General features: G+C 71.9%; 92 protein-coding genes and 1 pseudogene (2 of these 93 only partly in view). 42 read left to right on the top strand and 51 right to left on the bottom strand.

What is annotated here, in order from left to right; genetic code table 11:
- Together AB0O82_RS07785 and AB0O82_RS07780 are read right to left on the bottom strand one after the other, a co-directional pair.
- A protein-coding gene (locus tag AB0O82_RS07785) for an aminotransferase class III-fold pyridoxal phosphate-dependent enzyme (protein ID WP_363581250.1) crosses the window boundary here: on the bottom strand, positions 1–1150 show its 5' portion. The gene continues 236 nt to the left of window position 1, outside the view; only the first 1150 of its 1386 coding nucleotides appear in the window; its start codon is at positions 1148–1150; its stop codon lies off the left edge, out of view.
- Complete coding sequence (locus AB0O82_RS07780; protein ID WP_363581248.1) at positions 1147–1554, bottom strand: acyl carrier protein; 408 nt, start codon at positions 1552–1554, stop codon at positions 1147–1149. Before AB0O82_RS07780 ends, AB0O82_RS07785 begins: the two co-directional genes overlap by 4 nt.
- A gap of 499 nt (positions 1555–2053) precedes the next feature.
- Here AB0O82_RS07780 and AB0O82_RS07775 point away from each other — a divergent pair, with 499 nt between their 5' ends.
- The 5 genes from AB0O82_RS07775 to AB0O82_RS07755 are packed head-to-tail and all read left to right on the top strand — an operon-like array spanning position 2054 to position 7106.
- Positions 2054–2569: a hypothetical protein gene (locus tag AB0O82_RS07775; protein WP_363581246.1), complete on the top strand. Its 516-nt coding sequence runs from the start codon at positions 2054–2056 to the stop codon at positions 2567–2569.
- A 1-nt stretch (position 2570) separates the two neighbouring features.
- A complete protein-coding gene (locus AB0O82_RS07770) occupies positions 2571–3485 on the top strand; it encodes a dihydroorotate dehydrogenase (protein ID WP_363581245.1) in 915 nt (304 codons plus the stop codon).
- Positions 3482–4273: a creatininase family protein gene (locus tag AB0O82_RS07765; RefSeq protein ID WP_363581243.1), complete on the top strand. Its 792-nt coding sequence runs from the start codon at positions 3482–3484 to the stop codon at positions 4271–4273. Before AB0O82_RS07770 ends, AB0O82_RS07765 begins: the two co-directional genes overlap by 4 nt.
- Complete coding sequence (locus AB0O82_RS07760) at positions 4270–5565, top strand: hypothetical protein (protein ID WP_363581241.1); 1296 nt, start codon at positions 4270–4272, stop codon at positions 5563–5565. The genes AB0O82_RS07765 and AB0O82_RS07760 overlap by 4 nt, the downstream gene beginning before the upstream one ends.
- The gene (locus tag AB0O82_RS07755; RefSeq protein ID WP_363581239.1) at positions 5562–7106 is read left to right on the top strand and encodes an MFS transporter; all 1545 of its coding nucleotides are present in this window, start codon (positions 5562–5564) and stop codon (positions 7104–7106) included. The genes AB0O82_RS07760 and AB0O82_RS07755 overlap by 4 nt, the downstream gene beginning before the upstream one ends.
- A gap of 233 nt (positions 7107–7339) precedes the next feature.
- On the opposite strand, the gene AB0O82_RS07750 is transcribed toward AB0O82_RS07755, so the two are convergent.
- Entirely contained in the window at positions 7340–8371 is a 1032-nt protein-coding gene (locus tag AB0O82_RS07750) for a zinc-dependent alcohol dehydrogenase family protein (RefSeq protein ID WP_363581237.1), read from the bottom strand.
- 187 nt (positions 8372–8558) lie between these two features.
- Positions 8559–9035: a DUF5994 family protein gene (locus tag AB0O82_RS07745; RefSeq protein WP_363581235.1), complete on the bottom strand. Its 477-nt coding sequence runs from the start codon at positions 9033–9035 to the stop codon at positions 8559–8561.
- Positions 9036–9995: 960 nt separating this feature from the next.
- Here AB0O82_RS07745 and AB0O82_RS07740 point away from each other — a divergent pair.
- Positions 9996–10622 (top strand): hypothetical protein, encoded by a 627-nt coding sequence (locus AB0O82_RS07740; RefSeq protein ID WP_363581233.1) that lies wholly within the window; start codon positions 9996–9998, stop codon positions 10620–10622.
- A gap of 58 nt (positions 10623–10680) precedes the next feature.
- On the opposite strand, the gene AB0O82_RS07735 is transcribed toward AB0O82_RS07740, so the two are convergent.
- From AB0O82_RS07735 to AB0O82_RS07690, 10 genes are all read right to left on the bottom strand, one after another.
- Positions 10681–11376 carry a FadR/GntR family transcriptional regulator gene (locus AB0O82_RS07735; RefSeq protein WP_363581231.1) on the bottom strand — a complete coding sequence of 232 codons (696 nt, stop codon included), beginning with the start codon at positions 11374–11376 and terminating at the stop codon, positions 10681–10683.
- A gap of 78 nt (positions 11377–11454) precedes the next feature.
- Entirely contained in the window at positions 11455–12348 is an 894-nt protein-coding gene (locus AB0O82_RS07730) for an amidohydrolase family protein (RefSeq protein WP_363581229.1), read from the bottom strand.
- Positions 12345–12656: an L-rhamnose mutarotase gene (locus AB0O82_RS07725; protein WP_363581227.1), complete on the bottom strand. Its 312-nt coding sequence runs from the start codon at positions 12654–12656 to the stop codon at positions 12345–12347. The genes AB0O82_RS07730 and AB0O82_RS07725 overlap by 4 nt, the downstream gene beginning before the upstream one ends.
- A complete protein-coding gene (locus AB0O82_RS07720) occupies positions 12653–13306 on the bottom strand; it encodes an LUD domain-containing protein (RefSeq protein ID WP_363581225.1) in 654 nt (217 codons plus the stop codon). The genes AB0O82_RS07725 and AB0O82_RS07720 overlap by 4 nt, the downstream gene beginning before the upstream one ends.
- Positions 13303–14754, bottom strand: a complete 1452-nt coding sequence (locus AB0O82_RS07715; RefSeq protein WP_363581223.1) for a LutB/LldF family L-lactate oxidation iron-sulfur protein — start codon at positions 14752–14754, stop codon at positions 13303–13305. The genes AB0O82_RS07720 and AB0O82_RS07715 overlap by 4 nt, the downstream gene beginning before the upstream one ends.
- The gene (locus AB0O82_RS07710) at positions 14751–15491 is read right to left on the bottom strand and encodes a (Fe-S)-binding protein (protein WP_363581221.1); all 741 of its coding nucleotides are present in this window, start codon (positions 15489–15491) and stop codon (positions 14751–14753) included. The genes AB0O82_RS07715 and AB0O82_RS07710 overlap by 4 nt, the downstream gene beginning before the upstream one ends.
- Positions 15491–16489 carry an aldo/keto reductase gene (locus AB0O82_RS07705; protein ID WP_363581219.1) on the bottom strand — a complete coding sequence of 333 codons (999 nt, stop codon included), beginning with the start codon at positions 16487–16489 and terminating at the stop codon, positions 15491–15493. The genes AB0O82_RS07710 and AB0O82_RS07705 overlap by 1 nt, the downstream gene beginning before the upstream one ends.
- The gene (locus AB0O82_RS07700; RefSeq protein WP_363581217.1) at positions 16486–17247 is read right to left on the bottom strand and encodes an SDR family oxidoreductase; all 762 of its coding nucleotides are present in this window, start codon (positions 17245–17247) and stop codon (positions 16486–16488) included. Before AB0O82_RS07700 ends, AB0O82_RS07705 begins: the two co-directional genes overlap by 4 nt.
- Complete coding sequence (locus tag AB0O82_RS07695) at positions 17244–18584, bottom strand: L-fuconate dehydratase (protein ID WP_363581215.1); 1341 nt, start codon at positions 18582–18584, stop codon at positions 17244–17246. Before AB0O82_RS07695 ends, AB0O82_RS07700 begins: the two co-directional genes overlap by 4 nt.
- Before the next feature lie 11 nt (positions 18585–18595).
- A complete protein-coding gene (locus AB0O82_RS07690; protein WP_363581213.1) occupies positions 18596–19447 on the bottom strand; it encodes a fumarylacetoacetate hydrolase family protein in 852 nt (283 codons plus the stop codon).
- 516 nt (positions 19448–19963) lie between these two features.
- Here AB0O82_RS07690 and AB0O82_RS07685 point away from each other — a divergent pair.
- The 5 genes from AB0O82_RS07685 (at position 19964) to AB0O82_RS07665 (ending at position 25632) form a co-directional block, all read left to right on the top strand.
- On the top strand, positions 19964–21010 hold the full coding sequence (locus tag AB0O82_RS07685; protein WP_363581211.1) for a sugar ABC transporter substrate-binding protein: 1047 nt from the start codon (positions 19964–19966) through the stop codon (positions 21008–21010).
- 83 nt (positions 21011–21093) lie between these two features.
- A complete protein-coding gene (locus AB0O82_RS07680; RefSeq protein WP_363581209.1) occupies positions 21094–22650 on the top strand; it encodes a sugar ABC transporter ATP-binding protein in 1557 nt (518 codons plus the stop codon).
- On the top strand, positions 22634–23665 hold the full coding sequence (locus tag AB0O82_RS07675) for an ABC transporter permease (RefSeq protein WP_363581207.1): 1032 nt from the start codon (positions 22634–22636) through the stop codon (positions 23663–23665). Before AB0O82_RS07680 ends, AB0O82_RS07675 begins: the two co-directional genes overlap by 17 nt.
- 135 nt (positions 23666–23800) lie before the next feature.
- Positions 23801–24514, top strand: a complete 714-nt coding sequence (locus AB0O82_RS07670) for a FadR/GntR family transcriptional regulator (RefSeq protein WP_363581205.1) — start codon at positions 23801–23803, stop codon at positions 24512–24514.
- A gap of 80 nt (positions 24515–24594) precedes the next feature.
- Positions 24595–25632, top strand: coding sequence for a sugar ABC transporter substrate-binding protein (locus tag AB0O82_RS07665; RefSeq protein WP_363581203.1), 1038 nt, complete (start codon positions 24595–24597; stop codon positions 25630–25632).
- 442 nt (positions 25633–26074) lie between these two features.
- Here AB0O82_RS07665 and AB0O82_RS07660 read toward each other — a convergent pair whose 3' ends face one another.
- Both AB0O82_RS07660 and AB0O82_RS07655 read right to left on the bottom strand, forming a co-directional pair.
- Positions 26075–27238, bottom strand: a complete 1164-nt coding sequence (locus tag AB0O82_RS07660) for a nitric oxide synthase oxygenase (RefSeq protein ID WP_363581201.1) — start codon at positions 27236–27238, stop codon at positions 26075–26077.
- A 237-nt stretch (positions 27239–27475) separates the two neighbouring features.
- On the bottom strand, positions 27476–28003 hold the full coding sequence (locus tag AB0O82_RS07655; RefSeq protein ID WP_363581199.1) for an HXXEE domain-containing protein: 528 nt from the start codon (positions 28001–28003) through the stop codon (positions 27476–27478).
- A gap of 109 nt (positions 28004–28112) precedes the next feature.
- Here AB0O82_RS07655 and AB0O82_RS07650 point away from each other — a divergent pair, with 109 nt between their 5' ends.
- Together AB0O82_RS07650 and AB0O82_RS07645 are read left to right on the top strand one after the other, a co-directional pair.
- Complete coding sequence (locus tag AB0O82_RS07650) at positions 28113–28760, top strand: TetR family transcriptional regulator (protein WP_363581197.1); 648 nt, start codon at positions 28113–28115, stop codon at positions 28758–28760.
- 390 nt (positions 28761–29150) lie between these two features.
- Positions 29151–29885 (top strand): Type 1 glutamine amidotransferase-like domain-containing protein, encoded by a 735-nt coding sequence (locus AB0O82_RS07645; protein ID WP_363581195.1) that lies wholly within the window; start codon positions 29151–29153, stop codon positions 29883–29885.
- Positions 29886–30177: 292 nt separating this feature from the next.
- Here the strand turns inward: AB0O82_RS07645 and AB0O82_RS07640 are convergent, their stop codons facing one another.
- The 3 genes from AB0O82_RS07640 to AB0O82_RS07630 all read right to left on the bottom strand — a co-directional run bounded on the left by AB0O82_RS07640 (position 30178) and on the right by AB0O82_RS07630 (position 32757).
- Positions 30178–31209 carry a YihY/virulence factor BrkB family protein gene (locus tag AB0O82_RS07640; protein WP_363581193.1) on the bottom strand — a complete coding sequence of 344 codons (1032 nt, stop codon included), beginning with the start codon at positions 31207–31209 and terminating at the stop codon, positions 30178–30180.
- A gap of 39 nt (positions 31210–31248) precedes the next feature.
- A complete protein-coding gene (locus AB0O82_RS07635; RefSeq protein WP_363581191.1) occupies positions 31249–31410 on the bottom strand; it encodes a YqaE/Pmp3 family membrane protein in 162 nt (53 codons plus the stop codon).
- A gap of 420 nt (positions 31411–31830) precedes the next feature.
- Positions 31831–32757: a slipin family protein gene (locus tag AB0O82_RS07630; RefSeq protein WP_363581189.1), complete on the bottom strand. Its 927-nt coding sequence runs from the start codon at positions 32755–32757 to the stop codon at positions 31831–31833.
- Positions 32758–33361: 604 nt separating this feature from the next.
- Between AB0O82_RS07630 and AB0O82_RS07625 the strand changes: the two genes are divergently transcribed.
- Positions 33362–34159, top strand: a complete 798-nt coding sequence (locus AB0O82_RS07625) for a GAF and ANTAR domain-containing protein (protein WP_363581187.1) — start codon at positions 33362–33364, stop codon at positions 34157–34159.
- 46 nt (positions 34160–34205) lie between these two features.
- On the opposite strand, the gene AB0O82_RS07620 is transcribed toward AB0O82_RS07625, so the two are convergent.
- The 3 genes from AB0O82_RS07620 to AB0O82_RS07610 form a co-directional block, all read right to left on the bottom strand.
- Complete coding sequence (locus tag AB0O82_RS07620) at positions 34206–36605, bottom strand: phosphoketolase family protein (RefSeq protein WP_363581185.1); 2400 nt, start codon at positions 36603–36605, stop codon at positions 34206–34208.
- Positions 36602–37663: a carbamate kinase gene (locus AB0O82_RS07615; protein ID WP_363581183.1), complete on the bottom strand. Its 1062-nt coding sequence runs from the start codon at positions 37661–37663 to the stop codon at positions 36602–36604. Before AB0O82_RS07615 ends, AB0O82_RS07620 begins: the two co-directional genes overlap by 4 nt.
- A 556-nt stretch (positions 37664–38219) precedes the next feature.
- Positions 38220–38936 carry a VIT family protein gene (locus AB0O82_RS07610; protein WP_363581181.1) on the bottom strand — a complete coding sequence of 239 codons (717 nt, stop codon included), beginning with the start codon at positions 38934–38936 and terminating at the stop codon, positions 38220–38222.
- Positions 38937–39361: 425 nt separating this feature from the next.
- Here AB0O82_RS07610 and mgtA point away from each other — a divergent pair, with 425 nt between their 5' ends.
- From mgtA to AB0O82_RS07595, 3 genes are all read left to right on the top strand, one after another.
- On the top strand, positions 39362–42106 hold the full coding sequence (gene mgtA, locus AB0O82_RS07605; protein WP_363581179.1) for a magnesium-translocating P-type ATPase: 2745 nt from the start codon (positions 39362–39364) through the stop codon (positions 42104–42106).
- Between the two features lie 442 nt (positions 42107–42548).
- The gene (locus AB0O82_RS07600; RefSeq protein WP_363581308.1) at positions 42549–43967 is read left to right on the top strand and encodes an APC family permease; all 1419 of its coding nucleotides are present in this window, start codon (positions 42549–42551) and stop codon (positions 43965–43967) included.
- A 36-nt stretch (positions 43968–44003) separates the two neighbouring features.
- Positions 44004–45641, top strand: a complete 1638-nt coding sequence (locus AB0O82_RS07595; RefSeq protein WP_363581177.1) for an amidohydrolase — start codon at positions 44004–44006, stop codon at positions 45639–45641.
- A 199-nt stretch (positions 45642–45840) separates the two neighbouring features.
- Here the strand turns inward: AB0O82_RS07595 and AB0O82_RS07590 are convergent, their stop codons facing one another.
- On the bottom strand, positions 45841–46545 hold the full coding sequence (locus AB0O82_RS07590; RefSeq protein ID WP_363581175.1) for a TetR/AcrR family transcriptional regulator: 705 nt from the start codon (positions 46543–46545) through the stop codon (positions 45841–45843).
- Between the two features lie 154 nt (positions 46546–46699).
- On the opposite strand from AB0O82_RS07590, the gene AB0O82_RS07585 reads away from it, so the two are divergent.
- Positions 46700–46981: a transposase gene (locus AB0O82_RS07585; RefSeq protein WP_363581173.1), complete on the top strand. Its 282-nt coding sequence runs from the start codon at positions 46700–46702 to the stop codon at positions 46979–46981.
- Positions 46982–47129: 148 nt separating this feature from the next.
- On the opposite strand, the gene AB0O82_RS07580 is transcribed toward AB0O82_RS07585, so the two are convergent.
- Positions 47130–48233 (bottom strand): SDR family oxidoreductase, encoded by a 1104-nt coding sequence (locus AB0O82_RS07580; RefSeq protein ID WP_363581171.1) that lies wholly within the window; start codon positions 48231–48233, stop codon positions 47130–47132.
- A 390-nt stretch (positions 48234–48623) separates the two neighbouring features.
- Between AB0O82_RS07580 and AB0O82_RS07575 the strand changes: the two genes are divergently transcribed.
- Positions 48624–51842: a type I polyketide synthase gene (locus AB0O82_RS07575; protein ID WP_363581169.1), complete on the top strand. Its 3219-nt coding sequence runs from the start codon at positions 48624–48626 to the stop codon at positions 51840–51842.
- Positions 51779–56365 (top strand): SDR family NAD(P)-dependent oxidoreductase, encoded by a 4587-nt coding sequence (locus AB0O82_RS07570; protein WP_363581167.1) that lies wholly within the window; start codon positions 51779–51781, stop codon positions 56363–56365. Before AB0O82_RS07575 ends, AB0O82_RS07570 begins: the two co-directional genes overlap by 64 nt.
- 11 nt (positions 56366–56376) lie before the next feature.
- Here the strand turns inward: AB0O82_RS07570 and AB0O82_RS07565 are convergent, their stop codons facing one another.
- Together AB0O82_RS07565 and AB0O82_RS07560 are read right to left on the bottom strand one after the other, a co-directional pair.
- Positions 56377–57510 carry a cytochrome P450 gene (locus AB0O82_RS07565; protein WP_363581165.1) on the bottom strand — a complete coding sequence of 378 codons (1134 nt, stop codon included), beginning with the start codon at positions 57508–57510 and terminating at the stop codon, positions 56377–56379.
- Positions 57511–57765: 255 nt separating this feature from the next.
- The gene (locus AB0O82_RS07560) at positions 57766–59868 is read right to left on the bottom strand and encodes a polyprenyl synthetase family protein (RefSeq protein ID WP_363581163.1); all 2103 of its coding nucleotides are present in this window, start codon (positions 59866–59868) and stop codon (positions 57766–57768) included.
- A 362-nt stretch (positions 59869–60230) separates the two neighbouring features.
- Between AB0O82_RS07560 and AB0O82_RS07555 the strand changes: the two genes are divergently transcribed.
- Both AB0O82_RS07555 and AB0O82_RS07550 read left to right on the top strand, forming a co-directional pair.
- Positions 60231–60875 (top strand): hypothetical protein, encoded by a 645-nt coding sequence (locus AB0O82_RS07555; protein WP_363581161.1) that lies wholly within the window; start codon positions 60231–60233, stop codon positions 60873–60875.
- Between the two features lie 119 nt (positions 60876–60994).
- Positions 60995–63247, top strand: a complete 2253-nt coding sequence (locus AB0O82_RS07550) for an MMPL family transporter (protein ID WP_363581159.1) — start codon at positions 60995–60997, stop codon at positions 63245–63247.
- 557 nt (positions 63248–63804) lie between these two features.
- On the opposite strand, the gene AB0O82_RS07545 is transcribed toward AB0O82_RS07550, so the two are convergent.
- Together AB0O82_RS07545 and AB0O82_RS07540 are read right to left on the bottom strand one after the other, a co-directional pair.
- Entirely contained in the window at positions 63805–63969 is a 165-nt protein-coding gene (locus AB0O82_RS07545) for a hypothetical protein (RefSeq protein WP_363581157.1), read from the bottom strand.
- Between the two features lie 34 nt (positions 63970–64003).
- Entirely contained in the window at positions 64004–65155 is a 1152-nt protein-coding gene (locus AB0O82_RS07540; protein ID WP_363581155.1) for a DNA gyrase subunit B, read from the bottom strand.
- A 595-nt stretch (positions 65156–65750) separates the two neighbouring features.
- On the opposite strand from AB0O82_RS07540, the gene AB0O82_RS07535 reads away from it, so the two are divergent.
- From AB0O82_RS07535 to AB0O82_RS07515, 5 genes are all read left to right on the top strand, one after another.
- The gene (locus AB0O82_RS07535) at positions 65751–66419 is read left to right on the top strand and encodes a DUF1963 domain-containing protein (protein WP_363581153.1); all 669 of its coding nucleotides are present in this window, start codon (positions 65751–65753) and stop codon (positions 66417–66419) included.
- Positions 66413–66985 (top strand): SMI1/KNR4 family protein, encoded by a 573-nt coding sequence (locus AB0O82_RS07530; protein WP_363581151.1) that lies wholly within the window; start codon positions 66413–66415, stop codon positions 66983–66985. Before AB0O82_RS07535 ends, AB0O82_RS07530 begins: the two co-directional genes overlap by 7 nt.
- Positions 66986–68220: 1235 nt before the next feature.
- Complete coding sequence (locus AB0O82_RS07525) at positions 68221–69390, top strand: pyridoxal-phosphate dependent enzyme (RefSeq protein ID WP_363581149.1); 1170 nt, start codon at positions 68221–68223, stop codon at positions 69388–69390.
- Positions 69391–69802: 412 nt separating this feature from the next.
- Complete coding sequence (locus tag AB0O82_RS07520; RefSeq protein WP_363581147.1) at positions 69803–70174, top strand: CU044_2847 family protein; 372 nt, start codon at positions 69803–69805, stop codon at positions 70172–70174.
- Entirely contained in the window at positions 70174–74478 is a 4305-nt protein-coding gene (locus AB0O82_RS07515; protein ID WP_363581145.1) for a serine protease, read from the top strand. Before AB0O82_RS07520 ends, AB0O82_RS07515 begins: the two co-directional genes overlap by 1 nt.
- A 117-nt stretch (positions 74479–74595) precedes the next feature.
- On the opposite strand, the gene AB0O82_RS07510 is transcribed toward AB0O82_RS07515, so the two are convergent.
- From AB0O82_RS07510 to AB0O82_RS07465, 10 genes are all read right to left on the bottom strand, one after another.
- Positions 74596–76059, bottom strand: a complete 1464-nt coding sequence (locus AB0O82_RS07510; RefSeq protein WP_363581143.1) for a DUF4157 domain-containing protein — start codon at positions 76057–76059, stop codon at positions 74596–74598.
- 338 nt (positions 76060–76397) lie between these two features.
- Positions 76398–77216: a maleylpyruvate isomerase family mycothiol-dependent enzyme gene (locus AB0O82_RS07505; RefSeq protein WP_363581141.1), complete on the bottom strand. Its 819-nt coding sequence runs from the start codon at positions 77214–77216 to the stop codon at positions 76398–76400.
- Between the two features lie 127 nt (positions 77217–77343).
- On the bottom strand, positions 77344–77697 hold the full coding sequence (locus AB0O82_RS07500; protein WP_363581139.1) for an antibiotic biosynthesis monooxygenase: 354 nt from the start codon (positions 77695–77697) through the stop codon (positions 77344–77346).
- A gap of 80 nt (positions 77698–77777) precedes the next feature.
- Positions 77778–79022, bottom strand: coding sequence for a beta-ketoacyl-[acyl-carrier-protein] synthase family protein (locus AB0O82_RS07495; protein ID WP_363581137.1), 1245 nt, complete (start codon positions 79020–79022; stop codon positions 77778–77780).
- Positions 79019–79348: a phosphopantetheine-binding protein gene (locus AB0O82_RS07490; protein WP_363581135.1), complete on the bottom strand. Its 330-nt coding sequence runs from the start codon at positions 79346–79348 to the stop codon at positions 79019–79021. The genes AB0O82_RS07495 and AB0O82_RS07490 overlap by 4 nt, the downstream gene beginning before the upstream one ends.
- On the bottom strand, positions 79345–80481 hold the full coding sequence (locus AB0O82_RS07485) for a beta-ketoacyl-ACP synthase 3 (protein WP_363581133.1): 1137 nt from the start codon (positions 80479–80481) through the stop codon (positions 79345–79347). The genes AB0O82_RS07490 and AB0O82_RS07485 overlap by 4 nt, the downstream gene beginning before the upstream one ends.
- Positions 80478–81317 (bottom strand): SDR family NAD(P)-dependent oxidoreductase, encoded by an 840-nt coding sequence (locus tag AB0O82_RS07480; RefSeq protein ID WP_363581131.1) that lies wholly within the window; start codon positions 81315–81317, stop codon positions 80478–80480. Before AB0O82_RS07480 ends, AB0O82_RS07485 begins: the two co-directional genes overlap by 4 nt.
- Before the next feature lie 29 nt (positions 81318–81346).
- Positions 81347–82429: a ketoacyl-ACP synthase III gene (locus AB0O82_RS07475; protein ID WP_363581129.1), complete on the bottom strand. Its 1083-nt coding sequence runs from the start codon at positions 82427–82429 to the stop codon at positions 81347–81349.
- A gap of 17 nt (positions 82430–82446) precedes the next feature.
- A complete protein-coding gene (locus tag AB0O82_RS07470; RefSeq protein WP_363581127.1) occupies positions 82447–84384 on the bottom strand; it encodes a hypothetical protein in 1938 nt (645 codons plus the stop codon).
- Positions 84381–85460, bottom strand: a complete 1080-nt coding sequence (locus AB0O82_RS07465; RefSeq protein WP_363581125.1) for an acyltransferase domain-containing protein — start codon at positions 85458–85460, stop codon at positions 84381–84383. The genes AB0O82_RS07470 and AB0O82_RS07465 overlap by 4 nt, the downstream gene beginning before the upstream one ends.
- A gap of 336 nt (positions 85461–85796) precedes the next feature.
- On the opposite strand from AB0O82_RS07465, the gene AB0O82_RS07460 reads away from it, so the two are divergent.
- Positions 85797–87149, top strand: coding sequence for a hypothetical protein (locus tag AB0O82_RS07460; RefSeq protein ID WP_363581123.1), 1353 nt, complete (start codon positions 85797–85799; stop codon positions 87147–87149).
- Between the two features lie 38 nt (positions 87150–87187).
- Here the strand turns inward: AB0O82_RS07460 and AB0O82_RS07455 are convergent, their stop codons facing one another.
- The gene (locus AB0O82_RS07455) at positions 87188–88177 is read right to left on the bottom strand and encodes a hypothetical protein (RefSeq protein ID WP_363581121.1); all 990 of its coding nucleotides are present in this window, start codon (positions 88175–88177) and stop codon (positions 87188–87190) included.
- Positions 88178–88875: 698 nt separating this feature from the next.
- On the opposite strand from AB0O82_RS07455, the gene AB0O82_RS07450 reads away from it, so the two are divergent.
- Together AB0O82_RS07450 and AB0O82_RS07445 are read left to right on the top strand one after the other, a co-directional pair.
- Positions 88876–90186, top strand: a complete 1311-nt coding sequence (locus tag AB0O82_RS07450; protein WP_363581119.1) for an MFS transporter — start codon at positions 88876–88878, stop codon at positions 90184–90186.
- Positions 90187–90237: 51 nt separating this feature from the next.
- Positions 90238–90975 (top strand): hypothetical protein, encoded by a 738-nt coding sequence (locus AB0O82_RS07445; protein WP_363581117.1) that lies wholly within the window; start codon positions 90238–90240, stop codon positions 90973–90975.
- 206 nt (positions 90976–91181) lie between these two features.
- Here the strand turns inward: AB0O82_RS07445 and AB0O82_RS07440 are convergent, their stop codons facing one another.
- Complete coding sequence (locus tag AB0O82_RS07440) at positions 91182–92099, bottom strand: hypothetical protein (protein WP_363581115.1); 918 nt, start codon at positions 92097–92099, stop codon at positions 91182–91184.
- Between the two features lie 294 nt (positions 92100–92393).
- Here AB0O82_RS07440 and AB0O82_RS07435 point away from each other — a divergent pair, with 294 nt between their 5' ends.
- The 3 genes from AB0O82_RS07435 to AB0O82_RS07425 all read left to right on the top strand — a co-directional run bounded on the left by AB0O82_RS07435 (position 92394) and on the right by AB0O82_RS07425 (position 93896).
- Positions 92394–92954, top strand: coding sequence for a hypothetical protein (locus AB0O82_RS07435; RefSeq protein ID WP_363581113.1), 561 nt, complete (start codon positions 92394–92396; stop codon positions 92952–92954).
- A 382-nt stretch (positions 92955–93336) separates the two neighbouring features.
- A complete protein-coding gene (locus AB0O82_RS07430; RefSeq protein ID WP_363581111.1) occupies positions 93337–93762 on the top strand; it encodes a hypothetical protein in 426 nt (141 codons plus the stop codon).
- On the top strand, positions 93762–93896 hold the full coding sequence (locus AB0O82_RS07425) for a hypothetical protein (RefSeq protein ID WP_363581109.1): 135 nt from the start codon (positions 93762–93764) through the stop codon (positions 93894–93896). The genes AB0O82_RS07430 and AB0O82_RS07425 overlap by 1 nt, the downstream gene beginning before the upstream one ends.
- A gap of 124 nt (positions 93897–94020) precedes the next feature.
- Here the strand turns inward: AB0O82_RS07425 and AB0O82_RS07420 are convergent, their stop codons facing one another.
- Genes AB0O82_RS07420 through AB0O82_RS07390 form a run of 7 tightly spaced genes read right to left on the bottom strand, consistent with a single transcriptional unit; the run spans position 94021 to position 102304 of the window.
- Positions 94021–96273, bottom strand: coding sequence for an MMPL family transporter (locus AB0O82_RS07420; RefSeq protein ID WP_363581107.1), 2253 nt, complete (start codon positions 96271–96273; stop codon positions 94021–94023).
- A complete protein-coding gene (locus AB0O82_RS07415) occupies positions 96245–97468 on the bottom strand; it encodes a beta-ketoacyl-[acyl-carrier-protein] synthase family protein (RefSeq protein WP_363581105.1) in 1224 nt (407 codons plus the stop codon). Before AB0O82_RS07415 ends, AB0O82_RS07420 begins: the two co-directional genes overlap by 29 nt.
- Positions 97465–97737 (bottom strand): phosphopantetheine-binding protein, encoded by a 273-nt coding sequence (locus AB0O82_RS07410; RefSeq protein WP_350876141.1) that lies wholly within the window; start codon positions 97735–97737, stop codon positions 97465–97467. The genes AB0O82_RS07415 and AB0O82_RS07410 overlap by 4 nt, the downstream gene beginning before the upstream one ends.
- 34 nt (positions 97738–97771) lie before the next feature.
- A complete protein-coding gene (locus tag AB0O82_RS07405; protein WP_363581103.1) occupies positions 97772–98767 on the bottom strand; it encodes an NAD-dependent epimerase/dehydratase family protein in 996 nt (331 codons plus the stop codon).
- The gene (locus AB0O82_RS07400) at positions 98764–100464 is read right to left on the bottom strand and encodes an AMP-binding protein (RefSeq protein ID WP_363581101.1); all 1701 of its coding nucleotides are present in this window, start codon (positions 100462–100464) and stop codon (positions 98764–98766) included. Before AB0O82_RS07400 ends, AB0O82_RS07405 begins: the two co-directional genes overlap by 4 nt.
- Entirely contained in the window at positions 100461–101426 is a 966-nt protein-coding gene (locus AB0O82_RS07395) for a 3-oxoacyl-[acyl-carrier-protein] synthase III C-terminal domain-containing protein (protein ID WP_363581099.1), read from the bottom strand. The genes AB0O82_RS07400 and AB0O82_RS07395 overlap by 4 nt, the downstream gene beginning before the upstream one ends.
- Before the next feature lie 53 nt (positions 101427–101479).
- Complete coding sequence (locus AB0O82_RS07390) at positions 101480–102304, bottom strand: alpha/beta fold hydrolase (RefSeq protein ID WP_363581097.1); 825 nt, start codon at positions 102302–102304, stop codon at positions 101480–101482.
- 418 nt (positions 102305–102722) lie between these two features.
- Here AB0O82_RS07390 and AB0O82_RS07385 point away from each other — a divergent pair, with 418 nt between their 5' ends.
- Positions 102723–103397, top strand: a complete 675-nt coding sequence (locus tag AB0O82_RS07385; protein ID WP_363581095.1) for a hypothetical protein — start codon at positions 102723–102725, stop codon at positions 103395–103397.
- 35 nt (positions 103398–103432) lie between these two features.
- Entirely contained in the window at positions 103433–104125 is a 693-nt protein-coding gene (locus AB0O82_RS07380) for a hypothetical protein (RefSeq protein WP_363581093.1), read from the top strand.
- 225 nt (positions 104126–104350) lie between these two features.
- Here the strand turns inward: AB0O82_RS07380 and AB0O82_RS07375 are convergent, their stop codons facing one another.
- Together AB0O82_RS07375 and AB0O82_RS07370 are read right to left on the bottom strand one after the other, a co-directional pair.
- On the bottom strand, positions 104351–105187 hold the full coding sequence (locus AB0O82_RS07375; protein WP_363581091.1) for a hypothetical protein: 837 nt from the start codon (positions 105185–105187) through the stop codon (positions 104351–104353).
- Between the two features lie 902 nt (positions 105188–106089).
- Positions 106090–107217: an NAD(P)/FAD-dependent oxidoreductase gene (locus AB0O82_RS07370; protein ID WP_363581089.1), complete on the bottom strand. Its 1128-nt coding sequence runs from the start codon at positions 107215–107217 to the stop codon at positions 106090–106092.
- Between the two features lie 125 nt (positions 107218–107342).
- On the opposite strand from AB0O82_RS07370, the gene AB0O82_RS07365 reads away from it, so the two are divergent.
- Complete coding sequence (locus AB0O82_RS07365; RefSeq protein ID WP_363581087.1) at positions 107343–107936, top strand: helix-turn-helix domain-containing protein; 594 nt, start codon at positions 107343–107345, stop codon at positions 107934–107936.
- A 22-nt stretch (positions 107937–107958) separates the two neighbouring features.
- On the opposite strand, the gene AB0O82_RS07360 is transcribed toward AB0O82_RS07365, so the two are convergent.
- Positions 107959–109350 carry a sporulation protein gene (locus tag AB0O82_RS07360; RefSeq protein ID WP_363581085.1) on the bottom strand — a complete coding sequence of 464 codons (1392 nt, stop codon included), beginning with the start codon at positions 109348–109350 and terminating at the stop codon, positions 107959–107961.
- 334 nt (positions 109351–109684) lie between these two features.
- Between AB0O82_RS07360 and AB0O82_RS07355 the strand changes: the two genes are divergently transcribed.
- The 6 genes and pseudogenes from AB0O82_RS07355 (at position 109685) to AB0O82_RS07330 (ending at position 114792) form a co-directional block, all read left to right on the top strand.
- Positions 109685–110998 (top strand): UDP-glucose/GDP-mannose dehydrogenase family protein, encoded by a 1314-nt coding sequence (locus tag AB0O82_RS07355; protein ID WP_363581083.1) that lies wholly within the window; start codon positions 109685–109687, stop codon positions 110996–110998.
- A gap of 456 nt (positions 110999–111454) precedes the next feature.
- A complete protein-coding gene (locus AB0O82_RS07350; protein ID WP_363581081.1) occupies positions 111455–111844 on the top strand; it encodes a hypothetical protein in 390 nt (129 codons plus the stop codon).
- Positions 111845–112244: 400 nt separating this feature from the next.
- A complete protein-coding gene (locus tag AB0O82_RS07345; RefSeq protein WP_363581079.1) occupies positions 112245–113543 on the top strand; it encodes a glycosyltransferase 87 family protein in 1299 nt (432 codons plus the stop codon).
- A 157-nt stretch (positions 113544–113700) separates the two neighbouring features.
- Positions 113701–113883 (top strand): hypothetical protein, encoded by a 183-nt coding sequence (locus AB0O82_RS07340; protein ID WP_363581077.1) that lies wholly within the window; start codon positions 113701–113703, stop codon positions 113881–113883.
- 69 nt (positions 113884–113952) lie between these two features.
- Positions 113953–114066 (top strand): annotated as a pseudogene (locus tag AB0O82_RS07335) (IS5/IS1182 family transposase); the annotation flags it as partial.
- 24 nt (positions 114067–114090) lie between these two features.
- Positions 114091–114792, top strand: coding sequence for a PIG-L family deacetylase (locus AB0O82_RS07330; RefSeq protein ID WP_363581306.1), 702 nt, complete (start codon positions 114091–114093; stop codon positions 114790–114792).
- A gap of 46 nt (positions 114793–114838) precedes the next feature.
- Here AB0O82_RS07330 and AB0O82_RS07325 read toward each other — a convergent pair whose 3' ends face one another.
- Positions 114839–115343 carry the 3' portion of a peptidase inhibitor family I36 protein gene (locus tag AB0O82_RS07325; RefSeq protein ID WP_363581075.1) on the bottom strand. The gene runs 128 nt beyond the window's last position, so 505 of the gene's 633 nt are visible here — the last part of the coding sequence; its start codon lies beyond the right edge, outside the window; its stop codon occupies positions 114839–114841.

Below are 115343 nucleotides of genomic sequence, written 5' to 3'. Positions count from 1 at the left end.
CGCTCCCGCGGACCTCGGTGAACACGTCCGGGTGGCGGCCCACCAGGGCGTCGTCGAGATGCTTGGCCAGGTTCACGCCGACGTCGGCCGAGCCTCTCAGCAGCCCTTCGGTCTCGATGTGCTCGATGCCGTCGCGGATCACCGCACAGTTCGGTGGTCGCAGGTCGGAGGTGGTCACGGCGCCGGAGGAGCGGACGGCGAGCTCCTCGCGGGCGATCACCATCGAGGTGGACACCGTGCCCATGCCCAGGAACTTGCCGATGACGGTGATGTCGGTGGGCACCGGTCCGTCCGCGTCGCGCATGGCGAACCAACTGCCGGTCTTGGCGAACGTCAGCACCTCGTCGGCCACCAGCAGCACGTCGTCGGCCGCGCACCGCCGCGCGAGTTCGCGCAGGTATCCGGGCGGAGGCGGGAGGATGCCCGCGTCGCCCTGGATCGGTTCGACCACGACGGCCAGCAGCCGGTCGGCGGACTCGGCGAAGTACTCCGTCAGGGCGTCGAGGTCGCCGAACGGGATGTGGTGGACCCGGACTCCGTACGGGCCGGCGGTGTCCGTGCCGGGCAGCCCGGCCCGGTAGTACCTGCGGTTGAGCAGTTGCACCAGCCCGCCGGTCCAGCCGTGCCAGGCGCCGTGGAAGGCGAGGATGGTGTCGCGCCGTTCCTTGCCCGGGCGGTGGCACAGCCGCCGGCCGTCGAAGCGGGATTCCAGTACGAGCCGCAGCGCCAACTCGTTGCCCTCCGAGCCGGAGTTGCGTCCGCTGACGTGGTACCGCCCCGCGGGGAAGTGGTCGGTCCACAACCCGCCGGGGCCGAAGAGCCGGTCGAGGAGCTCCGCCCGTTCCAGCGAGCCCAGTTCGTCGGTGACGTTGCCGACTCCGGTGCCGCGCGCCAGCGCCGCTCGTACGACGGGGTGGTCGCCGCCCAGGGTGGCGCTGGCGTAGCCGCCGCTGGCATCCAGCAACCGCAGCCGCCTGCCCCGGCGTTCCGGGCTCAGATCGACCACGTCGAGGTGCAGACCGCTGCCGCCCACGCAGGCGAACGGGAGCCGGGCCGCCCCGTAGTGGTTGAGGTGCAGGTCCGTGCCGCGCGACAGCACACCGGTCCGGTCCCCGGCGTGGTCGTCGGCGCCGACCGGGGCCGTGCTCACGCGGTGGCCGAGGGGCGGTCGGCCCCCGACAGCCGCTCGACCAGCGTCAGCACATCACCGAGGGTGGACAACTCCCCCGCCGCGATGGCCTCGTCGGGGATGCTGATGTCGAACGCCTCTTCACACTGCACGCGCAGTTCCACGAAACCGAGCGAGTCCATGCCGTAATTCTCGCGCAGCCTGTCGTCGAGTCGCATCCGGTCGATCGGCACCTCCACCAAAACCTCGGAGTGCAGAATTCGCTTGATGGTCTGCAAAGGATTCACCAGAACTTCCCCTCTGGGTGGGTTCATTCGAACAGGCTGCGACCGGACGTCCGGCGCGCGGAAAGGCGAGCGAGATCGCGGAAACGGTCGGGCCGAAAGTGGGCCGACGCTGATCGAAATTAAGGCGGTGTCAGCCATTCGCGCTTTATCGAAGCTAGCCGAGGCTTTATCACCTGTCAATGGTCCCAGATTTACCCGCCATGCGGCTTCGAGCGCCGGAATCGACGATTCTTTTGCACGTTAGTTCGACGGCGATTCGGCCATTCACGAGCACACGGTCCCTTTACCTGCGAAAACCAGCCCGCAGCGCGTCCCGGGCGGGCCGGGATCGATGGCCAGGTGACAGTTATGCACCTTTTACACTATTTGAGACACATCTCCGCCTGGCGCATATGCTTCTTGTCCTGGTGAATCGTCCCGAACTAGCCTGAGGTCGTCCATTTGTCTGGATGGACGCACAGCGCGGGAACGGGTACGCCATCGGGCCCCCGGCGGCGTCAGGCCTCGCACCCGGCTCCCTCCCAGTTCACTGCAAGCGCACCATCTGATGACGCTGACTACTTCTGCTTCCTGCCGACCGAAGTCCACGCCCCTTGCACGGCCGTCGGCAGACTCCTTCGAAGGAGCTTCGAAAGTCATGAGTGTCACCCCGGACGCCCTGCGCGGCGTCACCGTGTTCGTTGGCGGCCCGATCCAGCACGCCTTGGTGCCCGGCGGGATGGCGGCGCCGATCCACGATTTCCTGAGACTGACCATCGACCAGTCGCAGCAGGCCGGCGCCACCGTGCTGTCCGCGCACGTGGCCGAACGATTCGGTGCCGACACCGCTTCGTTCACCCCCGAGGAGGTGTCCGTGCGCGACTACGCGTGGATGCGCGAATGCGATGTGTTCGTGCCGGTACTGCCGGTGCTCGACGGCACCTTGCTGCGCACGGACGGCACACACATCGAACTGGGGTGGGCCAGCGCGCTGGGCCGCCCCATCGTGGGCATCACCGACCAGCCCTTCGCCGAGTCGGCCAGCCACCTGCTCAAGGGGCTCGCCCAGGTCGCGTCCGCAACGTTCCTGTCCGCCAAGGAGATCGCCAAGGACCCGGCGCTGCTGGTCGACGGCGTGCTCGCGGCGCTGGGCCGGACCAGGGCGGCGGCCTGACATGGCGGCCCCGACCCACCTGCTGGGAATGCACCTGGCCAACCCTGTCGTGGTCGGCTCCGGCCTGCTCACCGACCAGGAACGCAACATCCGCAGGCTGCTGGACGCCGGCGCGGGCGCGGTGGTCACCAAGACCATCCACCCCAACCCGCCGATCGGCCTGGACGAGCGCCTCGTCAGACTGCCCACCGGAATGATCAACAGCACCACCTACTCCAAACGGTCCGTCGATCACTGGGTGCACATCCTGCGCGACCTGACCCGGGACGGGCTGCCGGTCATCGCGTCGCTGCACGCCGACAGCCCGGCGGAACTCGCCGAGTTGGCGGCCCGGGTGGAGGCGACGGGCTGCCCGGCGCTGGAACTGGGCATCTCCTGCCTCAACGAGGAGGACGGCCTCGACGACACTCCCGAGCGGGTGCACGCCTACACCGCGGCCACCCGCGCTGCGACACGGGTGCCGTTCTCGGTCAAGCTGGCCAGCGGGGAGGGCCTGCACGCCCGGGCGTTCGCCGCCGCCCGCGCCGGCGCCGACGCGGTGACCATCAGCGACACCCTGCCCGCCGCCGCCGTGCACCCGGAGACCGGCGACCTCCAACTCGGCGGCGTGTTCGGCTACTCCGGACCGGGCATCAAGCCGCTCGTGCTGGCCTCCCTGTGGAAGCTGCGCCGAGCCGGGTTCGCCCTTCCCGTGCTGGCCTCCGGCGGCGTGCAGTCGGGCCGGGACGTGCACGACTACCTGGCGGTCGGCGCGGTGGCGGCCCAGGTGTACACCGCGCTGCACACCGACATGTACCACACGCTCGCCCGGATCGTGACCGAGACCACCGGGACGGGGAACACCGAAACGGGGAACACCGGCCACGGCCTCGCACCCGTCACCGGAGCGGACCGATCCGAGCAGGTGCAACCGTGACCCCCCGCAGCTCCGGGCCGCAGCTGTGCGACCTGAGCAGCGCCGACGTCCTGGCGGCCACCGCCGGGCGGACCGTGGTGTGGCCGGTGGGGGCCACCGAACAGCACGGTCCGCACCTGCCGCTGTCCGTGGACACCGTGCTCGCCGACGCGTTCGCCCGGCAGATCGCCTACGAGCTGAACGCCCTGACCCTGCCGGCGCAGTCCATCGCGGCGCGGTCGCTGCCGCAGAGCGGCGGCGGCCTGGCCTTCCCCGGCACCGTCTACGTGCGCGGTCGGTCCCTGCTGGCCTTCCTGGAGGACGTGCTGGAGTCGTTGTGCGCCCTGCCCTGGCGCCGACTGCTGGTCGTCAACGGCCACTTCGAGAACGAGCCGTTCCTCTTCGAGGCCCTCGACGAGGTGGGCCGACGGCCGGCGGCCGCGGGCAAGGAGTTCATCGCGCTGAGCTGGTGGAGCCTGGTCGACCAGGACTGGCTGGCCGGGCGGGTGCCGCTCTTTCCGGGGTGGCACGCCGAGCACGCGGGGATCACCGAGACCAGCCTGATGCTCTACCTCCGCCCGGACCTGGTCTCGGCCGCCCGGCCCGACCACGCCGACCCACCCCGCCCGGGGATCTACCTGCACCCCGCCGACGTGAACCGCACGACCAACCAAGGCGTCCTGTCCAGCACTTCGGGCGCCACCGTCGCCCTGGGCAAGGAACTCTTCTGGCACGTGGTCGCGGCCGCGGTCGACCTGGTGTCCCGGGGCGACGGACTTCTGCACGATCTGCACGAGGAGAAGCCTTGACCGTACCCACCCTCTGCGTGAGCAACGCCGTCGACACCCTGCGCGACTTCGCCGTCCGCGCCGACGACGTCGACGAGCTGCTCTCGGAGTGCTACGCCCAGCAGGACCAGGCGCTGTTCTGGGGGCCGCTGGACAAGATGCTCATCACCTACGAGCCGATCGGAGACCTGGACTGGCAGCGGAAGTTCCTGGAGATCGACGGTGTGGTGAACCTCAGCCCGGCGGGCCGCACCGGCTCGCTGTTCGCCGACATGCTCGCCGATCCCGAGCTGATGGCCGCCGTGGCCGCCCACGCCGGACCGGGCCGCAGACTCCGGCTGATCCCGCACACCACCACCGCCGACCTGTGGCGGTTCACCGAGGCCCTGCGCACCCGGTACGACGTGGTGACCGAACTGCCGGAGAGCCCGCCGCAGCAGGCCCTGCGCGACCTGCTGGACACCAAGACCGGCCTGCGCGACCTGGCCGCCGACCTCGGCATGACCGACGGACCCTGCCGCATCCCGCCCGGTACGCACTGCGCCGGGAAACAGGACGTGCCGGCCGCGGTCCGGGACATGCTCGCGACCGGCACACCGTGCATCGTCAAGGCGGACCGCGGCGAGGCGAGCCTCGGCCTGCTGATCTTCCGGCCCGGCGACGACGACATCGCCGAACGCCTGGCCGGGAGCACCTTCTACGACGAGGACCCGGTGGTCGTCGAGGAGTTCCTCGACGGCGACATCACCTTCCCGTCCGTGGAGTACATGGTGCCCGCGGACGCCCCGCCCCACCTCTGCTACACGACCGACATGCTGTTCGAGGGCGCCACGCACCTGCGCGGCAACGTCACCGCGCGCGAGCTGCGCCGCGCATGGTGGTACCGCCCGCTGACCGAGGGCGGACTCCGGCTGGCCGAGGAGATGCAACGGCGCGGCTACCGCGGGCGCTTCGGCATCGACGCGATCGCCCGCGACGGCGTCGTCTACCTGCACGACCTCAACGCCCGCCGCACCGGGTCGAGCCACGTGCACGAATTCGGCGAGCACCTCATCGGCCCCGGCTACCTCGACACCCACGCGGTCGGCAACTACGACTTCTACGGCCTTCCGACCGGGCTGTACCTGCCGGAAGTGCTGCGCCTGCTCGGACCGCTCGTGGCCTCGCCCCGACACGCCGACCGGGGTGTGGTCCCGACCGAGCTGACGGACCTTCAAACTGGCAGACTGAGCTGCATGTTCTACGCCCCCAGCCTCGCCGAGCTGCACGACCTGATCGACAGAGCCAGGACGGCTCTGGACCTCGGCCGGTGAGCAGCCCGCTGCCCGTGGTCGGGACGGCCCGGCGCTGGCTGGTGCTGACCGTGGTGCTGCTGTGCTTCCTGCCCGCCGCCGTGGACGTCACCATCCTCACCATCACCGTCCCGACCCTCGCCCACGAACTGCGGGCGTCCCCGACCGAACTGCTGTGGGCGGTCGACGTGTACTCGCTCCTGATGGTCGGACTGGTGCTGGTCAGCGGGCCGTTGGGCGACCGGATCGGGCACAAGCGGCTGCTGCTGGCCGGACTGGCCGTCTTCAGCGCGGCCTCGGCACTGTGCGCGGCGGCACCGAACCCGCCGGCCCTGATCGGCGCCCGGGCACTGCTGGCGATCGGCGCGTCGATGATCATCCCGGCCACGCTGGCGCTGATCCGGCAGACCTTCGGCGACGGCCGCGACCACGCGGTGGCCATCGGGGCGTGGAGCGCGGTCGCCGCCGGCGCCTCGGCGCTGGGACCGGTGGCCGGCGGCTTCCTGCTCCAGCACTTCTGGTGGGGCTCGATCTTCCTGGTCAACCTGCCGATCGTGGCACTGGCCGTACCCGCCGTGGCACTGCTGCTGCGCAACGAGGTCGAGTCCGAGCGGCAACCGTGGGAGGCCACCTCGCCCCTGCTCTCGATGGTGGGGTTCCTGGGCTGCGCCTACGCCATCATCGCCTTCACCCACGACGGCGTCGGCATCCCGGAGGTGGTGCTGCCGGCGGCGGCGGGCCTGACCGCGCTGGTGCTGTTCGTGCGACGGCAGCAGCGGATGCCGCACCCGATGCTGGACCTGTCCCTGTTCCGGCTGCCCGGGCTGCGCGCCGGAGTGGTGGCCTCGGTACTGCCGGTGCTGGTGATGGTCGGCTTCGAACTCCAACTGGTGCAGTACCTGCAGATCGCCAAGGGACTGTCGGCGGAGGCCGCCGCGCTGTACCTGATCCCGATGCCGTTGGCCGCGACGGTCGCGGGGCCGGTGGGCGGACTGCTCCTCTCCCGCCTGGGACAACCGCGCGCGGGCGTGCCCGCCGGCCTGCTGCTCGCGGCGACCGGATACGTCCTGGTCGCCTCCGGCACGGTGGCCCCGCTCGGGCTGGCCCTGATCGGGTTCGGCCACGGCCTGGTCCAGATGGTCGCCTCGAACCTGATCATGACCACCGCGCCGTCCTCCCTGGCAGGCGCGGCGGCGGGCATCGAGTCCGTCGCCTACGAGGCCGGCGCCGGCCTGGGGATCGCCGTCTTCGGCACGGTCACCACGGTGGCCTACCGACTGCTCCTCCCCCCGGGCACGTCATCGTCCCCGCTGGACGCGGGCGCCTCCCCGGAAACCGCCCGGGCCTTCACCGAGGCCTTCCACTCCACCACCTGGCTGGCTGCCGCCCTCACCCTGGCCACGATCCTCCCGGCCACCGCGAGGAGGGCGTCGGCGCGGTCCGGAACACCCGGCGCAGCCACGAACGCCTCGACTTCCCCGATCCCGTCGAGTCCGGGGACGAGCAGCACTTCGGGGACGAGCAGCACGCCGAGCAGGAAACAGCCGAACGAACGGACCTGAAAGCCCGTCAAGCAGACCCCGACGGCGCCCTCACTACTGCTGCCCGGATGCCGGTAGCGTTGAGGCCGTCCGCGATCCCGAGCACGTCACCCAGGACCCGCCCTACGTCGTGGTCGGTGTGGACGGCAGCCCTCGCGGCGCCCGAGCCATGGCTCTTCGTGTCCGTCATGTCGACCGCGCTTGAATACGCGGCACCTCGACCTGCGGGCCTACCAGTCCCGGGGCCGGAGCCTTCACTGCGTGATGAGGACGGCGGCTCCGGTGATCCGGTCCGCCGCGAGGTCGGCCAGCGCGGCGTCGGCACGGTTCATGGGGTAGCGCTGCACGTGCACCGCCGGGTGGTGCCGGGCGACTTCCGCGAGGTAGGCGAGACCGTCCTCACGGGTGTTGGCGGTGACGCTGCGCAGACTGCGCTCCTGGAAGAGGTGCCGCTGGTAGTCGAGGGCGGGAACGTCGGTGAGGTGGATCCCGGCCACCGCCAGCGTGCCGCCGCGGTCCAGCGCGGCGAGCGCGACCGGCACCAGGTCGCCGACCGGGGCGAACAGGATCGCCGAGTCGAGGGGTTCGGGCGGTGTGCCGTAGGCGTCGCCGACGGAGGACGCGCCCAGCTCCAGGGCCAGGCGCCGGGCGCTCGCGGCCCGGGTGAGGACGTGCACGGTGGCGCCCCGGGCGAGCGCGAGCTGCGCGGTGAGGTGCCCGGAGGCGCCGAGGCCGTAGATGCCCAGCCGTCCGCCGGGCGGCAGCTGCGCGCGTTCCAGGGCGCGGTAGCCGATGATGCCGGCGCACAGCAGCGGGGCGAGGTCCTCGTCGGGCGGCCCCTCGGGGAGCGGGTAGGCGTACCCGGCGTCCACGAGGGTGTGTCCGGCGTAGCCGCCCTGGACGTCCCAACCGGTGTACCGGGAGTTCGGGCAGAGGTTCTCGCGGCCGGCCCGGCAGTACCGGCAGTCGCCGCAGGTGCTCGCGAGCCAGGCCGCGCCGACCCGGTCGCCGGGAGAGAAGTCCCGCACCTCCCGGCCCGTGCTCAGCACCCGGCCGACGATCTCGTGCCCCGGTGTGCAGGCGGGCCGGTGCGGCGGAAGGTCGCCCTCGGCCAGGTGCAGGTCGGTGCGGCACACTCCACAGGCCCCGACCTCGATCAACAACTCCTGGGGTCCGGGCGGTTCCAGCATCCGCTCCACCCGGCGCAGCGGGGACGAGCACATCGGGCCGGGGCGCTCCACCACCCAGGCCGTGGTGCGCTGCCCTGCACTTTCGGCTGCTGTCATGGCCGTTCCTCCGACAGGGGTCTTCCGCGGTCGGCGCCGCCTGCTCACACCCTCGGTCGAGGCCTACCGCGTTGAGTGCGGTGCGAACGCGTGCCGCCCCGAGCGGTCCGGAGCGGGAGCCGATCGCGGGACGTCACAGGAGGGGTCGGCCGGTCGGGAGCGGAGCGCCGTCCGCCACTGACCGTGGTCACCCGCCTGTCCGTGCGCCTTCCGTCGGGGCGCCCGCGGCGGCCAGGAGCTCGGTGGCGGTGCGGGTGTTGGCCGGTTCGCATGCCGCCGTCATCAGCCACTCGGCGGTCGGGGCCTCGGTCTCGGGGGGAATCACCAGGAGGTCCAGTCGCCGGGGCACGAAGGAGCACACCACCACCTCCTCCGCGTCCTGTTCCTGTTCGAACCAGCCGACGTGGATGACATGGCCGGTGACCGGGACGCGCCGGGGGATGACCGGCCAGTGCGCCGGGTTCACGGTGACGCGGAGGATCTCTCCCCACGACGGGGCCAGCGTCGCCGCCAGCGGGGGGAGTTCACGAAGGAGGTCGTGGGAACGGGGCCACCAGGCCCCGCCCAGCCGCCCCGGGGCGACGCCCTCGGGGACCAGCGAGAGCCGCGCGGGCGGCTCCGGGTGGGACGCCCGGGCGCCGCCGGGCTCGGAGGTTGCGGTCATGTCGGAACACCTGCCCTTGGCTCGCCTGGCTCGGCCTGACGCTGTCGCCGGGGCACCACGGACCGAACCCGCGGGCCGCGGACAGTGGCTCTTCCACCGTACTCCGGACGCCGGCGGCGCCCCGGGGGAAGAGGAGCGGCGGGCGGATGGGCCGACCGGGCGCGGGGAGGCACCCCGCCCGATCAGGTGCGCTCGGTTTCGGTGACGGCGGGCGGCTGCTGCTCGCGAGCCGCAGGCCTCGACCGTCCGCGGTTCGGTGTCATGACGCCCCCGCCCGGTGCCCTCCACCGCCCGGCGGACCTCGGCGACGACGCGCGGCACCGCGTCGACGACAGCCGGGCTCAGGCCCTCGCCGATCGAGAAGTCCACGCCCTCCACCGCGACGATTCACCTGGCCCGGCCGCGGGTGGGAGGTTCCCGCACCCTCTCCCCCGTTCCCGCCCACAGGCCCCGCCCTACCCGGACGGATGGTTCTGCCTGGACGCGGGCGACGAATGGAAGCCCGGCACGGTACGCACCCACAGGCTCAAGGACGAGGACGTGGCGCGCAGCTCAGCCCTCCCACGGCCCAGGGGCCCGTCGCCACCGTCCACCTCCAGTTCCGCGACAGTCCGCTGCCGCTCCTGGGGAACCTGGTCACGGAGTTGGAGGCGACCCCCTACGGACTCGGCGCGGACCGGGAGTAGGCCGTAGTGGAGAACGCCATCTCACTGGTCGGTACCGTCGCCTCGCCAATGGACTGCCCACCAGACCCGGCAGGCGCAGACGTTGCGCACCGCCGCCCGGCCGCCACCGGTTCGCACGGCGGGTGGGCCATCGCCGGAAGGTGTCCGGGCGGTCTGCCGCGGCGCTCTTCGGGTGATCCGGATCTGCCGGGCGTGCCGACGCCGTCGCCTGTGCGTTGGACGGGCGTATCCGCGTGTCGGCCGCCGTGGCCGGCCCCTGACTCTGGAGTGCGCTGTGAAGAAGTCCCCCGTGCGCCTTGCCGCCGTCGCCGTCCTGGCGTTCGCGGCGCTGGCCCCCTCCTCGGCCTCGGCCCAGGCGCCCGGTGCGCTGCTCCCGCCGCTCCAACTGCGCGGCGGGACGCCCTTCGACTACTGCCTGACCGATACCGCCGCCAAGGCCCTCTCCGACGCCGGCGTCACCTTCGACGCGGTCGCACCCGCGACACTGGTCACCCTGAACGGCCACCAGTGCATGCACTCGATGCTCGACAGCGGCGAGATCAACACCGACCTGTCCGGCCTCACCGGCCGGGCCCGAGGCGGCTTCGCCTTCCAACGCGACGGGCAGCGCTCCGAGTTCGCAAACCTGGAGCTGGCGATGAAGCTCGACCGCACCAGCGTCATCACCACCGAGCACCTCGGCCGGCGCATCGACACGCTCACCGTCACCGACGAGGGCATCAGGCTCTCCCTGACCAAGGTCAGCGCCGAGAACACCCCCGTCAACCTGGCCGCGCCGGCCGCGAACGCCCTCTCCCAGGAGTTCGGCACCAGTCCGCTCGCCACCGGGGAACAGCTCTTCTCCGCCACCCTCAGCTTCGACGTCCTCCAGGGACTCACCGGACTCAGCACCGGCCTGTAGGGCGGACGCGGTCTGGGCGGCCCGCGGAGGCCGCGCCCCTTGAAGCACCCGCCCCGGGTCAGCCGAGCGAGGATCCGGCTGCGCCGAGGGTGTCCCGCAGCCACTGCTCGACGCCTGCCACGTGCACCGTCGCCCAGGCGTGCGCGACGTCGGGGCGGCGGTGGGCGATGGCGTCGAGGATGGCGCGGTGCTGCTGGCGGGTCCGCTCGACCGCGCCTTCCTCGGTCAGCCCGCGCCAGATCCTCGCCCGGGCGGTCGGGCCGGACAGACCGTCGACGAGCGAGCACAGGACGGTGTTGCCCGAACCGGCCGCGATCCTGTGGTGGAACTCCAGGTCGTTGTCGATCAGCTCTTGCAGGGGGGCGTCGTCACGCAGGCTCTCCAGGACCTCTCCGAGCGCGGCGATGTCCTCGTCCGGCATCACTCGGGCGGCCATGGCCGCGGCGGCGGGCTCCAGGATGCGGCGGACCTCCAGGAACTCCAGCACCGAGTCGTCCTGGTGGAAGTCGACGACGAAGCCCAGCGCGTCCAGCAGCAGGTTGGGCTCCAGACTCGTCACGTACGTGCCGTCTCCCTGGCGTACGTCGAGCACCCGGATGAGCGAGAGAGCTTTCACCGCCTCACGCAGGGAGTTGCGCGACAGACCGAGCCGCTCGGCCAGGTCGGCCTCCTTGGGGAGTCGCGAACCGGGGCGCAGCTCACCACTGACGATCATGGCTTTGATCTTCTCGATCGCCGAGTCGGTGACTGGCACTCCGATGCCTCCCTGGTCCTGATCCCTGCAGCATAGTCTCCCCGACACCCACCCGGAGCTGGCCTTGATCGCGACAGGTCAAGACCATCCGGCACGTCCCTCCGCGGGCCGGCGCGGGGCGCCGAGCCCGTACACGCGGACCGCGTTGTGCCGGAACACCGCGTCCTCCTCCCCCGCGCTGAGCCCGTCCGCGAGGTGCCGGGTGATCCGGGCGACCTCGGCGTAGCCGGCCTCCAGGGTGCACACCGGCCAGTCGGAACCGAAGAGGAGCCGTTCCGGGCCGAAGGCCTCCAGGGCGGTGTCGGCGTAGGGCCTGAGGTCCGCCGTCCGCCACCGGCCGGGGGCGGCCTCGGTCACCAGGCCGGAAAGCTTTCCCACGGTGTTGGGCAGCGCGGCCAGGCGGCGCAGGTCCGCTGCCCAGGGGTCGAGCGCGCCGTCGGCGATCGGGGGCTTGCCGAGGTGGTCGAGGACGAACGTCAGGCCGGTGTGCCGGGCGGCCGCGAGGGCGGCGGCGGGCAGCTGGTGCGGCTTGACGACGAGGTCGTAGGCGAGACCGGCCTCGGCGACGGCGAGCAGGCCGCGCTGGACGTCGGGGCGCAGCAGCCACTCGGGGTCGGGCTCCTCCTGGACCTGGTGCCTGATGCCCACCAGTCTTTCCCCGCCGGGGAGTTCACGCAGGGTGGCGATCGCGTCGGCAACGCCGGGGGCGGTGAGGTCGGTCCAGCCGACGACGCCGGCGATCAGGTCGCTGCCGTCGGCCAGCGCCAGCAGTTCGGGGGTCTCCTCGGGGACGCAGACGGTCTGCACGACGACCGTGGCGACCACTCCGGCCGCCGCGGCTTCGGGGGCGAGGTCGGCGGCGGTGAAGGAGCGGGCCAGGGGAGCGAGGGCCTCGCCGCTGATCCAGGGCTGCGGCCGCGCGCCGAGGTCCCAGACGTGGTGGTGCGCGTCGACGATCTGACGTCCGGTCACAGTTCCCACACGGCCGGGAGCCCGGCCCCGGCGCCGGCGTTCGAGTAGTCGTGGCTGATGTCGAGCAGTTCGCCCATCCTCTCCTGCCAGGCGGTGTTGGCCGGGAGGTGCTCCAGTTCGGCGAGGAGCCGGGCGTAGTCCTCGCACTCCAGCAGGTGGAACAGCTCGCAACCGCTGCGCCAGATCGTCCACGAGGTGGCGCCGGCAGCCCGGATGGCTGCGACGAGTTCGGCGGGCACGTCCCGGTGGGCGGCCTCGTACTCGGCGATCCGGTCCGGGCGGAGGCGGGTGTGCAGGGCGACTCTCATGGCTGCTCCGGGTGGGTGGGGTGGTCGACGATGACGACGTGCAGGGTGCGGGGGCCGTGCACGCCCTCGACGCGGTCGAGTTCGATGTCGCTGGTGGCAGAAGGGCCCGAGATGAAGGTCAGCGGCAGCGCGGGGTCGAGGCGGGCGAGGGCGTCGGGGACGTCGGCGGCGATCTGTCCGGCGCGGATGACGCACAGATGGTAGTCGGGGACGAGGGTGAGGGCGCGGCGGCCCTGGCCCGGGCCGGTGTCGAGGACGATGGTCCCGGTGACGGCGATGCCGGCGGCGGCGAGGGTGCAGGCGCCGTCCAGGGCGTTCAGGGCCTGGGCGTCCAGCGGTTCCGGGTGCCACTGCCAGTCGCCGGGCGGCAGCAGCTCGACGGGAAAGCCGCTGGGCAGTGCCAGGTTGCTCGCCCCGGCTGCGGTGAGCGCGGCGGCGATGGCGGCCGGCAGGCCCGCCTGGTCGGTGCGGGTGACGTCCGCGCGGTAGTCGGCGACCCGCTCGGCGAACAGGGCGACGGTGTCCTCGCCCGGCTCGGTGTGGCTGCGGCGGTAGGTCCGGGGTACGGGGACGTCGTCGGACCGTTCGTCGGCGGGGACGTCGGCGAGCGCCGCCCGGATGCGGCCGAGAACCGCCTCACGGCTGCTCATCGTTCACCTTCCCTGTTCTTGCGCCACCAGGTGCGGAAGGACTCTGCCGGAGGTGCGGGGGTGTCGCGGGTGTCGGACCAGCCGTGCAAAGGGCCCGGCAGCCGGCCGATCCGCCCCTCCCTGGCGAGGGCCCTGCCGCCGAGCGCGGCGGCCTTCTGGGCCGCGGAGAGCAGGCGCGGGGAGTCGAGGACGGTGGCAGCGGCCTTCATGGCCAGCGCCTCGGCTCCCCGAGGCTTGCTCTCGACGGTCTTGGCCCGCAGGTGGGCCAGCACCTCCGGGATGTTGATCTTCACCGGGCAGGCGTCGTAGCAGGCGCCGCACAGGGTGGAGGCGAACGGCAGGGACGCCGCGTTCTCCACGCCGACCAGTTGCGGGGTGAGGACGGCGCCGATCGGTCCTGGGTAGACCGAGCCGTAGGCGTGGCCGCCGGTGCGCTCGAAGACGGGGCAGACGTTGAGGCAGGCCGAGCAGCGGATGCAGCCGAGTACCTGCCGTCCGACCTCGTCGGCGAGGGTGTCGGTGCGGCCGTTGTCGAGCAGCACCAGGTGGAACTCCCTGGGGCCGTCGCCGTCGGTGGTGCCGGTCCAGGTGGAGGTGTAGGGGTTCATCCGCTCACCGGTGGAGGAGCGGGGCAGCAGTTGGAGGAAGACCTCCAGGTCCTGCCAGGTCGGGACGGTCTTCTCGATGCCCATGACGGTGATGAGGGTTTCGGGCAGGGTGAGGCACATCCGGCCGTTGCCCTCGGACTCCACGACGACGACCGTGCCGGTGTCGGCGACGGCGAAGTTGGCGCCCGAGACGGCCACCTTGGCGGTGAGGAACTTCTCCCTCAGGTGCAGGCGGGCGGCTTCGGCGAGTTCGCGCGGGTCGTCGCCGAGGTTCTCCGGTGCGGGCTTCCCCCAGTGGGCCATTTCGGCGAGGAAGAGGTCGCGGATCTCGGTCCGGTTGCGGTGGATCGCGGGGACGAGGATGTGGGAGGGGCGGTCGTCGCCGAGTTGGACGATGAGTTCGGCGAGGTCCGTCTCGTAGGCGGTGATGCCGGCTTCGGCGAGGGCCTCGTTGAGGCCGATCTCCTGGGTCGCCATGGACTTGATCTTCACGACCTCGCGTTCGCCGGTGGCCCGCACGAGTTCGGTGACGATGCGGTTGGCCTCGGCGGCGTCCGAGGCCCAGTGCACGGTGCCGCCCGCGGCGGTGACGGCGGCCTCCAACTGGACGAGGTAGCGGTCGAGGTGGCGTGAGGTGCGGTTCTTGATCGCGGCGGCAGCGTCCCGCAGGTGCTCCCAGTCGTCCAACTCGGAGGCGACGGCCAGCCGCTTGTCGCGGATGGTGGTGGTGGCGCGTTTCAGATTGGCGCGCAGCCGGGTGTTGCCGAGCGCCTCGCGGGCGGCGTCGGGAAAGGACGGGGAACCGAGCCAGACGACGCCACGGCCGCCGGGCTTGCTCATCGTGCGGTTCCTTCGGTGGCGGCGAGGATCTCGGCCAGGTGCAGGGTCCGCACGGTCGCGCCCCGGCGGGACAGTCCGCCGCCGATGTGCATCAGGCAGGAGTTGTCGGCGGCGCACAGGACCTCGGCTCCGCTGTCCAGGACGGCGGCGTTCTTGTCGGCGAGCATCGCGGCGGAGGTGTCGGCGTTCTTCACGGCGAAGGTGCCGCCGAAGCCGCAGCAGGAGTCGGCCGCGGGCAGGTCGACCAGGTCGATGTCCTCGACGGCGCGCAGCAGCCGGTCCGGGCGGTCGCCGAGACGCAGGCCGCGCAGGGAGTGGCAGGTGGGGTGGTAGGCGACCCGGTGCGGGAAGCGGGCACCGACGTCCGTGACGCCGAGCACGTCGGTCAGGAACTCGGTGAACTCGTGCACCCGGGGCACCAGTTCGGTGACCTGTCGGAGGAGCGAGGCGGTGCCGTGCCGTTCGGCGAGCAGGGGGTGGTTGTCACGGACCATCCCGGCGCAGGAGGCGGACGGCGTGACCACGGCGTCGTAGTCGGCGAAGGCCCGGACGAAGCGGGTCACCAGCGGGACGGCGTCGGGGCGGTAGCCGGTATTGAAGTGCATCTGGCCGCAGCAGGTCTGTTCCTGGGGGAACTCGACACGGTGGCCGAGCCGCTCCAGCACCGTCACCACCGCGCGGCCGGTGTCGGGGAAGAGGGTGTCGTTGAAGCAGGTGATGAACAGGGCGATGCGCATCAGCTCACCTCCCCGGGGGTCGGGACGTCCGCGGGAAGCAGTCCGCGGTGCTTGAGCTCGGCCCAGAGCGCCGCCGGAACGGGGTGGTCGAGCATGGCGGCGGCGTCCCGGGCCTCGCCGGCGCTGCGGGTGCCGACCAGCACGCTCGCCACCGCCGGATGCCCGAACGGGAACTTCAGGGCGGCGGCGCGCAGCGGGACGCCGTGCCGCTCGCAGACGGCCCTGAGGTCGGTGGCCCTGGTGAGCAGGTCTGTGGGGGCCGCGGTGTAGTCGAAGGTGGCGCCGGGCCGCGGGTCGGCGAGCAGGCCGGAGTTGAAGACGCCGCCGATCACGACGCCGACGCCGCGCCGGTGGGCCAGGGGCAGCAGTTCCGCAAGGCCCTGCTGGTCGAGGAGGCTGTAGCGGCCGGCGAGCAGGACGGCGTCGAGGTCGGTCTCGCGGATGAACCGGGCGGGCAGCCCGGCCTGGTTCATGCCGACGCCGATCGCTCCCAGGACGCCTTCGGCGCGCAGGCGTTCGAGTTCCGGGTAGGCCTCGGTGAGTGCCTGTTCGGCGTGGTCGTCGGGGTCGTGCAGGTACGCGATGTCGATCCGGTCGAGGCCGAGCCGGTCCAGGCTGTCCTCGATGGAGCGGCGCACGCCCCGGGCGCTGAAGTCCCAGACGCGGTGGTGGGTGGCGGGCACGGCGAAGCCGTTGGCCAGGTCGTCGCCGTCGCCGGAGGGGGCCGGCTCCAGCAGGCGTCCGACCTTTGTGGAGATCGTGTACTGGTCCCGGGGGAACGCGCGCAGGGCGGCGCCGAGTCGCCGCTCGGACAGGCCCAGGCCGTAGTGCGGGGCGGTGTCGAAGTACCGTACGCCGCACTCCCAGGCGGCGGTGACGGCCTGTTCGGCCTGCTCGTCGGTGACCGGGGTGAACAGGTTGCCGATGCCGGCGGCGCCGAAGGCGAGTTCGGTCACCTGGGCCCTGCTGCGGCCGAGGGGGTGGTGGCGCGGCTTCACGGGCGTGGCTCCGGTCGCAGGCGCAGGCCGGCCATGCCGCCGTCGACGGCGAGCGCGGTGCCCGTGACGCTGGCGGCGGCCGGGGAGGCGAGGTAGGCGATGGCGGCGGCGACCTCCTCGGCGGTGACCAGCCGGCCGGTGGGCTGGCGGGCGTTCAGTGCGGAGCGCTCGGCGGCCGGGTCGTCGGCCGCGTCGAGCAGCCGTCCGACCCACGGGGTGTCGACGGTGCCCGGGTTGACGCAGTTGACCCGGATGCCTTCGCGGACGTGGTCGGCTGCCATGGCCAGGGTGAGCGAGTGGACGGCGCCCTTGCTCGCCGAGTACAGCGCGCGCTGGGGCAGTCCGGCCGTGGCGGCGATGGAGCAGGTGTTGACCACCGAGGCGGAGTCGGAGCGGCGCAGGTGGGGCAGGGCGGCGCGGGTGGTGCGGACGATGCCGAGCACGTTGACGTCCAGGACGTGGTGCCACTGCTCGTCCGAGTTGTCCTCCACGGTTCCGGCGGCGCCGATGCCGGCGTTGTTGACCAGGATGTCGATCCCGCCGAGCGCCTCGGCCGCCGCCTGGACGGCCTCGCGTACGGAGCGGTCATCGGCGACGTCGGCGGTGAAGCCGCGCAGCGGGGCGCGGACGCCGCTCGGGTCGAGGTCGAGGACGGCGACGTCCGCTCCGCGTGCGCCGAGCAACCGGGCGGTGGCCAGTCCGATGCCGGAGGCACCGCCGGTGACCAGGGCGGTGAGCCCGTCGAGGTCGGTCGTCATGAGCGCTCCTCCTTGTCGCCGCCGGCCAGGTCGGCTGCCCAGAACGTGCCGTCGGGGTAGGTGTAGGTGTCGATGGCGGCCTGGTGCATGGTGGCGGAGAACCCGGGCACGGTGGGTGCCCGGTAGCGGCCGCCGTCGATGACCACGGGGTCGAGGAAGTGCTGGTGGAGGTGGTCGACGTACTCGATGACGCGGTCCTCGGTGGTGCCGGAGAGCGCGACGTAGTCGAACATCGACAGGTGCTGGACGAGTTCGCACAGGCCCACGCCGCCGGCGTGCGGGCACACGGGGACGCCGAACCTGGCGGCGAGCAGCAGGATGGCGAGGTTCTCGTTCACGCCGGCCACCCGGGCCGAGTCCAGTTGGAGGACGTCGATGGCGCCGGCCTGGAGCAGCTGTTTGAAGACGATGCGGTTCTGCACGTGCTCGCCGGTGGCGACCTTGACGGGGTGGACACCGCGCCGGACGGTGGCGTGGCCGAGCACGTCGTCCGGGCTGGTCGGCTCCTCGATCCAGTAGGGGTCGAACTCGGCGAGCTGGTTCGTCCACTCGATCGCCTCGGCGACGTTCCAGCGCTGGTTGGCGTCGATCGCCATCCGGATGTCCGGACCGACGGCCTCGCGGGCGGCGCGGCAGCGGCGGATGTCGTCCTCCAGGTCCGCGCCGACCTTCAGCTTGATCTGGGTGAAGCCGTCGGCCACCGCCTCCTTGGCGAGGCGGGTGAGCTTCTCGTCGCTGTAGCCGAGCCAGCCGGGCGAGGTGGTGTAGGCGGGGTAGCCGCGGCGCAGGAGTTCGGCGGCCCGCCCGGGTGCGCCCTGTCTGCCCTTGCGCAGCAGTTCGAGGGCCTCATCAGGCGTCAGCGCGTCGGCGATGTAGCGGAAGTCGACCTGGGACACCAGCCATGCGGGGTCGGCGTCGGCCAGCAGCTGCCACAGCGGCTTGCCCTCACGCTTGGCGGCGAGGTCCCAGACGGCGTTGACGACGGCTCCGATCGCCATGTGCATCACGCCCTTCTCGGGTCCGAGCCAGCGCAGCTGGCTGTCACCGATCAGGTCGCGGTACAGGGAGCCGGGGTCGGCGCACAGCTGGGCGACGGACCGTCCGACGACGTGCGGGCGCAGCGCGTCGATGGCGGCGACCTGGACGTCGTTGCCGCGACCGATGGTGAAGGTGAACCCGTGGCCCTCGTGGCCGCCCGCGGAGGCGCGCAGGACGACGTAGGCGGCGGAGTAGTCGGGGTCGGGATTCATGGCGTCGGACCCGTCCAGCTCCCGCGAGGTGGGGAAGCGGATGTCGTAGGTGTCGACGGCGGTGATCCGCGCTGTGGTTGCGGACAACGTGGTGCCTTTCAGGCGTTGGAGAAGGTCTGGCGCTGGGTGCCGAGGCCGTCGATGGCCAGTTCGACGGTGTCGCCCGCGCGCAGGTAGGGGGTGCCGGGCAGCCCCAGGGCCACGCCGGCCGGGGTGCCGGTGTTGATGACGTCTCCGGGCCGCAGCACCATGTACTGGCTGAGGTACCAGACCAGGTACGGGACGTCAAAGATCATGTTCTTGGTGCTGCCGCTCTGCCGCTGCTCGCCGTTGACGGCCAGACGAAGGCCGAGGGCCTGCACGTCGCCGGCCTCGTCCGGGGTGACCAGCCAGGGGCCGAGCGGGTTGAAGGTCTCACAGGACTTGCCGAGGTCCCACTGCCCGGAGTACTCGAGCTGGAACTCCCGCTCGGACACGTCGTTGCTGATCGCGTAGCCCGCGACATGGGCGAGGGCCTGTCGGGGCGAGTCCAGGTAGCGGGCCTCGCGGCCGATCACGACCGCGAGTTCGACCTCCCAGTCGGTCTTGGCCGAGCCTCGCGGGATCAGCACCTGGTCACAGGGACCGACCACGGCGGACGGGTCCTTCATGAAGACCACCGGCCGGGCGGGGACGGCAGCGCCGGTCTCCTCGGCGTGGTCGCGGTAGTTGAGGCCGATGCAGACGACCTTGCCCGGCCGGGCGACGGGGGCGCCGATCCGCAGGCCGACCGGGTCGATCGCAGGGAGCTCTCCGGCAGCCAGGGCGGCGCGAACGCGGTCGATCCCGTCCGAGGCGAGGAACGCCCCGTCGATGTCACCGGTCAGGCCCGAGAGCGCGAAGACCCGGCCGTCGTCGCCGAGGGCTGCCGGAGCCTCTTCTCCCGCCGGTCCGATCCGCATGAGCTTCATGCCATGGCTCCTGTCATAGGTCTGCGGGCCGGGGTTCTTCACCGGGCCGACACATCGGATGAATCCTCGACGCCCTGACCATACGAGTGTCGGCCACGCACCGCAAGAAGTCCTCCGATGTCTGTCGGCGCCCGTCGGGGTCAGGAGCCGAACATCTCCTAACTGTTCATCAAATCTCCAGCTCAGAGAGGAGATGACAGCTCGTTATCATCCAACATGGAGGCCCGGACGTTACGGTTGAGATTCGCCCGAGGTTTCCCTATTGTCAGTCACGTGCCAAGCTCGTATGGTCCTCGTGATCGCAAGCCATCCGATGACTGCGGGGAGCACGATCCAGCGCGCCTGCCACGACCCGCCGCATCCATGGCCTCCCTCCTGGATGACGGCCGGGAGGGGAGGTCCGGCTCAACCACCCCCGCTTCACCTCCCGGGGGGACAGGCCTCTCCGCCTCCCGCCACACCGGCTCCCCACCCTCGCAGGGGAGCCCGGACATCCCAGCCAAGGAGATCAGCACCATGAAGCCTCGCTCCTCCAGAATCGCGGCCACGGCCGCCGCCGTAGTCGTCCTGGCGGGGGCCGCCACGGCCTGCAACCGCGGCAGCACGACGGACTCCGCCGCCGGCGGCAAGCCGGCGCTCGGGATCGACCTGCCGCGTGCGGACTCCGACTTCTGGAACTCCTACGCGCAGTACATCAAGCAGGACGCCTCCGCCCAGGGCCTCAACACCCTGCCGGTGAGCAACTCGCAGAACGACGTCACCAAGCTGGTCGCCAACGTCCAGGTCTTCCAGAACACCGGCGCCAAGGCCGTCGTCATGGCCCCGCAGGACACCGGCGCGATCGCCTCCACCCTCGACCAGCTGACCGCCAAGAAGATCCCCGTGGTCAGCATCGACACCCGCCCCGACAAGGGGAACGTCTACATGGTGGTGCGCGCCGACAACAAGGCGTACGGCACCAAGGCCTGTGAGTTCCTCGGCCAGCAGCTCGGCGGCAAGGGCAAGGTCGCCGAACTCCAGGGCGCGCTGAGCTCCGTCAACGGCCGCGACCGCTCCGAGGCCTTCGCCGCCTGCATGAAGGAGAAGTTCCCCGACATCCTGGTGATCGAGCTGGCCACCGACTGGAAGGGCGACGTCGCCTCCGCCAAGCTCCAGTCCACCCTCGCCGCCAACCCGGACCTGGGCGGCGTCTACCTGCAGGCCGGCGGTGTCTTCCTGCAGCCCACCATCGCCCTGCTCCAGCAGAAGGGCCTGCTCAAGCCCGCCGGCCAGCCCGGTCACATCGCCATCGTCTCCAACGACGGCATCCCGCAGGAGTTCGACGCGATCCGCAAGGGCGACATCGACGCGACCGTCTCCCAGCCCGCCGACCTCTACGCCAAGTACGCGCTGTTCTACGCGCAGGCCGCGGCCGAGGGCAAGACCTTCCAACCCGGTGCCACCGACCACCAGTCGACCATCATCTCCCTGCCCAACGGCCTGGAGGACCAGCTCCCCGCTCCCCTGGTCACCAAGGAGAACGTCGACGACAAGTCCCTCTGGGGCAACGGCGTAGGCAAGTAGCCCACCGACCCCTCGTGCGTGGCGGCCCGGACCCCCCTTCCCGGGCCGCCACGCACGGATCCTGCGGAAAGGACGTCCCCGCCATGGCGGACCCCAGCCCCGTCCGGGGCCCCGTCGTCGAGGCTGACGGGATCAGCAAGCGCTTCGGCGCCACCGTCGCCCTCAGCGACGCCCGCATCTCGGTCGCGCCCGGCGAGTCGCACGCCCTGGTAGGGCGCAACGGCGCGGGCAAGTCCACGCTCGTGTCGATCCTCACCGGCCTGCAGAACCCCGACACCGGCACCCTGCGCTTCGACGGCGAGCAGGCCCCGGCCCCCGGTGACACCGACGCCTGGCGGTCCAGGGTCGCCTGCGTCTACCAGCGCTCCACCATCATCCCCGCGCTGACCGTCGCCGAGAACCTCTTCCTGGACAGGCAGAGCAAAGGCGCCCTGCGCCCGATCAGCTGGAAACAGCTGCGCGGCCGCGCTACCGAGTTGCTCGCCGAGTACGGCGTGGACGTCGCCCCGACCGCGCGCGCCGAGGACCTGAGTGTCGAGCAGCGCCAGTTCGTCGAGATCGCCCGGGCGCTGTCCTTCGGGGCCCGCTTCATCATCCTGGACGAGCCCACCGCCAAGCTCGACGCGCGCGGCATCGAGCGGCTCTTCGACAAGCTGCGCTCACTGCAGGAACAGGGCGTCGCCTTCCTGTTCATCTCCCATCACCTGCAGGAGGTCTACGACCTCTGCACCACCGTCACGGTCTACCGCGACGCCCGGCACATCATCACCGCGCCAGTCGCCGAACTCGACCAGCAGGCCCTGGTGGAGGCGATGACCGGCGAGAGCTCCCGGGACAGCGGGCCCGCCTGGTCGGTGACCGGCCGGACGCGCCCCGACGGTGCCCCGCTGCTGGACGTCTCGGGCCTGAGCCTGGCCGGCGCCTACCAGGACTTCTCCCTGACCGCGCACGCCGGCGAGGTCGTGGGCCTGGCCGGCGCGGCCGCCAGCGGCAACGTCCGGCTCGGCGAGACCATCGCCGGTCTGCACCGCCCGCAGGCCGGCACGATCACCGTCGCGGGCCGCCCGGTGCGCACCGGGCGCGTTCCCGCCGCTCTCGCGGCCGGCATCGGGTTCGTGCCCGAGGACCGGCACATCCAGGGCCTCATCCCGCAGCGCAGTGTCGCCGAGAACGCCACCCTGACCGTCACCGACCAGCTCGGGCCCTTCGGCACGGTGCTGCCCTCCCGTACCCGGGCCTTCGCCGAACGGATGATCGGCGACCTCGACATCAAGACACCCGGCCCCTCGGCCCCGGTGTCCGCGCTGTCCGGCGGCAACCAGCAGAAGGTGGTCATCGCGCGGGCCCTGGCCACCGAGCCGCACGTCCTGGTGGCCATCCGGCCCACCAACGGCGTCGACGTCAAATCCAAGGAGTCCCTGCTCGGCACCGTCCGCGAGGTCGCCGACGCCGGGAGGAGCGCTCTGATCGTGTCCGACGAACTCGACGACCTGCGGGTCTGCGACCGCGTCCTGGCCATGTTCCACGGCCGCGTCGTCGCCGAGTTCGAGCACGGCTGGAGCGACGAACAGCTGGTCGCAGCCATGGAGGGCATGTCCGGCCCGACCGACACGAAGGAACGCAATGTCTCCCACCACTGAGGTCAGCCCGCGCGCGGCCACCGCCGGCACCGCACCGGCCGGCCGGCGCTTCGACCTCGCCCGCTACCGCGACCTGTCGCTCGTACCGGTCCTGCTCGTCCTCGGCGTCATCGGCTTCGTCGTCTCACCCGCCTTCCTCACCTCCGACAACCTCCTCGGCGTCGGCCAGCAGGCCACCGAACTGAGCCTGCTGGTGCTGGCCGAGGCGCTGATCCTGATCGTCGGCCGGATGGACCTGTCCCTGGAATCCACGATCGGCGTGGCCCCCGTCATCGCCGTCTGGCTGGTCCTCCCCGACCACGGCGCGCGCTTCAACGGCCTCGGGCTCCTGCCCTCCTGGACGGCCATCCCGCTGTGCCTGGCCGTCGGCGCGCTGATCGGGGCGATCAACGGGTTCCTGATCCTCAAGCTGCGCCTCAACGGCTTCATCGTCACCCTCGGCGCGCTCACCCTGCTCCGCGGCCTCCAGGTCGCGATCTCCCAGGGCCAGTCGATCGTCAACCTGCCCGGCTCCTTCACCTACCTCGGCAGCACCAGCTGGCTCGGCGTCCCCGCGGCGATCTGGATCTGCGCCCTGCTCTTCCTGGCCGGCGGCTGTGCCCTCGCCTGGCTCCGCCACGGCCGCGCCCTGTACGCGATCGGCGGCAACTCCGAGGCCGCCCGCGCCGCCGGCATCCGGGTCGACCGGATCACCTGGACCGTGCTGATCCTCGGCGGCCTGCTGGCCGCCTTCGCCGGCGTCCTCTACACCGGCCACTACGGCTCCATCTCCGCCGACCAGGGCAACGGGTGGATCTTCCAGGTCTTCGCCGCCACCGTCATCGGCGGCGTCAGCCTCAACGGCGGCCGCGGCACCCTCTTCGGCGCCCTGACCGGTGTGCTGACCCTCCAGCTCGTGGTCAACGTCATGACCCTCGCGGGCGTGCCGCCGCTGTGGAACCAGTTCCTCAACGGCGCGATCATCATCGTCGCGCTGATCATCTCCCGCTTCGCCTCGGGCGAGAAACAGGAGTGACGGGGTCCCCCGGCCCGAGAGCCACCGAAGCGACGCGACCAGCTCCGCGGGAACCGGTCGCGCCGCTTCGGCCTCCCCTGCCCCGCCCCCTCGACCGACCAGCACTCCCATGCCCGCACGCAGGAGGCGAACACCATGGCGGTGACCGACCAGGCCATCGAGAAGATCAAGGAAATGATCGTCTCCGGCGCCCTGCTGCCCGGCGCGCGACTCCCCAACGAGGCCGACCTCGCCGACCAGCTCGGGCTGTCCCGCAACTCGCTGCGCGAGGCCGTCCGGGCGCTCACCGCGATGCGGATCCTCGTCCCCCGGCAGGGCGACGGCACCTACGTCTCCGGCCTGGAGCCACACCTCCTGCTGGAAGCCATGGCCTTCGCCTCCGACGTCTCCCACGGGCACACGGCCCGGCAACTCCTCCAGGTGCGGCGCCTGCTGGAGCCGCAGGTCACCGCCCTCGCCGCCGGCCTGCTCACCGACGACCACCTGCGAACGCTGCGGGCCGTCCTCGACCAGAGCGCCGCGGCTGCCGGCATCGAGGAGTTCATCGAGCTCGACATCGAGTTCCACCGCACCATCGCCGATGCCGTCGGCAACCCCGTGCTGTCCACCCTGCTCGGCATCCTCTCCACCCACACCCAGCGGCTGCGCATCGTGCGCGGTACGCACAACGCCTCTGCCCGCGAGCAGGCCCACCGCGAACACGAGGCCATCTGGCGGGCCCTGGTCGACCACGACGCCGTCCTGGCCGCCAGTGCCAGCACCGTGCACGTCGCCGCCGTCGAGGACTGGCTGGCCGCCGGCACCGGCCCCCCGGACCTCGACCCCCCGGACCTCGACGCCATCGCCTGACGGCGACGTGCCGAATCCCGCACATCCGTTCCCCTCCCCCTCAGCGCGCAAGACCCCCACGACCCAGGACGGTCTGACACATGAAGAGCCGAACCATCCGGACCACCTGCACGGGCTGCATCGCCGTGTTGCTCGCCGGCTGCCTCACCGCCTGCGGTGGCACTGATGACCCCGGCAACTCCCGCCCCCAGATCGGCATCGACATCCCCCGCGCCGACTCCGACTTCTGGAAGGCGTACGCGAAGTACCTCCAGCAGGAGATCAACGACCAGCAGCTGAGTGTCCTGCCCCCGACCCGTTCGAACGGCGACGACGCGACGTTCACCGCCAACGTCCAGTCGCTGGCCGCCCGACACCCCAAGTCCATCGTCATGGCGCCGCAGAACACCATGACCACCGATTCGACACTCTCCGAGTTGTTCCGTGCCAACATCCACACGATCAGCGTGGACACCGAACCGGAGCACGGCAGCGTCTACATGGTGGTCCGCACCGACAACAAGACGTACGGCACCAAAGCCTGCGAGTTCCTCGGCAAGCAGCTCGGTGGCAAGGGCAAGGTGGCCGAGCTCCAGGGCGCACTGACCTCCATCAACGGATACGAACGCTCCGAGGGATTCGCCGCCTGCATGAAACGCAACTACCCCGGTATCCAGGTGATCGCGCTGCCCACCGACTGGAAGGGCGACATCGCCTCCGCCAAGCTCCAGTCCACCCTCGCCGCCAACCGGGACCTGAACGGCATCTACCTGCAGGCCGGCGGCGTCTTCCTCCAGCCCACCCTCGACCTCCTACGCCAGAAAGGCCTGCTCAAGCCCGCCGGCCAGCCCGGCCACATCACCATCGTCTCCAACGACGGCATCCCGCAGGAGTTCGACGCGATCCGCAAGGGCGACATCGACGCGACCGTCTCCCAGCCCGCCGACCTCTACGCCAAGTACGCCCTGTACTACGCCAAGGCCGCTGCCGAAGGCAGGAAATTCCAACCCGGGCCCACCGACCACCAGTCGACCATCATCACCCTGCCCAACGGCCTGGAGGACCAGCTCCCCGCTCCCCTGGTCACCAAGGAGAACGTCGACGACCCGTCGCTCTGGGCCAACCACGCCGCGGGCTGACCGAGGCGGGCCCCGGAACCAGGCCGGCATCCACCGCAACAACGGGACGACGGGACTCCGGTCTGTGCACCACCACTGATCGCTCCCCCACCCACCCCCGCTGAAGGGCCGCACCGTACGAAGTGCACCGGTGGTCAGGGCGATAGTCGCCCTGACCCCGGTCCGGGCACACCCCGGCCGCGGCGACCTCCGACAGCGTCGCGGCACTCGCCGAGACCTCGGTCGGCAGCAACGCCACCACCGGTGACAAGGCCTTCCTGACGGCGAACCAGCCGCTCGTACAACAGTCCGCCGCCCAGTCAACCAGCCGACTCCCCCCGTCCAGGTTCCCGCCGACCACCTCCTACAGCGGGACGGCCCCGTGGGAGAGACCGCCACGAAGCCGGCCGGCGGCCGACGGCAGCGTCCGGCTTCCGTCACCGTGCCAGCAGTGGCGCACCAGTCAGCTCGGGAGTCCCTCGGCGCCCTGGGCCGGGCAGGACGGCGGGTGCGGCGAGAAGTTGGGCAGCACCCGAGTGGCGTCGTAGCGGCGCTGCCAGACCGGAGTGGTCGACCCGCTGGTGGCCGGCACGATCGCGGACCAGTCGGCCGGGCAGTCGCGCCCGCTCTTCTGCTCGCGCTCCTCGTGTCGCACGAACTGTTTGGTGGCGAAGTGGTGGTCGATGATGGAGATCCCGGCCCGGTCGTACGAGTGCAGCACCCCCGCCGTGAGCTCAAGCAACGCGCGGTCCCGCCACAGGGTGCGATCCCGGGCCGTGTCCAGGCCCATCCGCCGGGCGACCTCAGGCAGCTTGTCGTATCGGTTGGTGTCGGACAGGTTGCGGGCACCGATCTCGGTGCACGTGTACCAGGCGCTGAAGGGTGCCAACGGGTACCGCAGCCCGCCGAGTTCGAGGACCTGGTTGGAGATCGTGGGAAAGGCGTGCCAGCGCAGGCCGAGTTCTTCGAACCACCGGTACTCGGGATGGCTGATCCGCACCTCCGGGACCGCGTCCGCGGGCAGCTCGAACCACCGAGGTTCACGCCCGGGCCACTGGATGACCAGCGGCAGCACGTCGAACTCGCCGCCCTGACCACGCCACCCCAGGCGCTGGACCGCCTCGGTGAGCGCCGCCGTCTCGGGGTCGCCGATCACGGACCCGTCGTACTGCCGGTAGCCGGCGTAGCGAATCAACTGGCCGTTCCACAGCCGGGGTCCGGGCCGCTCGGGTGTGCTCGGCGCGAAGACGCTCAGCAGCAGGCGCACCTTGCCCCCGTTCCACGCCTGCCGCAAATGCTCGACGAGTGCCTCGAACACCGCTCCCTCGTCACCGCCATCGGTGCCGGTGCCGATCGCACGGCAGTCCCGGATCTCCAGTGCTTTCCAGTAGAACTTGCCTATGCACTGCGGATTGTTCCGCCACGCGATCCGGGAGCCGACCAACAACTCCTGCTGGGTCTGGGAGTAACTTCCCGTCGTCGCCAGCTCCTCCGTGATCTCCGCTACCCGCCGCTGCGCGCCGCCGGCCGGAAGATGTCCCTCCACGGTGAGTTGACGTATCAACGCTACTGCCTCCGCGAGCGGAGCGGCAGGCGTGGACGGGGTTACGCACACCCGAGAGCTCATCATGCTGATCCCCTGTCAACAGCGAGGGAAAGGAGCCGATTCAACTTGCACGAAACACACGGACGCAGCCGGAGACTACGCCGGGGAAGCGAACGCGCGGACCCAGCCGAGGTCGTTTTGACGAAACCCTTGCGTGCACTCGGTGATGAAAAGCCCTGCGGGACCCGGGTCGCGCGGGGCGGGCCGGGGTGGGGGTCGGAGTGGCCCTCGCGGGGCTCCCGCGAGGGCTGCCCGCGCTCAGGAGGTGAGGCGGCCGAAGGTGAGGGCGGCGGCGATGAGCAGGACGGCGGCGGGCGCCCCGGCGATCAGACTGAGCACCGTCCGCCGCCTGTCGAGCAGCCCGGCGCGCAGCAGTGCCGCGTAGGTCAGTGCGCCGTAGAGCACCACTGCGGGCAGGGCGGTGATCACCCCGAGCGGGTAGCCGCTGCCGCTGAGCCCGAGGTAGACGTGGTGGAGCCCGTGCAGGGTCCAGCCGCCCAGCAGGGCGGCGTAGGCGTCGAGCGCCCAACCGCCGGGACCGGTACGCCCGGTGTGTCCGGCCCGCAGGGCGCGGTCGGCGAACAGGGTGAGGGCCCAGACCACGGCGAACTCCGCCAGGATCGCGGTGAGGGACTGCGCGACGGTGAAACGTGTGCCGCCTTGGTCCAGGCCGCCGTCGAGCACGATCGCGACGGCCTCCTCCCCGTCGTGCACCGCGAAGGAGAGCGGCAGCCCCCAGATCCACCACCGGGCGTCGACTCGTGCCCGTACCAGGTCCATCGTCATGTTCCCCTGCTCACAGATCGGTTGAAGATTGGGTCATCGGCGTTGACTCAAGCTAGCCCTCAACCCCACTTCGGTCAACAGCGTTGATCAAATCGGGTAGGATCCAGCCATGTCGACATCAGCCGAACCGGCCGGCACACCACTCGCCGCCTCCAGAGCAGAGCGCCGCAGGCGCGGAGAGCAGGCGGTGCTGTCCGCCGCCCGGGAACTCTTCCGCCGGGACGGCTACGACGCGACCACCGTGCGCGCCATCGCCACACGGGCGGGCGTCGACGCGTCACTGGTGATGCGCTGGTTCACGTCCAAGGAGTCGCTGTTCACCCGCGCGGTCATCGAGCAGTTCCAACTGCGCGGCGCCCAGTGGCAGGACGAGGGCGGCACGGGCGGCGACACGGGCGAGGGACTCGGGGAGCGGATGCTGCTCGACTTCCTTCACGCCCTGGAGGACACCGGCGGCAGCGCGCTCCACGTCGTCCGCGCGATGCTCACCCACGAACAGGCGTGGTCCACGCTGCGGGCCGCCTTCCTCGCCGACCCGGACCGCGACCCCATGGTGGTCGCGATCCCGGGCGAGGAAGCCCAGTTGAAGGCGGCCCTGCTCGGCTCGATCGTCCTCGGCATCGGCATCGGCCGCCACGTCCTTCGCTTCCCGCCCCTGGAGGAAGCCTCCCCCGAACACATCGCGACCGTCATCGCCCCCGCCCTCCACGAACTCCTCGCCCCGCCACGGCGGCCGGAGGGCGACACGGAAGGCTGAGCATCACCTGCCACGGACCAGCCGATTCGAGTGACGCCCGCGTCGGCGCCGCGGCGGTGGAGGCCGGCGACTCACGCGCCGCTGATCCAGCGCTCCCCGATGGCTGGGAGACAACTGGCCGGCGTGGCCGTCGAGTAGCGGTCTGAGAGGGCACCGTTCGGGCCACCGACGCACGTCACGTCGTCACCGAGTGCTCTGACCGGTTACGGCGGCCGGGTTGTGTCGTACCCGCGTTCTATGGTGTCGGAGTGTCTCGTTGTCGTGATCGGACCGGCGTTCGGGTGGTGCATCGCACCGCCCGGATCGGTCCGTGTCCGACCCGAGCGCAGGTCCAGCGAGGTCCGGGGCGCAGCGAGCGCTCCGCAGCAGGCAACTCAGGGAGGTAGGCACATGAGAGCACTCCTCACGTCGTCCGGGATCAAGAACAGCAGCATCCACGACGCGCTGGTCGACCTGCTGGGCAAATCGATCGCCGAGTCCAACGCCCTGTTCGTCCCCACCGCCATCTACCCCTTCCCTGGCGGGCCCGGCATGGCGTGGCGGGCGATCTCTGGTGAGGGTCCATCGCCGTTGTGTGGATTGGGTTGGAAATCGTTGGGGATCCTGGAGCTGACGGCGCTGTCGAGCATCGAAGAGGCTGCTTGGGTGCCAACGGTCCAGGCCGCCGACGCACTGCTGGTATGGGGCGGCGACCCCCTGTTCCTCGCCAACTGGATGCGGCGCTCCGGTTTGACCGGCCTACTGCCGACGCTGCGCTCCGAGGCGGTCTACGTGGGGGTGAGCGCCGGGAGCATGGCTGTTGCCTCCACCTTTGTCGAGACCTACCGCGAACCGCCCCGCGGGAACGATGGACCGTTGAGGTCGGAAGACATCGTCTTCGCCACGCCTCAGGGCGACGTCGACAGAATCCTGGTCACGGGACAGGGAGCAGGACTCGTCGACTTCGCGGTGATCCCGCACCTGGAGCACCCGGACCACCCCGACGCCTCCTTGGCCAACGCGGAGAGGTGGGCGGCACGGATTCCCGCGCCGACGTATGCGATCGACGACGAGACCGCCATCAAGGTGGTCGACGGCACCGCCCAGGTCGTCTCCGAGGGGCAGTGGAAACTGTTCCAGCCCTGACGGCACCGGGTAGTTCCTGAAGGGAACGTCGGTCGGGTCGTTTCCCGGCCGGGGACGGGCCCAGCCGGCCTGGTCACTGGCCGCCGCGCTGGTGAACGGGCTGCGGCGGACCGAGTGCGGGAACCCCATCGGGGTGAGGTCCAGGTCTGCCGCCCTGGCTGTCCTGACCCGCGTGCTTCTTGCTGCATGCCGACGCCAGCTGACTCTTGGACACGGGGCCGAGGTGGTGCGCGGTCGGCTGGTGTGCCACTGGGCGGGTTGAGAGGCGAAGTGGTGAGAGCACAACCGGGAGTCAGCGACCGGGTCCGTCGTGGTCCTGCGGGGTGTCGGGTGGTGGTGTGCGGGTGTCGCGGGGTTCGGGGTGGGGCTTGTCCTCGGGCGGGTGGCCGGCTTCGATGGCTCGTCCGCGTTCCAGTTCGACGTTGAACTCCAGGCCCAGCAGGATCGCGACGTTGGAGACCCAGAGCCAGAGGAGGAAGAGGATCACGGCGCCGATGCTGCCGTAGGTGCTGTTGAGGCTGTTGAAGTTGGCGACGTAGAGGGCGAACGCGCCGGACGCGGTGACCCAGAGCGCGACGGCGACCAGGCTTCCGGGGAGGATCCAGCGCAGCTTGGGCGCTTCGGCGCTGGGAGCGGCCCAGTAGAGCAGGGTGACCATCGCGATGACGATGATGACGAGGACGGGCCATTTGGCGATGTCCCACACCTGTACGGCGTTCTCGCTGACTCCGAGGATCTTCCCCGTCCGGGTGGCCAGTGCGCCGGTGAAGACGACACCGGTGGCGGTCAGGGCGAGGAGCGCGATGATGACGACGGTCAGGGCGAGGCGCGTGGGCAGGGTCTTCCAGAGTGGCCGGCCCTCAGCGGTGTCGTGGACCCGGTTGGCGGCGCGCATGAACGCCGCGACGTAGCCGGAGGCGGACCACAGGGCCAGGACGATCCCGATGGCCAGTGCGAAACCCGCCCTGCCCTGGTCGGTCTGGAGTTGCTGCACCACGGTGGTGAGGAGCTGGCGGACGGATCCGGGGCCGAGGTCGCGGAGGCGGTCGAGCAGCGGCTTGGTGGCGGAGCTGCCGGCCAGTCCCAGGATCGACACCAGCGCGAGCAGGGCGGGGAAGATCGCCAGCAGCCCGTAGTAGGTGAGCGCGGCCGCCGCGTCGCTGAGGCTGTCGGCCTTGAACTGCTTGGTGGTGCGTTTCAGGACGCCCCACCACGACTTCTTGGACAGGTCGGTCGGGCTCTCGGTGGGCCCGGCTCCGTTGGTGGCGGGCCCGGCCCCGTCGGCCGTGCTGGTGTGCCGGTGTTCGTTCTCGTGTCGTGACATGGGTGCCAACCCGGCGTGTCGGGTGTCTGTTTCGGGGTCTCAGTCCTTGACCACCTGGTAGATGCCGTAGATGACTCCGGGCACATGGCCGCAGAGCTGGAGGAGGAAGGCCCAGAGCACCTTCATGCTCGGCCCGTCCTTGATCAGTACCGCCAGGAACGGCAGGACCAGGCACAACAGCACCAGAAGGACCTTGCCCATGATCACCCCTCGTTCCGAAGGTGCGGTGGCCGACGGCACGGTGACCCGCCTCCTCATCGTCTCACCGTCGGCCGCCCGGCGGGCAGTCGGCCGGACCGCATCGGAGGCATCGTCTCCGTCCGCGCTGCATGTCCGCCCGCGTGTCACCGTCGAGAGCGCCGGTTCCGTGCCGGGCATACGGCCAGGTACACGGCGGCGGCGATGAGCAGGAGGACGGCGATGGCGGTCAGGTGGAGCAGTCCATGGACGACGATGCCGATGATGCGAGCACGATCGCCACGATGACGACCAGCAGGAAGAGAACCATCACGAACCTCCGTCTCGCCCCGTTCCACACAGCGTGCCCGGCATGCTCTCGATCATGACTTCGCCTCGGTTTCTCGGGCGGGCACGGACCGTTCCGTGCCCGCCCGTGCCGCGTTACTTCCGCAGGACGACAGGTCCTCCGTTGGCCTGCACCTCGCCGTCCGGCAGCTGTTCGACCAGCAGCCCGCGGGCCGGCTGCTGGACGAGCAGTGGCGTGGTGGCCGCCGGAGGCTTTTCCAGCGACACCGGGACGGGCGGTCCGGCGGCAGCCGCGGCTTTCTCGCGGGCCAGGAAGGAGCCGAGTTCGCCGATGGTGCTCATCAGCGGGGCGGGGAAGACGACGGTGGTGTTCTTGTCCACACCGATCTCCACCAGGCTCTGCAGATTCCTCAGTTGCAGGGCCAGCGGGTGGGCCATCATGGTGTCCGAGGCCTCGCCCAGTGCCGCCGCGGCCAGCGACTCGCCCTGCGCATTGATGATCTTGGCTCTCTTCTCCCGCTCCGCCTCGGCCTGGCGGGCCATCGCCCGCTTCATGCTCTCGGGCAGCTGGATGTCCTTCAGCTCCACCAGCGTCACCTGGACGCCCCACTCGACTGTGGTCACGTCCAGGATCTCGCGGATGTCGAGGTTGATGGTGTCGGTCTCGGACAGCGTCTCGTCCAGCGTGTGCTGCCCGACCACCTTGCGCAGCGTGGTCTGGGCGATCTGGTCGATGGCGGAGTAGACGTTCTCGATCGCGACGACCGACTTGACCGCGTCGACCACCCGGAAGTAGGCGACCGCCGAGACGTCGACGCTGACGTTGTCGCGGGTGATGATGCCCTGGGACTGGATGGGCATTGTCACGATCCGCAGCGACACCCGGTGCAGGACGTCGACGATCGGGACGATCAGGGTGAAGCCGGGTTTCTTCGGGCCGCGCACCCGGCCCAGCCGGAACAGCACGCCCTGCTCGTACTGCTTGACGATCCTCACGGAGAGCAGGAGGCCCACCAGGACCAGCAGGACGACGATGACGACGGCGACGATCAGGATCTTCATGGCGTGCCTCTGTTCAGTTGTCGGGAGAGTGCGTCCGGCCCCGGCGACAGGGACCACTCGGCCCGGGACGCGGGGCCGCCTGTTCGGCCGGGATCGGCCCGCCGGCCGCTGCGAGGCGGCACGCAGCACGTGGGAGGCTCCGTCTCGGCAGGGTATCTGCGTGGCCCCCGGCGAGGAGGGCGACCGGCCGACGCAGCGGACCGCCCCGCCGGAGCGGGCCGGGCCTCGGTCGCCGACGCCGCTGCGGGGGGCTCTTCGCCGGCCCTGCCGAGGGGGGAGGGCGGGCGCGCCACAGGGGCCGGGCCGTCGGCGCGGGTGGGCGACTGCATGGGCATGGTGAGCCTCACATGATGAGGTCACCGGATGGGCCCGGTTGTGAGCTGGTCGCTCCCGAGGCCGACGCGAGGTGGGCCTTCGTCTCCGGACTGGCTGCTGACTCAACCACCTCCGACGGTACTCTCCGATCTCCGGCCACGCGGCGCGCACGGAGCACGCCGCTCGTTCGAGTACGGCCGGGCGGACAATGGGCGGCAGGGGGCGCGGTTCGGTCTGTCCGACCCTCATTGCGGTCGGTCGGTTGTCGGTGAGGCTGAGGAGATCCACCATGGCGGAGTCGGCCCCGGGAGCGTCGGAGTCCAGCGACACCCCGGTGTCGGGTGCCGCTCCTGGCCGGAGCCCGGCCGACGACGCGGACCTGCGGGAGAGCCTGGCCGGCCTGTCGAGGTTGGCCAGCGGGCGCTTGGACCTGCCGGCCCTGCTGGTCCACGTCGCCGACTTCGCGGCGCACGCGATCCCCGGCGCGGACGGAGTGGGCCTGACCCTCGTGGAGGACGGCCGGGCCGACACGATCGTGTCCAGCGCGGCCTTCGTTCGAACCGTCGATGCGATCCAGTACCGGATCGGTGAGGGGCCGTGCATCACCGCTGCGGCCGAACGACGCACCGTCCGCTCGGCCTCGCTGGGCAAGGACCCGTCGTGGCCGCGCTTCGGACCGCGGGTCGGCCGGCTGGGCGTGCACAGCGTGCTCTCGCTGCCGCTGCTGACCGACGACCGGGTCCTGGGCGCGATGAACGTCTACGCCCACGCCGAGGACGTCTTCGACGCCTGGGCCGTGGAACTCGGCGAGCTGTTCGCCGTGCCGGCCGCGATCTCCGTACAGAACGCCCAGGCCCTCGCCCGGACAACACGATTGGCCGCACAGCTGCAGTCCGCGCTGACCCACCGCTCGGCGATCGACCAGGCCCTGGGCGTCCTGATGAGCCGCAGCGGCTGCACCCCCGCCGAGGCCTTCGACAAGCTCCGTGCGATGAGCCAGGCACAGAACCGGAAGGCGTCCGCAGTGGCCCAGCAACTGCTCGACGAGGCGGTGGCCCGCGCCCGGGCACGCCGCAGTCCCGGCTGAGGACATCGAGAGGCACCGTGGAGGCGTCGAAGGGTGGTGACCCGAGTCAGCCGTCCTCTGCCGGGCGGGGAACGCTGCTGGTGGTGCCGACCCAGGTCCAGTCCCGGATTTCCGGCAGGTCCGTTCCGTGCCGGTCGATGTACAGCTTGTGCTCGACCAGCCTGTCGCGCATCCGCTGCTTCACGTAGTCGCCCCGTGCACCGAGTCGGGGCAGCCGGTCGATGACGTCCTGGACGAGGTGGAAGCGGTCCAGGCGGTTCTGCACCCGCATGTCGAAGGCGGTGGTGATGGTGCCCTCCTCGTTGTATCCGCGCACGTGCAGGTTTCGGTTGGTGCGGCGGTAGGTGAGCCGGTGGATCAGCGAGGGGTAGCCGTGGAAGGCGAAGACGATGTGCCTGTCCCTGGTGAAGAGCGAGTCGTAGTCCCGGTCACTGAGCCCGTGCGGGTGCACCGTGTCGGGCTCCAGCTTCATCAGGTCGACGACGTTGACCACCCGCACCCTCACCTCGGGCAGGTGCTCGCGCAGGATGGACACCGCGGCCAGGACCTCCAGGGTGGGGGTGTCGCCGCAGCAGGCCAGCACGACGTCCGGCTCCCCGCCCTCGTCGTTGCTCGCCCACGGCCAGATGCCCACACCCTGGGTGCAGTGCACGACGGCGTCCTCCATGGACAGCCACTGCGGCATCGCGCGCTTGCCCGCCACCACAACGTTCACGTAGTGCCGGCTGCGCAGGCAGTGGTCCATCACGGACAGCAGGCAGTTGGCGTCCGGCGGGAGGTAGATCCGCACCACGTCGGCCTTCTTGTTGGCGACGTGGTCCAGGAAGCCGGGGTCCTGGTGGGTGAAGCCGTTGTGGTCCTGCTGCCATACGTGGGACGCGAGGAGGTAGTTGAGGGAGGCGATGTCGCGGCGCCAGGGCAGCTGCTTGGTGACCTTCAACCACTTGGCGTGCTGGTTGAACATCGAGTCGACGATGTGGATGAACGCCTCGTAGCAGTTGAACAGCCCGTGCCGTCCGGTGAGCAGGTAGCCCTCCAGCCAGCCCTCGCACTGGTGCTCGCTGAGCATCGAGTCCAGCACCCGGCCCGAAGGGGCGAGGAACTCGTCGCCCTCCATGGTGCGGGCGTCCCACTGGCGGTCGGTCTCCTCGAAGACCGCGCCCAGCATGTTGGAGAGCGTCTCGTCGGGGCCGAAGATCCGGAAGTTGCGGCGCTCCCCGTTGGCGGCGACCACGTCTCTCAGGAACCGTCCCAGAACGAGGGTGTCCTTGCCGCTGACCTCTCCGGGCGCGCGGACGTCCACGGCGTGGACTCGGAAGTCCGGCATCCGCAGGTCCCGCAGCAGCATCCCGCCGTTGGCATGCGGGTTCGCGCCCATCCGCCGCTCGCCCACCGGAGCGAGGCCGGCCAGCTCCGGCAGGAAGCGGCCGTTGTCGTCGAACAGCTCCTGCGCCCGGTAGCTCCGCATCCAGTGCTCCAACTGCCCGACGTGCTCGGGGTGGTCGGCGTCCACCAGCAGCGGTACCTGGTGCGAGCGGAACGTGCCCTCGACCTGCAGGCCGTCGACGGTCTTCGGCCCGGTCCAGCCCTTGGGCGAGCGCAGGACGATCACCGGCCAGCGCGGGCGGCCGGCGTCCGTGCGGGCGCGCGCGGTGTCCTGGATCTCCCGGATCTCCTCGACGGCCGTATCCATGGTCCGGGCCATGAGCTGGTGCATCGCCTCGGGTTCGTCGCCCGCCACGATGTGGGGCTCCCAGCCGCAGCCGCGCAGGAACTGCGTCAGCTCCTCCTCCTCGATGCGCGCCAGCACGGTGGGGTTGCTGATCTTGTAGCCGTTGAGGTGCAGGATCGGCAGCACCGCCCCGTCACCGACCGGGTCGAGGAACCTGGTGGACTGCCACGCTGTCGCCAGCGGCCCGGTCTCGGCCTCGCCGTCACCGATGACGCAGGCCGCGATCAGGCCGGGGTTGTCGAACACGGCGCCGAAGGAGTGGCTGAGCGAGTAGCCGAGTTCGCCGCCCTCGTGGATGGACCCGGGCGTGGTCGGCGCGACGTGGCTGGAGATCCCGCCGGGGAAGGAGAACTGGGTGAACAGCTTCCTCATCCCCGGCTCGTCCTGGCTGACGTCCGGATAGACCTCGCTGTACGTGCCCTCCAGGTAGGTGTGGCTCACCAGTGCCGGCCCGCCGTGGCCGGGCCCCGCGACGTAGACCATGTCCAGGTCGTACTTCTTGATGACCCGGTTCAGGTGCGTGTAGATGAAGTTCTGCCCCGGCGTGGTGCCCCAGTGGCCGACGACCAGCGGCTTCACATGCGACAGTTCCAGCGGTGTCTTCAGCAGCGGGTTGTCGTAGAGGTAGATCTGACCCACCGACAGGTAGTTGGCGGCCCGCCAGTAGGCGTCCATCCGGTGGAGCAGCTCCGGTGACAGCGCTGGTCCGGTCATGGCTCGGGGCTCCCGTCGGTCGGACGCGGCCGTGTCCCGCCGGTGCTGAGGTCGTGCGTACGGCTGGGGCCGGTGTTCGGCCGACCATCCGGCGACGAGCCACCCTCGCCCGGCTGCTGCCGGCGCGGACGGCTGCCCGGCTCGTGTGCGTGGGCGGTGGTGATGGTAGTGCCGGCGGCACCGGCGAGGATCGCGCTCGCATCGGGCAGCTGCCCGATGGCCGCCGGGTGGCCCGTGGCCGCCACGAAGTGCCGACAGGCCGCGATCTTGGGGCCCATCGACCCGGCGGGAAACTCCATGCCCGCCAGGTCGTCCAGGTCGAGGTGGCGCAGCGCGGTGGCCTGCGGGGTGCCGAAGTGTGCCATCACGGCGGGTACGTCGGTGAGGACGAGGAGCCGGTCGGCGTGGAGGGTGGTGGCGAGCAGGGCCGCGGTGGAGTCCTTGTCGACGACGGCTTCCACGCCGTGGAGCCGGCCGGAGCCGTCATCGGCGACCGGGGCTCCGCCGCCTCCGCCGCAGATGACGACCGAACCGGTATCCAGCAGGTGGGTGATCGAGTCCTGCTCGATGATCCGCTGCGGCTCGGGCGAGGGCACGACCCTGCGCCACCGGTCACCGTCCGCGGCGATGGTCCAGCCGTGCAGGTCGGCCAACTGTCGGGCGCGCCGGTGGTCGTAGACGGGGCCGACGAACTTCGTCGGCTCGGCGAACGCCGGGTCGCCCGGGTCGACGAGCGTCTGGGTGACGAGGCTGAGGACAGGCTTGGCCAGGCCGTCGTTGCCCAGGCACTGCGTGAGCCAGTAACCGATCATGCCCTGGGTCTGGGCGACGAGCGCATCCAACGGGTAGGGACGGGACAGCGCCGGGTCGCTCTCGCTTTCGAGGGAGAGCATGCCGATCTGCGGGCCGTTGCCGTGGCAGATCACCAGCTCGTGCCGGGCGGCCAGCGGACCGAGAGCCCGCGCGGCGGTGCGCACGTGCCCCAACTGGACGCGGGCATCAGGCCTCTCACCACGGCGAAGCAGCGCATTGCCACCGAGCGCGGCCACGATACGCATGTCAGGGCACCGTCACATACGCGCCCACGGCCTCGGGCGCACACCGGGCGTCCGTCACGGCGCCGCACCGCCGGCCCAGCGCGGGAGCGGTGTCGGTGACCAACTGTCGGGCTTGGCTACTCACGAGGCTCCTCCGCACGGCGTCCAGATTCCCGATGCCGTTGATGTCCGGTGCCGATCCCGGATGAGTGGGGCTGCCCGGTGGATCTGATCACGGCGCAGCCCGGGCGGCGAGCCGGCCGAGTCAACGCGAACGCGCCGACGGCCGCCTCCTGAGAAGTGACCGGCCAGCCGACTGGTCCGATGTACCCGGCTGTCCGACGTGACCACGGTGTCCGCCACTCACCGGGCCCTGCCCGGCTGCGAGCGGGGCCACTGCGAGTCGGCGTGATGGCGGAGGGCCCGGGGGGCGACGACCGACCCGCTGCTTCGACGCTACCCGCGGCTTGTGGGTGCTGTCCACGCCAGCGGTTGCGCCCACGCCCCCGGTGCGAAGGACGCCGCCGACAGGAACAGGGCCTTCGCCCGGGCCGGGAGCGCCGGATGCGGGAACGTTTCAGACACCGGTAACGCCGAGGGCCACCCCCACCCCGTAGGTGACGGCCATCGCCAGCCCTCCGCCGAGAACGTTGCGCAGGATGGCCCGCCCGGGGGGCGCCCCTCCGAGGCGGGCGCTGACAGCCCCGGTGGCCCAGAGGGCCGCGAGGACGGCAGCAGCCGTGACCGGGACCCGGGACGACACCGGCAGCAGCAGGATGACCAGCAGAGGCAGCAGCGAGCCGGCGGTGAAGGACACGAAGCTCGCTCCTGCCGCCTGCCAGGCGCTCGTCAAGGCGTCCGGATCGAGCTTCAGCTCCGCGTCCGCGTGCGCGGCCAGCGGGTCTCTCTCGGTCAGCTGCTCGGCCACATCCCGCGCCAGTGCCGGAGGCAGCCCCTTGGCTTCGTAGAGACCGGTCAACTCGTCCAGTTCCGCCTCCGGCGCCTCCGCCAGTTCACCCTGCTCCACCAGCAGCGCGGCCCGTTCGGAGTCCCGCTGGCTGCTGACCGAAACGTACTCGCCCACCGCCATCGACATCGATCCCGCCAGCAGCCCGGCCAGCCCGGCCGTCAGCAGCGCGATGTGGGAGGTGGTCGCACCGGCCACACCGATCACGAGGCCCGCCGTGGAGACGACCCCGTCGTTGGCTCCGAGCACCCCGGCCCGCAGCCAGTTCAGACGGCGTCCCAGGGCACGACCGTGCGGCTCGTCCTGCTTGCCGGCCTGTCCTGCCACCGTCGGTACCTCCTCCCGCGCCGGCGGCACCGGCCGACCCGGGCGCGGCCTCGACGCGAGCCGGCACCGCGCCGTCGGCGGAACGGTCCCACCGGGCTCCGGGATCGCCCGCCCCGTGTGCGGAGAACCCTCGCGAACCCCGTCTGCTCCACTCTGGTCCCGCAGCGACGCGTCGGCCACCAGAGGCCGCGCCGAGGAGGCGTCCCGGTGAGCGCCGAGCCAGGCACCGGAGGGAAGAAGCGATCGACCCATGCGACCCTGGAGAAACGTAGCGCGCCCGGGTCTGTTCGGACTCCGTGCCCTCGCCGGGCGTGGCACGTGCCCAGAGGCGGCGATCCGTATGACACAGCACCACTCCCCCGCATCCTGTCGGCGTGCCGTCGCATGCCGAGAACGGTGACGGGCGGGACCGGGGACCACCCGCGATGAGCGCCGCGGCTCCCGTGCGGTCGGCCGGGCCCGCGGACGGGGTGGCAGCCTCGGCGGCACTGCTTGGGGAACAGGTTCTGCGCGGGCTCGACGTCAATGCCGAGGCGGGGTTGAGCTCCGGTGAAGCGGCCAGGCGCCGGGCCCGGTTCGGGCCCAATGCGGTCTCCTCGCACCGGGCCCGGTTCTTCCCCGTGCTGTGGCACCAGTTGCGCTCGCCACTGCTCGGGTTGCTGTTGGGCGCCGCCGTGGCATCGTTCCTGGTCGGCGAGCGCAGTGACGCCGTGATCATCGGGGTGATCGTGGCGGTGTCCGTGGGGCTGGGCTTCGTCAACGAGTACCGGGCCGAGAAGGCCGCCGAGGCGCTGCACTCGCAGATCCGCCACACGACGGTGGCGGTGCGCGACGGACGGGCGGTGTCGGTGGATGTCACCGCGCTGGTTCCCGGCGATCTGGTCGAGCTGCACCTGGGCGACATCGTCCCGGCCGACCTGCGGCTGCTGGAGGTCACGGGACTGGAGTGCGACGAGTCGCTCCTGACCGGCGAGTCGCTGCCCGTGGACAAGGGCACCGCCGCCGTCCCGGCCGGGACACCGCTGGCCGAGCTGTCCGGCTGCGCCCTGATGGGCACGGTGGTGCGCACCGGCGGCGCCCGGGGGGTCGTGGTGTCCACCGGGGCCCGCACCGAGTTCGGCAAGATCGCCGCCGGGCTCGGCACCCACCAGCTCGACACCGAGTTCCAGGTCGGCCTGCGCCGCTTCTCCCTGCTGCTGGTCTACGTCGCGGGCGCGCTGACCACCTCGATCTTCGTGATCAACGTGGCGCTGCACAAACCGATCATCGATGCCCTGCTGTTCTCGCTGGCCATCGCGGTCGGCATCACCCCGCAGCTGCTGCCCGCCGTCGTCTCCACCAGCCTGGCCGCGGGCTCGCGGCGGATGAGCCGCCGCAAGGTCCTGGTCAAACGGCTTGTCTGCATCGAGGACCTCGGCGACGTCGACGTCCTGTTCACCGACAAGACCGGCACCCTCACCCTCGGCCGGATCGACTACATGCGCGCCGTGCCCGTCGGCGCCGACGGTCCCGACACGGTGCTGCGATGGGGGCTGCTGTGCACCGAGAACGCGGCGCGGGACGAGCGGGACGTGGGCGGGAACCCGCTCGACCAGGCCCTGTGGCGCTCGCCCGCCGCCGCGGGCGAGCGGGCCGCGCTGGCGGGCTACACCTCGCTCGCGGTGCTCCCCTTCGACCACGAGCGCCGCATGGTCTCCGTCCTCGTGCGGGACACGGCCGGCGTATCGACCCTGGTCACCAAGGGTGCTCCGGAAAGCATCCTGGAACGCTGCGCCGACGTGCCCGCCGCAGCCCGTGACGCGCTGGCGGCGGAGTTCGCCGCCGGCAACCGGGTGATCGCGGTCGCCACCCGGCCCGGCGTCGCCGGATCGGGGCAGATCCGGCCGGCGGACGAGAACGGTCTTCAGCTGGCCGGGCTGCTCGTCTTCCTCGACCCGCCCAAACCGGACGCGGCCGCCGCACTCAGCAGGCTGGCCGCGCTAGGCATCTCCGTGAAGGTCGTCACCGGCGACAACGCCGCAGTCGCCGCCAAGGTCTGCCACGACCTCGGACTGGGTGGGGGCGAGGCCATGACCGGCGCCGAGGTGGACGCCCTGGACGACACCCGGCTGGCCGAGGCGATCACGAGCACCACCGTCTTCGCCCGGGTCAGCCCCGAAGCCAAGGCCCGCATCGTGCACGCCCAGCGGCGCAGCGGCGGTGGGGTCTCGTTCCTCGGCGACGGCGTCAACGACGCCCTGGCCCTGCACGCGGCCGACGTGGGCATCTCCGTCGAATCGGCCACCGACGTCGCCAAGGACGCCGCGGACGTGATCCTGCTGGAGAAGGACCTGGACGTGTTGGCCGACGGCGTGGCCGAAGGCCGGCGGATCTTCGCCAACACCATCAAGTACGTGCTGATGGGCACCTCCAGCAACTTCGGCAACATGTTCAGCGCGGCCAGCGCCTCGCTGTTCCTGTCGTTTCTGCCGATGCTGCCCTCGCAGATCCTGCTGAACAACCTGCTCTACGACACCAGCCAACTGGCCATCCCCACCGACAACGTGGACGAGGAACAGCTGCACAAGCCCTCGCACTGGGACATCGCCTTCATCCGGCGCTTCATGATCTGCTTCGGCCCGCTCAGCTCGGTCTTCGACTTCATCACCTTCGGCGTCATGCTCTGGGTCTTCCATTCCGGCCCGGCGCAGTTCCGCTCGGGCTGGTTCGTGGAGTCGCTGGCCACCCAGACCCTGGTGATCTTCGCGATCCGCACCCGGCGCATCCCGTTCTTCCGCAGTCACCCCAGCCTGCCACTGACGCTGTCGGCCCTCGGCGTCGTCACCGTCGGCACCCTGCTGCCCGCCACGCCACTGGCCCACACCCTCGGCTTCCAGCCGCTACCAGGGGCGTTCTTCGCCACCCTGGTCGGCATGATCATCGCCTACCTCGTCCTGATCGAGGTCGGCAAACGCCTCTTCTACGGCGCAGCCGCCACCACCGTCCCGGCCCCGCCGCGCTACGGCGCCCTGCGCCACCTGCGGCGGCGCGCCGCGTACTTCAGCACCGCGGCCCGCCGGCGCGCGGCCGCGTCCGGCACGCCACGACCCGCTTCCCCGCGCAACGTCGCGCAGCGCTTCGCGCCGTCCTCGCCGCCGGCGGGCAGTCGGCCGCCGGGACGGCCGCAGTAGGACTGCCGGCCCTCGGAGTCGAGGATCGACGAGCACGCGTGGAGCCGCTCGATGACGACCTTCTTCGTCGCAGGCGAGTTGCCACCCGGCCGGGTCCGCGGAACGCTCCAGCACCCTGCCCGACCAGCAGGGTCGCTCACCTGGCGAGCCGCGACTCGATGCCCTCGGGCGCGCATGGGGGCAGCCGCCGCTCCCCGGTGAGGGGAGGGCCCGTCTCCGCCCCTCACCCGCCGCACCCGCCGCACCCGCCCCTGCGGCCGCCTCGCCCCACTCCCACTCCCACGCCCCAGCTCTTATGACAACAGCATTGACGTGTAAGGGCGCCACCGGTTTCATGTCTCGCACCCCTCCCCCACACGAGCAAGGCGGTGATCCGTTGACACCGACGGTGAAGGCCACGGGCAACGCTCCGAGACCGGACGCGAGCAGCCCCCACGTCACCATGCACAAGTCCATCGGCCTGCTGGACGGGGCGACGATCGCCGCCTCCAGTACGGCGGCCACCAGCAGCATCGGCATCGGCCTGGGCCTGATGGCCGGAGTCGTCGGCCTGCACCTGCCCGCGATCATGCTGCTGGCCTTCCTGCCCGTGCTCGCCATCGCGGGCGGGTACGGGCGACTGAACGCCGTCGAGCCGGACGCCGGCAGCAGCTATCGCTGGGTGGGCCGAATACTCAACCCCTGGCTGGGCTTCCTCACCGGCTGGGTGAACACCGTCGGCACCGTGGTCTTCATGGCCTACACCACCACGGTCACCGGGTCCTCCATCATCCAGCTCCTCGACCTGGCCCACGTGCGCAGCGTCGCGGGCCTCCGCCTCGACGCCGACTCGACCGTCCAGTGCACCCTGCTCGGCCTGGTGGTCCTGGTCGGCGCGGCGCTGGTGGCGGTGCGCGGCCTGGACCTGGCCGCCCGGCTGCAGAAGGCGCTGCTGGTGTTCGAGTACGCGGTGCTGCTCGGCTTCTGCGGCTACGGGCTGTTCGCCGGCGACCAGCCGTTCTCGCTGCAGTGGTTCAACCCGTTCGACATCCCGTCCTTCGACGCGCTCGCCCAGGGCATGGTGCTGGCGGTGTTCTGCTACTGGGGCTTCGAGTCGGTGTTCAGCGTCGGCGAGGAGGTGCGCAGCCCCCGGGACGCCTCGCGGGGCGGCATGCTCGCCCTGGTGGTGATGCTGCTGCTCTTCCTGCTCGCCGGCACGGCCTTCCAACGGGTGCTGCCGATCGACGAGTTGGCCGACAACGGCGCGCACGGGCTCGCCTACTTCGGCACGACGCTCGCCCACCAGCCGCTGGCCGCCCTGCCGTTGATCGCGCTCATGTTCTCCGCGGTGGCCTCCCTGCAGTCGTCCGTGATCCCGACGGCGCGCGGAATGTACGCGATGGGGCGCGACGGCGTGCTCGGCCCGGTCTGGACCCGGCTGCACCCGAAGCACACGACGCCCGCCGTCGGCACGCTCCTGATCACCGGCATCGCGATGGCCCTCGCGCTGGCCTCGATCGCCATCCCCACCGTCAACGACCTGATCTCCGCCTCCGTCAACGCGATCGGCATCATCGTCGCGCTGTACTACGCGCTGACGGCCGTCGCGGCGGCCGTCCGGTTCCGGCACCTGCTGCGCAGCGACCCGTTGGAGGGACTGCGCGCGGTGGTCGGCCCGCTGCTGGGCGCGGCCGCGCTGCTCGCCGTCGGCGGCTATCTCGCCTGGTCGTTCTACGACTCCGCCGACCACTTCGAACTGGCCGCCGACAACGGGTGGTTCGAGCTGACCGTGACGGTGATGATGATCGTCACCGGACTGCCTGCGGCCGCCTGGGCCCGCTGGCGGCGGCGTTCGCCCTACTTCCTGCCCGACACCGACTGACAGCCCGTGGAAGCCACGAGAGAACGGAGCACCCCCATGCCCGAGGCCGATCTGGTCTTCACCCGCGGCCCGGTCCACACCGGTGACGCCGCCCGCACCCGGGCGACCAGCCTGGCCGTGACCGGCGAGCGGATCACCGCCGTCGGCCACGACGAGGTCCGGGAGCTGATCGGGCCGGGGACGGAGGTCGTGGACCTCACCGGCAAGCTGCTGCTGCCCGGATTCCAGGACGCTCACGTCCACGCGGTCTTCGGCGGCACCGAGTTGGCGGTCTGCGACCTCACCGGCACGGTCGGCGTCGCCGACTACTTGGAACGGATCCGCGCGTACGCCGACGCCAACCCCGGCCAGGCGTGGATCACCGGCAGCGGCTGGTCGATGGAGAGCTTCGAGGGCGGGCTGCCGACCCGGCAGCTGCTGGACTCCGTCGTCCCGGACCGCCCGGTGTACCTGACCAACCGCGACCACCACGGCGCCTGGGCCAACACCCGGGCCCTGGAGCTCGCCGGCCTCACCCGGGACACCCCCGATCCGGCGGACGGCCGGATCGAGCGCGAGCCGGACGGCACCCCGGGCGGCACGCTCCAGGAGGGCGCCACCGGCCTGGTCGCCCGGCTGATCCCGCCCTCCACCGCCGCCGACCGGCTGGACGGGCTGCTGCGCGCCCAGCGGCTGCTGCACTCGCTCGGCATCACCGGCTGGCAGGACGCGCTGCTCGGCGAGTTCAACGGCCAGCCGGATCCGTCCGACGCCTACCTGGCCGCCGCGCGCTCCGGCGCGCTGACCGCCCGGGTGACCGGCGCGCTCTGGTGGGACCGCGACCGAGGGGCCGAGCAGATCCCCGAACTGGTCAGGCGGCGTGCAGGGTTGAGCCACGGGCGGTTCCGGGCCGGCTCGGTGAAGATCATGCAGGACGGCATCGCCGAGAACTTCACCGCCGCTATGACCAGCCCGTACCTGGACGGCTGCGGCTGCGCCACCGCCAACTCCGGCCTCAGCTTCGTCGACCCGGCCGCGCTGCGCGGGTACGTCACCGAGCTGGACGCGCTCGGCTTCCAGGTGCACTTCCACGCCCTCGGCGACCGGGCCGTCCGCGAGGCGCTGGACGCGGTCGAGGCGGCCCGCGCCGCCAACGGGCGACGCGACACCCGCCACCACCTCGCCCACCTCCAGGTGGTTCACCCGGATGACCTCGACCGCTTCGCCCGGCTCGGCGCGATCGCCAACATCCAGCCGCTCTGGGCCGCACACGAGCCTCAGATGGACGAGCTGACGATCCCGTTCCTCGGCCCGGAGCGCGCCGCCTGGCAGTACCCCTTCGGCGCCCTCCAGCGCGCGGGCGCCACCCTGGCGGCCGGCAGCGACTGGCCGGTGAGCAGCCCGGACCCGCTCGCCGGCATCCACGTGGCCGTCAACCGGAGCGAGCCGGGGGCCACCGACGGCCGGGTCTTCCTCCCCGAGCAGCGCCTCGACCTGGCCTCCGCCCTCGCCGCGTACACGGCCGGAACCGCCCACGTCAACGGCCATGACGACGCCGGCACCCTCACGACGGGCCACCTCGCCGACCTCGTCGTCCTGGACCGCGACCTCTTCACCGCCCCCGCCGAGGAGATCGCCGACGCCCGCGTCCTGCGCACCTACGTCGGCGGCCGGCTCGTCCACGCGGCGGACTGAGCCGCCCGGGGGTGAGTCGGTGCCCCGGCGGTCTCAGGGCACTGCCAGGATCCCCCGCACGAAGTGATGAAACGTACCCAGGAACGCGTAGGCCCGAGGGCTGCGTCGGCACCGTGACGGTCGCCGACGCAGCCGGGAGCGATCGGCCCGGCTGCGTCGGCCGCTTCGGATCCGGCAGCGCTCAGTCCGTCGCCCGCGCTCAGCCCGTGGCCGGGAGGCGGGCCTCGGCGGCGTCGAGGAGGAGGTCGAGGGCGTAGGGATAGCCGCTGCGGCGCATGTCGCTGGTGAGGAGCCGGGCGGTGGCGGCGATGTGCGGGTACGTGGTGGCGTCGAGCCGGGCGTAGGAGGCCTGCCAGACCTCCAGGTCGGCGGCCTGGGCAGCGGCGGGCAGGGCGAGGGCGGCGGCGTCGAGCGCGGCGAAGCCGAGGCTCTGGTCGACGAAGGCATGGTAGATCCGGACGGCCTCGCGGTCGGGGAAGCCCGCCCCGCGCAGGACGCCGAGGATGGCCTCGACGGCGGCGATCTCGTAGGTTCGGCCGGTGGTGCGGTGGGCGGCGAGCAGCGCGGCCTGGGGGTGGGCCTGGTAGGCGGCGTGGATTCGCAGGCCGATGGCACGCAGGTCGGCGCGCCAGTCACCAGTGGCCTGCCAACCGTGCTGGGCGCGGCCGATGAGCTCGTCGGCGACGGCGAGCAGCAGGTCGTCGGTGCTGCGGAAGTAGCGGTAGACAGCGCTCGGATCGGCGCCGAGCGCGGTACCGAGCCGCCGTACGGTGAGCGCGTCGGCGCCGTGCTGCTCGATGAGCCGCAACGCGGTGTCGACGATCAGTTCCCTCGACAGGATGACGCCTTGCTTGGTGGGCCGCCGACGCTGCCGCCGGGGCTCGGGGACTACCCGTTCGCTCATGCCTGGCAGCTTAGGTCAACAGACTTGACTTAGGCCAGGGAAGGCCCGCATTTCCGCCCGGTCCGGCGCGAGCACGCCGACTGCGTCCTGGCCGCCGCCCTCCGGTTGCCCCGGCACCCCCGACTGAGCTGCTCCGGCCTTCTTGGAGTCCCTGATGTCTGGGTTTGTTACGATCCAGGCGCAAGGAGAACCACGAGCAGTGCCGGCACCACGCAAGTACCCCGATGAACTCCGTGAACGCGCCGTGCGCGAGGTCCGCTCGACCGGCCGCCCCGTCGCCCATGTGGCTCGCGATCTCGGCATCCACAAGGAGGCCTTGCGGTCCTGGGTCCCGCCGGTGATGGCGGAGCGACGGGGGTCGCGGGCGGCCACGGGTACGTCATCGTCACCTGGTAGTCCCCGACGAGCTGAGTGTCCGAGTCCTCCCAGACTCTGATGCTCGGCTCTGTCACAACCGGACCACTGGCGGTCCGCTGTACCCGGAGCAAATGCGCGCTCCTGAGATCGGAGCCTCGGATGCCGAGTACTTCCTTGGACCAAGCCGTTGCTGATGTCCAGTGAGGCTGCGCGCTGGACTCGGTGAATCAGACCCCGACCACGGACCCGGCCCTTCGCATGCCACGGGCGAGGTAGGCGCTGTCGACGGGGGCGGGATCGGGCAGATCGCCCACTGTCGCCAGCAGGTTGGCTCGGCCGTAGGTCCGGCTCTGCGTCATGAAGGAGGAAACCTGGGCGATTTGGGTGGCTGCCAGGACCTCCACCGGGATTGGCGCGTGCAGGGCTGGAACTGTCTCCACGGCCAGGCCCGGATAGGCGAGTTCGAACGCACGCAGGAAGACACTCATGGAAGTGTTCTGCGGGTGGGTGACGTGCACGGTGCGCAGGCCCGTCGGCCGGTGGGCCGCGACGCGCACCATGGCGTGTGCGGCGTAGTCGACTTGGAGCATGTTGAGGGAGTCCTCGGGGTTGCTCCGGATTCGGACACGCAGTGCGCCGTCGCCGCCCGGCCGTGCCTGGGCGTCGGCGCCCAGGCTCACGTCGATCAGGCGAGCGAGGATCCCCAGGGTCTGGTTCGGCAGCCCATCGGGGATCACCTGGTCCAGTACGAGAAGGCTCGGACGCATGATGGTGACCGAGCGGCCGGTGTGTGCGGCCCACCTGCGGACCAGGCGCTCACCGTTGAATTTGCTTTCCTCGTAGTAGGTCTGGAAGCCTGCCTCCTCGCTCAGGTCGTCCTCCAGGATGTGGCCACTGCTCCGCCGCCCGGCCACGTAGGCAGTGCTGGTGTGGAACAAGTGCGCCTGGGGGGCCTGGTCTGCCAGCTCCAGCAGGCCACGGGTCCCGAGGATGTTGGTCCTGAACAGCGGAGCCGGATCACCCACGAGGGCGAGCAGGCCCGCGCAGTGCCAGATCGAGGTGAGCCCGTCGGCTGCCGCAGCGATCTCGCGGCGGCCGAGCCCCAAACTGGGCTTGGTGAGGTCGCCCTCGACGTAGCGCAGGCGGCCCAGGGAGCCGGCGGGCGGTGGATCGGGTTCCGCCGCAAGAACCGCCGCCTCGACGCGTTGACGCAGTGTCAGGGTATCCGCGCGTCCCAGGATCGTGATCACTGCCCCGTTCCCCTCGTCGAGCAACCGCCGCAGGACGCGGCATCCCAGGAATCCGGTGGCACCGGTGAACAGGATGGACAAGGATGGCTCCCAGGGTTCAGAACCGCCGCTGTCGGGACGGGCTGAGCGTGTTGCGGCGACGCCACCCTACGGCCCAGTGGTCTCCGCGAGTACGATCCGCTGCCTCCGCTACCTCCGTTTCGGCCGAGACCAGACGGGGCCGCTGCCCGAACCCGCAGTCAGGTCATGGTCGTTCGCCCACATCCTGACCTTGCGAGATCGACATGGTCTTCACTCGAACGAGCTTGCTCCGGCAACGCGGGCGCGGTGCGCACTCCGATGTGGTCGCGCGTCACACCCACGCCCCATCCGTGACTTTGTGCTGTCGATCAAATACCGTGAGTGCTTCGCCCGCATGAGGGCGACCGACTGGAGAACTCGCCACCCCAGGCATGGATGAGAAGGGCTCACATGCATCGGGACCGGGAACGCGCAGACCGGCAGGCCGTCGCCATCGTCGGGGCGGCCTGCCGCCTGCCGGGGGGCATCAACGGCCTGGACGAACTGTGGAATGCGCTGGAACAGGGCCGGGACCTGATCGGGTCGGTGCCTGAGGACCGCTTCGAGACCAGCCGCTTCGTCGACCCCTCGATGCCGCGCGTCGGCAAGAGCTACACGGCGGTCGGCGGTTTCCTCGACGATGTCGCCGGCTTCGACGCCGCCTACTTCGGCGTCTCACCCAAGGAGGCGGCACAGGTCGATCCGCAGCACCGGCTGCTGATGGAACTGGCGGCCGAGGCCCTGGACGACGCCGCCGTGGCCCCCGAGACGCTGGCCGGATCGGACACCGCCGTCTACGTCGGCATCTCCGACATGTCGTACGGCACTTTGCAGTTGTTGTCGCCGCGCACGGTCAACGCCTACACGATGTCGGGCAGTGCCAGCTCCATCGCTGCCAACCGCCTCTCCTACACTTTCGATCTGCGTGGTCCGAGCATGGCGGTGGACACCGCTTGCTCGTCCTCGCTGGTCGCCCTCGACCAGGCATGCCGGAGTCTGTGGTCGGGCACCAGCCGGGTGGCGCTGTGCGGAGGGGTGAATGTGCTGCTCTCCCCTTTCCACTACGTCGGGTTCTCACAGGCGTCCATGCTGTCGGCCCGTGGCAGGTGCGCTTCGTTCTCGGCCCAGGCCGACGGTTTTGTGCGCGCTGAGGGCGGCGTGGTGGTGCTTCTCAAGCGGCTGGACGATGCGCTGGCCGACGGGGACCGCCTGCACGGCGTCATCCTTGGCAGTGCCACCAACTGCGACGGCAGGACGATGGGTCTGGCCCTGCCCAATCCCCAGGCCCAGGAGGAGTTGCTGCGTCGGATCTACGCCGAGGCGGGCGTCGACCCCGACGAGTTGGTGTACTTCGAGGCGCACGGCACCGGCACCCCGGTCGGGGACCCGCTGGAGGCCCGGGCCATCGGCCGCGCCCTGGGGATCCGGCGCATCACCGGCGACCTCGGCATCGGCTCGGTCAAGAGCAACCTGGGACACCTGGAGCCCGCATCCGGACTGGCGGGCCTGTGCAAGGCGCTGCTGGTGCTCAAACACCGGGCTGTGCCCGCCACGCTGCACTGCGAGCAGCCGCATCCCGACGTGGACTTCGCGGGGCTAGGCCTGCGGATCGAGGTCCGCAACCGGGCGCTGCCCACCGATGGGCGTCTGGTGGTGGGGGTGAACTCCTTCGGGTTCGGCGGTGCGAACGCGCACACCGTGCTCGCCTCCGCTCCCCCCGTCCTGCCGCCCGGCGCGTCCACGGCACCGCCCGAGGGCCTGCCGGTGCTGGTCTCGGCGCGCACGGAACCGGCTCTGGCCGAGGCGGTGCGCCGGATGACGGCCCGGCTGGCCAGCGCCGCGCCACGGGAGTTCTACGACATCGCCTACACCTCGTGCAGGCGCCGCGGCAAGCACGAGCACCGCGCGGTGGTGCTCGCCCACTCCACGGGGGACGCGGAACGCGGGTTCACCGCTCTTGCCACTACTGACGAAGCATCAACATCCCTTCAACAAAAGGCTGATGGTGTGACGCACTCGGGTGGCGCCGCAGCCGTCGGCGGGTGGGAGCGCGGGGCGGGAGCACCTGCGGCCGGCGCGAGTGCCAAGGCGGTGGAGCGTGGCCGGGTGGTGTTCGTCTTCTGCGGCAACGGGTCGCAGTGGGCCGGGATGGGTACCGACCTCCTGGCGGGCGACTCGATCTTTCGCGAGACGGTGAACCGGGTGGACGCAGCACTGGCCCCCCTTCTGGGCTGGTCGGCGGCCGAGGCATTGGCCGCGCCGCCCGAGCAGTGGTGCCTGGACCTGACCGAGCGCGCACAACCACTGCTCTTCACGCTCCAGGTCGCCTTGGCGGCTGTGTTGCGCGAGCGAGGCATCGAGCCGGCGATGGTGCTGGGGCACAGCGTCGGCGAGGTAGCCGCGGCACACTGCGCCGGGGCGCTCACCCTGGCCCAGGCCGCGCTGGTGATCGCCGAACGCAGCCGGTTGCAGGGCGCCACCCGTGGCGGCGGCAGGATGGCGGCGGTCGGGCTGTCGGCGGAGCGCGCGGCCGAGCGACTCTCCTCGTTCGGCGGCAGGCTGGAGATCGCGGGTGTCAACAGTCCGCAGGACGTCACCATCGCAGGCGACCCGCAGGCGCTGGCCGACCTCGGAAGGCAGCTGACCGGGCAGGCGGTGTTCTTCCGTGAACTCGACCTGGACTACGCCTTCCACAGCAGCTCCATGGACAGTCTGGCCGAGCCCCTGGGCGCCGCGCTGGCCGCGCTGGCGCCCTCCCCCGCCGCCGTCGCACTGCACTCCACCGTCACCGGCGCCAGGGCCGGGGGTACTGACCTGGACGCGGCGTACTGGTGGCAAAACGTGCGTCGGCCGGTCAGGTTCAGCGCGGCAGTGGAGCAGGCACTCGACGACGGGGGCGACATCCTGCTGGAGATCGGCCCCCACCCGGTGTTGCAGACCTACCTGCGGCGTATCGCCGCCACGCGCCCCCGAACCACCGTCACGGTGCTGGGAACACTGCGCCGTGACGGGGACGGAGCCACGCAGCTCGCCACCACCCACGCAGCGCTGCTCGCCGCCGGAGCGGACATCGACTGGGGTCGGTACTTCCCCCGCCCGGGCCAGGTCACCGGCCTTCCCGCGTACCCCTGGCAGCGCGAACGCCACTGGGAGGGCACCCGGGAGTCCTGGATCAGCAGCAGCGGCGACGGTGTGCTGCGCCATCCGCTGCTGGGCGAGCGACTGCCTGCCCCGCTGCCGGTGTGGCAGGGCCCCATCGAACCGGTACTGCTGCCCTGGCTGGGCGACCACAGAGTGGCCGGATCGGTGGTGATGCCGGCCACCGGCTTCGTGGAGATGGCGCTGGCGGCCGGGCGGGCGGTCTGCGCCGGTCCGGTGGAGGTCGAGCATCTCGATCTCAGCCACGCTTTGGTGATCCCCTGGGCAGACCCGTCCAGTGTCCGCGTGCAGCTGAGCCTCTCCCCGGACGACGGGACGGTGAGCATCACGAGCACCAACCACGGCCCCGGCCGCGCGGCCGACGCAGCGCGCCCGCACGCCCGCACGCCCGCGCGAGGGTTCGCGCCTTGCTGCGGGACCGCCCCGAATCCCTTGATCTCAACACGGTACGGGAACGCTGCCCACGGTTGACGTCGGCCGACGAACACTACACGGCGTGCGCGGCGGCGGGATTGGCCTACGGTCCCGGCTTCCAGGTACTGCGCGAACTGCGCGTGGGTGAAGGCGAAGTCCTCGCCACCTACCACCACAGCACACCGGGCGATCCCTACACCGCACATCCCGCTCTGCTGGACGGCGCGCTGCAGGCAGGCGCCCCGCTGCTGGCGGGGCTGGTGACCGACGGGCACGCATGTCTTCCGGTCTCGATCGGGGCGGTGCGTCTCTGGGGCACTCTGCCCGAAACCGGTGTCGTCCGGGTACGCGAACGCACCCGGACCACCGAGGAGGTCTGCTGGGACATCACGCTCACCGACCAGGACGGCGTCGTCACCGCCGAACTCGACGGCTGTCGGCTGCGCCGTCTGGCAGTCACCGCGCGCGCAGGCATTGCCGTCTACCACACGGTGCTGCGCGCCGCCCCGCACAGCGACCTTCCCTGCGAACCGTCCCCCCTGCCACCCCCGCGGACCGTGCAACAGGCGGCGGCCGACCGGATCGCCGAGCTGCGATCCGACTGGCGGCGGTTTGGGCATGAGAGGTTCGTCCCACTGTTCAAGGAATGCAGCGCGCGCAGCATCGGCACCACGCTGGCCGCCGTACTGCCCGAGCCGTCCGCGCCCTTCGAACTGGACGATCTCGTGGCAGCCGGAATGCAACCGCGCTTCCGTCGCCTGGTCTCCCTGCTGATCCCCCTGTTCGTCCGGCACGGGGTGCTGGTTTGCGAACCGGACGGCCGGTGGCGGTTGACGGCAGCTGAGTTCCCCGTCGATCAGCTGGTCCGACAGATCGCCACCGAGCTACCCGCGTTCGTCACCGAGACCGCGCTCGGAACCCACCGATGGGCCCACCTCGAGCAAGTGCTGCGCGGCCGCACGGATCCCGTGGAGCTGCTGGGCTCCGAGCCCGTGGCCAAAGCCCTGGAGCAACTCCACGACACCGCCCCGGTCTCCCGCTTCCACAATCGCCTCACCCAGGCACTGCTGCGCGAGATGCTGCGCGACTGGCCGGTCGACCGTCCGCTGCGGGTCCTGGAGATCGGGGCCGGTACCGGGGGCACCACGGCGGCGCTGCTTCCGCTGCTGCCCGCGCAACGGACCCGCTACTGCTTCACCGATGTCTCCCCGCTCCTCTTCCCGCGTGCCCAGAAGCGCTTCGCTGCTTACGACTTCGTCGACTACCGGGTGCTGGACCTGGATGCGGACCCGCTCGGGCAGGGCTATCCGCAGCAGGGATTCGACGTGGTGGTGGCGGTCGACTCCCTGTACATGGCCAAAGACCTGACCGCGGCACTGCACAGGGTGGCCACCCTGCTCGCCCCCGGCGGCCAGCTGCTGATCGGCGAGTCGCACGACCCGGAGATGCTCGCCCTTTCCCTCGGTACCCCGGACAGCTTTCACACCGGTACCGACACCGAGCTGCGGCCCGACTTCCCGCTGCTGTCGCGCGAGCAGTGGCCCGCCCTGCTGGAGCGGTGCGGCTACCGCGACATCGTGCAGACCGGCCATGACCGCAAGCCCACCCGCGACCACCGGAGCGTCCTGCTCGCCGGTGCCCCTACGCCCGAGTCGGCGGCACCGCCCGCACTGCCCACCGCGCCGGCGGGAGCGGTGTTCGTCATCGCGTCCGAGACCGTGGGCCAGGACCCCTTGGTCCACGCCCTGGCCGACACGCTGACCGCTGCGGACGCAGCAACCGTGCGCGTCATCCGGGCCGAAGCCGAACCATCCGCCTGGGACCGGGCCCTGTCCGCCGCGACCGCCCCGCCCGAGACCGGCCTCAGCACTCCAGTGATCGACTCCGTCGACATCGCACTCCTCCTCGGCGGCTCGCCGCACAACGAACCCTCGTCGCAGAACGACCCTGCGGACCAGGTCGTCCAGGCAACCAGGCACACGGAGTTGCTGCGCGTGGTCACGGCCGCCTGCGCACGTCTGCCGCGCGAGGTCGGTGCCCGGCTGTGGCTGGTGACCCGCACGAGCGGCGCCGTGCCCGCCCTGGCGCGGATCACGGATCCCGTCCACGCCGCCGCGTGGGGCGTGGCGCGCTGCCTGGCCAACGAGCACCCGGACCTGGACGGACGCCGCATCTGCCTGGAGCCCGGCGCCGACCCGGTCTCCGACGCGCGACGGCTGGCCCGCGAACTACTCGGTCCCGGCACCGAGGACGAGGTCGTGCTGACCGCGGGCGGCCGGTTCGTCCCGCGCGAGCAGCACCGACCAGTGGCCGGGCCGACGCGGGAAGCGGTCCCGTTCGCGCTGAGGTCGCGCAACCCCGGCCTCTCCTACAACCTGTCCTGGGAGGAGGTCCGACGCCCGCAACCGGGGCCCGGCGAGGTCGTCATCGAGGTGCGGGCCGCCACGCTGAACTACCGCGACCTGATGCAGGTCACCGGCCTGCTTCCGGCGGCGGTCATCGAGGGAACGCCGTCCGAGAGCGGTCTCGGCCTCGAATGCGCCGGCGTCGTGACGGCCTGCGGCTCCGGAGTGACCGGCCTGCGGCCGGGTGACCGGGTCGCAGGCATGGCGGCTGCCTCGCTGTCCTCGCACACCGTGGCCCGCGCTTCGCACCTGTGGCCCATCCCGGCGGGCCTCAGCTATGACGAGGCCGCCACCACGCCCGTGGCCCTCGCGACCGTCGTCTACAGCCTGTTCCGCCTGGCCCGGATCCAACCGGGCGAAACGGTCCTGGTGCACGGGGCCGCCGGCGGAGTCGGGCTGGCGGCCGTCCAGTACGCCAGGGCACACGGCGCCACGGTGATCGCCACCGCCGGCAGCGACCTCAAACGCGCCTATCTCCACGCGCTGGGCATCGACCACGTGCTGGACTCGCGCAGCCTCGACTTCACCGACCAGGTCCTCCAGATCACCGCGCACCGGGGCGTGGACATCGTTCTCAACTCACTCGCGGGCGAGGCGATCACCCGCAGCCTGGAACTGCTGCGCCCGGGCGGCCGGTTCCTCGAACTGGGCAAACGCGACATCCACGAGAACAAACCGCTGCTGCTGCGCCCTTTCGGCAACAACATCGCCTTCTTCGGGGTGGACCTCAACGCGATCCTCGATGTTCCCCGGGAGATCGACCTGGTCGTCGCCGAGGTCGGCCGGCTGCTGCGCGAGGGGCGGTGCCACCCGCTACCACATGCCGCATTCCCCGCCGCCCGGGTCGCCGACGCCTTCCGGCTCATCCAGCACTCCCGGCACATCGGCAAGGTCGTCGTCACCTTCAGCCCCCTGGACGAACCCCCGGCGGTCGAGCGGATCACGCGCACGCCCACGCTCGACCCCCAGGCCACCTACCTGGTGTCCGGTGGGCTGGGCGGCTTCGGTGCAGCCACCGTCGGCTGGCTGGCCGGCCTCGGCGCCCGGCACCTGGCCCTGGTCGGACGCCGGGGTACGGACAGCCCGGAGGCCGGCGCCATCCTGTCCGCCCTTGCCGATCGCGGGGTCACCGCAACCGCCTTCGCCGCCGACACGACTGACCCGGAGACCATGCGGGCCGTGGTGGCCGCGATCGATGCCGACGGTCACCCGCTGCGCGGCGTGGTCCACTGCGCGATGCACCTGGACGACGACGCGCTCGTGGACCTCGACGAGCAGCGCATCGCCGCCGTACTGAAGCCCAAGATCGGCGGGGCTGCCGTCCTGGACGCACTGACCCGGGACCGCGACTGCGACCTGTTCCTGCTCTACTCCTCCGGCAGCGCCATGGTCGGCAACCTCAGGCAGAGCACGTACGCCGCGGCCAACCTCTACCTCGAAGCCCTGGTCCGCCGACGACGACAGGAAGGACGCAGCGGGCTCGCGATCGCCTGGGGAGCCATCAGCGAGACCGGCTACGTCACCCGCAACAACCTGACCGAGGCCCTCAGCAGTCTCGGCATCGAACAGGTCCGCCCGACCGAGGCGTTCACCGCCGCAGAACGACTTCTCGACGCCCGCGCCGTCGTCGCGGGCGTGGGCCGCTACAACTGGGCCAAGGCCGGCGCGATCCTGAAGCTGGCGACCAGCCCGCGAATGACGGGGCTGGCCCCCGCCTGCGACGATCAGGACGGCGTCAGCCGTACGGAGCTCATCCGCGGACTGGCCGGCGAGCAGCCGCTGGTCTTCCTGACCAAGAACCTGACCGAGCTACTGGGCGCAGTACTTCAGATGGACCCCGAACAGTTCGACCCCCATCGTCGGCTCGACGCGTACGGCCTGGACTCGCTGATGGCGGCCGAGCTACTGATCTCGCTCCAGCAGCGCTACGGCGTGGACATCCCGCCCATGGAACTTCTGCGTGGCAACGCGACGATCGCGGACATCGCCCAGCTCGTGCAGCTGCGGCTGGGTCCTGGCCCCGCCCCGGACGGTTCGGCCGCCGACTTCACCGCTGTGACCGCGCCGGTGCCCCGAGAGGCACAGCCGAGTACCAACGCGCCCGTACTCGCAGCCCTGCCTTTCCCGCAGCAGCCGCCCGCCGCAGCTCCCAACGGCGCGGTCACCAACACCTGATGACCCGCCTGCTATCCGGGAAGCCGATCCAGTCGTACCGGGAGCCCGTCCGCGAAGCAGTGCAGGACGGAGAAGTCGAAGGCCCGTTCGCGGTCTTCCCGGATGCTCCAACGGAACGTCGTCAACAGGTGATACATGATGGTCCTCATCTGCCCCTCGGCGAGGTGAAGGCCGATGCACTTGTGCACGCCGCTGCCGTAAGGCATCAGAAGGTCGCGTTGCCGACCGGTGGTGCGGCCTGCCGGATCGAAACGGTCAGGGGCGAAACGGTCGGGGTCCGGCCAGATCTCGGGCAGCCGCTGGGTGAGCATGATCTGCGCCGCCACGAACGTGCCGGCTGGAATGCGGTGCCCGAGGATCTCGGTGTCCCGCGTCGCTGCCCGCGGGATGATGAAGACCGGTGGCAGCAGACGGAGTGTCTCCTTGAGCACCCGGTCGAGGTCCTTGAGCCGGTCCGTCGGCGCGAGGCCGAGTTCCGGGGTCCCGGCCGACAGGCACTCGGCGCGGACCCGGTCCTGCCACTCGGGGTGCCTGGCCAGGAAGTAGCAGGCGGAGGCAAGCGTGTTGGCCGTCGTGCCGTAGGAGGCGATCAAGAAAGCGACGAGGAAGTTGGCGAGGCTCCGGCCGCCGTGGGCGGCTTCGGGCAGCGTGGCGAGGCGGGCGAGCAGATCGCCGCTGGTGCCCTGCTTGGCCGTGATCATCTCCCCGAAGTACGTCTCCAGTGTCGCCCGCTGTTTGGCGGCACGGGCCCACAGACTCCCCGGCAGAGGGATGCGCAGGGGTGACACAGCGGCCTTGCTGATGGCCTTGAACCCTTCGTTGAGTTCTTCCAGCCTCCCGATCTCGCACGTGCTGGTGAACTCCTGGAGCGAGAGGCCCACCATGAGCCGTTCCAGGGCGGACTGCAGTCGGAACCCGTCGCCGGTCTGCCAGGTGTCGGTCTGAGCTCTGGTGAATGCGGCCGAGTTCTCCACGTGGCCGCGCACGCTGTCGCGGCTGAAGGCGCTCTGAATGATCCGCCGCCAGTACAGGTGTTCAGCCGCGTCCATCGAGGACAGTGCGTCCGGGAGCAGCGAGCCGACCACCGGGTTCCAGCCAGGGCCGCTGGCGAACACCCGGTCGTGGTTGGCCAGTACCGGCGCCACGGCTTCGGGACCGGCCAGGAAGACGGCCCGGTTGCCGACGATGGTGGCACGGGACACCGGCCCATAGCGCCGGTAACGCTTCATCCCCCAGCCGATCGGGTCGCTTCTGAAGGCGAGGGACTGCCCGAGGAACGGGAAGCCGGAGTTCCCCGGGATGCCCCGCCATGAACCCGCGCGCCCGTGGCGGCCGGGTACGGGCCGGAGGGCTGTGTCCGGCGTCGGACTGGACACAGGACAGCGAAGCGGACTCATCACTCAGATCACTCGCCCCTGGAACGGCACCGCGCGGTCGGGCTCGCGTCGGGCGGCATACCAGCCGACCGCGCGTAGCATGACCTTGTGCTGGGTGTGCGGCCAGTGCCGTGCGTTCGCGTTCCAGGCCAGTTCGACCAGCTGTTCGGCTTCGTTCTCGCAGGCCGCTACCGCCCCGCAGTCCCGCAGGGCGCGGCTGGCCGCTTCGATCGACCGGGAGTCTGTGGCGCCGCCACGGACTCCCGCCCACAGCGCGCGCAGGGCGCTCGGCGGCATCAGGCCCACGGCGTGGGCAAGCGGCATGGTGACCTTCCCCTGATGGAGGTCGTCGCAGGCTCGTTTGGCTGCGCGGCCGTGGGCCCGGTCGGCTGCCGTGGTGACGCCGTACAGGTCGGCCACGTCGTCGCTGATCTGGTAGGCGAGCCCCATCGCTTCGAAGTAGTCGCCGGTGGCGCGGATCTGGTCCCGGTCGGCTCCGGCCAGCAGGGCCGCGATCTCGCACGTGCCTCGGGCGGGGATGCCGGACTTGAGGCGATGAGTGGTGCGCAGGCGTTCGAGCAGGAGGGTCGGGTCACCGGAGTCGACCGCGTGGTCCATCGCCGCGGTATGCCCGGCGATGTCCAGCGCCTGCCCGGCGTGGCCGGCTCGAAGCCCCCGCAGATAGACCTCGTAGATCCGCAGACGCAGCTCGGGGTCGTCCGCAACAGTGTCGCGCAGCACCCGGTCGAAGGCGAAGTAGGCGGCGGTACCGGCGTTGATCGCGAGAGCCTGGCCGTACACCGTGTGGGCTGCGGGCCGCCCCCGTCGCAGTGGCGAGCTGTCCTGGACGTCATCGATGATCAGGGAGCCGATGTGCAACAGCTCGATGGCGGCGAGCAACGGCCGGTAGCGGTCGGCGCCGGTGCCGAACATCTCCAGGACGGCGGCGGCGCTGTACGGCCGCCAGGTCTTCCCTCCGACGTCGGAGAGGTGACGCACCGGCGCCGAGAGGGCCGCCGCCAGATCCCGTCGACAGCTGTCGTCCAGGGATTCGCCGCCGCGCAGGCCCGCCATGGAGTGCACGGACGCGCGGTCGCAGGCATCGGGGTACAGGGCCCGGATCTCCTCCCGGACCACCCGGCCGATGCTGCTCATGTGACGCTCCAGGTTGACCAGGCCGCCGTCCGGCTCGGTCACCGCGAAGGCGTCCCCGCCGACCGGCCGGTGACCCAGTGAGCCGTGCACTGTCGCATGACCGCGCCAGCCCACGCCCGTGAGCAGCGACCGCGACTCCTGCTCGGGTACACGCGCCTGCACCGTCAGGTCCAGCGCCAGATCCGGAACCCTCAACCGCCACCGGACGGGGTAGACGTTGAGGGTCGCCAACGATGTCCAGGTCTCCTCCGTGCTGACCGTGCAGGTGTGTACACCGAGCCGCCCGTCCGGCGCGGTCGCGCGCAGGAACCGCTGATGGGGCCCCGGCCCGTCCGCGACCGAGCAGCTGTCCAGGTCCAGGTGCCAGCCGTTGTCCAGGTAGAGGGACAGCTCGTTCCCCGCCGTGTCAGCAGCCGCCCCTGGCCCGAGGGATTCATCACTGGGCTCCTCGTACCAGGCGGTGCCGGTGGCGGTGGTCGGGCTACCGTCGCGCCCGGTGAACGTCGCGACCACGCCCGAACCGCGCCACCCCTGCCCGTCGAAACAGGGGAGGAACTCCAGAAGCACGTCGAGCCCTTGTGCTTCGTCCGCGAGCCGGAGACGCCAGGATCCCTCCGCCGGGGATTCGAACGCGCCGACGGGGCCGAAGTCGAGCTTCCCGTCCGGTGCCGTGGTGACCGGATGGCTGAACAGCCGGTCCGGCAGGGTCGGCACACCCGTCGCCAGTGCGTCGTCGAACGCGGCCCGCACCCGCCGGTCCACCGAGGTGTCGTGAGCGAGCGCCGTCCGGCAGGCCCGCAGGGCAGGGCCGTCCAGCCACGAACTGCGGGCGAAGGCACGGCCGGTGATGTCGGTCGTGCCGCACGAAAGCGTGGTGCGGACGGGTCCGGGCACCTGCGGTTCGCCGCTGCGGACGAACGTGACCTCGAAGGCGTACTGGTCCCCCTGCGGTGTCCGTACCAGGGCACGCACGCGCCACCGGTCCGCCCACCGTGGCGCCGGCTCCGCGTCCGCCCGCCCGTTCCCGCCGGTGGCGGTCGTGGTAACGGGAACCTCCACAAGCCTGCCCATGTTCAGCTCGACTCCGCACACGTATCAAGGTTCTGCCACGCCGCACCCTAGGTCGCCCTGGGCTTCCCGGGGACAGGTTCGGCAAGCGGGCCCGCAGACATCACCCCGATGGCCGACCTCCCCCGGGTGACAGCCACCGCGACGACCACCCACAGGACTTGGGTCGACCCGCCCGAGCGCCGAATCGAAACAGAAAGTAATGGAATGGATACTCTCTGAGAGCGGTGGGCCAGCGGGCCTGCCGAGCCTCGGAAGGAAGAGCCATGGTTTTCGAGAAGCGGCCGGCCCCGGAGGGCCCGAAAGCCGAGCCCCCCGTCGGCGGCCAGCGCTCACGCCTGCTCAGGATCGGGTCCGTCGCCCTCCTGCTGACGGTCGGGGTCGGCGCTGCCTGGCAGGCCCGGGCCCAGTCGCATACGCCTGCGCACCGGGTGCTGATCGGAGCGGAGGACGAGACCTGCAAGGCGACTTACACCCTCCATTTCTCGCCGGGCATCACCCCTACCCCCACCACCCAGACGGTCACCGGCGCGGGCACCTTCCAGAACTGCGCCTCGCCCGACGGGTCCGCCGGAACCGCCCACCCCGTGTCCTTCACCGTCGGAACCGGCACCAGCGTCCTGGGTTGCAGCGGCACGTTCCCCCTGACCCGCACCAACAAAGTCACCTGGAGCGACGGGACGACCAGCACGGTGGACGTGCACGACACAGTCGCCATCGACTCCACCAAACCGATGGGCACCCAGATCACCGACGACTCCGACGGGACCCAGGTCACCGCCGGCAGGGACGTGGGCGACTCGGTCTCCCTCTCGCAGACGGTGCAGTCCCTCACCGGAGCCTGCACCAATGCCTCACCGGTCACCGCCATGACCGGCGTGATCGGCGGCGAGGCCCACGCCTTGCTCTGAGCACGAAGGCGCCGCGCGGGGCCTGGCCGGACACCTCGACCGGCCAGGCCCCGCACCCGCGCCGTCTGCGCCCACCGGCGGTCACGAACGCCGGCCACTACCCGAGAATCGATGACACCATGGCCGACGGTCGGATCCACGCGACCTTTCCCGGACCCCGCACCGGACCGGCCGGCGCTCGGCCCGACGGCCACGGCCGTCGAAGCCTGATCCGCGCCCTGCCCGCCGCGCTCCTCGTATTCGGCGCCTGCGGCCTCCTCACCGTGCTCGCGGGCGCCGAAGCCACCGGGGGCGGATACCTCGACACCCGAAGCCCCTCCGCACAGGCCGAGAGACTCCTACAGGACCAGTACGGCGCGGGCAGCCCCAACCTGGAACTGATCGTCAGCACCCCTGACGACGTGGCAGACCCCCAGACCGCGGCCGCGGGCCGCCGACTCACCGAACGTGTTGCCGCCGGCGCCGACGTCGTCTATGCCCAGTCCTGGTGGACCCTCAACGACCCCAGGCTTCTGGCCGGCAGCCGACGCGAGGCACTCGTCGCGGTACGGATCAGCGGCGATGACAAGCACGTCAGCGACCGCGCCGTGCAACTCGCCCACGAGTTCGGCGGCCGTCAGGAGGACAGACTCGCCGTCACCGCGACCGGCTGGGCGCTGAACAACCGTGCCCTGGAGGAACGCAGCAGAGCCGAACTTCCCGTCACCGAAATGCTCGGCTTCCCCCTGGTCGCCGGTGTGCTGCTCTGGGCCTTCGGCTCCCTGACAGCCGCCGCCCTGCCCCTGGTCATCGCCGCCCTGGCGATCGCCGGAGCCCAGGGCGTCCTCCTGCTCCTGCAACAGGTCAGCCCAGTCTCGGCTTTCGCCCCCAACCTCGTCGTGGCGCTCGGCCTGGGCCTCTCGGTCGACTACTGCATGATCATGGTCAACCGCTTCCGGGAGGAACTCGCCCTGAGCCAGGACCCCCAGGCCGCAGTCCTTACCACCACCCGCATCGCCGGCCGCACCGTCATCATGTCGGCCGGCACCGTGGCCCTGTGCCTGAGCGTTCTGATCCTCTTCCCCATGCCGATGCTGCGCTCGCTGGGCGTGGCCGCCGCCTGCGTGACGGTCCTCGCCGGGCTGAGCGCCGTCCTCGTCCTGCCACGCCTGCTCTCCAGGCTGGGACTGGTCCTGGACCGGGGGAGCCTGCGGTGGGCACGGCACCGTAACACCGACGATGCCGTGGCCCGCTGGTGGGGCCGTCAGGCCGGCCGGGTGGTTCGCCGGCCGGCAGCCGTCCTGCTCGCCTGCGCGGGCGTCCTGCTGCTACTGGCCGCGCCGTTCGCCCGTGTCCACTGGGGCTACATCGACGACCGGTGGCTGCCCCCGGGCGCCCCGCAGCGCACCGTCGCCGACCACCTGCGTCAGAACTTCCCCAACGTCGGAACGGCCACACCACTGGTCCTGCTGCCCGAGGTGCCGGCACACTCCGCACAGGCGGCCCATTACGCCGCCGAGGCATCCCGCACCGCCGGCGTCCTGACCGTCGTAGGCCCGGAGGGGCTCTTCGTCCACGGCTTGCGCTACGCCTCCGCCCCCGCTGGCGCCACCGTGCGCAGTACCGGCACCGGCACCTGGTTCGCCATCACCACCGAACTCCCCGTGGACTCCGACCAGGCCGCGGAACTGGTGCGCTCGCTGCGCACCTGGCACTCCCCTCCGGGTCCGGTGATGGTGGCTGGCGACTGCGCCGCGCTGGCGGACACCCGCTCCGCGATGGCCACCCTGACCCTGCGGGCCGCACTCGCGGTGGGTGCCATCAGCGCCGTGCTCATGGTGCTGTTCACCCGCAGCGCCGTCATCGCGCTCAAAGCGCTGGTGGTGAACCTGTGCAGTCTGACCGCGTCCTTCGGCGCGATGGTGTTCCTCTTCCAAGAGGGCCACTACGCGGCACTGTTCGGCTCGGCTCCCCCCGGCACCACCAACCCGCTCCTGCCACCGCTGATCTTCTGCATCGCCTTCGGCGTCAGCATGGACTACGAGATCTTCGTGGTGGCACGCATCCGCGACGCATACCTGCGCCACGGTGACAACCGCCGCGCCATCGTCGAAGGCGTCCAGCACACGGGCCGCCTCATCACCACCTCCGCCGCCGTACTCATCACCGCCCTCGTGCCACTCGCCGCATCGTCGGTCGCGGTGATGCAACTCATCGGTGTCGTACTGGTGGTGAGTGTCCTGGTGGACGCCACCATCGTCCGCTGCCTTCTGGTACCGGCAGCCATGACCCTGCTGGGGCGGTGGAACTGGTGGCACCCCCGTCGGACGCAGGGGCAGCGCCCCGACCGACATCAACCGCAGCCCCCCGCCCTGACCATCACCGAGCCCTGAGCTTGTCCTACCTTCCAAGCGCGGGGATCCGGGCCGCGGCGCTGGCCACCGCCGCCTCGCCCGCGACCGCGAAACCCTCCCCACCCGCTCCGAATCCGTGATCCACCTAGTAGGGGCCTGTCCAGCGACTGGCTCTGGCTCACTTTCGGTGGTGACGGAAGGTCATGGCAAAAGTGCCTGGTCAAACCACTCGCGTGCCCCAGGCCGCCCTCCCTGTCTGCGGCGCGCCCAAGAGTCGAGTCGCCGGCTCCCAGCGTGAACCGGGTGGATCACTGCAGGTAGCGGAAATTACCGAACGTCACCACCGAAAGTGAGCGAGAGCCGGTCACCGTACAGACCCCCTCGGCGGTTGGCAGGGCCTGCCCCTCTGACCGCCCCACCTCCCCTTTGGCGACCGGTCGGGAGCACCCCCAGTCGGCCGGCAGGCATCGAACCATCAAGTCCTGGAGTGAAGTTGACGCAGGTCACGCCTCCTGCGCCACAGTGCCAGGCCGTACGCGGGCCTCTGGAGACCGTGCGATGGCCTGATCGGCGGTTCCGTGTCCTGAGCCGGCGTGCTACCCGGTCAGCGCCGCTTGCAGGGGGGCCAGCAGGGAGAGGTCGTCGGTGGTGACGGTGAGGTGGGTGGCGCCGGCGGACCGCCAGGCGACGGCGAGGGAGCGCCAGGTGTCCGGGCGGCCGGAGGCGGGCTGCGCCCACCGAAAAGCCCAGGCCGGGGCCAATCCCGACCTGGCCTTCGGTGTCTTCGGTGTGCTGTCAGCGGCGGGTGGTCATCGAGATCCGGGCGAGGACGGCGGTCGCCTGTGCCGGGTTGGCGCGGAGCCAGGCAGCCAGGTGCTCTCGGACGGCCTCGGTCACGCAGGCGCGGACGGGCCCGTTGCCCAGTCGGTCGCGGGTGGCCCCCTCGAACTCGGGGCGATCGAGCTTCACCGACACGACCGCCGTCAGGCCCGCGCCGAGCTGGGCGGGGGTGAGGTCGGGGTCGGACGGGGTGAGCAGCTGTTGCTCGCGGGCGTAGGCGTTGACCGCGGCCGCCAGGCCGTCGCGGAAGCCGAGCTCGTGCGTGCCGCCGCCGGTGGTCGGCCGGCTGTTGGCGTAACTTGCGACCCGCTCCTCGCGGGTGTCGCACCAGCGGAAAGCCACCTCGACAGTTCCCTCCATTTCGGAGTACTCGCGCTCGAGACCGATCACGTCCGGGTGGAGGGGGGCGCTCTGCTCCGCGATGTGGTCCCTCGGTCCGCCCGGGAACCGGAAGCGGACGGCCCGGGGCGCCGCGGGGTCGCGGTCATCGGTCAGGGTGATGTCCAAGTCCCGGTTCAGGAAGGACATTTCCCTGAAGCGCTCGGCCAGTGCGTCGAACGAGAACTCCAGTGTCTCGAAGATCTCGGCATCGGGCCGGAAGGTGATCGCGGTCCCGCTGTCGTCGGCCGGTCCGGTGCGGGTAGGCGTCGCGACAGCTACGCCTCGCTCGTACTCCAACACCCAGCGGGCGCCGTCGCGCCGCACCTCGGCCGTCAGACGGCCCGACAGCGCGTTGACGACGGCCAGTCCCACGCCGAAGTAGCCGCCGAGCAGCGAGCGCCGGTTGGCAGGCTGTGCCCCGCAGCAGAGCACGGCCAACCGGCTCTCCAGCGCAGGGCCGTCGCTGTGGTCGGCGTGCCCGACCGGGAGGCCCGTGCCGTCGTCGGCGACGCGGACGCCACCGTCGGCGGTGAGGGCGATCTCGACACGGCTGGCGGTGCCGCCGAGGATCTCGTCCATCGCCCGCTCGGCGACCTCGAACACCAGGTAGTGCAGGCCGCGTTCACCGACCGATCCGATGTACATCCCCGGCCGCTTCCGAACGGCCTCCAGGCCCTCGATAACCACGATCGCGCTGGCGTCGTACGCCTTGCATTCCTCGCTCATGATGCCCCCTCCGAGGGTGTCCGACAGAGCTCCCCAGCCTACGAGATTTCCGAGAAAACACCAGGTCAAAGCCACTTTGGCGAGGCCGCGGACGGGCCCCTGAGGGGCAATCGCGAGCGTCCGGCCGGGATGGGTGCGCACTGCCGCCGCAATCCGGCCGCGGCCCTCCGAGGGGCGTCTGCGGCACTGTTCCGGGCGGCTGCGGGGCCACGAGTTTCAGGAATTTTCACGTCGCCCCGGTGCGGTCGTGGATGACGCCCGAACCGTCCGGCTCCGCGGCCATTCGGGCCCGCAGAGCCGGACGGCCCGACTGATGAGTGGGCCGTTCCAGCTGTCCGGATTCCTGGCGCCGGACGTGGAGGCACGACGTTTTCGCATGCGATTGAGTCCGCGGCCTCGGGTGGCGTCGGGCGTGTGTTGCGAGGCGATCAGCCGAGCCCCAGGGCGTCGGCTGCCCTTGGTCGTCGACGGTGGTCCGGGTGCCGTCGCCGCGATCCGGCTGGTCCCGGTGGCGCTGACCCCGGCGTGCAACATCTCCCGCTGTCATGACGGGACGCCGAGATGGTGTCAGCGGCCTGTCGTACAGTCGCCATCTGTGACAACGACCCTGATGACGTACGCGGGCACCACCGAGCCCGACGCGCCGACCACCCGTACCGGCGGCGTGCCGCTGGCCCCGGCCGGGACTACCTGGCCGCAGTGCGCCACCTGCGACGGACCGATGCAGTTCCTGGCCCAGGTACTCCTGGACGACCTTGGCCGCCACGCGGGCCAGGGCACCGCCGAGGGACGGGGCACGCTCGCCCTGTTCATGTGCCAGAACGATCCGGGCATGTGCGAGGAGTGGGATCCGCAGGCGGGCGGCAACCGCGCGCTGATCTTCCCCGCAGCCGCGCTCCAGCCGATCCCGGTGCACACGCTGGACGAGGACGACGACCAGGAGCCGGTCCCCCTCGGCTCGGTGAGCGCCGTCACGTACGAGACTCCGTCCACGACAGCGGACTACAGCCAGGCCTGCAACGAGTGGGCGAGCCGGCCGGGCCGGACTCCTCTGGACGTCCTCGGCCAACTCGGCGGGCAGCCCGCCTGGCTGCAGAACGACGAGACCCCTGCCTGCCCCACCTGCGCACGGCAGATGAGGCTCGTCGTCCAGCTCGAGGAAGGACGGGACCACGCCACAGCGATGAACTTCGGCGGTCGCGGCGAGGCCTACGCCTTCGCGTGCGAGCCCTGCACACAAGCCGTGTTCCTGTGGCAATGCTGACAGCAGCAACCCTCCGCCCCCGCCCAGAGAGCCGAACCGCGCTGGAGCAGCTACGCACGCTGCTCGGGGAACCCTCGTGCTGGGGCTGGGCCAGACCCGCGATCTGGGATGCCAGCGAGCGGTACCTCGGTTTCCGGCTGCCGGCCGACTTCAAGGCGTTCCTCGACCTGTACGGCCCCGGCTCGGTGGACGGTTACCTGACAATCGACCGGCCGATGGACACCACACCGGCCGAGTTGGAGCGCCACTGGGGACCTCCACCCGAGCGTCCAGCCTGGTACGGCGAGATCGCCGAGGGCTACTGGGAGGTGGACGAGTCCGATGCCCGATCAGGCGTGCTACTGCTATGGGGAAGCGACGAGCACGGCAGCCGGTACTTCTTCCGCGCGGTCGAGGACGATCCCACTGAGTGGCGGATCATCATCAGCAGTGATGAGGGCGAGTGGTTCGAGACCGCCGGAACGTTCACCGAGTTCCTGGTCCGCTGCTTCCACCGGATCGACCGCCCCGACTTCATGGACTCCAGCTGGCCTCGGCCGGGTGCACGCTACGAGGTCCGCGGGTGAGCCCTCGCTCAACGGCCTGGCCGGGCCGCTGCGGAGTCTCGACGAACTACCTGAGCAGCGCTCTGCGGACCAGGACGAGGGCGACCAGCCGGGTCTCACCATGGCCCGTGGCGCCTACGCCGTCGATCCCGAACCATTCGGTGCCCCGTACGTCGTCCCGAGCGCCCCCGCCCCCGACGCGGTTCTGGCCAGCACGGACCAGGACCGCACCACCGCCCAGGCCACACACTGGTCCGACCGCAGCTGCCCGGCCCATCAGGACAGCGACGGCGACCTCCGCGCCAGCGCCGGGTGGCTCCTGGAGCCTGCCGGCTGCCGACCCGACCCGACCCGACCGGGCCGTCGCCGACGGCGTGCGCTGCCCGGAACGCCGGACTCTCACCGTCACCGCTCATGGGGCAGCCAGGGCTGCCGGGTTCGACCAGGAGCTCGCCGACCTCGCCGCCCGGGTCGCAACTGCGACCGGAATCGTCCTCCAGCCCGAGCCGACGCGCGTCGGCCTGCGGGTCACCGGCCCCTGACCTCCCGCTGGTCTCGGCCACTCCTCGGCTGCTTGTCGCCTCCGCCACAAGCCGGTCCGGGTGGCTGAGCTGGCTGAGCTGGCTGAGCGCACATTGCCCACCGTTCGGGCTGCTCAATCGGTCCGGACGTCCATCTCGCAGGGCCTGAGGCATTTCGACCAGTGCTCGACCTTCCCCAACACGCGCCGACGACAAGACGGTTCACGGCATCAAGGGTCTATTGGCCCGCCCAGTCCGCACTGCCGTGCACCTGGCCTCCGACCACCAAAAGGCCCACGGGGAGCTGCGGTTGTGGACGGGAGGTGCCGACCTCGCCGCGATCCTGGCGGAGCACGAGGCAACAACCGAGGCCCGAGGGCTTCGGGCGTTGTGGACGACCAGTTCGCCACTGGCGAGCAGCTGCCCGATCACCTGCTCGTCCAGGGCGTCCGACTGCAACTCCGCTGGCGGAACGGCCTCGACAACCCCGGCCGAGACGGTCCTTCCTTGATCTGGAGCTGACCGTTCCTCTTCACAGACTCCGCTACACCGCGCACGGAGTTGCCTGAGCTGCTCCTCCAGCTCGCGGGCGGACCGGGCGCGTTGCGCTGTCTCGACGAATAGTGCGTGTCGCAAGCACCGCGTTCCCACCAGGGGCCGTCGCGCCTCCCATGCTGGGGCGGATGCCGCCCCGCGTGGGCGGGTGGAGCTCGATGAGCTGGACGGAGACTGCTGATGAGTGTGATGGAACGCGTAGACGAGAAGGTCCTGGCGGTGGAGGGGGACGACGAGTCGGACGTCTACCCGGACGACCGGGAGTGGGTGAACGCCTGCATCCAGCGCATCCGCGGCGAACTCGCGCCCAAGGAGACGGCGGTGAAGGAGATTCCGCTGCCCCCACAGCTCAACGGGTTGAAGCTGCACATCAAGCGAGAGGCCGACCAGCCGTCCGGTAGCCACAAGCACCGGCTCGCGGCGGCGTTGCTCACCCACGCCCTGGCCAGCGGCCGGCTGGCGGAAGGCCGCCCCGTGGTGGAGGCGTCCAGCGGCTCGACGGCCATCTCCGAGGCGTGGTACTGCCAAAAGCTCGGCATCGACTTCTACGCGGTCGTGCCGAAGACCACGGCCCCGGAGAAGCAGAAGAAGATCGAGGAGTACGGCGGCACCGTGGTCCCGGTGTCGGGTGACATCGTCGAGTACGCCCACCGGGTGGCGAAGCGCTATGACGGCCACTTCATGGACCAGTTCACGTACGCGGAGCGGTCCTACGACTGGCGTGGCGAACACAGTCTCGCGGCGGAACTGCTGAAGGGCCTACCGAACCTGGACTGGTTCACCATGGGCGCGGGCACCGGCGGCACGACGACCTCGGTGGCCCGCTACGCCCGGTACACCGCCAAGAAGCTCCGGGTGTGCGTGCCCGACCCGGAGCACTCCGCGTACTTCGACGGCTGGTACTGGAAGGACCCCGCAGTGACCGACCAGGGCTCGCACATCGAGGGCATCGGCCGGCCCAGGGTCGAGGCCTCGTTCGTGCCGACCACGGTCAACCGCATGATCCGCGTCGCCGACGCGGCGTCGGTCGCCACCATGCGCTACCTCTCCGACCGGACGGAATGGGGCATCCACGCCGGGCCCTCGACCGGAACCGGCGTGTTCAGCGCGATCCAGATCCTGCTCGGCATGAACGACGGCCCCCAACTCGGAAGCGTCGCCACCGTGATGTGCGATCCGGGCGACCGCTACACGAACGAGTACTACAACGACGCCTGGCTGGCGGATCAGAAGATCGTCTACAAGCCCTGGTACACCACCATCAAGGACTTCTTCGAGAACGGCGTCTGGGCCCCGCCCACCTCCGTTCCCCCCACGCCTCGCCCCACGACGGCCTTGTGGAACATGTGACGCCTACGCGCCGACAAGATGGCCCCGGAACGGCGGTGGAGCCGTTCCGGGGCCCGTTCACGGATTCCCGGCGGGATCGTGACCGGCTCGGCCGCCGGTGTCCGGGAAGGGCAGGCAGGCGCCGGGATGCCGTTCGGGGCGTGGATCTCGGAGCCCTGGGGCCGATGCGGCGCGGGCGGCCCACTGGCGGCGCCCGAGGGCAATCTGCGTCGCGGCAGGATTCTCGCGCCACGGCCGGGCCGCCGGCTCCCTTCACCAGCGGGACCACCGCGCGGACCGCCGGCGACGGGGAGCCCGAGCTGACTGACGGTCACGATTCCGGGACGCGGAGGCCGGTAGGCCTTTACGGTGAGCAGGCGACACCTCACAAGCGGTGCTCTGTTCGGGGACTTTGACCAGATCCGGGGGGATCATGGCGTACTTCGTGGAACTGCCCGTCGGCTCGGTGAGCGAGGGACAGGACGTGGTCCGGGTGGAGATCGAGCAGGTCGGGGAAGGGCTGGTGCAGGTCGCCCGGCCCGGACAGGTGGTGGCTCGGGCGACACGCTCGCTCGGGGACATGCTGGCCGGCGTGCGTCCGGTCGCGCAGAACTTCATCGAGGGGTTCCGGGGCCTGGCGCACGCCCCGGACGAGATCAGCATCGAGTTCGGCCTGTCCTTGTCGGCCGAGGCCGACGTGGTGATCTCCAGTACCGCCGCGGAGGCCAACTTCAAGGTCTCGCTCACCTGGAACCGGCAGACCGCCGAGGCATCGGCGCCTCCGGCGGCTTCGGACCCGGCCTAGTGTCCGCGTCCCGGGCCGACGCCGTCGACGGGGCCGGGCCCGATGCGCTGGCCTCCGCCGTCGTACGCATCCACGACCGTCGCGGCGTCCCGGTCGGCCTCGGCTTCCTGGTGACCGCCGATCGGATACTGACGTGTGCGCACGTGGTGTCCGCCGCGCTCGGCCTCCCTCCGGGAGCCGAGCCGGACGCCGACGCCCGCGTCGACGTCGACCTCCCGCTGCTCAGCGACCCGCTCACCGACCCGCTCACCGCAGCTGACGGCACAGGCGGTACAGGCGGTACGCGCGTTCCCACGACGGTTGAACGGTGGGCGCCCGCCCACCCGCACGGCGCCGGGGACGTGGCCGTGCTGCACCTGTCCGCTCCGCTTCCGGGCGCCCGGCCGATCCGCATGGTGGAGTCCTCCGACGTCTGGGGACACACGGTGCGGGCGTACGGCCTGCCGAGCGGCCGCCCGGGCGGTGTCTGGCACTCCGGTGTACTGAGGGCCCGACAGGCCAACGGGTGGATCCAGGCCGACCTGGCCGCCAACGGCTACCGGGTCTCCCCGGGGTTCAGCGGCGGCCCGGTGTGGGACGAACAGCTCGACGGTGTCGTCGGCATGATGGCGGTGGCGGAGACCGGAGACCCTCCATCCGGCTACTTGATCCCCGCCGAGGGCCTCGCCTCCGTATGGCCGGAGCTTCGCGAACTGGCACTGCCGCCGTCACCGTTTCGAAGTCTGCGCCCGCTTCAGGAATCCGACGCCCCGGTCTTCCACGGCCGTCGGGCGGAGACGGCAGAAGTCACCGCCCTGGTCGCCCGGGAACGGTGGACCACCCTCGTCGGTCCCTCCGGTTCGGGCAAGTCCTCCCTCGCGATGGCCGGCGTCATACCCCGCCTGCACTCCCAGGGCATGACCGCCGTGGTGGTCCGGCCCAACGCCGGCGCGACCCCGCTGTCCGCGCTCGCCGCCGCGCTGTCTCCGCTGCTGGAACCGGATCTGACCGAACTGGAACGCCTAGAACGCCTTCCGGCGCTCACCGGCCTTCTGCGCTCCCAGGGGCTCGGAGATCTCGCAGCTCTCCTGCTGGCCCGCCTCGGCACCGATCAACTGATCGTCTTGGTCGACCAGTTCGAGGAGATGCTCACCGGGACCGACCCGGCGGCTGTCGATGAGTTGGCGGCCGTGCTGTTCGGCCCGTCGCTTCCCCGGACCGTGCACGTGCTCACCACGCTCCGGGCCGACTACCTGGAGACCGCGCTGGCCCATCCGAGTCTTGGCCGGGCCTGCAGCCGACAGGTCTACGCGCTGGGGCCGATGACCGGTGACCAGCTCCGGGAGATCGTCACCGCACCGGTGGCAGCGATTCCGTCGGTGCGCTACGAGGCCCACCTGGTGGACCGCATCCTGACCGATGCGGGCGGTGAGGCGGGTGCCCTGCCGCTCCTCGGCTTCACCCTCGACCTGCTGTGGAAGCGTCAGGCGGCCGGGGTTCTCAGCCACCGCGCGTACGAGGAGATCGGTCACGTCAGCGGAGCTCTCGGAGAGTACGCCGAGCAAGCCTGGGACAGACATGTCTCCGCCGGGGAGGAGCCGGCCGCCCGCCGGCTCTTCACCCGCCTCGTCCGCGTCCCCCTCGGCGCACCCGGTGCCACCCGCCGGACCGTTCCCCGCCAGGAGCTCGCCGAGGACGAATGGCACATCGCCCAACGTCTGGCCGGCACCCGGCTCCTGGTCATCGATCACAGTGCCGAGGGCGTCGAGACCGTTGAGCTGGCCCACGAGGCCCTGATCACCGCCTGGTCCCGGCTGCGCGACTGGGTCGGCGAGGACCGCGCGTTCCTGGAGTGGCGGGAGTCCGTCCGGCACGACCGCCAGCGCTGGGACCACGCCGGTCAACCCGCTGACCTGCTCCCCACCGGGCCCACCCTCGCCACCGCCCGCACCTGGCAGCGCGAGCGCGGTGCCGAGCTGTCCGAAGCCGAACGCACCTACCTCGAACTCGCAAGGCGGCACCACCGGGCCCGCGGCCGTCGGCGCCGTACCTTCCGGACCGCCCTCGTCGCGGTGATCACCGTCTCCCTCGCCCTGGGCGTCCTGTTCGCCACGGCCCGCCGCGATGCCGCGGAGCGCCAGGCCGACTCCGACTCCCGCGCCCTCGTCCAGGCCTCCCAGGACGACATGACCTACGACCCGGTACGGGCCGTGATGATGGCCCTCGCCGCGTACCGGACGAAGCCCACGCCGGAGGCCCGGAACCAGCTGATGCGGCAGTACCTCCTCCGGGCCGGCGCGGACTCCCTGTTCTCGGGCATGTCCGGAACCGGCGGGACGTTCAGCACCAGCCGGGACGGTGACGTCGTCCTCTCCCGCGACGCCATGGCCCACGTCGTCCTGTTCGTCCGCGGCCGGGACGGCACCGTCCACAGCCGGCCGGTCCCGGCCGGGTACGCCTTCTACCTGATGGTCTCCCCGGACGGACGCCGCGCCGGATTCGTGACCGACGACGGGGCGGGAGGCTGGTTCGACGTCGACAAGGAGAGCACCACGCCCATCGGCCAGGTTCACCAGCTGCCCCGAGTGGACGGGGTGCTGCAGATCTCCGCGGCTCCTGCCGACGCGACCGCGATGTCACCCGACGGGCGCTACATCGCGGTTCCGACCCGCGACAGCCTGGTCTGGTGGGATCTGGAGGCGGGGGCGGTCGCCGGCCGCGTTGCCGCACCTCAGGACATGGGAAGCGGGCTGTGGTTCGGCTCCGACGGGCATTCCCTGCTGGTGAAGACCAGCAACGGTGGTACCGGACTGGCCTCCGTGGACATGGCCGGCGGTGCCGCGCGGAACGTGGTGGTGCCTGCTGATCACCAAGGGATCCTGCCCTCCGGGGACCGGGCCACCGTCGCCGTCGTCCGGACCCACGAACCCGGACAGGGCAGCGGCACGAAGAGCACCGTACGACTGATCCGGGTGTCCGACGGATCCGTGGTGGGAAAACCGTACGAAACCACGGAGACGATCGCCCCGGCGACCGAACTGATCGCGGCGAGCGCCGACGGCCACCGGATCGTGATCAACGAAGCCGCCAAACTGACGCTCCTGGACCTCGACCGGGGAAAAGCCGTCGCGTTGGTGGACGAACCGGGCCACCTGTACGAGCACGCATCCGTTCTCCTCTCCACCGGCGGGAAGGAGTATCTCGTCGGTCAGGGACGGAGCTCCATCTCCTACACCGAGATCCCCGCGGGCGAGGAGGACACGGCCGTGGCCGACACCGTCCACCTCAGCCGGGACGGCAGGAAGATCACCATCCGCCTGACGGGCGGCTCCGACCTCGAACTCCGCGAGCCCGGGCTCGACGTCGGAAGGCTCCTGACCAGAACAGCCCTGCCACAGCCCGCCTGGAAGGGCAAAGGCGACCGCCTCCTGTCCAACCGGGACGACACGCTCATCGCGCTCCGGGACGGCCCGAACACCGTCTCCGTCCGTGACGCGTCCACCCTACGAGCGGTCGCCCGCATCGCCGCGGCACCATCCCAGGTCGACTCGGCAGCCGAGGACTTCAGCTACTTCTTCGACGGGGACGACCGCCTGGTGACGGTCTCCGGCACCCAGATCCAGCAGTGGGAGGCCAGAACCGGCGTCCGGTTGGCGCAGTTCGACGCGGCCGCGTTCCATCCCCCGGCCGACAAGCACGGCACGCCACAGATGTACGTCGGCCCGCACTGGCAGGAGGGAAAGCTGACCGTGGTCGTGCACGACGACCCCGTGATCCGTGTCGTCGACATCGGCACCGGCCACACCGTAGCGTCGCTGAACCCGGGCATCACCGACCTGATCGCGGCCCGGTTCGACGAGAGCGGCCGCTACCTGGCCGTTCTCCGCAGGAACAGCGTCGTCGAACTGTGGCGGCCCGACCCCCTGCAGAGGGAAATCGGCCCCCTCCCCACCACCAGCACACCGGGCCAGAACTCGGCCATAACCCGATTCGTCGACGCCCAGGGTCGTTTCATGATCGCGGCCAACAACGCCATCCGGATCTACCAGGTCGGCGGCCCACCTTCCGTGGACTCCTACGACTTCCGCAACGTGACCGACAACAGTCTGCAGGAGCCGCTCACGTTCCTGGACGCCACCAACGACGGAAAGACCCTCCTCATCCGCACCGAGAACGACTACGTCCACCGGATCGTCCTCGACCCCGACGCTTGGCAGCGAGACCTGTGCCGCATCATCGGCTACCGCTCCTTCACCGCCGATGAACGACGCACCCTGCCAGTCCGGGTACCCGACCGTCCCCTCTGCCTTCCCCCCAAGCCCTGAAGCCGCGGACGGCACCGGATTCGACGCCGACTGCGCGGTGAACGCGCAGATCCGGGCTTCCGCCCGCAACGGATAGACGTGGTGTCGCACTTGTCACCCTCCCGACCGCCCGCGGCCTCACTCCGGCTGCGGGCGGTGGTTGTGGAACAGGACGATCCCCTCCACCAGCCCCTTCTCCACCACCGCCGGGGTGGCGCGCAGCCACTGGAGTGCTTCCGCGCTGGTCGGGGTGTCGACGACCAGCTTGTAGAAGGACAGGTAGCCCGCCACACGTTCCAGGAGCACGCTGTCGGGGATCGGGATCCCCGCCCCGAAGGCGTCGAGGGGGTCCCGGTTGGCGGCACGGTAGCTGTCCATCATGTGGAACTCGCCGGCGAGTCGACTGCGCTCGGGCGTGAGCCGGTCCCCGGGGATCGTCTTCAGGATCGCGGAGAGCTTCCCCTGGCTCTTGCTGTAGCCGTCGCCCATGGCGAGTTTGAGCGCCGCGGCCGCCTCTTCGCCGAACGCGCGCAACTCGGTGGAGATCTTCCGCTGCGCCATCGTCTGCGGCTTCTCCTGGGACTTGAAACGGCCGGTGACCGAGTCGAGCGCGTGCTGCATCTCGTGGGTCACGGTCGCGGCGAATTCCCGCAGTTCGAGCGGAGAGGCGTCGTCCTTGGGCGGGGTGATCCTCAGCGCGCCGCCCTCTCCCTCGTTGCTGAGCGCGAACAACGCGCGCGCACTCTTGATGTCCGTCTGCTCGTCGATCTCGATGGTGATGGCGGACTCCTCCAGGGCCTTGAACAACTCCTTGTAGGGGACGCTGAATCGGACACCTTCCTGCTCGCCGGACGCCTGGTGGAGCAGGTCCGCGAAACGGTCCGGCGAGAGGTGCTGCCGTGACCAGTCGGCCTTGGCGTAGGTGATGGCGCGCTGCACGACCGGCGCACCGGGGCGGGCGGCTGGTGCGTCCCCCGTCCTCCGCTGGGCGGGGACAGCGCCGCTCAGCACCCGGGTCGCGTTGGCTTCGGCCTCCCGCTCGAAGCGGTCGGACGGGGAGGAGACCTTCAGGCCGTCGCCGTTGTCGGTGCCCGCGACGGGGCCTTGGCGCTGTTGCACGACGTGCGTCAGCTCGTGGGCGAGGGTGTGCCGGTCCATGCCGCCGTCGCCGATGACCACGTGGTTGCCCGAGGTGTAGGCGCGGGCGCCGACCTCAGCGGCAGAGGCTCGGGCGGCCTGGCCGGTGTGGATGCGGACGTCGGAGAAGTCGGCGCCGATCCGGGCTTCCATCTCGGTGCGGGTGGCGTCGTCCAGCGGCCTGCCGCCCGTGCTCAGGACGTCGTGGACGGTGGACCGCTGTACTGGTGCGCCCGCCCCGACGGCGGCCTGCGGGTGATCGCACCCCGCACCGTGCTGGTGCCTGGACCGCTCGATCACGCGCGAGACCGCGGCGTTGCCGATGCCGCGCTGCAAGGCGAGGGCCGTCTGCGCAGACCCGCCCCCGAGGCTCAGCCCCAGCCCGTCGGCCGCCGGAGCGGCCTTGCGCGGCAGGTCGCGGCGCCGCTGCGGCTCCGACGGCTTGCCGGGGTCTTTCGCGTGCATGGGAACCCCTCCAGAGGCGCGACAGGTGTTCCCTCTGACATATCCGGCCGGACTGTCGTCGCGCAGCACAACGGACGATCGGGCACCGTTCTGTGCTCCAAAGGGCACGGGAGAGGGCCGGGGCGCGCACCCGTGCGTGGGAGCGCCGACCTGCGAGCAGCGCCGGCGCTTGGCAGCCCTGTCGGTTTCACCGTTCGACGGTGATGTCACTTCGACGACGAGCACGGTCTGGTCCGGGAGGAGCGCTCCCTCCGTCTTCGCCGGCTCGGCGGGCACGACGGCCAGGTCACGATGCGTCGGTGTGACACGGGCGTCCAGCGCCCGGCCGGCGGCCGTGTTCAGGGGGCCGCGAACAGCCGGGGGAAGCCCGGGGCCAGCCACGGCCTGCGGCCCCAGGCGAGCACCTTGCCCCGGGCGAGGGCGCCGGTGGCGGTGTAGCGGCCCAGCGCGATGAGGAAGAACGCCACCGGCCCGGTGAGGATCGTGCAGTCCGGGCGGCGCGGCGGCTCCTGGCTCACCACGGCGACACCGTCCGTGAAGGTCACCGCGAACCCGTCCAGACCGCGCACCCGCAGCCGGTAGCAGGCGCTGTGGCCCGCCGCGGCGCGCGCGTCCAGCACCCGGGGCATCGCCGTCCGCAGGAAGGGCATCGTCAACCCCACGCGGTGCCGGTCGATCGGGTGCGGCCGCCCGAGAGCGAGGGCGATGTCGTAGAGGTGGCCCAGCATGTGGGTCAGCAGGTAGGCGCCGAGGGTGTCCAGGTCCATCGGGCCGAGCGGGGTCAGCACCGGCTCGGTGCCGGCACGCGCGCCGGCCGCCGCCGTGAACTCCCGTGCCTGCCGGGCGATCTCCCCGCCGAGCACGGTCAGGTCCCGCTCCGGCCGCCTGGCCAGCGAGGCCGCGTTCGCGGCAGCCAGCGAACCCGGAGTGCCGTCCCCGTACGGCCGTTCCTCGCCGGCGGCCAAATCGGCCATCAGCTCGTTGGCCATCGCCAGGTGGGCGGCGGCCTCGCCGACCGTCCACTCGGCGCCGGGTATCGGGGTGTCACCGCGACCGCCGGCGAGCAGGGCGACGGCCTCGTCGCCGACGGCGGTGACGGCTTCGAAGAGCGCGGTGCGCGCGGCACCGGGGACGTGCTCGGGGAGCGGGAGGGTCATGCTGGTGAAGACTGGCCGACCCCCGCACCGCTGTCCAGACCCGCGACACGGTCCGGTCCGGCCCCTGACCATCGCGGCCCGCCCGGACGACGAGAGCCGGTCAGCCCACTATCGGGCCCGCAGACCCCTACACGCGGCTGAAGCCGTGGCTGCGCTCCACTTTCGCCACGTGCAGCGTGTAGTTCTGGTACCACTCGGCTTGCCCGCGCTTCTGCGCCGCGCGGTGCTCGACGTTGCTCCGCCACTCCGTGAGGGCGTCGGCGTCGCGGAAGTACCCGACGGTGATGCCCAGGCCGCCAGGGGTCTGGGCGTGGTCCATCCCCAGGTACCCGGGGACGTCCTTCACCAGGTCTTCCATGCGTGCGCTGGTCTCGCTGTAACCGTTCTGGTCCTGGGTTCGCACCGTCGTGAAGACGGCCAGGTAGTAGGGGGGTTCATAGGCCTCGACGGGCACGACAGGTGCTTCGGGGTGATCACTCATGGCGCCACCGTAAGGCGGGATGCGCCGAACGATCCAGCTCTTTCCTGAACGGCGACGCGCATGACGTCCTCGTCCCGGTGTCAGCTCCCGGGGGTGGCGGCGGGGGCGAAGGCGAGGGCGGTGTTGTGGCCGCCGAATCCGGCCGAGGTGCTCAGTGCGAGGTGGAGGCGCTGGCGGCGGGGGCCGCCGTGGACCAGGTCGATCGCGCCGGTGTCCCGGTCGGGGACGGCGAACCCCGCGGTGGCGGGGACGAGTTGGTGCTGCACGGTGAGCACCGTCAGGGCGGCTTCGATGGCACCGGCGGCGCCCATCGTGTGGCCGAGCGCGCCCTTGGCGGAGGTGACGGACGGGGGGCGCCGGGCGAAGAGCCGGTCGATCAGGCGGGCCTCCGCGGAGTCGTTGAGCGGGGTGCTCGTGCCGTGGGCGTTGACGTGGTCGACGTCGTCGGGGCAGGAGCCGGCCTCGGCGAGGGCCAGCCGGACGGCCGCTTCGAGTCCGCGGGCTTCCGGGTGCGGTGCGACGGGGTGGTAGGCGTCGGCGGCGGTTCCGGTGCCGACCAGCAGGGCTCTGGGTGTGGCCTGCCGCGACGTCGCGTCCGGCCGGCGTTCCAGGACGAGGAAGCCCGCTCCCTCGCCGATGACGAAGCCGTCGCGGTCCGCGTCGAACGGGCGGGAGGCGCGGACGGGGTCGGTGTTGCGGGAGAGGGCCTTCATCCGGGCGAATCCGGCGACGCAGACCGGAGTGATCATGGCGTCGGTGCCGCCGGCCAGGGCGATGTCGCAGGCTCCGGTGTGGAGCAGCAGGGCTGCGGTGTGGATGGCGGCGGCCCCGGAGGCGCAGGCGGTGGCGGTGTGCAGCACCGGGCCCGTCGTGCCGAGCTCGATGGCGAGTTGAGCTGCTGCCATGTTCGGCAGGAAGGCGGGGAGCGCCAGTGCGGACACGGCGGAGGGGCCCAGGGTGCGGAGTCGTTCCGCCGCGTGTTCGTAGCTGCCGACTCCTCCGGCGGCGGAGCCGAGGACCAGGGCGACCCGGGCGCCGTCCCAGCGCGCGGGTTCGAGGCCCGCGTCGGCGACGGCCTCCCGCGCGGCGGCGATGGCGAAGCGGGTGGCGCGGTCCAGCCGCCAGGGCTGGCGGCCGCCGACCAGCGCGGCGGAGTCGCCGGGGACCCGGCAGGAGAGGACGACGGGGAGCCCGGCGAGCGCCGGGTCGGGTGCTGCCGTGCTGCGGGCGTCGAGGACGCCTCGCCAGGTCGGCTCCGCCCCGTGACCGGCCGGGGTGGCCAGGCCGATCCCGGTGACGGCGAGCGGTGGGCGGGACGCGGTCATGCGGCCGGGCCGGGCGGCTGCTCGGGGTCGACAAACAGGTCGGGCTCGACGGACGCGACGGGCTCGACGGAGGCGACGGGCCGGACGGGCTGCGCGAGCAGGGCGTGGATGCGGTCGACGAGTTGGCCCACCGTCACGTCGGCGGCGGAGTCGAGGTCGTCGTCCAGGGCGACGCCCCAGTGGTCCTGGAGGGTGACGACGAGTTCGATCCGGGCGAGGGAGTCGAGGTCGAGGTCGTCGAGGGCGGCGTCGTCGCCGATCGTGTCGGAGGGGGTGTCGAACTTCTCGGTGAGCAGGGTGACCAGGTGCTCGCGGACGGGGTTCACGGTGGGCTGACCTCCTCGTGGTCGTGGTCGTGGTCGTGGCCGTGGTGCGGGGGCCGGGGTTCCGGGGCGGCCGTCCGTACGGGTGCGTCCGGCCACAGCAGGGTGGCGGAGGCCCAGGTGAGACCGCCGCCGAAGGCGGTGAGCAGGGTCGGGGCGCCCGGGCGGCAGGCCCCTCGGGCGGCGGCGTCGGCGAGGGCGAGCGGTACGGAGGCGCCCGCCGTGTTGCCGACGTCGCGGATGTTGCCGAAGCGGTGCCGTGGCGGGATGCCGAGGCGGTCGGCGACGGCGTCCAGGATCCGCTGGTTGGCCTGGTGCCCGATGAAGGCCTGGACTTCGCGGGCCTGCCAGCCGGTCGCGACCAGGGCGGCCCCGGCGGAGGCGGCCATCCGGCGTACGGCGTGGGCGTAGACCTGGCGCCCGCGCATCCGGAAGTAGCGGTCATCGCGCCCGGGGGCTTCGGTGGCGGGGAGTCGGGAGCCGCCTGCGGCCACGGTGATCAGGTCGCTCTCGCCGCCGTCGCTGCCCCAGTCGGTCTCCAGCAGGGCACCGGGTTCGGTGGTGTCCCCGGGGCGGAGCACCACTGCGGCGGCGGCGTCGCCGAAGAGCGGTGCGGTGTCGCGGTCGAAGGGGTCGACGATGGCCGAGTACTTCTCGGCCGCGACCACCAGGGGGGTGCGGCAGGCGCCGCTGCGGAGCAGGGCGGAGGCCGTGGCCAGGCCGTAGAGGAAGCCCGAGCAGACGGCCGCGAGGTCGAACGCGGGGACCGGTCCGAGGCCGAGGCGGTGGGCGACCTCCGGTGCGGTGGCCGGGCAGGGGCGGTCCGGCGTGGTGGTGGCCAGCAGGAGCAGGTCCGGGCGCAGGCCCGGGGAGCCGGTGGAGTCGATCGCGGCGCGCGCGGCGGCCGTGGCCAGGTCCCCGGTGCTGACGCCGGGTCCGGCCAGCCGCCGGCGGTGGATGCCGGTCCGGCCGGTGATCCACTCGTCGGTGGTGTCCAGGCCGCCCCGGGCGATGACCTGGGTGTTGGTCACCTCCCGGGGCGGGAGGCTGGATCCGAGGCCGGCGATCACCGCCGTGGCACGGCGACCGGGGGCGGAGGCGAGGGTGGGGGCGGGGACGGGGGGTGGGGAGGTCATGCCGCGGCGAACGGGGAGGGCGGCTTGGGGGTGCCCGCAAGGCCGCCGTCGGGGACCGAGAGGCCGCCGTCCAGGGCGATCGCCTGCCCGGTGAGGAAGGCGGAGGCGGGCGAGGCCAGGAACAGCGCCGCCGCGGCGACCTCCTCCAGTTCGGCCCAGCGCCCCATCGGCACGTGGGCCAGCAGCCAGTCGGTGAGCGCGGCGTTGGTGTGGACGGCGGCCGTCATGTCGGTGCGCACCCAGCCGGGGCACAGCGCGTTGACCCGGATCCCGCTGCGGGCCCAGCCGACCGCGAGGCTGCGGGCGAGGGAGACCTGGGCGGCCTTGGTCGCGGCGTAGACCTCCATCATGGGCGTGCCGACCAGACCCGCGACCGAGGACATCAGCACCAGGCTGGCGCCGTCCGACTGCGCCAGGTACGGGTGGGCGTGCCGGCAGATCGCGGCGGTGGCGTTGAGGTTGACCGCGACCACCTCGTCCCAGACGTGCTGCGGGAGGTGCTGCAGCGGTGCGAGGAGTGTGCTGCCGTCGGGGTTGGTGGGCAGGATGCCGGCGTTGTGGACGACGATGTCGAGGCCACCCAGGGCCTGGGCGGCCTGGTCGACGATGGCGGCCTGCCCGGTGTCGGCGAGGTCGCCGGGCACCAGGACGGGGGTGCCCCCGAAGCGGGCCACCTGGTCGGCGGTGTGCTTCAGCGCGGGCCCGGTGCGGGCGGAGAGGGCGAGCCGGGCCCCGGCCTGGGCGAGCGCGACGGCGACGGCCTGGCCGATGCCGCGCGAGGAGCCGGTCACCAGGGCGCGGCGGCCGTCGAGGCGGAAGCGGTTGAGGATGGTCATGGGGGTGTTCCTCCGGTTCCGGCGGGGCGTCAGTCGGTGGCGTTCCGGGCGGGGGTGTCCCGGACGGGAGTGTCCCGGGCGGGGGTGTCCAGGTCGCTGCTGGACCGGACGGGCGCGCGCAGGGCGCGGGCGCCCGTCCAGGTGAGCAGGGCGCTGCCCCAGGTCAGGCCGGCGCCGAAGACGCAGACGAGCACGCGGGCCCGGTCGGCCAGCAGGCCGCGGGCGGCGGCGTCGGCCAGCGCGAAGGGGGCGGAGGCCGCGCCGATGTTGCCCGTGAGGTCTCCGGTGATGTGCAGGCGTTCGGCCGGGATGCCGATCCGGTCCGCGACGGCGCGCAGGAGCAGCGGGTTGGGCTGGTGGGTGATGAAGGCGTCGATGTCCTTGAGGGCGAGGCCGTGGTCGGCGAGGGCCTGGTCGACGAGGCGGGGGAAGATCTCGGCGATGAAGTCGCGCACGACCCGGCCGTCCATGTGGATGTGGTGCAGCCCGGCGTTCAGGCTCTCGGGGCCGGCGGGTATCCGGCTGCCGCCGGCGGGGATCAGCACGTGGTGCGCGCCGCGGCCGTCCGAGCCGAGGCGGAAGCCGTGGAAGCCTGCGTCGTCGTGGACGGGGCCCAGGACGGCCGCGGCGGCGCCGTCGGCGAAGAGGACGGCGGTGCCGCGGTGGGCGGGGTCGACGAACTTCGAGTAGGCCTCGACGCCGACGACCGCCGCGTACCGGGCGCCGGGGGTCGTGGCCAGCCAGGCGTGCGCGATCTTGGCCGCGAACAGCCAGCCGGAGCAGGCCGCGCTGACGTCGAGTGCGACGGCGTTGCCGGCGCCGGTGAGGGCCTGGACGCGGCAGGCGGTGGCCGGCCCGAGTTCGTCGGGGGTGGAGGTCGCCGCGACGACGAGGTCGAGCCGGTCCGGCGGGATGCCGGCGGCCTCGCAGGCGGCCAGTACGGCGGCCGCTGCCAGGTCCGAGGCGGCCTCGTCGGGTGCGGCCCGATGCCGTTCGACCACGCCGGTGCGCTCGGTGATCCAGGTGGCCGAGACACCGGCGGGCGGGCCGACCTCGTGGTTGCCCCGGACCTCGGCGGGCAGGTACGTGCCCATGCCCAGGACGCCGGTCATGGGGGGCTTCCTTCGGTTCACGACGTGCTCCCGGTGCGGTCGGAGGAGCCGGTGGAGGAACTGGCGGGGGCGCCGGCAGGGGCGCCGTGGGCGGCCAGGAGCGCGGCGGCGTAGTCGGGCTCGTCGAGGGCGGTGCGGGCGAGGCCCGCCCCGGGGTCGAGGGCGGCCACGATGTCCGGCAGGGCCTGACGCAACCGGTCGCACAGGGCGTCCATGGCGGCGGGCAGGGCGCGTACGGCCGAGGGGGTGAGCACGCCGGTCGCCAGCAGGGGGCCGGCCAGGCGCCGGGCCTGGCTCAGGCCGTCGAGCGCGGCGAGGTCGGCCGCCTGCGGAACGGGCCACCCGTGCGCGGCGGTCCCCTCCACCGCGGCCTCGGCCGCGAGCCGGCGGGCCTGGACGTCCCCCAGCTCCAGGGCGTCCTCCAGCAGCGGGTTCCACAGCTCCAGGTCTCGCTGGAGCGAGCCGTGGAGCGCCTCGGTACGGGCCGACGCCGCGGCGGCGAGGTCGTCGGCGAGCCGGTCCTGCAGCGCGGTGACGACCGCGGGCCACCACGCCGCGTCGGTCGGGTCGGCCGAAGACGGGCCCGGGTCGGCCGGGAACCGGCCCGGACCGGCCCTCCGCCGATCGGGGCGTGCCCGCTCCTCGGCGAGGGCGCGGCCGGCGTCGAGCAGGATGAGGGTGTTGTCGCCGCCGGCGTTGTCGAAGGCGCGGGCGAAGCCGAGGTAGCCCGGCAGCCGGTTGTGGTCGAAGAGGCCCGACACCCCGCAGCGGTGCTGGAGGGAGTCGACGAGTTCCGCCACGGCCCGGGTGCTGTGCGCCTTGTGGAGGGCGAGCGAGCGGTCGACCGCGGCCCAGGGGGAGAAGGTCATCGCCGTGCCCGGCCCGTCGGAGGGCTTCGCGGCGCGCAGCCCCGCCCACGTGGACAGGGCCGCCCGGGCCGTGCAGCGCAGGGAGAAGGCGGCGGCCAGCGCTCCGACGACGGCGTGCTGCTGGGTGCGGTACTCCAGGACCGGGCTCCCGGGCGCCAGCCGGCCGTGCGAGCGGCGGCCCGCGCTGAACCGCCAGGCCATCGCCGCGCTGCGGCCCGCCAGGCCCGCCATCGCGGACGGCAGGGTGGCCCACAGCCCCTGGCCGCAGCTCAGGGTCCGCTGGAGGCGGGCGTCGGCGCTCGGCTGCGGGTCGTGCAGCACGCCCGTGGCGTCGATCCCGGCCCCGTCCGCCAGCCAGCGGTCGTACGGGATTCGGGCGCCGTGGAACCGGACGAGGCCGTAGGGCAGCGGGAGCGCGCCCACCGGGAGCGGGCCGGAGACGGACACGCCCGGTGCCGGGCGGCCGTCGACCCCCGTGATGTCGACGAGGAAGGAGAACACTCCCCCGTCCCGGGCGCCGGTCAGCAGCCGTGCGCAGACCACCGCCTGCTGGGGCAGGCCGAACGCCGCGACGGAGGAGAACTTCGCGGCCCGGTGGTCCGGGGTGTGCAGCGTGAACGCGCGGCGGGCCGGGTCGAACCGGGCCTCGGTGCGGATCCCGAGGTGGCTGCCGGCGTCGCCGATCTCGGTGACCAGGAAGGATCCCTTGGTGCGTGCGTGTGCGAGGGCGCCGTCCGGGTCCGCGGCCTTGCCGCCCAGGAGGACCAGCGAGCCGACGCACAGGGTGTAGTGGGAGAGGAAGGTCTGGTAGAGCGATGGATCCGCCAGCGCCGTCGCCTCGCTGAGCGCGGCCAGCAGTTCCGCGTCGGCGACCACCTCGACCGCCGGCGGCAGCGAGGCCGCCAGGCGGGCCAGCCGCCGGTGCGCGCTGACGTCCGTGCGCAGGGCTGCCGCCCCGTGTTCGGCCCGGTGGTCCGCCAGGAGCTGTCCGAACTCCGAGGCCCGCCGGGGAGGGAGCAGCGCCGAGAGGCGGGTCAGGACGTCGATCGCGCCGGCCTCCTCGCCAGGCTTCCGTTCGGTGTTCAAGAGTCCCCCCGTGCGGCCGTCGTGGTCGGGTGGTGGTGGTGCGACGTGCCCTCTCCCGGCGCGGCGGGAGGCGGGCAGGAGCACGGGGGCGGCAGCGGCGTCTGGGGGCCGGTCGGCCACTGGCCGTCGGCGACCGGCGCGAGCGCGTCCTGCCGCGGGTCGATCCTGCGCACGCTGTTCGTCAGCGTGCTGCCGGTGCCCGCCTCGACGACCAGCGAGGCGTCCGCCATCGACGCGCCGAACACCGCAGGCAGGTCGAAAGGCCTGACCAGGCACGCGGACAGCGCGCTCGGCAGATCGCTGTCCGCGCGGTAGAACCGGCCGGCCACCGCCGAGTACACCGGTCGGCGCGGCGGGGACAGGCGCAGCCGCCGGGCGAAGTGCGCGAACGCACCGGCCTCGTGGACGAGAGCCGGGTGGTGGCTCATGAACGGGAGCCGCAGCCGCTGCGCCCCCACGCCGTGCGCCGTCGCCGACCGTTCGACGACGGCGAGCCCGTCGAGCGGGCCGGAGACCACCGTCTCCCCGCCGTGGTTGACGCAGGCCACTACCACGCCCGTGCCCGGCCCGGCGGCCGCGAGCAGCCGGCGGGTTGTGGCCGGGCCCGCGCCCAGCAGTGTCATGCCGCCGCCGTGGCCGGTCAGCAACTGCCCGAGCCGGCAGGCCAGACGGGCCCCGTCGGCGACCGAGCAGCATCCGGCCGCGGTCAGCGCGGGGATCTCGCCGAAGCTGACCGCCAGGAGACGGTGCGCCCGGCAGCCGTCGGCTTCGAGTGCGCGGTGCACCGCCAACGACACACCGAACAGCGCGAGTTGTACGGTCCCGGCCGGCTCGGCGGCCAGCGCGCCGGCACTGAGCGGGGAGTCGCCCGTCAGGTGGGAGCCGCCACCGGAACGGGAGTCGCCGGTCAGGTGGGAGCCGCCTGCCAGCCGGGGGCCGATCGGCGCCACCCCGAACTCGGCGGCGACCACGTCGGCCTCCTCGAAGACCTCGGCGACCGCGCGTGCCAGCGACCCGACGCGGGGAAGCGTCCGCAACAGCGGGGTCAGACTGAAATCCCCCTGCCCGGGGAACATGTGAACGAACTTTCCGGTGGCCGTGGGACTCTGCGGACGCTGCGGGCCGGACATCACGGATTCCGCCTCCACCCTGGGGCACGTTCGAAGGAAACGCCCCGACGCCACCGATGGTGGAGGCTGCGGCCGCCCTCGCGGGCCCTTTTCGACGGCCGGCCCGTCAAGCTTTTCCGGGCGTCAACTTCCCAGGAATTACATCGAGTTGAGAATCCCATTCGGGCATCCCGGCGGCGCTGCGAGCGGATAGCATGGCGGGATGTGCGCAGCGCGACCGCGTACCGCGGAGGCCGGACCGGGCCGCCGTGAGCGCGGCGTCGACGACCCGCCGGGAGAGACATGGCCGTCCGCCGTGTGCCGAACGCCCGCCTTCGCGAACTCCTCGAAGAAGCCCGATGGACCGGAGAGCAACTGGCCCGGGCCGTCAATCAGATCGGCGCCGAATCCGGATGGGCCCGGGCCTACGGGCGCGCCTCGGTGCACCAGTGGCTCACCGGAGCCGTTCCCCGCAAGCCCGCCCCCCACCTGGTCTGCGCGGCGCTGGGCCGTCGGCTCCGACGGCCCGTCACCCTGGCCGACGCCGGATTCGGAGATCCGCCGCCGGACACCCCGGCGCCGGATTCCCCGGCGGTGCTCGCGCGGCTCGCGGCGGCGGCCGTCGCACCCGATCGCCACGGGAACCTCCTCTCCTACCAGCCGCCGCCCGCACCGCCCGCAAGCCCGACCGGCCTGGCCGAAGCCCTGACCGGAGGCCGGACCGAAGCCCCGACCGGCGCGTCGGTACCCGCGGGCGCGAAGGCGCCCCCGCCCCAGCCGGACGCGCTCGCCCTGCTGCTGCCCGTCTTCTCCGCGATCGACCGCGTCCACGGCGGAGGCCAGGCCCGCACCGCACTCGCCGCGTTCCTCGCGACCACGGCGGCGCCCATGCTCGCCGCACCCGCCCCGCCCGTCCGGCACTTCGGCATCCTCGGAGCCACCGCCCGACTGTGCTACCTGTGCGCCTTCATGCACATCGACGACGACCTCAACGGCCTCGCCGGCCAGTACTACCGCCTCGCCCTCGACCTGGCCCGGCACGCCGGCGACACGGCCGCCCAGGCGATGACCCTGCGCGCCATGGCCACCCAGGCCTACGAACTCGGCCACCGGCGCCAGAGCCTGCGCCTGGCGCAGGCCGCCGCCGACTGCCGCATCAGTTCCTCGGCGCCGCGGCTGCGCGCCTCCGTCCTGGGGCAGCTCGCCCTGTCCGAGGCCGCCCTCGGCGATCGGACGGCCGCGCTGCGCCACATCGGCGACGCCCGCGACCTCCTCACGAACGCCACGGGCCCGCCACCGCCGATCGGCGACTACCACCGCGCCTCGTGGGACCACCAGCGGGCCCTCGTCGGAGTCGAACTCGGCGACCCCGCCGGGGCGATCAAGCTCCTGGAGGTGTCCGCCGCCCGCAGGCCCCGGGGCGAGTCCCGCTCCCGTGCCGTCGTCCTCAGCAGACTGGCCGAGCGCCAGCTGGCGGCCGGACACATCGAAGCCGCCTGCGCCACCTGGCACGAGTTCCTCGACGTCTACCCGCTGCTGGCCTCCCGCCGAGCCCACCTGGCCAGGGCGCGGATGCCCGGGCTCCTGCTCCCCCACCGCCGGCGGCCGGCCGCGGACCACCTCATCCAACGGGCCACCGCCCTGGGGCGTGCCTGACGATTCGCGCACGCGGTAGCGGCCGAGCCTTCTCCCCGTCAGGGCCGGCGCGGAGTCCGCGCGAGGACGTCGGTCGCGACCTCCGTGACCGTACGGTGGTAGGCCACACTCACCGGCCCCAGGCCGCCGATCGCCCCGACCACGGCATCCGTCGCGTCCACAGCGCCCTCGGCAGCCCGCAGCGGGGCGATCACACCGACGGTCGCCGCCGCCGCGATCTCCTCCGGCCGCAGGGCGTTCAGACCGTTGAACGCCACGAACGCGCCGGAGCGGATCGACGCCGCCAGGGTGCTGCCGGCGGATACCAGCACCAGGTCGCTGGACTCCGCCACCGCACGGACGGCGCGCCGCCGGTCGGAGGAGCGGTAGCACCACTGATCGGGGTGCTGGCCTCGAAGGAACGGGAACCGCGCGCGCAGCACCCCGAGGATCTCCGCGACCTCCTCGACCGGTGAGCACGGGTGCTGGACGAAGGACAGCCGCTCGGGATCGACGGACCGCAGGGCCTGCGCCCCGGCCACGTCGGGCACCCGGACCCGCCCCGTCTGCTGCGCGGCTGGGTCAGCCGGGGCGAAACCGCCGCCGAGCACGAGGACCGTGTCCCCGCGAACCTCGTACTGCCGGACGGCGGCCCACGTCGCGGCCGCCCGCGGGCACTCGGCCTGCCCGGCGCCCCCTGCGGACGGGGGAATCCGGTTCAGGGGCTGGGACGGGACGACCGGGGTCGGCCCGCACGCGGGCGCCGACGCGCAGACGATCAGCCGCCTGGTCCGCACCGTGGCCGACCAGACGCGGACGGCCTCCGCCGCCACCGCCTCCTGGCGGGCCGGAGCGATCACGGCGATCCCCACCACGGCCCCGTCCAGGTCGATGTAGGTCGTGGCGAACAGCCGCCCACCCCGGCCCGCCGGCAGGACCCCGTCGGCACCGATCCGGGCGGCGAACCCGCGCTCGTGGAGCCACCCGGCCACGAGCGGGGCCGCCGGGCAGGTCACCGGTCCGCGCGTCGGATGGACGTAGCCGGACAAGACGGTGATCGGACCGTCAGGGCCCGATGCCACGTCGGACTGCTCCGTCAACCGGGACCGGTTCATGCCGGCTCCTCCCCAGGGTGGATGGCCACGTCGTTCGGCTCCGGCGAAGGTCGCGGATGCCGTTGGTGATCTTCCGAGTGTGCCCGGTGGAGCCGCGTCGGCGAGCTGCGGACAGCGCCGTGGACAGAGGTGTCGCCGGCGGGTGTCCGGCGGGCGCAGCCGGCAGCGCTCCGGCGGGGGCGGCGGGGGCTGGAGCGGGCGACGGGCCGGATGTGAAAGTCGGATTCTCCATGAATCCGACCCGCTGGTTCGCCGTATACGAATGGAAGTCGCATTGTCCGGACGGCCGGACGGCCGGAATCCACCCCACACCACAATGGTTCACCAGCGACAGGATTAACCTGAACGCCACATTCGGACAAGAGGCCGAGTCGACCAAGTGGGCCGCGAACACCCTTGCGGTGGAGACGAGTTGAACGAAGGGCCGACCGGTCGCGCCGGGTGCCCGGGCGAGTCTCCGGAGTTCGGGGCGCAGGTACGGTGCGCACGCGAATAGTCCAGCCCGCGGCGGCCTGCGTGGCGCGATGCCACCGGCGCTGGAATATTGCTAGAAGTGACGGCAGTCACACGCAATGGAGTTCGATGTGCGCTTCGCGACGCGCGATGTCCGCCGCTCGGTCATCGTCAGCCTCATGGGTACCACGCTCGTCTGGTACGACTTCTTCCTCTACGTCAACGCTTCCGTGCTGGTCTTCAAACACCAGTTCTTCCCCTACCTCTCCCCCTTCGCGGCGACCCTCACCGGCATCGGCCTCTACGGGGCCGCGCTGGTGGCACGGCCGGTCGGCGGGGCGCTCTTCGGGCACCTCGGCGACCGCCACGGCAGGCGCCCCGCCCTGGTCGGCGCGCTGCTGCTGACCGGGGCCGCCACCGGCCTGGTCGGGCTGCTGCCCGGATACGGCCAGATCGGCTTCGCCTCCCCGCTCCTGCTGGTCACGCTGCGCCTGCTCCAGGGGCTCGGCCTGGGCGGTGCGTGGGGAGCCGCCACCGTCGTCGCGCACGAGTGCGCCGAACCGGGGCGCCGGGGGCTGGTGTCGAGCTGGGCCCAGATCGGCGCACCGGCGGGCAACCTGCTGGCGTTCGGGGCCATGACGGCGGTCTCCGGTGCGCTGACGCCCGCACAGTTCATGACCTGGGGCTGGCGACTGCCCTTCCTGCTCTCCGCCGTGCTGGTGGTGGTGGGGCTGTGGGCCCGGGCCCGGATCGAGGAGACCCCCGCCTTCCGGACGCTCACCCTCACCGGGGCCCGCAGCAGACGGCCGGTCGTCGAACTGATCGCCCGGCACCGCAGGCAGCTGCTCGCCACCACGGCGATCACCGCCGGAGCCGACGTCGTGCTCTTCGGCTTCTCGTTCAACTACGTCCTGACCCTGCTGCGCGTCGCCGGCCTGTCGCTCAACGCCCTGATCGCGCTCTCGCTCCTCGCCCCGCTCGCGCTGATCGCCCTGATCCCGTTCTTCGGCGCGCTGTCCGACCGCTACGGGAGACGACGGGTCTGCCTGGCCGGGACCATCACCATGGCGCTCTGGGCCGCCGCGTTCGCGCCCCTGCTCCGCTTCGGCTCTCCCCCGGTCCTGGTGCTCGCCTACCTGCTGTCGCTGGTGGGATTCGCCGCGATGTACGCCCCCCAGGCGGCCCTGGTCTCCGAGCTCTTCCCGAGCCGCGTGCGCCTCAGCGGAGCCGCCGTCGGCTACCAACTGGGCGGACTCCTCGGCGGCACCCTCGCCACCTACCTGACCGCCGAGGCCGCCGACTGGTTCAAGTCCCCGGCCGTGACCCCGCTCTACGTCCTCGCCGTCCTGGTGGTCAGCGGTACGGCGCTCCTCACCCTCGCGCGCCACGGCGAGGACGACGGCTCCCCCGCAGTGGCCGGGCCGTCGGGCTCCGGGCTCCCCACCCCGTCGAGCCGTCCCCCAGCACCGGCCCCCGGACTCCCCGGGTGATCCGGCCCGCAGCACCACCGGGTTCCCCCACCCCGAGAAAGGCACGACCCCATGAAACACCCCATCGGTATCGCGGCCGCCGCCCTCACAGCCGGCACCCTGGTCGGCGGACTGCTCGTGTACGACACCTCCGCCGCCGGAGTGCCCCAGGTCATCACCTGTGAGGACAGCTTCACGATGACCTTCAGCTCCGGCCTCACGCTCGTCCCCCAGGACAACATCACGGCCACCCTCGGCAACCCCAAACTGCTCAACTGCACCGGTGACGCCCCCATCACCCAGGCCGACTACGTGGGGACAGGCCTCGGCAACGGCGTGACCTGCGCGGCCGGCAACTACCAGAACGCGCCCGGCACCCTGCAGCGCGTCACCTGGGAGACCGCGAACGGCCAGCCCACCACGGAGGACCCGGGCACCACCGACTTCACCTGGGACATGCAGCCGATCCAGGACCTGCTCAAGTCGAGCAACCCCCTCAGCGGCGGCATCACCGCGGGCCGCTACAAGGGCGCCACCTGGACGGTGGTCCTCGACCCGGTCAAGTCCGACATCGACCTCACGGCCTGCAACACCCCGACCGGCCTGAAGTCGATGACGCTGGACGGGACGGTCACCATCACGCTGCCCACCGGCACGCAGTCCCCCACACCGACACCGACCTCCACATCCAGCCCGACCTCCACCGCCACCCCCACGCCCACCCCCACCCCCACGCCTACGGTCACCCCCACCGCCACCCCCACGGCCAGGCCCATGCCCGTCCCCTTCGTCCCCGCGCAGGACGCCTGATCCCGAACGGGCGCCCCACCGCCGCGCTCCCGCAAACCCCGCCCCTCGCTGCGGAGCGAGCGGTGCCCGGCAGGCTCGGGCCGGGCGGGACGAGTCTCCTGGACACGGCGGCCTGACGAAGTGCCGGGCCCCGACGCCGATCAAGCCGGCGTCGGGGCCCGGCCCGCTGGTCCAGGGCCTGTCCGGCAAGATCCGCCAGACAGGCCCTAATAGACGAGGGTGATGCAGCCGCTGCCGCCCTCGGTGCCCGCGGTGCCGTCCTCGCCGGGGGTCTGGGGGTCGTCGAAGTTGCCGACGTAGTCCTGGCCGTCGCCGCCGTCCCCGCCGTCCCCGCCGTCGCCGGTGCCCACGGGGCAGGCGGCCGGCACAGGAGCCCCCGCTGCACCGCCTTCGCCGCCCACGCCGCCCGTGCTGCCGGGGACGGTCTCGCCGACGGTGGCCGGTGTCACGTCGACGCCTTCCTCACCACCGGCGCCGAGGTCACCGTCGGATCCGCCTGTGCCGCTGGGCCCTCCGCCCTTACAGGCGGAGGCGGGGACGCTCCCTCCGCCGTGGCCTCCCTCGCCCCGGGCGCCTCCGAGCACGCTGCCCGCGCCCCCGCCCCCGGGCCGTGACCCGCCGTCCACGGCTGCCAGGACGGCTGCGCCGCCGGTGAGAGTGGACCGCCCCCCGGCGCCCCCGGCACCGCCGTCGGCACCCGGGTCGGCCTCCTCACCGCTGGCGCCTCCCGCCCCACCGACTCCGCCGGTGCCGACGGTGAGGGTCAGCACGTCGCCGGGGGTGACGGCCAGGGTGCAGGTGACCCGGGCGCCTCCCCCGCCGCCGCCTCCCGCCCCGCCCCCGCCGCCGCTCTTGAAGAGGCCGGTGCCACCTCCCCCACCCCCGCCGCCTCCCCCGGAACCCGCCGCGACGAGGGTGACGGTGATGCCGGTGACACCGTCCGGGACGGTGAACGTGGCGTCGGTGGTGAAGGTCCGGGTGGTCGCGTCCCGGGCGGGCGCGGTGACGCCGACCGGCAGGACCAGCGCCCCCGCGAGGCATCCGGAACCGAGGGCGGCGCGCACCCTCCGGGGGCGGGCAGGCCTCACACGGGCTCCGGCCGTCACCCCATGGTCGTAGCTCATGCTCAAACAGTGCTGCGGCCGCGGTTCCCCCGCGACGCCGGAGGGGAGATCGGGTGACCCGGCCCGCCCTCAGCGGGGCGCCGGCAACGGCCGCCGGGCCCACCCGCCCCACTGCGCCCCGGGCTCGCGCACGTAGACGAACAGCCGAACGGCAGCAAGGCTTCTCGGTCGACTGGGTACGCCTGTCCGGATGAGACACGGAGTGCGCCGACAGCGCGCATGTACCGGTTGATCGAGTACCGGGGATTCTTGGTGCCAAGGCACGACACCGACGAACAGGAAGAAGAGCACACGATGAGGCGTCTGATGGTGGCGGCGGTCGCGGGCGGGTTGCTGGCCGTAGCGATCCCGGGGGCGGCCGGGTCCGCGCACGCGACGGAGGTACTGAAGGACCTGACCTGCTCAGGGCCGGTGACGCTGACGTTCAAGAACCCGGTGACCGACGCGGCGGCATCGAACTCGTACACGGTCGAAGGCAGTCTCGACGACTGTTACAGCGCCGCCGGAACCAACTCGAACGTCGACCACGGCACGATCTCCTCGGTCGGCACCGGGACGTTCTCCTGCGTGTCCTACCATCCCTTCTCCGGAACGGCGACCTTCACCTGGTACGACGTCGACAACAGGGACCTCGGCCGCACCACCGTCTCCTTCCAGGGCGGGGAGAAGGGCAACTCGGGTGGCAGCGAGGTGACCAACGACGAGACCGGCATCACGGACGTGACCAGCACCCTCCTGCCCCTCAACAGCTACCAGGGCAGCTTCGACCTGTCCGGCATCACCGGCTCCTGCGACACCGGGGTGACCGCCCTGACCGGGAAACACGAGGTGGACTTCAGCCTCGCCTCGCTCTGAGCGCACGGCACGCGCTCCCGCGCCCCCGGGCAACGTCCGACGCCCGGGGGCGCGCCATTCCTGTGGCCACTGCTCGGAAGGCGTGCACCGTTGCCGCGTCGACTCCGGCACGGTGGCGGACCGGATGCCGTCAAGCGCGTTGACCGCCCTGCGACATGACCACATGTCAGAGTACGAACCACTGGGCTGGAAGCCCGCTTCACCGCTACGTGCCGATGGAGGCGCAGACATGGTCGATGGAATCCGCGAAGAGGACGAGTCCGGCGGGCCGGGGGCAACACCGGTGGCACGCCGAAGCCTCCTCAGGGCAGCAGGACTGGGTGCGGCCGTGGTGGGCTTGGGCGCAGCCGCGCCAGCAGCAGCCGCAGCCGAGGACCGGTCCGTGGCCCCCGCAGGTGCCGCCCGTCGGCCGGACGCGCTCAACAGCGTGAACCTGTACTGCTCGGCGGACGCGGGCACCTACATGGGCGGCGGGACGGCCACCGTGCAGGTCACGATCGGCAACTTCAGCGGCACCGCGGCCACCGGACCGGTGTCACTGAAGGTCATCACCCCGTTCTACGCCAACGTCGCGACGCTGCCGTCCGTCAGCGACGGCACCTCCCGAGAGCCCCGCGAACTTCACCTTCTCCATCCCCTTCTACACCCAGATCCCCACCACCGGCCGCCCACCCGGCCTCACCACGCTCTACGAGAACAACGACCCGCCGCCCCCTCCGTCTACCGGCTCTCCTACCGGCTCTCCGTCCCCCGGGGCTCGGCGCCCTCGGACCGCAGAGCCCCGCCACCATCGGCATCCCCTACCTGATGCAGAGCGGCGGCCCGAGGAAGTACGCCGTCTCCTCCGCCATGATCACCCCCACCGGCGGCGACACCCAGGGCGACCTCTCCATCGCCCACCACCACTTCGGCATGGTCTCCGTCATCAACACCCCCGTGTAGCCCGGTCGGATCACCGGTACTGCTCCTGGTGTCCTGCGCCGGATCTCCGGCGCAGGACACCAGTGCTCCGAGCCCGCTCCGCACGCCTCCGAGCGCCAGGCCCGCCCGGAACCCACTCGTACGCTCACTCCACCGCTTCCAGGCCCGGCAACGGCGCCGGACGGGGCCCGCTCGGCGCCGCCGGCCGCCGCAAGCGCGGTGTCCACCAGTTGAGTTCGCCGAGCAGGCGCATGGTGGCGGGGACCAGCAGCATACGCACCACGGTGGCATCGACGGCCACGGCCACCAGGACACCGAGGGCGATCTCCTTCACGGTGACGACGGGGCTGGTCGCGAAGGCCGCGGCGACCAGCACGATCAGGGCCGCCGCGGCCGAGATCAGCCCTCCGGTGCGCCCGAGGCCGGTCACCACGGCGCTCGCGTTGTCCATGCCGCCGCGGTGGAGCTCGCGGATCTGCGCGATCAGGAAGAGTTCGTAGTCGACGGAGAGCGCGAAGACGAACATCAGCATGATGGCGGCCTCCAGCGCGCCGACGTATCCGGTGGGTCGAAGGCCGAGCAGCCGGGCGCCGTGGCCCTCCTGGACGGTCCAGGTGACGGCGGAGTAGGCGATGCCGAGGGACATCGTCGTGGTGATGACGGCCTTGACCGGGACCAGCAGCGATCGGAAGGCCAGGAAGAGCAGGCCGAGCGTGACCACCAGCAGGTACCCGACCAGCGCCGGGAGCCTGGCCCCCAGGGCGTCCAGGACGTCGACGTTGGCGGCGGCCGGTCCGCCGACCAGGACCAGGCCGCCGTCGGGCGGGTCGAGCGCCCGCACGGCGCGCACCAGTTGCTCGGCGGCGGGAGCGTCCGGAGCCTCGTCGGTGGCCACGGTCAGCAGCGCGCTGTGCGCGGTGCTGACCCGCAGCCGGACGTCCTGGGCGTCCGGCAGTCCGGCGAGCCGCTCCTGCCAGCGGGCCAGTTCGGCCTTGCCCGGCTCGCCGCCGATGTCGTCCCGCAGGTGGGCGACGACCTGGAGTTGGTCGAGCGCGGCCGCCGGGAAGTCCTCGTGCAGCAGCTCCTGGGCCCTGCGGCTGGCCGCCCCGGCGGGCAGGGTCCGCTGGTCGCTCGCCGCGAGGTGGAGCCCGACGACCGGCGCGCTCAGCACGGCGATCACCGCGACGGCGGCGGTGAGCCAGGCCCACGGGTGGGTGACGGCGCTCCGGCCCAGCCGGTACCAGAACCCCGTCTCCTGGTCCGCCGCCCAGGCCCGTCCGAGACCGGCCCGTCCGAGGCCCGGCAGCCGGATGCGCCCGGCGTCGACCCGAGGGCCGAGCACGGCCAGCACTGCGGGCAGCATGGTGAGGCTGACGGCGCCGGCCAGCGCGACGGTGACGGCGGCGCCGATGCCGAGGGAGCGGGTGATGGGGAACGGAAGCAGGGTCAGGCCCAGGACGGCGAGCGAGATGGCCGTCGCGGAGTAGAGCACGGTGTGCCCGGCGGTGGCCATGGTGGCGGCGACCGCCCGGTGCCGGTCGCCCCGGTGGCGCAGCTCACGCCGGAAGCGGACGACGACGAACAGGGCGTAGTCGACGGACAGCCCGAGAGCGATCATGACGACGACGTTGCGGGTGACGTAGCTGACCGGCACCAGCGGGGCGAGGAGCCGCAGCACCCCGAAGGCCATGGTGAGGCTCGCGCCGGCCACGGCCAGCGGCAGCAGGGCCGCGGCGAGGCTGCCGAAGAAGAGCAGGAGCAGCAGGAACAGCAGGGGGAAGACGTAGAGTTCGGCCCGGGTGAGGTCGTCGTCGACGGTGCGGTCCAGGTCGGCCTCGAGCGGGACCTGCCCGGCGTAGGTGACGGTGAACCCATCGGCGTGCAGTAGACCGCGCATCCGCTCGTAGGAGGCGGCCTTGGCGTGGTCGCCGGTTCCGGCCAGTCCGACGACCACGCAGGCCGCGTGCCCGTCGGTGGAGACGAGTTCCCGCTTGCCGGTGTTCCAGTAGTGCTGGGCACCCGCCAGCACGGTCCTGGGCACGGTGGCGAGCGCGGACCGCACGGCTTCGCCGAACTCCAGGTCGTCCACGGTGAGGGTTTCGCTGCGGAAGACCACGATCGTGCTGGTCCCGCCCGCGTTGTAGTGGTGTTCGATGGCTTCGAGCGCCCGGCCGGACTCGGCCCCGGGGTTGGTGAAGCCGCCGTGGGACAGTCGCGCGGGCAGCCCGGCCCCGACGACCGCGGCGACGGCCAGTAGCAGGGCGGTGGTCCACAGCACCGCCCAGCGGTGGCGGGCGACGAGTGCGCCGAGCCTGGCCCCGCTGCCGCCGGGCGGCGCCGGGGTGGTTCGGACCGTGCCCGCCCGGGGGTCAGTCCCGGCGCAGGGCGAGGACGACATTGTGGCCTCCGAAGCCGAAGGAGTGGCTGAGCGCCGCGTCGATGCGCTGCCGGCGCGCCGTCCCGGTGACGCAGTCGATGTCGAACTCGGCGATGTCGGGGGTGAGGTTGGCGACCGGCGGCACCAGTGCGCGTTCGATGGTCAGCACGGTGAGCGCCGCCTCGATCGCACCGGCCGCGCCGAGGCTGTGGCCGAGCACGCCCTTGGGGGCGGTGACGCTGGGCCGGTGCGGCAGGGTGCGGGCGATCAGGCCGGCCTCGGCGGCGTCGTTGAGCGGGGTGGAGGTGCCGTGGGCGTTGACGTGGCCGATGTCGCCGGCGCCCAGGCCCGCGCTGCGCAGCGCCGTACGCAGCGCCTGTTCCGCACCGGCGGCGCCTTGGGGCGGCGCGGTCGGGTGGTGGGCGTCGTTGCTGGCGCCGTGTCCGGCGAGCACGGCGCGCGCCCGGGCACCGCGCGCCTTCGCGTCCGCGGCGCGCTCCAGGACGAGCACGGCGGCGCCCTCGGCCAGGACGAAGCCGTCCCGGTCGGCGGCGAACGGCCGGGAGGCGCCCGGCACGTCGTGCCCGCGCGCCGACAGGGTGCCCATCCGGTGGAACCCGGTCGCCACCAGCGGGCTGAGGGCGGCTTCGGCGCCACCGGCCAGGACGATGTCGCAGGACCCGGCGACCAGCAGGTCGTGGGCGATGGCCAGCGCCGTGGCACCGGAAGCGCAGGCGGTGGCGCAGGCGAGCGTGGGACCACGCGCGCCGAACTCCTGGGCCACCTCGCCCACGGCCATGTTTCCGATGACCATCGGGATCACCGTCGGCGAGACGTGGGCCGGCCCGCGCTGATGGAGTCGGCGCAGCTGGTCCTCCCAGTGCGGCGCGCCGCCGAAGCCCACCCCGAGCACGACGGCGACCCGGGCGCCGTCCCACCCGCCGGTGTCCAGTCCCGCGTTCTGGACGGCCTCCCGGGCCGCGAGCAGCGCGAGCTTGCTGAACCGTCCGATCCGCCAGGCCTTCTTGCGCCCGACCGCCGTGTCCAGGTCCATGGCGGGGATGCGGCAGGAGAACGTCACCGGGGCGGCGTCGAGGTCCGGGTCCGGTGACGCGGTGGGTGTGCCGGCGCAGACCCGCTGCCAGGTCTCCTCGGCGCCGATCCCGGCCGGGGTGACGAGCCCCAGGCCGGTGACGGCGATCTCGGGGCGGTTCACGCGACGGGTTCGGTCGCGTCGCCGAGTCGGGCCTGGACGATCCGGGCGACGTCGATGAGCGTGCTCTGCCGGTCGGCGTCCTCCTGGCTGATCAGGATGCCGAACTCGTCCTGGAGCACGAAGGCGAACTCGGCCAGCGCGAGCGAGTCGACGTCCATCTCCTCGAACGTGGCGTCGGGGCTGATGACGTCGGCGGATACGCCGAACCGCTCGACGAGCAGGGTCTGGGCGGTGTCGCAGACGTCGTCCACGGAGAGCGTCGTGTCCATCGTGGTTCCTTTCCGGAGTGTGAGGGGGGCGGGCTCAGCCGCCGGTGGTGCGGTGGTGACGGGTCAGCTCGGCCATGGCCTGGTCGAAGGTGGTGGGCGGCTCGAAGCCGAGGTCGCGCCGGGCCGCCGTGAGGTCGAACCAGTGCGGCCGGGTGAGCTGGTGAAGCAGGAACCGGCTGAGGCCGTGGTCGGTGTGGCGGCGGAGCACCGTCGTGGTGGCGTCGGCCAGTACGGCGGCGGCCAGGGCGACGGGGTAGGGCACTGGGCGCCAGCTCGCGCGGCGTCCGGCCGCGGTGAGGAGCCTGGCCACCACCTCGCGCAGCGGCCGCGGTTCGCCCTGGGCGATGAAGTAGGCCCGCCCTGCCGCCGGGTGGCCCGGTCGCAGCCGGTCCAGCGCGAGCAGGTGGGCGTGGGCCGCGGTGGCGAGGTGGCAGGTGTCGACGAGGTTGGTGCCGCGGCCCGGCATCAGCAGTCGCCCGGTTTCGGTCGCCCGCAGCAGGGCGGGCAGGAAGTGCGGGTCGCCGGGCCCCCAGATCAGGTGGGGCCGCAGCACCGTGGTCGCCAGGTCCGGGCCGTTGGCGGCGAGGACGGCCGCCTCCGCCTCGGCCTTGGTGCGGGGGTAGGCGGCCGAGTGGCTCCGGGGCCCGGGCAGGGACTCGTCCGCTCCCGTGACGCCCTCGGGGGTGAAGGCCACGCTCGCGGTGGAGGTATAGACCAGTTGGCGGATGCCGAGGGCGCGGCAGGCGGTCAGCACGTGCCGGGTGCCGTCGACGTTGACCGCGCGGTACGGCCGCTCGGGGCCCCGGACGCCGGCCAGGGCCGCGTTGTGGATCACCGCCTCGCACCCGTCGAGGGCTCGCCGGACCGTATCCGGGTCGGCGATGTCGCCCAGGTGCTGACGGACCCCGAGGCGCTCCAGCTCCGGACTCCAGCGGCGGTTCAGCGAGACCGCCACGTCGCCGCGCCCGGCGAGGCGGCGGCACAGCTCCAGGCCGAGGAAGCCGCTGCCCCCGGTGACCAGGATCCTCATCGCCCGCCTCCCCGCACGCCGCCCGGGCGTCGTCGGCGCAGCCGGCGGCGGGCCCAGCGGGCGAGGCGGTCGCGGTCGACGCGCGAGTTGTGCCTCGGGTCGGTGGGCAGCCGGTGGTGGAGCAGGACGGTGGAAACCCGGTGGCCGCCCGGCACCGCCGACAGGGCGTGCCGAAGCCCCTGGAGGACGGCCGTCGCCGAGTTGGCCCCCGATGGCGCCAACTCCACGCACAGCACCGGCCGTTGACGGCCTGCGGGCCCGAGGCCGATCAGCGCGGTGCGGCCGATGCCGGGCACCGCGTCGGCGATCCGCTCGACCACGGCGGTGTCGAGCGCGAACCCGGCTCCGTGCACCCGGTGCGCGGAGCGCCCGAGGAACCACAGCCGGCCGCTCTCGTCGAGCCAGCCGAGATCGCCGGTGCGGTGCAGTACGTCCTCCCCGGTGCCGACCTTGGCGGCCGCGTTCGCTCCCGGGCGGGCATGGTAGGCCCGGCTGACCTGCGGGCCGCCGACCGTGATCTCCCCGTAACTCCCTTGCGGCACTGTCCGGTTGTACGACACGGGGCCGACCGGCACCAGGACGTGGGCCGCGATGCCGGGCACCGGGCGGCCCAGGCAGACCCCGCGGTGGGCGTGCAGCGGTTCCGCGTGCGCGGCGGCCAGTTCGGCGCTGTCGATCACGCTGACCGGCAGGCATTCGGTGGCGCCGTACGCGCTGAGCAGCGTCGCCTCCTCCGGCAGCGCCCGGCGCAGCGCACGCACCAGCCGTTCGGACGGCGGGGCGCCGAAGGAACAGGCCAGCCGCACCGGGGCGAGCGACAGCCGGCCGTGCTCGCACTCCCCGGCCAGGGCCCGCAGCACCGCCGGGGAGGCACACACCACCGAGGTGAAGTGTTCGGTGACGGCGCGCGCCAGGTCGGCGCCCCGGGTGCGGGCCGGTCTGAGGTGGTCGATGGCCGGGACGACGGTGGTGGCGCCGGTGGCGGGCCCGAACAGGGCGAAGGGCAGGAACCCGGCGAGCAGCACCTCGCCCGGGCCCAGCCCCAGCAGCCCGGTGAGGGAGCGGACCTGGGCGGCCAGCTGCCGGTGCTCGTACTCCACGCCCTTGGGCACTCCGGTGGAGCCGGAGGTGAAGGCGATCAGCGCGAGCGAGGCGGCGGGCGGCGGGCTCGGCCATGACGGTTCCGGCCGCTCCGTCTCCAGCTCCGTCTCCAGCTCCGGCCGACGCGCGCACCACGCGCGCCACGCGCGGCCCGTGAGCAGTGAGACGGTGACGTGCGGGCGGGCCCAGCCGAGCAGCAGCCGGGCCAGCTGGGCGAGCGGGTCGCCGATGAACACCTCGGGCCGCGTCTCGTCCAGACAGGCCCGCAGCGCCGGACGGGGCAGCGCCGGGTCGATCAGCACCGGCACCGCACCGAGGGCGAGCAGCCCGTACACGGTGGTCACCAGGTCGTACGGGTCGCGGGCCATCACCACGGCCTTCTGCCCGGCGCCGACGCCCGCCTCGCGCAGTTCGCGGATGCGCGCCCGGCAGGCGGCCTCCAGCGTCGCGAAGTCGACGGTGTGCCACCGGCCGCGCGGAGCGGGCCAGACGAGCGCGGTGCGGTCCGGCTGCAGGCCGGCCCAGCCGGCCAGGTGGGCGGCGAGCGTCTCCGGCCAGGCGTCCCGTTCCTCGGTCGCCCCGGGGACCGCGCTCACCACCGCAGGGCCATGACGCCGAGGCTGGTGCCGCTGGCCAGGCCGAGGATCCCCACCAGATCGCCCTCGTGCAGCCGGCCCCGCTCCTGCGCGAGGACCAGCTGCAGCGGGATGGTGGCGGTGGCGACGTTGCCGTAGTCGGGGAAGGTGGGGATCACGGCCTCGGCGGGGATGCCGGCGGATGAGCAGAGGTCGCGGGTCATGGCCGCCGAGGGCTGGTGGACGCAGAACAGCGCACAGTCGGCCACGGAATCGATCAGTTCGCCCGCGGCCTTGAAGGCCTGTCCCCGCAGCTCCGCGAAGGAGGCCGTCAACGCGGCGTCGTCGACCTCCAACTCGTGCATCCGGCCGGTGGCGTACGGGCTGCGCAGTACCGCGCTCGGCCACGCGGCCGGATTGGCGAAGAAGCGGCTGCCGAGGATGCCGGGCCGTTCGCTCGCCTCCACCAGCACGGCCGCCCCCATGTCGCCCAGCGTGAGACTGGCCAGCGCCGATGCGAGCCGACCGCGGTCCGGAATGCGCCAGCGGGTCATCCGGCTGGGCACCTCCCCGGTGACCACCAGCACCCGCCGGTAGGAGCCGAGCCTGATCAGCGCATCCACGCTCTCCAAGGCGCTGAGCACGCCGTTGCAGGCGTTCATCAGATCGAAGACCGGTGCCGTGACACCGAGCTTGGCGGCCACCACGTTCGCGGTCGCCGGCTCGTCGAGGTCCTTGCTGATCCCGGTGTAGACGAGCAGGTCGATCGCCTCGGGCGGGAGGCCGGCGTCGCGCAGGACGGCGGCGCCCGCCCGGGCCGCCAGGTCCGAGGGCATTTCCTCCGGCGCCGCCACGCACCGCTCGCGCAGCCCGAACATGTGCTCCAGCAGTCCCGCCGGCAGCGCGGCCCCGGGGCTCTGCCGGCGCAGCTCCTCCTCGATCTCGCGGGAACTCTGGCGGGCCTCGGGGACATGGACCCGCACGAGACCGATCCTGCTGTGGGGCGAGGGCATGGGCACCTTTCCGTGATGGTTCGTCATCGCGTGGACAGGAAGCGCCGAAGCGGCCTGATCAGGGAATCGCCGGCGTCCTCCAGGACGAAGTGGCCCGCGTCGGCGAAGGCGTGCACCTCGGCGTGCGGGAGTCTGCGCCGCCACTCCCGCAGGACGAGCGGTGTGAACACCGGATCCCGCAGGCCCCAGCCGATGAACACCGGCAGCCCGGCGAGGTCGGCGCTGTCGTCACCGGGATCGACCAGGGACCAGGCGGGATCCGCGCCGCTGCGCGGGATCTGCCGCAGGAAGTCCCGCACCGCGCGGCGCTGCCACGCGCCGCGGTACGGCCGCAGGTAGGCGGAGCGGACCTCGGCGGGCAGCGGCCGGACCACTCCGGCGCGCAGCGCCGCCCGGGGGAAGACGTTCAGCAGGTGCGCCGCCTCGCCGAGCGGTCGGACGTCGCGCAGCAGGGCCAGCGAGCGCGGCAGCCGGTAGCCCTCGGGCCAGCGGAAACCCACGCTGTTCAGCACGACCAGCTTCGTGACCAACCCGGGATGCCGCCTCGCCCACGCCAGGCCGATCGGCCCTCCCCAGTCGTGTACCGCCAGGGTCCAGCCCGCCGACGGCGCCCGGCCCTGCTCGATCAGGTGGGCCGCCAGCGCGTCGAGGTGCTCCAGCCGCTCTGCGAGCGGAATCGGACCGGCACCGGTCCTGCGCTGAGAGAGCCCCATGCCCAACTGGTCCGGCACGATGCAACGGAAGTCCTCGGCCAGCGCGGTGATAAGACGCCGCCACAGATATCCCCACGTCGGGTTTCCGTGCAGCATGAGCACGACGTCGCCGGATCCGTGGTCGACGTAGTGCAATCCGGATTCCGCCTCGCGCCGCCAGTGCTCCGCACCCGGAAAACCGGGCAGCCGATCCACGGCCGGAATCCGGGGGCCGCCGGGCGGAAGAGGTGGACTGGGCGGCATTGATGTCTCCCCTCATCCGTCGGGCGACCCGGCGGGCCGACTCTGAAAAGGTCTGCCGCAGAACGTAGCCCGACACCGGCGGAAGACCCGGCAGGCACACGCCGCTATCCCTCGACTGCCGGACAGTAAAGGTCGTTCACGATCTTCAGTAGCAAAAAGGAAGCTTCATAGGAGCCCGAGGGCGCACTGCGGCAGTCGGGTCAATGTCGCACCACAAAGACGAATCCGGCTCCGCCCGGATCGCACAGCGCCCCACTGGCGGTGATTCTGACAGCAGCAGTTCGTATACATAAACAGAAGGAGAGCAACTATGGGCGCTCAGCCCACCGCCCCGGGCACGCCGTCGGGGCCGCACACCAGAAATCTCTCGGTCCGGCGGTGGCGTCTCGCCACCGTTCCGCTCGCCCTGGTCGCCACGGCCGCCGGTGCCGGCCTGCTCTTCCAGCAGGCCGCCCCCACCCGGGCCGCCGCCAGCGAGTCCACCGGCCACCGCGACACTCTCCTGACCAAGCTCACCTGCTCCGGGCAGGCCGTCGGCACCAGCAGCGCGCCGATCACGAACACCGCCGGGACCGTGTCCCTCTCCTGGGTCGGCACGTTCGACGAGTGTTTCGCCGAGAACGGCGGGCCCACGGACGTACTGTCGGCGACGTTGACCTTCGCCGGCACCGGCACGCTCTCGTGTTCCTCCCCCAGTACGTTCAGCGGCACCGAGACCATCACCTGGTACAGCGGACTGAACCAGACCGGCAGCGTCGTCGGAACCTCCACCGTGACCACCAACGGCGCACAGGACGTCGAAGGCGACCCCGCGCGCGGGGACATCCTCAACTCGAGCGACGGCACGGTGTCCCTCGGCAGCAAGGTCCTGCCGCTCGCCGGCGTCCTCGCGACCTTCGAGCCCACCAGCGACATCAGCCACTGCTCCAACGGCCTGAGCAGCCTCACCGCGAAGCACGACGCCCAGTTCTCCGAACTCCTCTGACCCTCAGCCGCCCGACTTCACAGAACAGGAACACCATGCCCTTGCACTCCTGGGACTCCGACCCCGTGCCGACGCGTGAAGCAGCGCCGTCCAGGCCCCACCGGTGGCGCCTGGCCGCCGTCCCGCTCGCCCTGGCCGCCGTGGCCGCCACCTCGGCCGTGCTCCTCCAGCAGCCCGCCCCCGCCTCGGCCGCCGCCGACACGCCGGTCGTGACCGACGGAGCCAACGGGACCGCCGAAACCCGGGCCAACCCCCTGGTCCGGGTCCTGTGCGCCGCAGAGGGTACGGTCAACAGCACCATGCCGATCACGGACACCCCCGCCGCGGTCGACCTGTCCATGAACAACGGCACCACCACGAGGTGCCTGACGAAGAACGGCGGCCCCAACGTGTCCGCCGGAACGATCACCCTCACCGGGTCGGCGACCCTCTCCTGCAAGCAGCTCGGCCAGCTCACCGGCACCATCGTCGTCGACTGGGCCGACGCGAACGGCAACCCGGCCGGCACCTCCACCATCAACGCCGCGGGCATGCAGGACGTCGAGGGCGACCCCTCGAAGAACGAGATCTCCAACAGCCTCAACGGCACGGTGTCCCTCGACAGCTCCGTCCTGCCCGGCGCCACCGTCACCGGCACCCTCTTCCCGGGGGCCGACATCACGGACTGCAGCAGCGGGACCATCTCCAGCCTCCCGGGAAGTCGCATGATCATGCGCTTCAAACTCTGAGGCTCCCTCGACACCCGGCCGGGGCGTGGCACGTGCCGCGCCCCGGTCTCGGATCATCCGGATCAGGAGTTCCGCCCGAAGCAGTCGCCGATCACCGCCGGACGCCCGGCCCGACGCTCTCGACGCCGTTGGTGGACGGGGTGAAACGAGCCAGGTGACGGCGACGGCAGGGTGGTGGCAGGTCATGCCTCCTGCGCAACAGGCTTCGGGGGGAGCGGCCCCGGGTCAGCTCGGAGAGCCGGACCAGATGACGTCCTTGCGCAGCCGCCCGAGACCGTAGTCGAACTGGACGGAGAACCGGTCGGCCGCGCTGCCCGGCAGGGCGTACGCCGTCAGACCGGCGGCCTCCTCGCCCGGGGCCAGCGAGCCCTTGAGGATCTTCATCCGTCCGCTTCCGTCGATCAGCGTGAAGACGAGGTTGCCCTTGGCGTCCCTGATGGTGGGCAGCCCCGACCCGTTGAGCGAGACCTCCTCCGACCCGGTGTTGACGACGGTGATCCTCACCTGGATGATCTTGGCGTTCTTGGGGGTGTCCGACACGCTGTCACTCGGAACGTACGGCGTCGGCGCGGCCATCGTGACCTTCAGGCCGTCCCCGTACGTGTAGGACTGGCCGAACGACAGACGCCGGGCCCTCTCGTCCGCGGCCGCCTTCTCCTGCTCGGCCTCGAACCTCTTCCGCTCGGCCCCGATCCGCTCCCGCTCCTTCGCCGCCCGCTCGTTGGCGGCCTGAGTCTCGGCATCGGCGCGAGCGCGCGCGGCGTTCTCATCCGCCCGCCGCTCCTCGTCGGCCGCCTGCACCCGCGTCACGACGAACACCCCGGCGCCGACCGAGACCAGCAGACCGGAAATGCCCAGGATCACACCCGCGAGCGCCATCGCCCGGTTGGTCGCCAGGCCCTTGCGGACGTAGCCCAGCCCGATGGCACCGAAGACCACGGCGAGCAGGGCCGGCAGCCAGGACAGCCAGAAGAAGATGACGGCCAGGCTGAGGACGCCACCGACGATCCCGAGCACCATGGCCGCGGTGCCCAGCCCGTTGCGAGGCTGCGGCGCCGGCATCGGATACGCGTACGGCGGCCAGTACGGGACGTTCGGAGCCGCGACAGCGAGCGCGGCGGGGGGCGCGGTGGGGGGCGCGGTGGGGGGCGCGGTGGGGGGCGCGGTGGGGGGCGCGGCAGGGGCAGGGGTAGCGGTCGGGGCAGGCACCGTGGCCTCGCCCTGACCCGGAGCCTCGCCCTCACCCTGACCCGGGCTCGGTGCCGCCCATGCGTTGGTGTCGGCCGGCCCCTCGGCGGACTGCGGGCTGTCGGGCGGGGCAGGAACGGTCATGCAAAATCCTTCAAGCGCTTGAGATGATGAGCGGCTGTTCAGCCTCGACGCCAAAGGATCACCTGATCCCCCGACGACAGCGACCGGATTTCCGCGAAGCGATCACCACCCCAGGCCGGATCCGCGCGTCGACACCCTGGGACGGGACACCGACAGGGTCGGCGGGTGATCAACATACAGGTGCCCGGTGACAGCTCCGACGTCGCGGTCCAAGCTCAAGCCAGGAACGGGTCAAGCCACCTGAAAGGGAAACACCCGCCATGGCCATCAGGACCACACCCGTCACCGGGACCAGCCGCCCGGCCGGACTCGGCTTCGCCGTCGCCCGCGAGCTCGCCGAACAGGGCTACCACGTCATCCTCACCGCCCGCGACCACTCCACGGCAGAGTCGCCGGCCGCCCGACCGCACCGGGACGGGCACCCACCCCGAGTGGCAACGTGCACCCAATCCCCAGTCTCAGTCGCTTCAGTCCCTGCCGCCGCCCTGACCTGCGTGAATACGCAGCGACCAAAGGGCTCGGACAGCCCGTGGAAGCCGACAGTCGCTCGACCCGCCCCGGACGACTCCAGCCGTGAGCGCCCGAACAGCCGGTGCCTGAGCTGAGACAGTCAGAGCCCGAGTGGAGTCGGTTCAGGGGGCCGTCGCGGGAACGAGGTGGTCGAGTCCCTGCGCGCTGCCCGTCGCGGCCTCGATCGAGCGCGGCAGCATGATGCTCTCGTAGGCGCGGACGGCGTCGTCGACGCTGGGTTCGGTGGCGAGGGCGTGAGCGAGGTCGGAACCGTCGAGCATGGCGAGATTGGCACCCAGTCCGACCGGGGGCATCAGGTGCGCGGCATCGCCGAGCAGCGTGACGCCGGGGACGTGCTGCCAGGTGTGCGAGGCGGGCAGGACGAACAGGGGCCGGTTGACGAGCCCGCTGTCGCTGTCGCGCAGGACGTGGCGCAGGCTCTCGTCCCAGCCGTCGAACGCCCTCAGCAGGTGCGTCCGCACGGCCCGCTGGTCGCCGAGGTCGATACCGGCGGCCGTGTGCCAGTCCTCCGGCACGCGCAGCGCGATGTAGGCGCGGATGTGGCCGTTGCTGTTGCGCTGGGCGACCAGGGACCTGCCGACGCCCTTCGCCAGCATCGATCCGCTGCCGACCAGCCGCGCGAGGTCGGGGTGACGGGTGTCGCAGTGGTCGAATCCGGTCTCGACGAAGGTGACACCGGTGTAGCCGGGTACGGCGGGCGACAGGGCCGGGCGGACGCGCGACCAGGCGCCGTCGGCACCGACCACCAGGTCGAAGTCCTCGGCGGTACCGTCGCCGAAGCACAGCCGGCAGGTGCCGTCCGCCAGCGGGGTGACCCCGCTGACGGCGCGGTCCCATCGCACCGTGCCCTCGGCGATCGAGTCCAGAAGCAGGCCGCGCAGTTGGCCCCGGTCGATCTCCGGCCGGCCGCCGTCGGCGGAAGGCCCCTGCTGCGCCAGGAGCGCGGCGGTGGCGAAGTCGAGCACGCGCCACGCGTCTCCTTCGGGGCGGGCGAGGGCGTGGAACCGGTCGAGGAGCCCCGCCGCGCGCAGGGCGGCCTGGCCGGTGTCGGCGTGCAGGTCGAGGGTGCCGCCCTGCGGGCGGGCGCCGGCGGATGCCTCGCGTTCGAAGACGGTGACGGAGCGACCGTGCTGCTGCAGGACCCGGGCGCAGGTGAGGCCGCCGAGGCCGGCGCCGACGATCGCGATGCGGGGACGGCGGGGATCACGGGGATTGCGGGCAGAGTTCATGGGAGTGCCCCTCGGGAGGTGGGTGGGCCGTTGGGAGGCCCGGCACCACCAAGAAAGCACACTCGCTAAATAAGCGCAACGACTAAACTTTTGCAGCGGATGCACTATGTCGGTATGGTGGGCACGTGACCGAACCGACCGGGCGCCGCGAGCGCAAGAAGGCCCAGACCCGCCAGTCCCTGGCCGACGCCGCACTCGACCTCTTCCTCGAACACGGCTACGACCAGGTCGGCGTCAAGGACGTCGCCGAGGCCGCCGACGTCTCGGTGACCACCCTGTTCAAGCACTTCTCCGGCAAGGAAGCCCTGGTCTTCGACCAGGAGGACGACATCGAAGCAGCACTCGTCGCCGCCGTACGCGAACGCACCCCCGGCACGTCGATCCCGCAGGCGCTGCGCGAGCACCTCCTGCTGACGCAGACCCAGTTCGCCGTCCACACCGCGGACCCGCGGTTCGCCGACTTCACGCGCATGGTGCAGGAGACCCCCGCGCTGCGCGACTACGCCCACCGCATGTGGACGCGCCACGAAACCGCCCTGGCACGAGCCATCGCCGAGGCCGTCAACGCCCCCGAGGACGACGTCAGCTGCGCCGCCCTCGCCCGTTTCGCCCTTGAGAGCCGCAGCCTCATCCTGCGGCACGCCGAACCGCGCCGAGCCGCCGACGAGGCCTTCGCCCTGCTCGAACACGGCTGGGCAGCCTCCCGCCCGGGCACCTGACCCGGCCGCGCGGCCTCTCGCCCTATGCCGCGACGCCGGGTTCCCTGCCGGTCCGCCGGAGGAACTCGACGACCCGCGGCTCGCGACGCCAAGGGGTGAGCGCGGTGTTGAACTCGCGGACGTAGTCCTTAGCCCGGCTGGACTGGACACGGGCGAGGATGTCGACGGCCTGGTGGCCGAGCGCGAGGCCCTGGTCCAGGTCCTTGCTCTGGAGGTGGGCGGTTCCGACGATGGCCAACCGCATCCCGACCGAGCGGGTGAACACCCCGGGCGGCATGGCGGCGGCCTGCGCGTTCCACGCGAGGGCGGCCTCGGGGTGCTTCAGGTCGCGGAAGATCTCGGCGGCGTCGGCCGAGAGCCGCGCGTGGTGGTAGAAGTCGATCCACGCCGGCTCCTCGGCGCCGTCGCGGGCCTGGTCGAGCAGGCTCTCGGAGGCGGCGAGCGCGGCGGAGGCGGCCCGGGCGTCGTCGTCCCGGGCGTGGGCCCGGGCCTCGATGAGCTTGGTGAACGCGAGCACCCTGGGGGCTGCCCGGCCCTTGGCCCGCTCGAAGGCGCCCTGGGTCATGTCGATGGCCTCGCCGGCGAATCCCCTCAGCAGGGTCTGCATGGCCATCGTGGTCAGGACATAGCAGCCGAGCTGGACGTCGCCGCCGGCCCGGGCCAGGCGGAGGGCCTGGATGAAGTGCCGTTGAGCGACCTCGTGTTGGCCGACGTCGAACGCGGTCCAGCCCGCCAGGCGGGACAACTCGGCCGTCGCGGAGAACAGTTGGCGGCCGACCTCGTCGCCGAAGGAGCCGTTCAGGAGCGGGACCGCGCGTTCCCGGAGGCAGGCGGTGACGGAGTCGGCCTTCCAGTTCCCGCCGCCGTATCTGGAGTCCCAGCGCCGGGCGTCGTCTGCGGCGTCCCGCAGTTCGGCGAGGTCGGCGGCGCCGACCCGGCCGCGGCCGCGGTGGGCGGCGGTGTCGTCGGCGGGGGTGACCAGCCAGCGGGTGACCGGGGTGGTGAACGCGGAGACGGCGAAGCCCGCACCGGTGAGGAAGTCTCGGCGGTTCACGCTGCTCCAGAACGAAGTGGCCGTGCGCACGGCCTCGGCGGGGTCCCTCGGGAAATCCCACCCCATCGCGGCGTCCGGTGTCCCGGCATCGGCCATACCGATCTCGCCGAGTTCCACGGGCCGGCCGAGCCGCTCGCCGATCGCCCGGGCCAGCAGCTTCGGCACGGGCCAGTCCGGCACCATGCCGCGCGCCGTCCAGTTCACAACGGACGTGTGCGTGTAGGTCGTGGTCAGCCCGGCTTCGTGGGCGAGCTGGTTCACCCGGTGGGCCAGCGATTTGTGGCTGGCGCCCTCGCACTTGTCGATCATCCGGGCCAGTGCGTCGTTCGGCGGCTTGGTCCGGCGGGTGGTCGACGCCACAACGTCCCCCTCAGTCGGTCCCCGCACGGGCACGGGGAAGTCGTACGCGGCCCGCCACGAGAAGTCGCGTGTCCGGCACCCGAGGCCGGATCACCGAAGGTAGGGCATCCGTCGCTCATGGTGAATCGGATGCACGATGTGTGAGCCCCCCTGCGAGCCCTCCCCGCACCGGCTGCCAGGCGGTTGCCTGGTGCTCCGGGCCTCCGCCGGGACCTGCGGAAACCTCCTCCCGTCGGGGCCACCACCGATTCACGCTCAGGGGTGACAACCGGATGCGCGGAATCGCAGGACCGGCCGGCGCGGACGCCGCCCGCCCCTTCGGAAGGACACGTTCGTGAAACTCACCGTGATCGGCTGCGGCTACCTCGGCGCGACCCACGCCGCCGCGATGGCCGAGCTCGGCCACCAGGTCCTCGGCATGGACACCGACACCGACAAGGTCGACGCGCTGAACAAGGGCCAGGCCCCGTTCGTCGAGCGCGGCCTGGACGACCTGCTCGCCGAGCACACCGCCACCGGACGGCTCCGCTTCACCGCCTCCTACGCGGAGGCCGCCGACTTCGCCGACGTCCACTTCCTGGGCGTCGGCACCCCGCAGCGGGACGGCAGCGGCGCCTACGACCTCACCCACCTCCACACCGCCGTCCGGCGCCTGGCCCCCGGGCTCGGCGACGGCGCGGTCATCATCGGCAAATCGACCGTCCCGGTCGGCACGGTCGCAGAGCTGCGGCAGACCCTGGACGAGCACCTCCGCGCCGGGGTGAGCGTCGGCCTGGCCTGGTCGCCGGAGTTCCTGCGCGAGTCGTTCGCCCTCCTGGACACCCTGGAGCCGAACCGGATCGTGCTCGGCGTCGAGGACGGTGACACCGGCAGCGAGGCCGCCTTCCGGCAGGTCTACGCCGACATCCTGGCCGCCGGCTCCCCGCTGATCGTCACCGGCATCGCGACGGCCGAGCTGATCAAGGGCGCCGCGAACGCCTTCCTCGCCACCAAGATCTCCTTCATCAACGCGATGGCCGAGCTCTGCGAGCTGGCCGGCGCCGACGTCCGGCAGATCGTCCTCGCCCTGGGCTACGACCACCGGATCGGCGCCGAGGGCATGCGGCCCGGCCTCGGGTTCGGCGGCGGCTGCCTGCCCAAGGACCTGGCCGGGTTCGCCTACCGCGCCGAAGAGCTCGGCGCCGACACCGGCCTGCTCCGCCAGGTCGCGGCGATCAACCGGCGCCGGCGCGAGCACACCGTCGAACTCGCCCGCGAAGTCCTCGGCAACGCCGTGACCGGCCAGCGGATCGCGGTCTGGGGCGCCGCGTTCAAGGCCCACACCGACGACATCCGCGACTCCCCGGCCCTGGCCGTCGCCGACGCCCTCCAGCGGGCCGGCGCCGAGGTCACCGTCCACGACCCCGCCGCCATGGACAACGCCCGCAGGGCCTACCCCCGGCTCGACTACGCCGACGACCCCACCCAGGCCGTCACCGGCGCCGAACTGCTGCTGCACCTGACCGACTGGCCCCAGTACTCCGACGCCGACCCGGCCGACCTCGCCCGACACGTCGCCGTCCCCCGGGTCATCGACGCCCGCGGCACCCTCGACGCCACTCGCTGGCGCGCGGCCGGCTGGACCTTCCGCGCCCTCGGCCGCCCCTGAGCAGCTCGGACGACCCGCACGGAGCCCCGGCAGCCACGTGTATCCCGTCCGACTCTCGCGAACCTGCCTTTTGAGCACGGCCGCAAGCACCGCCCCACCCCATGGCCATCACTCACAGCCGACGGCCATGGCGGGCCGACGCCGCACCCGGCAGGATGGGCCCGTGCCGAAGAACCCACCGAAATCGATGCAGCACCACCTGCGTCGGTGCCTGAAGGGCCACGCCCGTGAACGCCGACCCTACGTGAACGCCGTCACGGTCCGCCTCCGAGCCGGATTCGCCTACGTAGCAGCCGAATTGCCCACCCAGGAGCCCCAGCCTCCGTGGTACCGGTGCTTCACCACCGGACTGCCCACCGGTTCCCCCGAAGAGGCACTCGGCTGCGCCTGCGGTGTGCACCCGGGCGACCCCGCCGGTCCGCCCCCGTTCGACACGGCAGCCCGGACGACGCGGGCATGATTCCTCTCCCTGCGCTGCCCCCGGGGGCCACGTGGCGCGCCACCGGCACAGGTGTCTTCTACTACGCGGCCCGGGTCGAAGGGCACTGGTGGGTCCTGCGACTCAACGACTTTCCCGAGCATCCCCTCTACACCTTGTTCATCGACGCACGGGTCATCGGTGACGTGGACGATGATCCGGCCGTCTGGCAGCAGTCGCCGCCTTCTGCGACGCTCCCCGTTCTCTCCGCGCCGGAGCGCACGGAGGTACTCCACCTCATGGCCGGTCTCGGCCCCTACGGCGCCGAGGCCGGCGCCCCGTGCACAAGCGACTGGTGCACCTGCAGCATCCTCACCGACGAATACGCGGCCCAGCTCAACACCCCTCCACCGACTTCTGCGGAGTAGCAGTAGGAGGATCGGCGGCCGCAGGCGCTGTGGGCCGGCGTCGAAGGGTCCGCCCCGGGGCCGGTGTCGTCCGTGCCGCCCGGGTCGGCTCTTCTCCGTGTCCTGACGATCCGGGGCCAGCAGAGTGCCCGTGGACACGGGCGCCTATGATCGGCCGGGGGCGGATCCGCCAGTTCGCGCACCACCCGCCGGATGCCACCGTCGGGGCCGGCTCACGGGAACGGATCACGGGAACGGGCCACGGGGGCGGACCAAGGGGTGGGGCACGGAGGGCTTTCGGGTCCGGCTGCCGCCCTGCGGACGGGGCTCCCCCGCGGAGGGCCGCGGTACCGGCCTCGCCGTCCGACCCACGACACGCACCCCGGCCGGCCCACCGCACCGCCGACCCGAATGGAGACCGATGTCCGAGATAACCGCCGAGGAGCCGCGCCAGCGCACGGCCGACCCGACGGTCCTGATTCTGGCCGCGATGGCGGCGGTGATGGCCGCACTCTCGGTCCGCATCCTGATGCTGGACAACGAGTCGACGGACTTCTACTACTTCCTCGGGCCCTGGTACCAGTACATCGCGAACAACGGCGGGTTCCACGCTCTCAGCGGCACCGGCTTCTCGGACTACAACGTCCCCTACCTGTACCTGATGGCCGCGCTCACCTACCTTCCGGTGGCCGCGCTGACGGGTATCAAGTGCGTCTCGATCCTGTTCGATCTGGCACTGGCGTACTACACGTTCCGCATCGTCTCCCTGCGGTCGCCGCAGCAGCCCTGGCGGGCCCTCGGCGCGGCGGTGATCGTCCTCTTCCTCCCCACGGTCGTGACCAACAGCGGCTGGTGGGGCCAGGCCGACGCGATCTTCACGACCTTCCTGGTCGGCGGCGTCTACCACATCCTGCGCGACCGGCCGTGGTGGGCCTGCTCGTTCTTCGGGATCGCGCTGGCGTTCAAGCTCCAGGCGGTCTTCCTGTTCCCGCTCCTGCTCGTCCTGGTGCTGGCGCGACGGATCCCGTGGCGAAGCCTGCTGGCCCTTCCGGCGGTGTACGTGGCGCTCGACATCCCCGCCGTCCTGCTCGGCTCCGACCCCTGGCAGCTGCTGACGGTGTACGCCCGGCAGCCGGACACGTACAAGGACCTCACGCTCAACGCGCCGTCGGTCTACCAGTTCGTCTCGGTGCCGTTCGAGGAGCAGGACGCCGTACGGCACGCAGGTGTGCTGGTCGCGGGCGCGCTGGTGCTGGTGCTGATCGGGCTGGCGGTCTGGGCCATCCACCGCGCCGGCGGGGCGGCGGCGCTGAAGGCCGGGGACGGGCGGGAGGCACCGGCGGTACGGGAGGGACGGCCCGAGCTCACGGACACGGGGATCCTGCTGCTGGCCGCCGTCTTCGCGATCGCGGTGCCGTTCCTGCTGCCGTCCATGCACGAGCGCTACTTCTACGTCGCGGACGTGATCAGCGTGATCATCGCCTTCCAGCTGCCCCGGCGGCTCTGGTACGTGCCGGTCCTGGTCCAGCTGTCGTCCTTCGGCAGCTACCTCAAGTTCATCGCCCCCAGCGTGTCGCCGTACCTGTCGATGCCGGCCCACGGCGCGCTGATGCTGCTGGCGCTGATAGCCGTACTCCGGGCCACCATCGGGGAGTTCCGGCGCTCGTGGACTCCGGGCGACCTCGAACCGGCCGCAGGGGCGGCGGCGCTGACCGCGTAGGTTCGCCGGATCGCCCGGTCACACGGCTTCGGACAGTGACCTTCCTCCCTCCCGCGGCATGATGGCCACCTCTCGCGTCAACCACGCTTGACGCGAGAGGTGGCCATCATGCCGTGGCGGCACGGGAGTTGACCACGGGCGCTCTACCCTTGGGGCCATGAAACAGCAGTACGTCACCATGGTCCTCGCAGGCCTCCTGATCGGAATCCTCGCGTTCGGCGCCGGCTGGTACACGGCCCGCGCCCGGGAGACCGCTCCGGCCCCGACCTACATCACGGTCACGCCGGAGCCGGTCACCGCGGGCACGATCTCCCCTCCCGCCTCGGAAAGTGTTCGGTAACCGATCAACATCGTGGCGTGATGCGCTGGCGGCGATCTTCGCGGCGGGGTGTCCGCGAAGATCACCGCCATGTGTGTCCCTTCGTGCAGACCTTCCTATGACTCGTCGTGGGCGGACGCCCAGTGGGCGGTGATCGAAGCGCCGCTGCCGGTGCGCGATCCGCGGCGGGGCCGCCGGCTGCTGTGATGCGGAAGGAACCGGCCAGCACTGGCCGCGCCTGGCGCCCACGCGGCGACGGCTCCCGCGATCTTCGACTCGCCGCACCAGGACGACGAGGCGATCGGGCTCGCCGGTTCGATCCTGGAGCACAAGGCCTCCGGGCGACCGGTCTATCTCGTGCTGGTGACCCGGGGCGAGAACGGCGGGCTCGCCCAGTACATGAATCAGGGCGCATGCCAGAGCCTGGGCAACAACTGCTCCGCCCCTGGGCACTACCACGCCCTCGGCTGGGCCGAGACCTGGCCGACCCCTGAGGTCGTCGTCGGCCGTACGGCCGAGTTCAAGCTCTCCGCCAAGGCCCTGGGCGTCGACAAGGTCATCAACTTCGACCTCTCCGACGAGGCGAGCGGCGACTTCGACGGCTTCGTGCAGAAGGTCATCGCCAAGGTCCGCTCGCTCGCCAAGCAGTACCCGGGCGCCTCGCACAAGTTCGCCGCGGGCCGACTCGACGGGAACCCCACGCACAAGGCATGCAGCGACGCCGCCTCCTCCTACGTCCTCGACATCCCGGACGCCCACATGGCGAAGAAGCGTGCCTCGATCCTCGCCTCCAACACATGGGACCCCAAGCGGAACCTCTACGCCCTCGGCTACCGCAGCGTGCCCGTCTGGATGGAACAGTCGCACTCCGACCCGCGGGAGTTCGTCCACACGCTCCCCTCGGACTACAAGCCGGGGCCGGTGGCGTAGCCGAGTAGCCGGTCGGGGCCACGAGCTCAGCCGGCGCGCGGTAGGGCTACTGACGAACGGCCCAGAAACGGTCGGCCATGTTGTCGAAGCCGACCGACGCGGACAGGGACTCCGGCGGCTCCTTCCAGAGCATCTGCCACTGGCCGTCGCCCGGGTCGTTGTCCACGATCACCTCCAGGCCGCGGGCGGTGTTGACCCAGCTGCTGGTCTGGTCGCGGAACCCGTAGTCGGCGAAGTACACCGGCCTGTCCTCGTGGAAGAGGTTGAACTGCAGCCTCCTACCGCCCCAGTTCTTGTCGGCGTAGAAGCAGTAGTAGGAGGGTTCGCTGGTCGGGGCCGGGCACTTCTTCCAGTCCGCGCCCCTGGCGGACCGACGGTGGTGGTCCCCGCTCCACGGCGGAGCCTGCGCCTCGCCCGGCAGCGGCAGGACCACCACCGCCCCGTCCGGGTACGTGATCTCGTTGGCGGCGGTCTGCTTACCGTCCTTGCTCGCGGTGAGTTGGGCGTCCACCGCCTGCTGCAGCAGGTCGCGGTCACCGCGGGCCAGGTTT

The sequence above is a fragment of the Kitasatospora sp. NPDC088264 genome (assembly GCF_040685715.1).
Taxonomy (GTDB): domain Bacteria; phylum Actinomycetota; class Actinomycetes; order Streptomycetales; family Streptomycetaceae; genus Kitasatospora.
The sequence above is the reverse complement of the archived record's forward strand: the minus strand, read 5'-3'. Positions and strand labels throughout refer to the sequence as shown.

Excerpts from the sequence above, each read along its gene's own strand:
- AB0O82_RS07715 (WP_363581223.1), bottom strand. The coding sequence starts at position 14,754 with ATGAGCAAGCCCGGCGGCCGTGGCGTCGTCTGGCTCGGTTCCCCGTCC.
- AB0O82_RS07465 (WP_363581125.1), bottom strand. The coding sequence starts at position 85,460 with ATGTTCCCCGGGCAGGGGGATTTCAGTCTGACCCCGCTGTTGCGGACG.
- AB0O82_RS07690 (WP_363581213.1), bottom strand. The coding sequence starts at position 19,447 with ATGAAGCTCATGCGGATCGGACCGGCGGGAGAAGAGGCTCCGGCAGCC.
- AB0O82_RS07590 (WP_363581175.1), bottom strand. The coding sequence starts at position 46,545 with ATGAGCGAACGGGTAGTCCCCGAGCCCCGGCGGCAGCGTCGGCGGCCC.
- AB0O82_RS07675 (WP_363581207.1), top strand. The coding sequence starts at position 22,634 with ATGTCTCCCACCACTGAGGTCAGCCCGCGCGCGGCCACCGCCGGCACC.
- AB0O82_RS07645 (WP_363581195.1), top strand. The coding sequence starts at position 29,151 with ATGAGAGCACTCCTCACGTCGTCCGGGATCAAGAACAGCAGCATCCAC.
- AB0O82_RS07660 (WP_363581201.1), bottom strand. The coding sequence starts at position 27,238 with ATGAGCTCTCGGGTGTGCGTAACCCCGTCCACGCCTGCCGCTCCGCTC.
- AB0O82_RS07780 (WP_363581248.1), bottom strand. The coding sequence starts at position 1,554 with ATGGCTGACACCGCCTTAATTTCGATCAGCGTCGGCCCACTTTCGGCC.
- AB0O82_RS07655 (WP_363581199.1), bottom strand. The coding sequence starts at position 28,003 with ATGACGATGGACCTGGTACGGGCACGAGTCGACGCCCGGTGGTGGATC.
- mgtA (WP_363581179.1), top strand. The coding sequence starts at position 39,362 with ATGAGCGCCGCGGCTCCCGTGCGGTCGGCCGGGCCCGCGGACGGGGTG.
- AB0O82_RS07680 (WP_363581209.1), top strand. The coding sequence starts at position 21,094 with ATGGCGGACCCCAGCCCCGTCCGGGGCCCCGTCGTCGAGGCTGACGGG.
- AB0O82_RS07425 (WP_363581109.1), top strand. The coding sequence starts at position 93,762 with ATGCAGAGCGGCGGCCCGAGGAAGTACGCCGTCTCCTCCGCCATGATC.
- AB0O82_RS07505 (WP_363581141.1), bottom strand. The coding sequence starts at position 77,216 with ATGACCCTCCCGCTCCCCGAGCACGTCCCCGGTGCCGCGCGCACCGCG.
- AB0O82_RS07540 (WP_363581155.1), bottom strand. The coding sequence starts at position 65,155 with ATGAGCGAGGAATGCAAGGCGTACGACGCCAGCGCGATCGTGGTTATC.
- AB0O82_RS07595 (WP_363581177.1), top strand. The coding sequence starts at position 44,004 with ATGCCCGAGGCCGATCTGGTCTTCACCCGCGGCCCGGTCCACACCGGT.
- AB0O82_RS07725 (WP_363581227.1), bottom strand. The coding sequence starts at position 12,656 with ATGAGAGTCGCCCTGCACACCCGCCTCCGCCCGGACCGGATCGCCGAG.
- AB0O82_RS07555 (WP_363581161.1), top strand. The coding sequence starts at position 60,231 with ATGGTTTTCGAGAAGCGGCCGGCCCCGGAGGGCCCGAAAGCCGAGCCC.
- AB0O82_RS07485 (WP_363581133.1), bottom strand. The coding sequence starts at position 80,481 with ATGACCTCCCCACCCCCCGTCCCCGCCCCCACCCTCGCCTCCGCCCCC.
- AB0O82_RS07495 (WP_363581137.1), bottom strand. The coding sequence starts at position 79,022 with ATGACCGCGTCCCGCCCACCGCTCGCCGTCACCGGGATCGGCCTGGCC.
- AB0O82_RS07410 (WP_350876141.1), bottom strand. The coding sequence starts at position 97,737 with ATGGACACGACGCTCTCCGTGGACGACGTCTGCGACACCGCCCAGACC.
- AB0O82_RS07350 (WP_363581081.1), top strand. The coding sequence starts at position 111,455 with ATGATTCCTCTCCCTGCGCTGCCCCCGGGGGCCACGTGGCGCGCCACC.
- AB0O82_RS07500 (WP_363581139.1), bottom strand. The coding sequence starts at position 77,697 with ATGAGTGATCACCCCGAAGCACCTGTCGTGCCCGTCGAGGCCTATGAA.
- AB0O82_RS07700 (WP_363581217.1), bottom strand. The coding sequence starts at position 17,247 with ATGACGACCGACCTCGACGGGCTCACCGCCCTGGTCACCGGCGGTGCC.
- AB0O82_RS07480 (WP_363581131.1), bottom strand. The coding sequence starts at position 81,317 with ATGACCATCCTCAACCGCTTCCGCCTCGACGGCCGCCGCGCCCTGGTG.
- AB0O82_RS07525 (WP_363581149.1), top strand. The coding sequence starts at position 68,221 with ATGAGTGTGATGGAACGCGTAGACGAGAAGGTCCTGGCGGTGGAGGGG.
- AB0O82_RS07775 (WP_363581246.1), top strand. The coding sequence starts at position 2,054 with ATGAGTGTCACCCCGGACGCCCTGCGCGGCGTCACCGTGTTCGTTGGC.
- AB0O82_RS07405 (WP_363581103.1), bottom strand. The coding sequence starts at position 98,767 with ATGAGGATCCTGGTCACCGGGGGCAGCGGCTTCCTCGGCCTGGAGCTG.
- AB0O82_RS07650 (WP_363581197.1), top strand. The coding sequence starts at position 28,113 with ATGTCGACATCAGCCGAACCGGCCGGCACACCACTCGCCGCCTCCAGA.
- AB0O82_RS07685 (WP_363581211.1), top strand. The coding sequence starts at position 19,964 with ATGAAGCCTCGCTCCTCCAGAATCGCGGCCACGGCCGCCGCCGTAGTC.
- AB0O82_RS07625 (WP_363581187.1), top strand. The coding sequence starts at position 33,362 with ATGGCGGAGTCGGCCCCGGGAGCGTCGGAGTCCAGCGACACCCCGGTG.
- AB0O82_RS07550 (WP_363581159.1), top strand. The coding sequence starts at position 60,995 with ATGGCCGACGGTCGGATCCACGCGACCTTTCCCGGACCCCGCACCGGA.
- AB0O82_RS07620 (WP_363581185.1), bottom strand. The coding sequence starts at position 36,605 with ATGACCGGACCAGCGCTGTCACCGGAGCTGCTCCACCGGATGGACGCC.
- AB0O82_RS07435 (WP_363581113.1), top strand. The coding sequence starts at position 92,394 with ATGAGGCGTCTGATGGTGGCGGCGGTCGCGGGCGGGTTGCTGGCCGTA.
- AB0O82_RS07635 (WP_363581191.1), bottom strand. The coding sequence starts at position 31,410 with ATGGGCAAGGTCCTTCTGGTGCTGTTGTGCCTGGTCCTGCCGTTCCTG.
- AB0O82_RS07370 (WP_363581089.1), bottom strand. The coding sequence starts at position 107,217 with ATGAACTCTGCCCGCAATCCCCGTGATCCCCGCCGTCCCCGCATCGCG.
- AB0O82_RS07380 (WP_363581093.1), top strand. The coding sequence starts at position 103,433 with ATGCCCTTGCACTCCTGGGACTCCGACCCCGTGCCGACGCGTGAAGCA.
- AB0O82_RS07710 (WP_363581221.1), bottom strand. The coding sequence starts at position 15,491 with ATGCGCATCGCCCTGTTCATCACCTGCTTCAACGACACCCTCTTCCCC.
- AB0O82_RS07720 (WP_363581225.1), bottom strand. The coding sequence starts at position 13,306 with ATGAGCAGCCGTGAGGCGGTTCTCGGCCGCATCCGGGCGGCGCTCGCC.
- AB0O82_RS07510 (WP_363581143.1), bottom strand. The coding sequence starts at position 76,059 with ATGCACGCGAAAGACCCCGGCAAGCCGTCGGAGCCGCAGCGGCGCCGC.
- AB0O82_RS07520 (WP_363581147.1), top strand. The coding sequence starts at position 69,803 with ATGGCGTACTTCGTGGAACTGCCCGTCGGCTCGGTGAGCGAGGGACAG.
- AB0O82_RS07420 (WP_363581107.1), bottom strand. The coding sequence starts at position 96,273 with ATGTCGTCCTCGCCCTGCGCCGGGACTGACCCCCGGGCGGGCACGGTC.
- AB0O82_RS07600 (WP_363581308.1), top strand. The coding sequence starts at position 42,549 with ATGCACAAGTCCATCGGCCTGCTGGACGGGGCGACGATCGCCGCCTCC.
- AB0O82_RS07450 (WP_363581119.1), top strand. The coding sequence starts at position 88,876 with ATGGGTACCACGCTCGTCTGGTACGACTTCTTCCTCTACGTCAACGCT.
- AB0O82_RS07615 (WP_363581183.1), bottom strand. The coding sequence starts at position 37,663 with ATGCGTATCGTGGCCGCGCTCGGTGGCAATGCGCTGCTTCGCCGTGGT.
- AB0O82_RS07475 (WP_363581129.1), bottom strand. The coding sequence starts at position 82,429 with ATGACCGGCGTCCTGGGCATGGGCACGTACCTGCCCGCCGAGGTCCGG.
- AB0O82_RS07440 (WP_363581115.1), bottom strand. The coding sequence starts at position 92,099 with ATGAGCTACGACCATGGGGTGACGGCCGGAGCCCGTGTGAGGCCTGCC.
- AB0O82_RS07345 (WP_363581079.1), top strand. The coding sequence starts at position 112,245 with ATGTCCGAGATAACCGCCGAGGAGCCGCGCCAGCGCACGGCCGACCCG.
- AB0O82_RS07385 (WP_363581095.1), top strand. The coding sequence starts at position 102,723 with ATGGGCGCTCAGCCCACCGCCCCGGGCACGCCGTCGGGGCCGCACACC.
- AB0O82_RS07340 (WP_363581077.1), top strand. The coding sequence starts at position 113,701 with ATGAAACAGCAGTACGTCACCATGGTCCTCGCAGGCCTCCTGATCGGA.
- AB0O82_RS07670 (WP_363581205.1), top strand. The coding sequence starts at position 23,801 with ATGGCGGTGACCGACCAGGCCATCGAGAAGATCAAGGAAATGATCGTC.
- AB0O82_RS07665 (WP_363581203.1), top strand. The coding sequence starts at position 24,595 with ATGAAGAGCCGAACCATCCGGACCACCTGCACGGGCTGCATCGCCGTG.
- AB0O82_RS07750 (WP_363581237.1), bottom strand. The coding sequence starts at position 8,371 with ATGACAGCAGCCGAAAGTGCAGGGCAGCGCACCACGGCCTGGGTGGTG.
- AB0O82_RS07460 (WP_363581123.1), top strand. The coding sequence starts at position 85,797 with ATGGCCGTCCGCCGTGTGCCGAACGCCCGCCTTCGCGAACTCCTCGAA.
- AB0O82_RS07585 (WP_363581173.1), top strand. The coding sequence starts at position 46,700 with ATGTCTGGGTTTGTTACGATCCAGGCGCAAGGAGAACCACGAGCAGTG.
- AB0O82_RS07630 (WP_363581189.1), bottom strand. The coding sequence starts at position 32,757 with ATGAAGATCCTGATCGTCGCCGTCGTCATCGTCGTCCTGCTGGTCCTG.
- AB0O82_RS07575 (WP_363581169.1), top strand. The coding sequence starts at position 48,624 with ATGCATCGGGACCGGGAACGCGCAGACCGGCAGGCCGTCGCCATCGTC.
- AB0O82_RS07530 (WP_363581151.1), top strand. The coding sequence starts at position 66,413 with ATGCTGACAGCAGCAACCCTCCGCCCCCGCCCAGAGAGCCGAACCGCG.
- AB0O82_RS07375 (WP_363581091.1), bottom strand. The coding sequence starts at position 105,187 with ATGCCGGCGCCGCAGCCTCGCAACGGGCTGGGCACCGCGGCCATGGTG.
- AB0O82_RS07745 (WP_363581235.1), bottom strand. The coding sequence starts at position 9,035 with ATGACCGCAACCTCCGAGCCCGGCGGCGCCCGGGCGTCCCACCCGGAG.
- AB0O82_RS07445 (WP_363581117.1), top strand. The coding sequence starts at position 90,238 with ATGAAACACCCCATCGGTATCGCGGCCGCCGCCCTCACAGCCGGCACC.
- AB0O82_RS07770 (WP_363581245.1), top strand. The coding sequence starts at position 2,571 with ATGGCGGCCCCGACCCACCTGCTGGGAATGCACCTGGCCAACCCTGTC.
- AB0O82_RS07640 (WP_363581193.1), bottom strand. The coding sequence starts at position 31,209 with ATGTCACGACACGAGAACGAACACCGGCACACCAGCACGGCCGACGGG.